115 protein-coding genes (2 of these 115 running past the window's edge) are annotated in these 115343 nt (G+C 32.8%); 35 read left to right on the top strand and 80 right to left on the bottom strand.

Annotation, left to right across the window (positions count from 1 at the left end; all coding sequences use genetic code 11):
* Together E9099_RS11305 and E9099_RS11300 are read right to left on the bottom strand one after the other, a co-directional pair.
* Window positions 1-922, bottom strand: the 5' end (the start) of a protein-coding gene (locus E9099_RS11305) for a T9SS type B sorting domain-containing protein (RefSeq protein WP_136583701.1). 6299 nt of this gene lie to the left of the window's left edge; only the first 922 of its 7221 coding nucleotides appear in the window; the start codon lies at window positions 920-922; its stop codon lies off the left edge, out of view.
* 46 nt (window positions 923-968) lie between these two features.
* Complete coding sequence (locus E9099_RS11300) at window positions 969-1445, bottom strand: hypothetical protein (RefSeq protein WP_136583700.1); 477 nt, start codon at window positions 1443-1445, stop codon at window positions 969-971.
* 198 nt (window positions 1446-1643) lie between these two features.
* Here E9099_RS11300 and folE point away from each other — a divergent pair, with 198 nt between their 5' ends.
* The 5 genes from folE (at window position 1644) to E9099_RS11275 (ending at window position 5700) form a co-directional block, all read left to right on the top strand.
* Window positions 1644-2321 (top strand): GTP cyclohydrolase I FolE, encoded by a 678-nt coding sequence (gene folE / locus E9099_RS11295; protein ID WP_136583699.1) that lies wholly within the window; start codon window positions 1644-1646, stop codon window positions 2319-2321.
* Between the two features lie 9 nt (window positions 2322-2330).
* Window positions 2331-3815, top strand: coding sequence for a cysteine--tRNA ligase (gene cysS / locus E9099_RS11290; protein ID WP_136583698.1), 1485 nt, complete (start codon window positions 2331-2333; stop codon window positions 3813-3815).
* Between the two features lie 43 nt (window positions 3816-3858).
* Window positions 3859-4080, top strand: coding sequence for a membrane protein insertion efficiency factor YidD (gene yidD / locus E9099_RS11285; RefSeq protein ID WP_136583697.1), 222 nt, complete (start codon window positions 3859-3861; stop codon window positions 4078-4080).
* A 187-nt stretch (window positions 4081-4267) separates the two neighbouring features.
* Window positions 4268-5194, top strand: coding sequence for a prolipoprotein diacylglyceryl transferase (lgt, locus tag E9099_RS11280; protein ID WP_136583696.1), 927 nt, complete (start codon window positions 4268-4270; stop codon window positions 5192-5194).
* A 2-nt stretch (window positions 5195-5196) separates the two neighbouring features.
* Window positions 5197-5700 (top strand): DUF192 domain-containing protein, encoded by a 504-nt coding sequence (locus E9099_RS11275; protein WP_136583695.1) that lies wholly within the window; start codon window positions 5197-5199, stop codon window positions 5698-5700.
* A gap of 459 nt (window positions 5701-6159) precedes the next feature.
* On the opposite strand, the gene secDF is transcribed toward E9099_RS11275, so the two are convergent.
* The 5 genes from secDF to gyrB form a co-directional block, all read right to left on the bottom strand.
* Window positions 6160-9168: a protein translocase subunit SecDF gene (gene secDF / locus E9099_RS11270; protein WP_136583694.1), complete on the bottom strand. Its 3009-nt coding sequence runs from the start codon at window positions 9166-9168 to the stop codon at window positions 6160-6162.
* Between the two features lie 155 nt (window positions 9169-9323).
* Window positions 9324-9914 (bottom strand): hypothetical protein, encoded by a 591-nt coding sequence (locus E9099_RS11265; RefSeq protein ID WP_136583693.1) that lies wholly within the window; start codon window positions 9912-9914, stop codon window positions 9324-9326.
* 120 nt (window positions 9915-10034) lie between these two features.
* The gene (locus E9099_RS11260; protein WP_136583692.1) at window positions 10035-10688 is read right to left on the bottom strand and encodes a DUF4412 domain-containing protein; all 654 of its coding nucleotides are present in this window, start codon (window positions 10686-10688) and stop codon (window positions 10035-10037) included.
* A gap of 275 nt (window positions 10689-10963) precedes the next feature.
* Window positions 10964-11890 (bottom strand): malate dehydrogenase, encoded by a 927-nt coding sequence (gene mdh, locus E9099_RS11255; protein WP_136583691.1) that lies wholly within the window; start codon window positions 11888-11890, stop codon window positions 10964-10966.
* Window positions 11891-12205: 315 nt separating this feature from the next.
* Window positions 12206-14155: a DNA topoisomerase (ATP-hydrolyzing) subunit B gene (gene gyrB / locus E9099_RS11250; protein ID WP_136583690.1), complete on the bottom strand. Its 1950-nt coding sequence runs from the start codon at window positions 14153-14155 to the stop codon at window positions 12206-12208.
* A gap of 434 nt (window positions 14156-14589) precedes the next feature.
* Between gyrB and E9099_RS11245 the strand changes: the two genes are divergently transcribed.
* Window positions 14590-16101: an ATP-binding protein gene (locus E9099_RS11245; protein ID WP_136583689.1), complete on the top strand. Its 1512-nt coding sequence runs from the start codon at window positions 14590-14592 to the stop codon at window positions 16099-16101.
* Between the two features lie 52 nt (window positions 16102-16153).
* Here E9099_RS11245 and asnB read toward each other — a convergent pair whose 3' ends face one another.
* Window positions 16154-17818, bottom strand: a complete 1665-nt coding sequence (gene asnB, locus E9099_RS11240; RefSeq protein WP_136583688.1) for an asparagine synthase B — start codon at window positions 17816-17818, stop codon at window positions 16154-16156.
* A gap of 191 nt (window positions 17819-18009) precedes the next feature.
* On the opposite strand from asnB, the gene E9099_RS11235 reads away from it, so the two are divergent.
* Entirely contained in the window at window positions 18010-19287 is a 1278-nt protein-coding gene (locus tag E9099_RS11235) for a YCF48-related protein (RefSeq protein ID WP_136583687.1), read from the top strand.
* A 257-nt stretch (window positions 19288-19544) separates the two neighbouring features.
* Here the strand turns inward: E9099_RS11235 and E9099_RS11230 are convergent, their stop codons facing one another.
* The gene (locus E9099_RS11230) at window positions 19545-20174 is read right to left on the bottom strand and encodes a 7-carboxy-7-deazaguanine synthase QueE (RefSeq protein ID WP_136583686.1); all 630 of its coding nucleotides are present in this window, start codon (window positions 20172-20174) and stop codon (window positions 19545-19547) included.
* A 106-nt stretch (window positions 20175-20280) separates the two neighbouring features.
* Between E9099_RS11230 and E9099_RS11225 the strand changes: the two genes are divergently transcribed.
* From E9099_RS11225 to E9099_RS11195, 7 genes are all read left to right on the top strand, one after another.
* Entirely contained in the window at window positions 20281-21810 is a 1530-nt protein-coding gene (locus E9099_RS11225) for a helicase HerA-like domain-containing protein (protein ID WP_136583685.1), read from the top strand.
* 66 nt (window positions 21811-21876) lie between these two features.
* Entirely contained in the window at window positions 21877-22428 is a 552-nt protein-coding gene (locus E9099_RS11220; protein WP_136583684.1) for a hypothetical protein, read from the top strand.
* 19 nt (window positions 22429-22447) lie between these two features.
* Window positions 22448-22777: a hypothetical protein gene (locus E9099_RS11215; protein ID WP_136583683.1), complete on the top strand. Its 330-nt coding sequence runs from the start codon at window positions 22448-22450 to the stop codon at window positions 22775-22777.
* Between the two features lie 8 nt (window positions 22778-22785).
* Entirely contained in the window at window positions 22786-23157 is a 372-nt protein-coding gene (locus E9099_RS11210; RefSeq protein ID WP_136583682.1) for a cupin domain-containing protein, read from the top strand.
* Between the two features lie 2 nt (window positions 23158-23159).
* On the top strand, window positions 23160-23999 hold the full coding sequence (locus E9099_RS11205) for an alpha/beta fold hydrolase (RefSeq protein ID WP_240788887.1): 840 nt from the start codon (window positions 23160-23162) through the stop codon (window positions 23997-23999).
* A 6-nt stretch (window positions 24000-24005) separates the two neighbouring features.
* Window positions 24006-24908, top strand: a complete 903-nt coding sequence (gene rluF, locus E9099_RS11200) for a 23S rRNA pseudouridine(2604) synthase RluF (RefSeq protein WP_136583681.1) — start codon at window positions 24006-24008, stop codon at window positions 24906-24908.
* 3 nt (window positions 24909-24911) lie between these two features.
* On the top strand, window positions 24912-25334 hold the full coding sequence (locus tag E9099_RS11195; protein WP_136583680.1) for a VOC family protein: 423 nt from the start codon (window positions 24912-24914) through the stop codon (window positions 25332-25334).
* Between the two features lie 87 nt (window positions 25335-25421).
* Here E9099_RS11195 and E9099_RS11190 read toward each other — a convergent pair whose 3' ends face one another.
* The 4 genes from E9099_RS11190 to E9099_RS11175 form a co-directional block, all read right to left on the bottom strand.
* Window positions 25422-26123 carry a TIGR02206 family membrane protein gene (locus E9099_RS11190; RefSeq protein ID WP_136583679.1) on the bottom strand — a complete coding sequence of 234 codons (702 nt, stop codon included), beginning with the start codon at window positions 26121-26123 and terminating at the stop codon, window positions 25422-25424.
* 57 nt (window positions 26124-26180) lie between these two features.
* On the bottom strand, window positions 26181-27065 hold the full coding sequence (locus E9099_RS11185; protein ID WP_101020164.1) for a bifunctional 5,10-methylenetetrahydrofolate dehydrogenase/5,10-methenyltetrahydrofolate cyclohydrolase: 885 nt from the start codon (window positions 27063-27065) through the stop codon (window positions 26181-26183).
* A 117-nt stretch (window positions 27066-27182) separates the two neighbouring features.
* Window positions 27183-28511 (bottom strand): signal recognition particle protein, encoded by a 1329-nt coding sequence (ffh, locus tag E9099_RS11180; protein WP_136583678.1) that lies wholly within the window; start codon window positions 28509-28511, stop codon window positions 27183-27185.
* Between the two features lie 145 nt (window positions 28512-28656).
* Window positions 28657-30312: a hypothetical protein gene (locus E9099_RS11175; RefSeq protein ID WP_136583677.1), complete on the bottom strand. Its 1656-nt coding sequence runs from the start codon at window positions 30310-30312 to the stop codon at window positions 28657-28659.
* Window positions 30313-30449: 137 nt separating this feature from the next.
* On the opposite strand from E9099_RS11175, the gene E9099_RS11170 reads away from it, so the two are divergent.
* From E9099_RS11170 to E9099_RS11160, 3 genes are all read left to right on the top strand, one after another.
* A complete protein-coding gene (locus E9099_RS11170) occupies window positions 30450-30965 on the top strand; it encodes an RNA polymerase sigma factor (RefSeq protein WP_136583676.1) in 516 nt (171 codons plus the stop codon).
* A gap of 62 nt (window positions 30966-31027) precedes the next feature.
* Window positions 31028-31927: a FecR family protein gene (locus E9099_RS11165; RefSeq protein ID WP_136583675.1), complete on the top strand. Its 900-nt coding sequence runs from the start codon at window positions 31028-31030 to the stop codon at window positions 31925-31927.
* Window positions 31920-34196: a TonB-dependent receptor plug domain-containing protein gene (locus E9099_RS11160; RefSeq protein ID WP_168800743.1), complete on the top strand. Its 2277-nt coding sequence runs from the start codon at window positions 31920-31922 to the stop codon at window positions 34194-34196. Before E9099_RS11165 ends, E9099_RS11160 begins: the two co-directional genes overlap by 8 nt.
* 612 nt (window positions 34197-34808) lie before the next feature.
* Here E9099_RS11160 and E9099_RS11155 read toward each other — a convergent pair.
* The 8 genes from E9099_RS11155 to E9099_RS11120 form a co-directional block, all read right to left on the bottom strand.
* Complete coding sequence (locus tag E9099_RS11155) at window positions 34809-36233, bottom strand: hypothetical protein (RefSeq protein ID WP_136583674.1); 1425 nt, start codon at window positions 36231-36233, stop codon at window positions 34809-34811.
* 145 nt (window positions 36234-36378) lie between these two features.
* Window positions 36379-37431: a hypothetical protein gene (locus E9099_RS11150; protein WP_136583673.1), complete on the bottom strand. Its 1053-nt coding sequence runs from the start codon at window positions 37429-37431 to the stop codon at window positions 36379-36381.
* Between the two features lie 70 nt (window positions 37432-37501).
* Window positions 37502-38338, bottom strand: coding sequence for an IS3 family transposase (locus tag E9099_RS11145; RefSeq protein WP_240788992.1), 837 nt, complete (start codon window positions 38336-38338; stop codon window positions 37502-37504).
* A complete protein-coding gene (locus tag E9099_RS11140; RefSeq protein ID WP_136583671.1) occupies window positions 38335-38856 on the bottom strand; it encodes a helix-turn-helix domain-containing protein in 522 nt (173 codons plus the stop codon). The genes E9099_RS11145 and E9099_RS11140 overlap by 4 nt, the downstream gene beginning before the upstream one ends.
* 128 nt (window positions 38857-38984) lie before the next feature.
* Window positions 38985-39779, bottom strand: a complete 795-nt coding sequence (locus tag E9099_RS11135) for a hypothetical protein (protein WP_136583670.1) — start codon at window positions 39777-39779, stop codon at window positions 38985-38987.
* Window positions 39780-40169: 390 nt separating this feature from the next.
* Window positions 40170-41228 carry a hypothetical protein gene (locus E9099_RS11130; protein WP_136583669.1) on the bottom strand — a complete coding sequence of 353 codons (1059 nt, stop codon included), beginning with the start codon at window positions 41226-41228 and terminating at the stop codon, window positions 40170-40172.
* 68 nt (window positions 41229-41296) lie between these two features.
* Window positions 41297-41584 carry an integrase core domain-containing protein gene (locus E9099_RS19615; protein ID WP_262710404.1) on the bottom strand — a complete coding sequence of 96 codons (288 nt, stop codon included), beginning with the start codon at window positions 41582-41584 and terminating at the stop codon, window positions 41297-41299.
* A gap of 327 nt (window positions 41585-41911) precedes the next feature.
* Window positions 41912-42871, bottom strand: a complete 960-nt coding sequence (locus tag E9099_RS11120; RefSeq protein WP_136583667.1) for a transglutaminase domain-containing protein — start codon at window positions 42869-42871, stop codon at window positions 41912-41914.
* 246 nt (window positions 42872-43117) lie between these two features.
* On the opposite strand from E9099_RS11120, the gene E9099_RS11115 reads away from it, so the two are divergent.
* The gene (locus tag E9099_RS11115) at window positions 43118-44110 is read left to right on the top strand and encodes an IS110 family transposase (RefSeq protein ID WP_136581761.1); all 993 of its coding nucleotides are present in this window, start codon (window positions 43118-43120) and stop codon (window positions 44108-44110) included.
* A gap of 207 nt (window positions 44111-44317) precedes the next feature.
* Window positions 44318-45877, top strand: coding sequence for an IS1182 family transposase (locus tag E9099_RS11110; RefSeq protein ID WP_136581873.1), 1560 nt, complete (start codon window positions 44318-44320; stop codon window positions 45875-45877).
* Window positions 45878-45986: 109 nt separating this feature from the next.
* On the opposite strand, the gene E9099_RS11105 is transcribed toward E9099_RS11110, so the two are convergent.
* Complete coding sequence (locus tag E9099_RS11105; protein WP_136583666.1) at window positions 45987-47444, bottom strand: serine hydrolase domain-containing protein; 1458 nt, start codon at window positions 47442-47444, stop codon at window positions 45987-45989.
* Between the two features lie 252 nt (window positions 47445-47696).
* Here E9099_RS11105 and E9099_RS11100 point away from each other — a divergent pair, with 252 nt between their 5' ends.
* Complete coding sequence (locus E9099_RS11100) at window positions 47697-49256, top strand: IS1182 family transposase (RefSeq protein ID WP_136583665.1); 1560 nt, start codon at window positions 47697-47699, stop codon at window positions 49254-49256.
* Window positions 49257-49364: 108 nt separating this feature from the next.
* Here E9099_RS11100 and E9099_RS11095 read toward each other — a convergent pair whose 3' ends face one another.
* From E9099_RS11095 to rpsL, 41 genes are all read right to left on the bottom strand, one after another.
* Complete coding sequence (locus E9099_RS11095; RefSeq protein WP_136583664.1) at window positions 49365-50360, bottom strand: hypothetical protein; 996 nt, start codon at window positions 50358-50360, stop codon at window positions 49365-49367.
* A gap of 57 nt (window positions 50361-50417) precedes the next feature.
* The gene (locus E9099_RS11090; RefSeq protein ID WP_240788886.1) at window positions 50418-51233 is read right to left on the bottom strand and encodes an IS3 family transposase; all 816 of its coding nucleotides are present in this window, start codon (window positions 51231-51233) and stop codon (window positions 50418-50420) included.
* A 35-nt stretch (window positions 51234-51268) separates the two neighbouring features.
* Window positions 51269-51640: a transposase gene (locus E9099_RS11085; RefSeq protein ID WP_100945294.1), complete on the bottom strand. Its 372-nt coding sequence runs from the start codon at window positions 51638-51640 to the stop codon at window positions 51269-51271.
* A 186-nt stretch (window positions 51641-51826) separates the two neighbouring features.
* Window positions 51827-52264, bottom strand: coding sequence for a hypothetical protein (locus tag E9099_RS11080; protein ID WP_136583663.1), 438 nt, complete (start codon window positions 52262-52264; stop codon window positions 51827-51829).
* 242 nt (window positions 52265-52506) lie between these two features.
* Window positions 52507-53217 carry a hypothetical protein gene (locus E9099_RS11075; protein WP_123766905.1) on the bottom strand — a complete coding sequence of 237 codons (711 nt, stop codon included), beginning with the start codon at window positions 53215-53217 and terminating at the stop codon, window positions 52507-52509.
* 566 nt (window positions 53218-53783) lie between these two features.
* Window positions 53784-54698: a dimethylarginine dimethylaminohydrolase family protein gene (locus E9099_RS11070; RefSeq protein ID WP_136583662.1), complete on the bottom strand. Its 915-nt coding sequence runs from the start codon at window positions 54696-54698 to the stop codon at window positions 53784-53786.
* Between the two features lie 66 nt (window positions 54699-54764).
* Entirely contained in the window at window positions 54765-56051 is a 1287-nt protein-coding gene (locus E9099_RS11065) for a citrate synthase (RefSeq protein ID WP_136583661.1), read from the bottom strand.
* 182 nt (window positions 56052-56233) lie between these two features.
* On the bottom strand, window positions 56234-57529 hold the full coding sequence (eno, locus tag E9099_RS11060; RefSeq protein ID WP_101020209.1) for a phosphopyruvate hydratase: 1296 nt from the start codon (window positions 57527-57529) through the stop codon (window positions 56234-56236).
* Between the two features lie 151 nt (window positions 57530-57680).
* On the bottom strand, window positions 57681-58784 hold the full coding sequence (carA, locus tag E9099_RS11055; protein WP_136583660.1) for a glutamine-hydrolyzing carbamoyl-phosphate synthase small subunit: 1104 nt from the start codon (window positions 58782-58784) through the stop codon (window positions 57681-57683).
* 90 nt (window positions 58785-58874) lie between these two features.
* Entirely contained in the window at window positions 58875-59339 is a 465-nt protein-coding gene (gene rplQ / locus E9099_RS11050; protein WP_136583659.1) for a 50S ribosomal protein L17, read from the bottom strand.
* 60 nt (window positions 59340-59399) lie between these two features.
* Window positions 59400-60392 carry a DNA-directed RNA polymerase subunit alpha gene (locus E9099_RS11045; protein WP_101020216.1) on the bottom strand — a complete coding sequence of 331 codons (993 nt, stop codon included), beginning with the start codon at window positions 60390-60392 and terminating at the stop codon, window positions 59400-59402.
* A gap of 94 nt (window positions 60393-60486) precedes the next feature.
* A complete protein-coding gene (gene rpsD / locus E9099_RS11040; RefSeq protein WP_101020219.1) occupies window positions 60487-61092 on the bottom strand; it encodes a 30S ribosomal protein S4 in 606 nt (201 codons plus the stop codon).
* Window positions 61093-61273: 181 nt separating this feature from the next.
* Window positions 61274-61666: a 30S ribosomal protein S11 gene (gene rpsK / locus E9099_RS11035; protein ID WP_090841244.1), complete on the bottom strand. Its 393-nt coding sequence runs from the start codon at window positions 61664-61666 to the stop codon at window positions 61274-61276.
* A gap of 8 nt (window positions 61667-61674) precedes the next feature.
* On the bottom strand, window positions 61675-62049 hold the full coding sequence (gene rpsM, locus E9099_RS11030) for a 30S ribosomal protein S13 (protein ID WP_136583658.1): 375 nt from the start codon (window positions 62047-62049) through the stop codon (window positions 61675-61677).
* A gap of 2 nt (window positions 62050-62051) precedes the next feature.
* Complete coding sequence (gene ykgO, locus E9099_RS11025; protein WP_013305171.1) at window positions 62052-62168, bottom strand: type B 50S ribosomal protein L36; 117 nt, start codon at window positions 62166-62168, stop codon at window positions 62052-62054.
* 4 nt (window positions 62169-62172) lie between these two features.
* A complete protein-coding gene (gene infA, locus E9099_RS11020; RefSeq protein WP_007094967.1) occupies window positions 62173-62388 on the bottom strand; it encodes a translation initiation factor IF-1 in 216 nt (71 codons plus the stop codon).
* Between the two features lie 11 nt (window positions 62389-62399).
* Window positions 62400-63749, bottom strand: coding sequence for a preprotein translocase subunit SecY (secY, locus tag E9099_RS11015; RefSeq protein WP_136583657.1), 1350 nt, complete (start codon window positions 63747-63749; stop codon window positions 62400-62402).
* Window positions 63750-63763: 14 nt separating this feature from the next.
* Window positions 63764-64216: a 50S ribosomal protein L15 gene (rplO, locus tag E9099_RS11010; RefSeq protein ID WP_090841251.1), complete on the bottom strand. Its 453-nt coding sequence runs from the start codon at window positions 64214-64216 to the stop codon at window positions 63764-63766.
* An 11-nt stretch (window positions 64217-64227) separates the two neighbouring features.
* A complete protein-coding gene (gene rpmD, locus E9099_RS11005; protein WP_028283887.1) occupies window positions 64228-64410 on the bottom strand; it encodes a 50S ribosomal protein L30 in 183 nt (60 codons plus the stop codon).
* Between the two features lie 11 nt (window positions 64411-64421).
* Window positions 64422-64946 carry a 30S ribosomal protein S5 gene (gene rpsE, locus E9099_RS11000; RefSeq protein WP_101020225.1) on the bottom strand — a complete coding sequence of 175 codons (525 nt, stop codon included), beginning with the start codon at window positions 64944-64946 and terminating at the stop codon, window positions 64422-64424.
* A gap of 6 nt (window positions 64947-64952) precedes the next feature.
* Window positions 64953-65306 carry a 50S ribosomal protein L18 gene (gene rplR / locus E9099_RS10995; protein WP_136583656.1) on the bottom strand — a complete coding sequence of 118 codons (354 nt, stop codon included), beginning with the start codon at window positions 65304-65306 and terminating at the stop codon, window positions 64953-64955.
* Between the two features lie 5 nt (window positions 65307-65311).
* Entirely contained in the window at window positions 65312-65854 is a 543-nt protein-coding gene (gene rplF / locus E9099_RS10990; RefSeq protein WP_101020230.1) for a 50S ribosomal protein L6, read from the bottom strand.
* 18 nt (window positions 65855-65872) lie between these two features.
* Entirely contained in the window at window positions 65873-66271 is a 399-nt protein-coding gene (gene rpsH / locus E9099_RS10985) for a 30S ribosomal protein S8 (RefSeq protein WP_101020232.1), read from the bottom strand.
* Between the two features lie 59 nt (window positions 66272-66330).
* On the bottom strand, window positions 66331-66600 hold the full coding sequence (gene rpsN / locus E9099_RS10980) for a 30S ribosomal protein S14 (protein ID WP_101020234.1): 270 nt from the start codon (window positions 66598-66600) through the stop codon (window positions 66331-66333).
* 3 nt (window positions 66601-66603) lie between these two features.
* Entirely contained in the window at window positions 66604-67155 is a 552-nt protein-coding gene (gene rplE, locus E9099_RS10975; RefSeq protein ID WP_101020237.1) for a 50S ribosomal protein L5, read from the bottom strand.
* A gap of 2 nt (window positions 67156-67157) precedes the next feature.
* Window positions 67158-67469, bottom strand: coding sequence for a 50S ribosomal protein L24 (gene rplX / locus E9099_RS10970; RefSeq protein ID WP_101020239.1), 312 nt, complete (start codon window positions 67467-67469; stop codon window positions 67158-67160).
* A gap of 11 nt (window positions 67470-67480) precedes the next feature.
* Complete coding sequence (gene rplN / locus E9099_RS10965) at window positions 67481-67849, bottom strand: 50S ribosomal protein L14 (RefSeq protein WP_101020241.1); 369 nt, start codon at window positions 67847-67849, stop codon at window positions 67481-67483.
* Window positions 67850-67851: 2 nt separating this feature from the next.
* Window positions 67852-68109, bottom strand: coding sequence for a 30S ribosomal protein S17 (gene rpsQ, locus E9099_RS10960; protein ID WP_028283878.1), 258 nt, complete (start codon window positions 68107-68109; stop codon window positions 67852-67854).
* 13 nt (window positions 68110-68122) lie between these two features.
* Entirely contained in the window at window positions 68123-68314 is a 192-nt protein-coding gene (gene rpmC / locus E9099_RS10955) for a 50S ribosomal protein L29 (RefSeq protein ID WP_090841268.1), read from the bottom strand.
* 13 nt (window positions 68315-68327) lie between these two features.
* Entirely contained in the window at window positions 68328-68747 is a 420-nt protein-coding gene (gene rplP / locus E9099_RS10950) for a 50S ribosomal protein L16 (RefSeq protein ID WP_101020244.1), read from the bottom strand.
* A 20-nt stretch (window positions 68748-68767) separates the two neighbouring features.
* On the bottom strand, window positions 68768-69484 hold the full coding sequence (rpsC, locus tag E9099_RS10945) for a 30S ribosomal protein S3 (protein ID WP_090841273.1): 717 nt from the start codon (window positions 69482-69484) through the stop codon (window positions 68768-68770).
* 7 nt (window positions 69485-69491) lie between these two features.
* Complete coding sequence (rplV, locus tag E9099_RS10940) at window positions 69492-69899, bottom strand: 50S ribosomal protein L22 (RefSeq protein WP_101020246.1); 408 nt, start codon at window positions 69897-69899, stop codon at window positions 69492-69494.
* Window positions 69900-69902: 3 nt separating this feature from the next.
* Window positions 69903-70181: a 30S ribosomal protein S19 gene (gene rpsS, locus E9099_RS10935; protein ID WP_027880209.1), complete on the bottom strand. Its 279-nt coding sequence runs from the start codon at window positions 70179-70181 to the stop codon at window positions 69903-69905.
* Between the two features lie 6 nt (window positions 70182-70187).
* The gene (rplB, locus tag E9099_RS10930; protein ID WP_101020251.1) at window positions 70188-71012 is read right to left on the bottom strand and encodes a 50S ribosomal protein L2; all 825 of its coding nucleotides are present in this window, start codon (window positions 71010-71012) and stop codon (window positions 70188-70190) included.
* A 10-nt stretch (window positions 71013-71022) separates the two neighbouring features.
* A complete protein-coding gene (gene rplW / locus E9099_RS10925; RefSeq protein ID WP_090841281.1) occupies window positions 71023-71313 on the bottom strand; it encodes a 50S ribosomal protein L23 in 291 nt (96 codons plus the stop codon).
* A 7-nt stretch (window positions 71314-71320) separates the two neighbouring features.
* The gene (rplD, locus tag E9099_RS10920) at window positions 71321-71950 is read right to left on the bottom strand and encodes a 50S ribosomal protein L4 (protein WP_136583655.1); all 630 of its coding nucleotides are present in this window, start codon (window positions 71948-71950) and stop codon (window positions 71321-71323) included.
* The gene (gene rplC / locus E9099_RS10915; protein WP_101020255.1) at window positions 71950-72567 is read right to left on the bottom strand and encodes a 50S ribosomal protein L3; all 618 of its coding nucleotides are present in this window, start codon (window positions 72565-72567) and stop codon (window positions 71950-71952) included. Before rplC ends, rplD begins: the two co-directional genes overlap by 1 nt.
* A gap of 143 nt (window positions 72568-72710) precedes the next feature.
* The gene (gene rpsJ, locus E9099_RS10910) at window positions 72711-73016 is read right to left on the bottom strand and encodes a 30S ribosomal protein S10 (protein WP_010181931.1); all 306 of its coding nucleotides are present in this window, start codon (window positions 73014-73016) and stop codon (window positions 72711-72713) included.
* 12 nt (window positions 73017-73028) lie between these two features.
* Window positions 73029-75155: an elongation factor G gene (fusA, locus tag E9099_RS10905; protein ID WP_136583654.1), complete on the bottom strand. Its 2127-nt coding sequence runs from the start codon at window positions 75153-75155 to the stop codon at window positions 73029-73031.
* A 3-nt stretch (window positions 75156-75158) separates the two neighbouring features.
* Entirely contained in the window at window positions 75159-75635 is a 477-nt protein-coding gene (gene rpsG / locus E9099_RS10900) for a 30S ribosomal protein S7 (RefSeq protein WP_101020259.1), read from the bottom strand.
* 21 nt (window positions 75636-75656) lie between these two features.
* On the bottom strand, window positions 75657-76031 hold the full coding sequence (rpsL, locus tag E9099_RS10895) for a 30S ribosomal protein S12 (protein ID WP_028283866.1): 375 nt from the start codon (window positions 76029-76031) through the stop codon (window positions 75657-75659).
* A gap of 180 nt (window positions 76032-76211) precedes the next feature.
* On the opposite strand from rpsL, the gene E9099_RS10890 reads away from it, so the two are divergent.
* From E9099_RS10890 to rlmB, 7 genes are all read left to right on the top strand, one after another.
* A complete protein-coding gene (locus E9099_RS10890; protein ID WP_136583653.1) occupies window positions 76212-77906 on the top strand; it encodes a hypothetical protein in 1695 nt (564 codons plus the stop codon).
* Between the two features lie 117 nt (window positions 77907-78023).
* A complete protein-coding gene (locus E9099_RS10885; protein ID WP_136583652.1) occupies window positions 78024-81242 on the top strand; it encodes a SusC/RagA family TonB-linked outer membrane protein in 3219 nt (1072 codons plus the stop codon).
* 10 nt (window positions 81243-81252) lie between these two features.
* Window positions 81253-82722, top strand: a complete 1470-nt coding sequence (locus E9099_RS10880) for a SusD/RagB family nutrient-binding outer membrane lipoprotein (protein ID WP_136583651.1) — start codon at window positions 81253-81255, stop codon at window positions 82720-82722.
* A gap of 427 nt (window positions 82723-83149) precedes the next feature.
* Entirely contained in the window at window positions 83150-86398 is a 3249-nt protein-coding gene (locus E9099_RS10875; protein ID WP_136583650.1) for a SusC/RagA family TonB-linked outer membrane protein, read from the top strand.
* Window positions 86399-86410: 12 nt separating this feature from the next.
* Window positions 86411-87892, top strand: coding sequence for a RagB/SusD family nutrient uptake outer membrane protein (locus E9099_RS10870; RefSeq protein WP_136583649.1), 1482 nt, complete (start codon window positions 86411-86413; stop codon window positions 87890-87892).
* A 26-nt stretch (window positions 87893-87918) separates the two neighbouring features.
* Complete coding sequence (locus tag E9099_RS10865) at window positions 87919-88656, top strand: hypothetical protein (RefSeq protein WP_136583648.1); 738 nt, start codon at window positions 87919-87921, stop codon at window positions 88654-88656.
* 67 nt (window positions 88657-88723) lie between these two features.
* The gene (gene rlmB / locus E9099_RS10860; RefSeq protein WP_136583647.1) at window positions 88724-89458 is read left to right on the top strand and encodes a 23S rRNA (guanosine(2251)-2'-O)-methyltransferase RlmB; all 735 of its coding nucleotides are present in this window, start codon (window positions 88724-88726) and stop codon (window positions 89456-89458) included.
* Here the strand turns inward: rlmB and E9099_RS10855 are convergent.
* Window positions 89453-90202 carry a rhomboid family intramembrane serine protease gene (locus tag E9099_RS10855; protein WP_136583646.1) on the bottom strand — a complete coding sequence of 250 codons (750 nt, stop codon included), beginning with the start codon at window positions 90200-90202 and terminating at the stop codon, window positions 89453-89455. The two genes, rlmB and E9099_RS10855, sit on opposite strands and share 6 nt — an antisense overlap.
* Before the next feature lie 197 nt (window positions 90203-90399).
* On the opposite strand from E9099_RS10855, the gene E9099_RS10850 reads away from it, so the two are divergent.
* Window positions 90400-91677: a replication-associated recombination protein A gene (locus E9099_RS10850; protein WP_136583645.1), complete on the top strand. Its 1278-nt coding sequence runs from the start codon at window positions 90400-90402 to the stop codon at window positions 91675-91677.
* Here the strand turns inward: E9099_RS10850 and E9099_RS10845 are convergent.
* The 4 genes from E9099_RS10845 to radC form a co-directional block, all read right to left on the bottom strand.
* Window positions 91674-92468, bottom strand: a complete 795-nt coding sequence (locus E9099_RS10845; RefSeq protein ID WP_136583644.1) for a hypothetical protein — start codon at window positions 92466-92468, stop codon at window positions 91674-91676. The two genes, E9099_RS10850 and E9099_RS10845, sit on opposite strands and share 4 nt — an antisense overlap.
* Window positions 92469-92472: 4 nt before the next feature.
* Window positions 92473-93165: a YjjG family noncanonical pyrimidine nucleotidase gene (locus E9099_RS10840; protein WP_136583643.1), complete on the bottom strand. Its 693-nt coding sequence runs from the start codon at window positions 93163-93165 to the stop codon at window positions 92473-92475.
* Entirely contained in the window at window positions 93149-94447 is a 1299-nt protein-coding gene (locus E9099_RS10835; RefSeq protein ID WP_136583642.1) for a polysaccharide deacetylase family protein, read from the bottom strand. The genes E9099_RS10840 and E9099_RS10835 overlap by 17 nt, the downstream gene beginning before the upstream one ends.
* 139 nt (window positions 94448-94586) lie before the next feature.
* Complete coding sequence (gene radC / locus E9099_RS10830; RefSeq protein WP_136583641.1) at window positions 94587-95285, bottom strand: RadC family protein; 699 nt, start codon at window positions 95283-95285, stop codon at window positions 94587-94589.
* A gap of 70 nt (window positions 95286-95355) precedes the next feature.
* Between radC and E9099_RS10825 the strand changes: the two genes are divergently transcribed.
* Together E9099_RS10825 and E9099_RS10820 are read left to right on the top strand one after the other, a co-directional pair.
* On the top strand, window positions 95356-95949 hold the full coding sequence (locus E9099_RS10825) for an FMN-binding negative transcriptional regulator (protein WP_262710403.1): 594 nt from the start codon (window positions 95356-95358) through the stop codon (window positions 95947-95949).
* A gap of 62 nt (window positions 95950-96011) precedes the next feature.
* Window positions 96012-96380: a DUF1304 domain-containing protein gene (locus E9099_RS10820; protein WP_136583639.1), complete on the top strand. Its 369-nt coding sequence runs from the start codon at window positions 96012-96014 to the stop codon at window positions 96378-96380.
* 129 nt (window positions 96381-96509) lie between these two features.
* Here E9099_RS10820 and E9099_RS10815 read toward each other — a convergent pair whose 3' ends face one another.
* The 3 genes from E9099_RS10815 to E9099_RS10805 form a co-directional block, all read right to left on the bottom strand.
* On the bottom strand, window positions 96510-96938 hold the full coding sequence (locus tag E9099_RS10815; protein ID WP_136583638.1) for a peptidylprolyl isomerase: 429 nt from the start codon (window positions 96936-96938) through the stop codon (window positions 96510-96512).
* A 446-nt stretch (window positions 96939-97384) separates the two neighbouring features.
* Window positions 97385-98365, bottom strand: a complete 981-nt coding sequence (locus tag E9099_RS10810; protein WP_136583637.1) for a PLP-dependent cysteine synthase family protein — start codon at window positions 98363-98365, stop codon at window positions 97385-97387.
* Between the two features lie 624 nt (window positions 98366-98989).
* Entirely contained in the window at window positions 98990-100225 is a 1236-nt protein-coding gene (locus tag E9099_RS10805) for an ABC transporter permease (protein ID WP_136583636.1), read from the bottom strand.
* A gap of 8 nt (window positions 100226-100233) precedes the next feature.
* Here E9099_RS10805 and E9099_RS10800 point away from each other — a divergent pair, with 8 nt between their 5' ends.
* Window positions 100234-101508, top strand: a complete 1275-nt coding sequence (locus E9099_RS10800) for an exo-beta-N-acetylmuramidase NamZ domain-containing protein (protein ID WP_136583635.1) — start codon at window positions 100234-100236, stop codon at window positions 101506-101508.
* A gap of 150 nt (window positions 101509-101658) precedes the next feature.
* Here the strand turns inward: E9099_RS10800 and E9099_RS10795 are convergent, their stop codons facing one another.
* The 3 genes from E9099_RS10795 to E9099_RS10785 form a co-directional block, all read right to left on the bottom strand.
* Window positions 101659-102381, bottom strand: coding sequence for a hypothetical protein (locus tag E9099_RS10795; RefSeq protein ID WP_136583634.1), 723 nt, complete (start codon window positions 102379-102381; stop codon window positions 101659-101661).
* Window positions 102382-102814: 433 nt separating this feature from the next.
* Window positions 102815-103705, bottom strand: coding sequence for a hypothetical protein (locus E9099_RS10790; RefSeq protein ID WP_136583633.1), 891 nt, complete (start codon window positions 103703-103705; stop codon window positions 102815-102817).
* Window positions 103706-103732: 27 nt separating this feature from the next.
* Window positions 103733-104227: a YkgJ family cysteine cluster protein gene (locus tag E9099_RS10785; RefSeq protein ID WP_136583632.1), complete on the bottom strand. Its 495-nt coding sequence runs from the start codon at window positions 104225-104227 to the stop codon at window positions 103733-103735.
* Between the two features lie 101 nt (window positions 104228-104328).
* Here E9099_RS10785 and E9099_RS10780 point away from each other — a divergent pair, with 101 nt between their 5' ends.
* Window positions 104329-105027 carry a class I SAM-dependent methyltransferase gene (locus E9099_RS10780; protein ID WP_136583631.1) on the top strand — a complete coding sequence of 233 codons (699 nt, stop codon included), beginning with the start codon at window positions 104329-104331 and terminating at the stop codon, window positions 105025-105027.
* Here the strand turns inward: E9099_RS10780 and E9099_RS10775 are convergent.
* The 4 genes from E9099_RS10775 to E9099_RS10760 form a co-directional block, all read right to left on the bottom strand.
* Window positions 105024-105551 carry a DUF2059 domain-containing protein gene (locus tag E9099_RS10775; RefSeq protein ID WP_136583630.1) on the bottom strand — a complete coding sequence of 176 codons (528 nt, stop codon included), beginning with the start codon at window positions 105549-105551 and terminating at the stop codon, window positions 105024-105026. The two genes, E9099_RS10780 and E9099_RS10775, sit on opposite strands and share 4 nt — an antisense overlap.
* A gap of 33 nt (window positions 105552-105584) precedes the next feature.
* Window positions 105585-107207 carry an amidohydrolase gene (locus E9099_RS10770; protein ID WP_136583629.1) on the bottom strand — a complete coding sequence of 541 codons (1623 nt, stop codon included), beginning with the start codon at window positions 107205-107207 and terminating at the stop codon, window positions 105585-105587.
* A gap of 106 nt (window positions 107208-107313) precedes the next feature.
* Window positions 107314-109041, bottom strand: coding sequence for a TonB-dependent receptor (locus E9099_RS10765; RefSeq protein WP_136583628.1), 1728 nt, complete (start codon window positions 109039-109041; stop codon window positions 107314-107316).
* Window positions 109042-109082: 41 nt separating this feature from the next.
* A complete protein-coding gene (locus tag E9099_RS10760; RefSeq protein ID WP_136583627.1) occupies window positions 109083-112103 on the bottom strand; it encodes a tetratricopeptide repeat protein in 3021 nt (1006 codons plus the stop codon).
* A 254-nt stretch (window positions 112104-112357) separates the two neighbouring features.
* Here E9099_RS10760 and E9099_RS10755 point away from each other — a divergent pair, with 254 nt between their 5' ends.
* The 3 genes from E9099_RS10755 to E9099_RS10745 are packed head-to-tail and all read left to right on the top strand — an operon-like array spanning window position 112358 to window position 114881.
* Window positions 112358-113044, top strand: coding sequence for a cell division ATP-binding protein FtsE (locus tag E9099_RS10755; protein ID WP_136583626.1), 687 nt, complete (start codon window positions 112358-112360; stop codon window positions 113042-113044).
* 11 nt (window positions 113045-113055) lie between these two features.
* Entirely contained in the window at window positions 113056-113946 is an 891-nt protein-coding gene (locus tag E9099_RS10750; RefSeq protein WP_136583625.1) for a glycosyltransferase family 2 protein, read from the top strand.
* Complete coding sequence (locus tag E9099_RS10745; RefSeq protein WP_136583624.1) at window positions 113943-114881, top strand: glycosyltransferase family 2 protein; 939 nt, start codon at window positions 113943-113945, stop codon at window positions 114879-114881. The genes E9099_RS10750 and E9099_RS10745 overlap by 4 nt, the downstream gene beginning before the upstream one ends.
* On the opposite strand, the gene E9099_RS10740 is transcribed toward E9099_RS10745, so the two are convergent.
* Complete coding sequence (locus tag E9099_RS10740) at window positions 114864-115271, bottom strand: sugar 3,4-ketoisomerase (protein ID WP_136583623.1); 408 nt, start codon at window positions 115269-115271, stop codon at window positions 114864-114866. The two genes, E9099_RS10745 and E9099_RS10740, sit on opposite strands and share 18 nt — an antisense overlap.
* A gap of 9 nt (window positions 115272-115280) precedes the next feature.
* Window positions 115281-115343: the end of a glycosyltransferase gene (locus tag E9099_RS10735; RefSeq protein ID WP_136583622.1), read on the bottom strand. 1035 nt of this gene lie beyond the right edge of the window; the window shows 63 of its 1098 coding nt (coding positions 1036-1098); its start codon lies beyond the right edge, outside the window; the stop codon is at window positions 115281-115283.

Below are 115343 nucleotides of genomic sequence, written 5' to 3'. Positions count from 1 at the left end.
AATCTACTGTAACACAACTTTCAAAAGAAGATCCAGGTTCATCAGGAAGAAATGTTGTTTCACTAACGGGCGGAGTACAATCATTAATAAACTCCACAGGAGTCACAAGTCCAGTAAGCGTAGTACTTTCTCCAAAACAAACTACACTATCTACTGCTTCTGTTCCAGTAAAATCTGGATCAGTACCTACTTGAATCACTTGATTAATTAAATTAGTGTTTGCACAACCCTCTGGATTTACCCCCGTATTCGTATCATTAACATTTAAGTTAACGATATAAACTCCAGGTACGGCGTAAGAAAATGTTGCCGATTGTCCAGAAATAAAATTGCCATCTCCCAAATCCCACTCGTAAGTAGCTCCTGATCCATCTACAGAAAATGTTGCACTTCCGTCTAGTGTAATAGGTTCATCAGGACATACTCTAATATAGCCATCACTATTCGGAACAGGAGATGCGTTATCTAACTGAGAGACTATAGTCTGGCAAGGCTCTAAACAAGAGATTGTTGCTGCCCATCCTGATGCATTAGGCGTACCATCCGAAATAAATTGAATCGTTAAACACCCTGATGGATTAGTAGGAGATGCTGATATAAACCCCGGATTAGCGGAGGCACCTCCACCCGAATACGACCCAAATGGCGGCGCTGTTGTTATATCATCACCATCATAAATAGTCATAATATCTGTATTCAATCCGGTACTGAAAGCTGTAAAATCTAATTGAACTAAATTACCTGGTGTATCCGGACAAATAACTAAAATAAAATCTTCATTATCAGAGTAATTAGCAGAAGGCCCACCAGAATCATAAAATACACCACCACATTGATTAACTGTTGTGTTTTGCATCAGTACATTTTGTGATAAGGCAATAAATGAATTTAAAAATATAAGGGCTAATAAAAAATTTTTCATTGGTCTGTTTTTATGATATCGCAGTTGATGGTAACTAATTTCCTGATTACTTTCTAATGGTTTGAGATTTAATAGTAATAAAATACTCTGTATTATCTATTCTATACATACTTGAACCAATTCCAAAAAATTGAAGGTTATATTTCAAGACATTAAATGTTGAAGCGTCATAACTCTTATCGAGAACTAGATTACTGTTATAATTATTAAAAAGCCCAACAGCACTAATAAGCTTATACTTGTCCTTATTACTAACCAAATTTGGTCTTTTTTTAATAGACACTCTATTTCTTAGTAAATGCTTAAAGTCTTTTACACGTTGTGGATTACTTAAAACATAAGTTTGTAATTTATCTTGATAAACCTCCTGCAGCATCCCCATTTCTTTTGCTGTTAATGGTGCCTCAACATTTTTCTTATATTTAACTAATTGTGTTTGTTGTTTCTTTTGGGTTTGTGCTACTCCTTGCTGAGCAAACAACAATACTCCAAATGCTAGTGTAAAGAAAACTTTAAATTTCATAGTTCTTCGGGATATAATTTAGTTTGAAAATTAAGAAAATTTTAATTAATATTATGTTAATATTAGGTTCTTAATTTAAGTTTTTCCTATTCTTATACATATAACAAGCACATTTAACAAATCCCTACCCTCAATCAAATTTATTTATTGTTTATCTTTGCAGACTATTTTAAACACCATTTTACAGACTTTATTTAAATGAAGATTGAAAACAATATAGACGAAAATGATGCTATTGGCGAAAACCATATTGGCACAAATCACGACACACCTTTAAGAGCCGATGCTTTTGACCTATCAGACGCAGATAAAATTGAGAGTATCAAAAAAGACGTCACTAAAATATTAGAGACTTTAGGTTTAGACTTAACGGACGACAGCCTAAAAGGCACACCTAACCGAGTTGCTAAAATGTTTGTTAACGAGATTTTTGGAGGCTTACACCCAGACAAAAAGCCAAAAGCCTCGACTTTTGATAACAAATATCAATACGGAGAAATGCTTGTAGAAAAAAACATAACTGTTTACTCGACTTGCGAACATCATTTATTACCAATAGTAGGACGTGCACACGTCGCTTACATCTCTAACGGAACTGTTGTTGGATTGTCTAAAATGAATCGTATTGTAGATTATTACGCAAAACGTCCACAAGTACAAGAGCGTTTGACCATACAAATAGTTAAAGAACTTCAAAAAGCTTTAGGCACGGATGATGTTGCTTGTATTATAGACGCTAAGCATTTATGTGTTAACTCTAGAGGGATTAGAGATATTGAAAGTAGCACAGTCACTTCAGAATTTGGAGGGCAATTTAAAAAAGAATCTACTAGACGCGAATTCTTAGAATATATTAAACTAGAGACCAAATTTTAGTAAACAGCAATGGAACTTTACAAGCATCAAAACATAAAAATATACAACTCTTTAACAGGAGAAAAAGAGAACTTTAAATCTATTAACGAAGGTTATATTGGCATGTATGTTTGTGGACCAACCGTTTACAGTAACGTCCATTTAGGAAACGTTAGGACATTTATGTCTTTTGATGTGATATTTAGATATCTTAAACATCTAGGTTATAAAGTCCGTTATGTCAGAAACATTACAGATGCAGGACATTTAGAGAACGATGCCGATGAAGGTGAAGACAAAATCACTAAAAAAGCAAGGTTAGAAGAGATTGAACCTATGGAAGTTGTACAACGTTACACTGTAGATTTCCATAATATATTAAATACATTCAATTTTTTACCACCAAGTATAGAGCCTACAGCAACGGGACATATTATCGAGCAGATAGAGTTAATTAAAACCATTATTGACAATGGATTTGGTTACGAGGTCAATGGCTCGGTATATTTTGACGTTCATAAATATAACAAAACTAACAATTACGGCATTTTAAGCAAACGTAAGTTAGAAGATTTAATACATAATACAAGAGCACTAGACGGCCAATCTGACAAGAAAAACCCACAAGATTTTGCCCTTTGGAAAAAAGCCGAACCAACACACATCATGCGCTGGCCCTCTCCTTGGAGTGATGGTTTCCCTGGATGGCATTTAGAATGTACTGCTATGAGTACTAAATATCTTGGCGATCATTTTGATATCCATGGTGGCGGAATGGATTTAAAATTCCCACATCACGAGTGCGAAATTGCTCAAAACCAAGCTGCATTAGGCAAATCTCCAGTAAACTATTGGATGCACGCTAACATGTTAGAGCTTAACGGCCAACGCATGTCTAAATCTACAGGTAACACTGTAAATCCAGACGAGTTATTATCCGGTAATAACACCTTTTTTAGTAAAGCCTATACACCAAGTGTTATCAGATTTTTTGTGGCACAATCCTCTTATCGCAGTATTTTGGACCTTACGGATGATGGGCTATTAGCCAGCGAAAAAGGGTATAATCGTTTAATGGAAGGCGTCAGCCAATTAGATCATTTAAAAATATCTAAAACATCTACAGTAAACATTGACGCTTGGAAGCAAAAATGTTACGATGCCATGAATGATGATTTTAACACACCAATTGCTATTGCAAACTTATTTGAAGGAGTTAAATATATCAATCAGATAAAAGAAGGAACCGAGACTATTTCCGAAAAAGATCTAGACACTTTTAAAACAACAGTCAATGCTTTTGTTTTTGATATTTTAGGACTAAAAAATGATAAAGCAGCAGTTGGAGCTGGAACAGACAAACTATCTGGAGCCGTACAACTATTAATCAAATTGCGCCAAGAAGCTAGAATAAATAAAGACTTTGCGTTATCTGATCAAATTAGAGATGAGCTAGCAGAAGCAGGCATACAACTTAACGATGGTAGAGAAGGCACAACATTTTCTACTAATTAAATAAATTAACGAAGTCCTTTCTTTACGAGAGGACTTTTTTATTATGAAAAAAATACTAATTGCTCCCTTTTTATTTTTAATTAAGGTTTATCAAAACCTGATTTCCCCATTTACACCAGCCACCTGTAGATACCAACCCACTTGTTCAAGTTACACCAAGGAAGCGTTACAAAAACACGGACTACTTAAAGGATTAAAACTAAGTATCAAACGTATTTTTAGTTGTCATCCCTGGGGAGGCAGCGGTTACGACCCCGTACCGTAATTATTTGGGCGTTTTAACAGGCTGTCCGTTATATCTTTTTTAAGAAAAATAAAAAAGGATGCCACTTCCATCCTTAACGCAAGCGCACAAGCTTTTAGTCTCTTCATTAATTTATTGCTAAACCTTTGCTAAGTAATTCTGATAAATAAAGCATAAATGCTATATTTACAACTCCAAAAAACAAACTATGTACATACTTAAATTCGATTGGAATCCGTTAACAGGAATCGATATTATAGGAAATTTTAAAATACATTTTTATAGCTTAATGTGGATTGCCGCATTTGTTATAGGACATGCTATAATGAAATATATTTTTAAACGTGAAAAAATAAAGTTAGAATTTTTAGATCCTTTATTTATATACACCGTCCTTGCTACCATGCTTGGTGCACGTTTAGGACATGTTATATTTTATCAACCTGAATTATTTTCGCAAGACTTTTTTAGTGTCTTTCTACCGTTTAAATTTAACGGTGGTTTCGAGTTTCAAGGCTTTCAAGGCCTAGCAAGTCATGGTGCAGCCATTGGTATTATTATCGGTATGTTTTTATACCGTAAAAAATACAATTACAAATCATTAATGTGGATTTTAGACCGTATTGTTATCCCTGTAGCTTCGGGTGCCATATTTATTAGATTGGGTAATTTTATTAATTCTGAAATCATTGGAAAGGTAACGGACTCTGACTTTGGTGTTAGGTTTGTACAAAACTTTTATAACAAATATGAGATTGTACAAAAAACAGGAATTAAAGACGTTAAAAAAGCCTATGCTTCTATAACTGACAATCCAAACATGGCGCCATTACTAGAAGCAGTACCTTTTAGACATCCTGCACAATTATACGAATCGTTTTGCTACATTTTTGTATTTTTAATACTATGGTTTATTTATACTAAAACAACTAAAAGAGATCAAACCGGATTTTTATTCGGGTTATTTTTAATATTACTTTGGAGTGTTCGATTTTTTGTCGAGTATGTTAAAGAACCACAAGGTGATGAATTTATCAATTGGTTTGGCCTTAACACGGGACAATGGTTAAGTGTTCCATTTATTTTAATTGGTCTTTATTTTATGTTTGTTTTTAAACCTAAAACTACTGTCTAATAATGAAACTATACTTTAAATCCTCTACCCTACTTTTAATTTGCGCTTTGACTCTTGGTTTTACCTCGTGTAAGGAAGACAAAGCAATTGAACCTGTAAAGATTGACTTTAAAAAAGAAGGTGAGCTAACACTTTTTAAAGGCGATACAGACACTATTGTAAAAGTGTTTAATATTGAGGTTGCCAAAACTGATTACGAGATACAAACCGGTTTGATGTATCGCGATAGTATGAAAGACGATCAAGGAATGCTATTTGTTTTCCCTGAAGTAAGACAACGCTCATTTTACATGAAAAATACGCGTATCCCTTTAGACCTTATCTTTTTTGACCATAACAAACGTGTCGTTAGTTTTCAGGAAAACGCAAAACCTATGGACGAAACTGGTTTACCTTCAAATACACCTGCGCAATTTGTTTTAGAACTTAATGCAGGAATGGCACAAAAGCTATTACTTGATGTTGGCGATAAAATGGATTATTTTGAGTACCTCTTAGAAAAATAAAATTCTTATTTATACCATACAAAAAGCCTAATTGTTACTATTACAATTAGGCTTTTTTTTGTGTGCTTAAATATACTCTCTCCTTATCCTTTACTAGGATTAATGATTACTAAACCTAATTTAAATAGGAGCATTGTTCTGTAAACAATACCGTTTTATACTATTTGAAGTTATAAATATGGGATTAAATATTAAGGCTATTCGTTTAGCAAGAGCTTTATATTAGCTCTGAATCCGCGTTAAGGATTGATGTGGAAATCCTTTTTGTGAGGCACGAGCAAAAAGATTGTAACGGAAAGCCTGACACACTTTTGCCATTAAAAGTAAAAGTGGGTGACTCCCTAAAAAATCATATTGATTGTTTTAAAAAGATTGCTTCGCTCTACTCGCAATCACACAAAACAAAAAAGCCTTTCTAAATTAATAGAAAGGCCTTTTTTTATACTGTTTGTCTTACAACTACTTCACTACTGTTTCGTCAACGACTACTTCTTTCTTTTTTAATGCGTCTGCTGCATTTCCTTTTTTAACAAAGTCATACATGACAGGTGTTGCAATAAATAATGATGAGTATGTACCTACAACTACACCAATGATTAAGGCAAACATAAACCCTCTAATGGAGTCTCCTCCAAAAATAAAGATTGCTAATAACACCACTAATGTTGTTAAAGACGTATTTAACGTACGACTTAAGGTACTACTTAATGAACTATCAATAACTTTAGCAAATGGCCACTCTGTGTGCTCATTGAAAAATTCACGAATTCTATCAAATACTACCACCGTATCATTTAATGAGTACCCAATTACCGTAAGTATTGCTGCTATAAATGCTTGATCAATTTCCATTGAGAATGGCATAAACTTGTATGTTAAAGAGAATACTCCTAATACGATAATAACATCGTGGAATACTGCTGCTACTGCACCAAGTGAGAACTGCCATCTTTTAAAACGGAATAAGATATATAAGAAAACAACTATTAATGATCCTAATACAGCCCAAAAAGAAGCTTGCTTAATATCATCTGCAATAGAAGGACTTACTTTATACTGATCCATAATACCAACTTGCTTATCTGCATTTGACAGGTCTTTAAACGCTTCAAAAGACACGCCTTTTAAATAAGGTTGTAAGGTGTTATAAATTTTAAGTCTTACTTCCTCGTCTACTTCGTTAGCCGTTTCGTTAATTTTATATTTAGTCGAAATTTTTAAGTTATTATCATCTCCAACAGTTTTTACAGTAGCACTTCCAAACACATCTTGTGCTGATAAAAGTCCTTCTATCTCAACTGCACTTACTGGCTCAGCAAAACGAACTTGAGTAGTACGTCCTCCTACAAAATCAATACCTTGATCTAAACCATTAGTAAATAAAGACCCTAAACTTACTACTATTGCTACTGCAGAAATAATATAAGCAACTTTACGTTTTTTAAGGAATTCGATATTAATGTTTCTAAATAAGTTTTTAGTTAATCCTGTTGAGAATTCTAATTTACCTCCTCTATTTGCATACCAATCTACTAATAATCTAGTAATAAAAATCGCAGTAAATAATGATGTACCAATACCTATTAATAACGTAGTTGCAAATCCTTTAATTGGACCTGTACCAAAAATAAATAAGATTAAAGCTGTTAAACCTGTTGTAATGTTGGCATCTAAAATTGAAGACAATGCATTACTAAACCCGTCTTGAATGGCTGCTTTTTGGTCTTTACCTTTGGACAACTCTTCCCTAATACGTTCAAAAATAAGTACGTTTGCATCTACAGACATACCAATAGTTAATACGATACCTGCAATTCCAGGAAGTGTTAATACTGCTCCAATACCTGATAACACCCCAAATATTAATAAGATGTTGAATAACATAGCGATGTCAGCAAATAAACCTCCTTTACCATAGTAAAACGCCATCCAGATTAAAACTAATGCTAATGCAATACCAAAAGACATTGTACCACTATCAATAGCTTCCTGACCTAAAGATGGTCCAACTACACTACTTTGAATAATCTCTGCACGAGCTGGTAATTTACCTGCACGTAATACGTTAGCTAAATCTGTTGCTTCACTTAAGCTAAAGCTTCCAGAAATTTCAGTACTTCCTCCTGCAATTGGTCCTGTAGATGATGATGGTGCAGAGTATACTATGTTATCTAAAACAACAGCAATTTGACCTTGCGTTTTAAAAGCCTCACCTGTCATTTGCTCCCAAATCTTAGCACCTTTACTATTCATTTGCATACTAACCACTACTCTGTTGGCTTGGTCATAAGACTGACGTGCATCTGTTACAACTGCTCCATTTAATGGTGGCTCATTGTCTCTGTTTCCTTTTAAAACAAAAAGATCTACTAACTCACTATTTTCTGTTGGTTTACCAAAAACAAATTTAGTATATTTTAATTCTGATGGTAATAATGCCTTTACTTCTGGCATTGCTAAGTAGCTTTCTACTTTTTCTTTATCTGCTATATTAAATTGTGCTAGTGTTGCTCCAAATCCTGGTCCAGCCATTAAATCAATTAATGGGTTAACCTCGTTTACAGTTTCGTTTTCTTCACCTGTAAGTGCTGCAATTGCTTTTTCTTCTTCAGTTAATTCTTTAGCTTCAGTAGTATCTTCTGAAGTTGTTTTAGCCTCTAATTTAGTTTTAAGTAAGTCATTTGCTTGAATTAAAAACTGATTAAATTGATCTGCTTTTAAACCTTCCCAAAACTCTAATTGTGCTGTTTGAATAATAAGATCTGTAGCACGCGCTACATCTTTAACACCTGGTAATTCTAATAATACACGTCCAGTGTTACCTAAACGTTGGATGTTTGGAGATGTTACACCAAACTCATCAATACGCTTACGTAATACTTCAAAAGCAGAAACGATTGACTCGTCAACCTTTGTTTCTAAAACTGCTTGTGCGTCACTATCTGACATGTTAAGATCAATCTCTCCGACTAATGCTCTGTTTGCGAAAATATCTGGAGATGCTAATTTTTTATCTCCTTTTATAGCGTCAAATGCTACAAAGAAATCTTCTAGATAAGTGTTTTGACTATCTTTCTGAATCTCGTCTGCATCATCTAATGCTTTTTTAAATGTAGGATCCTTACTGTCGTTTGATAATCCTGTTAATAAATCTCTAACAGAGATCTGAAGTATTGCTTCTAAACCTCCTTTAAGGTCAAGACCTAACTTCATTGAGTTTTGCTTAACATCTCCGTAAGTATTTCCAAGAAAAACACTTTCTTTTGATGTTGCTAATGTGTCTAAATACTTAGCAGCATAGTCATTTACTTTTGCAGAGCGGTCTGTTGCTCCTGCTTCAATTTTACTTTCAGCTAATTCTGTTGCATTGTTTTCAATCGCATTATTTTTAAATGTGAAAGACAGTTGGTAAATACTTACCAACCCAAACAATACAGCGAATAGTTTTACTAATCCTTTATTTTGCATGGTTTTGTTTATTTAATGTCAAATTTTTTGATCGCGCAAATATATAGCATGCGTGAAGATTTGACAATATTTTTAATGGTTTAAAATGAATTGTTTAAAGCTAAAATAGACGTTATTTTAAAGCTTTTAAGGTGACCGATTTTGGAATAAAATCGTTAAGCAACAGGTCCTGCTCTACCTTCCGGGATATTAAATGCGCCTTTATCAATACTAATTGAAATATTAGTATTTACCTTTTTAGCAACAATTATCGTTTGATTTAATTGTAATATGTTTTCAGCTATAGCTAAAAAAGATACCGTAACCTGAGAGGCTCTAGTATATTCTTGCTTTACTTCTACTATATACTTACCATCAAAACCAATTCCAGATTCGGTTGTTGTTTTGATTTCAAAAACATCAATTTGATAGTCATCGTTTAAAGGATTATCTGATTGAATATCTTGACCAACTAGTTTAACTAGTTTTTCTTTTAATAAAACCGCTTTTACGTTTTCAATAGAAGTATCACTATAATATGAAATAGTTAAGGTCCCGTTGTACTGAAGCACCTGTGTGTTTTTGACACCAATACTTTTAAGTTGACTTTTAATTACAGCAATAGTCGCTTCGGTTTGAGAAACAGCTGTTTGGTTATCTGAAAACTGAAATACAATTTCTTGGTTAGGTACAGTGATTTGTTGTTGACTAGCAACAAAAAATGTAAGCGCAATAAGTAATGCACCAAAGTACCATTTTGACCTCATGCGTCAAATATAAAAAATATGATGGTACTACTATAATCTTTAAGCAAATAAATAGGGTTTAAAACAAAAAAAAAGAGCAGCTATTACGCTACTCTTTTTTTTTCAAACATTGTAAAAAGACTATTGTCCTTCCATTTTGTCATATCCTTCCGGAACAGCAACCTCAAACTTATCTTCAGAAACCGTTTCTTTTTTAATTTCAGTTACTTCAGACACGATAACCATATCCATCCCCATTTGGTTTACTTTCATTGTCATATGTAATGGAAAACCTTTTAATTTATCTCCTAAACCAGACGTTTGTTGTGATGCCACAGGAATAGCCTCTGTAGTAAACATAACCATTTCTACATCAGATCCGTTTTGCGACATTTTAACGATATATTGTTTACACTCGTACCCCAAAACTGTTTTAACTTCTTCTCCTTCTGTAACAACAACGTCTTTAGCTAATTCTTTAGCTTCAGTCGTATCTGTTAACACATATTTTTTTCCCAACATTGGGTTATCCATTAACACTAACATTTTATTTTCTTTATCATTATTAATTGTAATAACCTTACCAGACATTGGATTATTTAACTCTCCTCTTGAGTTTTTATCTTTAAAGTAAGTTGTTGTTAGCACATCTCCCATCATATCAAAACTAGCTTGCGCTTGTTCGTTATCACTAGACATTGTTGTTTTGGTAATTATAACCCCTTCTGTTAATTGATCTTGCGCAACCATAGATAAACTATAAGCTGCTACTAATAAAAATACTAATTTTTTCATTTTGTAAAATTTGTTTCGATTAATTGTTTTTTTGTTTCGTTGTGCAAATTAATTATTGACAAATACAATGCCATAACAATTTTACAAACTAAATAGAAAGCTAAGATATTACTATCTATTTATTATATAAAAAAAACAGCTTTAATTTTTCTTCAAACATAAAAGTATCTTATTATTTCAAGTTAAAATGCAGAAAAAAAATAAGCACCAAAATGGATTGTATAAAAAAAGACTATCTTTTCAGACAGTCTTTAAACTATACTTTAATGTATTTATTATAATTCTAATAATCCATTAGTTTTCTTAACACCTTCAGCAGATTCAACTAATTTTGCTTTTTCAGCATCAGTTAAACTAATTTCTACTATTTTCTCGATTCCGTTTGCCCCTAATACACAAGGAACTCCAATAGATAAATCACTTAAACCAAATTCGCCTTCTAATAAAGCTGAACAAGGGAAAATCTTTTTGGTATCACATGCAATAGCTTGTACCATTCCTGATACAGCTGCACCTGGAGCATACCAAGCAGAAGTACCTAATAAACCTGTAAGTGTTGCACCACCTACTTTAGTATCTTGCACAACTTGTTCCATACGGTCTTCAGATAAAAACTCTGAAACTAAAACACTATTTCTTACCGCTTTATTTATTAATGGCACCATACCTTTATCAGAGTGACCTCCAATTACCATTCCGTCAACATCACTAATAGGAGCTCCTAAAGCCTCTGCTAATCTGTATTTGAAACGTGCAGAGTCTAAAGCTCCACCCATACCTATAATTCTCTCTTTTGGTAAACCTGTAGTTTTGTGTACTAAATAAGTCATAGTATCCATTGGATTACTAACTACTATGATAATGGTATCAGGCGAGTTTTTAATTAAGTTAGACGATACTGTTTTTACAATACCTGCATTAATACCAATTAACTCTTCACGAGTCATTCCTGGTTTACGTGGAATACCTGAAGTAATTACACAAACATCAGATCCTGCTGTTTTAGAATAATCGTTAGTTACACCTGTTATTTTAGTATCAAAACCATTTAAAGAGGCTGTTTGCATTAAATCCATTGCTTTACCTTCTGCAAAACCTTCTTTAATGTCTAATAAAACGACTTCTGATGCAAAGTTTTTAATTGCAATATACTCTGCACAACTTGCACCTACTGCTCCTGCTCCAACTACTGTTACTTTCATATCTTATTTAATATTTAAAATTAATTGTGTTTCTTACTGTTCTACAAAATTAACATTTTAAAATTACTTTTTATTAAGAAAATTATAAATCTAGAAGATGATCTTTAATCCTAAAAAAAAGACCATAAAATTGAACAGTAATCAAGACTCTTTTAAATCCTAAAAACTGCTATTTTAAATTCATTTTTCTCAAAGTCTTTAATGCATTACATAAAATTAAGTGTTTCCATTTTTACCGGTCAAAATAGATTGAGAGTAAAAAAAAAGGAAACATTAAAAAATGTTTCCTTTACAATATAAATTTAACTTAACTAATTAAGCATCAATATTTGCATAAATAGCGTTTTTCTCAATAAACTCTCTACGAGGTGGAACCTCATCTCCCATTAACATAGAAAATACGCGATCTGCTTCTACACCATTATCAATCTGTATTTGACGTAATGTTCTAAACTCAGGATTCATTGTTGTATCCCAAAGTTGTTCTGCATTCATCTCTCCAAGACCCTTATAACGTTGTATTTTTGAAGACTCACCAAACTCTTTCATAATAGCAACACGCTCTTCATCACTCCAAGCATATTGTTTTTTAGCTCCTTTTTTAACTAAGTATAAAGGCGGTGTCGCAATATAGATATGTCCGTTTTCAATTAACTCTTTCATATATCTAAAAAAGAAAGTCAAAATTAAAGTTTCAATATGCGAACCATCGATATCGGCATCACACATGATTACTATTTTGTGGTATCTTAATTTAGAAAGGTTTAAGGCTTTACTATCTTCTTCTGTTCCGATAGTGACACCTAAAGCTGTAAAGATATTTTTTATCTCTTCGTTTTCAAACACTTTATGTGTCATCGCTTTTTCAACATTTAAAATCTTACCACGTAAAGGCAAAATCGCTTGGAACGCTCTATCACGACCTTGCTTTGCAGTACCACCTGCCGAATCTCCCTCGACTAAGTACACTTCACATTTTGCAGGATCTTGCTCAGAGCAATCAGATAATTTCCCTGGCAAACCACCAATACTCATTACTGTTTTACGCTGTACCATTTCACGCGCTTTTTGTGCGGCGTGACGGGCTTGTGCTGCAAGGATTACCTTTTGCACTATGATTTTAGCATCGTCTGGATTTTCCTCTAAATAATCAGATAACATCTCTGAAACAGATTGACTTACTGCTGCAGAAACTTCTCTGTTTCCCAATTTAGTTTTTGTTTGTCCCTCAAATTGAGGCTCTTGAACTTTTACCGAAATAATAGCTGTTAAACCTTCACGGAAATCATCTCCTGCAATATCAAACTTTAATTTGTCTAACATCCCTGACTCATCCGCATACTTTTTAAGTGTATGTGTTAAACCTCGTCTAAAACCAGAAAGGTGCGTCCCTCCTTCGTGTGTGTTAATGTTGTTTACATAAGAATGTAAGTTCTCTGCATATGATGTATTATAAATCATTGCAACCTCAACAGGTACACCATTTTTTTCACCTTCAAAAGAAATAACATCTTTCATTAAAGGCTCTCTTGTCGCATCTAAAAACTTGATAAATTCTTTTAATCCTTCTTCAGAATGAAATGTTTCACCTTCAAAAGAACCATCTTCTTTTGTAAAACGCTTATCAACTAAATGAACTGTAATACCTTTATTTAAATACGCTAATTCGCGCATTCTACTTGCTAAAGTATCATAATTATACTCTAACGTTTGTGTAAAAATTGTTGGATCTGGTCTAAAAGTAACTGTTGTTCCTCTTTTATCTGTATCTCCTGTTGACTTTACAGGATATAACGGTTTTCCTTTAGCATATTCCTGCTCGTAAACCTTACCATCTCTGTAAACAATTGCATGAAGGTGATCTGATAATGCATTTACACAACTTACACCTACACCGTGAAGTCCACCAGAAACTTTATAAGAATCTTTATCAAACTTTCCACCAGCACCAATTTTAGTCATTACAACTTCTAATGCAGAAACCCCTTCCTTTTTGTGTAACCCTACAGGAATACCACGACCATCATCTTCTGTAGTAATCGAGTTATCCTCATTAATTGTAACTGTAATATTATCACAATGACCAGCTAAAGCTTCATCAATCGAGTTATCTACAACTTCATATACTAAATGGTGTAAACCACGTACTCCGACATCCCCAATATACATGGAAGGACGCATACGCACATGCTCCATACCTTCTAAAGCCTGGATACTATCTGCTGAATAGCCATCTTTATTGAACTCTTCCTTTTTTTCGCTCATATTTATATTGTTTATGATCTGTTTCTATTATTAATAGCATAAAAAAAGATGCCTTTTAAGCACCCTTTTGAATACAAACAAATATACAAAATAAATAAAGTTTTTCAAGCTAATTTAAGCGTTCAACTTAAAAATTATTAACATTTGTTCAAAAAAATAAAAAAGCTCTTAAATCGTCTAAAAAACAGCTTAAAACAAAAAAAATAACTATTTTTTATATTTCCTGAAACACTTAAAAACCAAAAAACGCTAAGAACCTACCTTTTAACAACCTTTAAATTTTGATTATACAACGTTTTTTTAACACTATTGATATGAAAAGAGCATATATTTAGGTCCACATCAAAGTAACTTTAAGAAAAACAGACCTAGCTATTAACACCTTATAAATAATTTTTATACTTTCGTGAACCTAAATTGACTTAACCCAATCTATGAAAAATTATTTTTCTTCGACTTACAAGAAAATGATAGTCATAATGGCAGCCTCGGGCTTCTTATTTCTAATCATCTGTTTTGTTTCATATTTTATTTTAAAAAATCAAGACAAAACGTATTTAGCTGTTTTAGCATTTAGCTTTTTAGCATTGTTAGTCATTTTTATTTTTTTCTTAAGAAAAATGATTGCCGAACCCTTAAGTTTAATCATTCAAATATTAGAAAAAAATGACGAATCTGCAATCGCGAAACTAAAAGAGGCTTCATTAGAATTTTCGCGTATTGGTGACTTGTTTCTAAATAGTAATCAACAAAAAGAAGAATTACAAAAAGCTAAAGAAAAAGCTGAAGAAAGTGAAGTTTTAAAAGCTTCTTTTTTAACCAATCTATCTCATGAAATAAGAACACCTATGAATGCAATTCTGGGGTTCTCTGACATTTTAAGTACGCAAGAATTATCTGAAGCTGAAAAAAAAGAATACATAACTGTTATTACACGTAGTGGAGAGAACCTAGTATTGATTATTGATGATTTAATTGAAATGTCTAAAATCGATACCAATCAAATAAAACCAAATTATAGTGCTTTTAATTTAGAAGAGGTTTTAAATGAGGTTAAACAAACTATTGAAATTAGCATTCCTAAAGACAAATCCTTAAAATTATTTTTAGATCAACCCAAACACCCTGTTGTTTATCAATTAATAAGTGACGAAACAAAATTTAAGCAAATAGTTGTAAACCTTGTTAATAATGCTGTAAAATACACAGAAAAAGGAGCCGTTAATTTTGGATACAATATCAATCCAGATAGTAATATGCTTGAATTTTATATTAAAGATACAGGTATTGGAATGACTAAAGAAGATTCTAAAAATATTTTCAATAGGTTTAACCGTATTCAAAATGACAAAACCATCAATTTAAGTGGTCTTGGCTTGGGACTTGCTATTTCAAAAGCCTACATTGATATGCTAGGTGGAGATATATGGTTAAAATCTGAAGAAAACACAGGTACCACCTTTTACTTTACAGTACCTTTAAAACTTAACGGCTTACCTATTACACCTAAAAAAGAAGTTGAATTAAATACTGTTGACAAAATTAAGCCTTTAAACATTTTAATTGCCGAAGACAACAATATTAACTTCATGCTAATTAACCGTGTTATGAGCATGAGAAACTATACGGTCATTAGAGCAAAAAACGGAGAAGAAGCGGTTACGATCTGTAGAGAGAATGACGCAATACAACTAGTTATAATGGATTTAAAAATGCCTAAAATGGGTGGTTTTGAAGCTAGAAAAATAATCAAAGGATTTAAACCATATTTACCTATAATCGCTCATACAGCCTATTCTTCTGCAGAAATTAACAGCGAAGTTTATGAAGCAGGCTTTATTGATTGCCTTTCCAAACCATTAGACAAAACAAAACTATTTAGGGTTATCGATAGGATTCAACATCTTACACCTGACCCAAAACCAACGCAACTTATTTTAGACTAAAAAAAATGCCCAATAAATATTGGGCATTTTTTTTACTATTTAATTTCTAATTCTAATAGGCTTTATCGTGCACGTTCGCGATTGCACGCCCAGAAGGCTCGTTCATATTTTTAAAAGCTTCATCCCACTCTAATGCTGTTGCAGTACTACAAGCAACACTTGCTTCTTGCGGTACGCTTAAAGCTGCCGCATCACTTGGGAAGTGTCCTTCAAAAATCGAGCGGTAATAAAACTCTTCTTTATTTTGTGGGGTTTGTATTGGAAATCTAAATTTAGCATTAGCCATCTGCTCATCAGTCACTGCCTCTTCAACAACCTCTTTTAGCGTATCAATCCAAGTATATCCAACACCATCACTAAATTGTTCTTTTTGTCTCCATGCTACGCTTTCTGGTAACATATCTTCAAACGCCTTACGAACAACCCATTTTTCCATACGCTCTCCATTAATCATTTTATCTTGTGGGTTGATACGCATTGCAACATCCATAAATTCTTTATCTAAGAAAGGTACACGTCCTTCAATCCCCCAAGCCGCTAAACTTTTGTTAGCTCTTAAACAATCGTACATATGAAGTTTATCTAATTTACGCACAGTTTCTTCATGAAACTCTTTTGCGTCGGGTGCTTTATGAAAATATAAATACCCTCCAAAAATCTCATCCGCTCCCTCTCCTGACAGCACCATTTTAATTCCCATAGACTTAATCACTCTCGCCATTAAATACATTGGTGTCGATGATCGTATTGTTGTTATATCATACGTTTCGATATTATAAATCACATCTTTGATAGCATCCAGACCTTCTTGAATAGTAAATTTTATCTCATGGTGTACTGTCCCAATATGATCTGCTACTTTTTGTGCGGCAGCTAAATCTGGAGACCCTTCCAGTCCTACTGCAAAAGAGTGAGTTTGCGGATACCAAGCTTCTGAAGTATCATCACTCTCGATACGTTTTTGAGCATATTTTTTTGCAATGGCTGATACCACTGAAGAATCCAAACCTCCTGACAATAAAACACCATAAGGTACATCACTCATTAATTGTCTATGCACTGCTGCTTCTAAAGCTTCTTTTATTTCAGCAATACTTGTTTCATTTTCTTTTACAGCATCATATTCACTCCAATCTCTGTTATACCATTTTACAAATTCACCATCCTTACTAGACATATAATGTCCTGGAGGAAATAATTCAATTTTAGTACAAACACCTTCTAAAGCTTTTAATTCGGAAGCCACATAAAAAGTACCGTTTTGATCCCAACCAATATATAATGGAATAATCCCCATGTGGTCACGAGCAATAAAGTACTCATCTTTTTCGACATCATAGATTGCAAATCCAAAAATACCATTCAATTCGTCTACAAAATCAACACCTTTTTCTTTATAAAGTGCTAAAATAACTTCGCAGTCACTTTCTGTCTGAAACTCGTATTTACCATCAAATTGCTTACGTAATGCTCTGTGGTTATATATTTCGCCATTAGCCGCTAAAACCAATTTCCCATCAGGGCTAAACAATGGTTGTTTACCAGATGCTGGATCTACAATAGCCAAACGCTCGTGTGCTAAAATAGCTTTATCATCACTATAAATACCTGACCAATCTGGTCCACGATGACGGATAGTTTTGGACATTTCTAAAACCAGAGGTCTTAAATCTTCAGTTTTCTGTTTAAGGTCAAAAGCACATACAATTCCACACATAATCTTATATATTTAAATTCTTTAATTCTAATTGATGTAGCAAATATGCTTATTATGTTTCAATATTAAAACACCAAACCTATTAATGCTTACAAACTATAACTAAATCACACTTAATTGCAAAATATAATTACTTTTCCGATTAAAAAAAGGAATCTTAGCTTTACAATTTGAAAGTAAAACCATTTCCAATGAAAATATTACACCTATGTATTGCTTTGTTTTGTATTAACCTAAGTGCACAATCTACTTGGAAAACCCTAGCAGATATACAACCCAACATTAATAATCAACGTTTTGACGATGTCTTTTTTCTAGATGCCAATACTGGTTGGGCTGCTAATGGATATTACGCCTCTGTATATAAAACAACAGATGGCGGCCTTACTTGGTCGGAACAATTAAACCAAACAGACTTAGGCAGTAACCACTATTTTAGGAATATTGAATTTCTAGATCTAAACATTGGTTTTTTAGGTACTTTAAATGGCCTTTTCTACAAAACTATCGATGGCGGAGTAACCTGGACCACTGTGACGAATATTGCACCAAACCCTGTTGCTCTTTGTGGCTTAAATACCGTTGGCCCTTCTACCGTTTTTGGTTGTGGCGCTTATTTTAATCCCGCTTTTATTATCAAATCTACGGATAGCGGTTTGTCTTGGCAATATATTGACATGTCTGCTTATGCAGAGGCTTTGGTAGAAATCTACTTTGTAACAGAAAACCTTGGTTACGCAGCAGGAAGAAGTAGTAATGGTGGTACTTTATTAAAAACAGAAGATGGAGGAACGACTTGGACCGAAATATACAACTCTACTATTGTTGGTGATTATGTTTGGAAAATACAGGTTTTAGATAGTAATCCTAATATTATTTTTGGAGCTGTAGAATCTACCGCAGAAACGTTAGGTCAATTTATAAAATCCACAGATGCCGGAAACACTTGGTTTACAACAGATGGCCCTGAAACAAATCTTCAAGCAGTTGGTTTTGTATCCGAAACTCATGGTTGGATTGGTGGACACACAACTGGACTCCACGAAACTACAGATGGCGGAGTAACCTGGACTAATTTAAACATTGGCTCTAACCTTAATCGAATTTTTGTTGTATCTCCAAATCTAGCTTATGCTTCTGGAAAAACTATATATAAGTATTCAGACCAAACGTTAGGCACTAACACTATTTCAGAAACAGAAAAATCACCCTTACAAGTTACGTTACTAAAAAATCCTGTTAATGCTGATTTAAAATTTTCGATAGCTTTTAAAAATGATGATAATCTGTTAATTGAATTATATGATGCATCAGGTCGTTTTATAAAACAACTCTCTAGAGAACAAATAAAAGCATCAGAAATCCAGAAACAATACGCTTTTGATGTTAAAGAGTTAGCGTCTGGGATTTACTTTTTAGATTTTCACAATAACAGTGGAAGACAATCTTTAAAATTCATTAAAAATTAATGCATTTCACTTAAACCCTCATAAATAACAACTGCTAATAGTATACATAAGGCTAAACTCATAAAAACACCAAGAACCAATTGCTTTCTATTTCTTTTAAAAAGAAATAGAATCAATATAATATCAAAAAAAACAGAAATAAAAAAAGGGACCACACTATTTAATGGCATTGCAAATAACAATCCAATACATAGACTACCTCAACCAATCAAAACACCTAACAGAACATCTAAAGGTTTTTTCAAGATTAAAAAGGACTAAGGTATATTTAAATACTTATGCGTCTGTAATGACACTTTCCATTTTGGATTAGCCATAACGTAATCTACAATCATAGGGATCATAGTGTCACGCTTGCTCCATTCTGGTTGTAAATATAAAATACAATCGCCGTTAACTTTAGCAGCTTGCTCTTCAGCAAACTTAAAATCGTCCTTATTGTAAATAATACATTTTAGCTCGTGTGCTTTATCATAAACTCCCTGAGTCGGAAGTTTCATTTTTTTAGGAGATAAACAAATCCAATCCCATTGCCCGGTTAACTGGTAAGCACCTGACGTTTCAATATGAATTTTACACCCTTCAGCTTTAAGCTTATCCGTTAATGCTGTCATATCCCAAGTTAATGGTTCTCCTCCTGTTACGACTACAGTATCACTATACTTTTTAGCATTAGCAACTATAACATCTGTACTCGTTGGCGGATGCAAATTAGCATTCCAACTTTCTTTAACATCACACCAATGACATCCCACATCGCAACCACCAATTCTTATAAAATAAGCAGCAGTTCCTTTATGAAATCCTTCACCTTGGATAGTATAAAACTCTTCCATTAAAGGCAGCATCAATCCTTTGTTAACTAAATCTTGTATCTCTTGTTTCATGGACTGCAAATATAATCTTATCTATTGGAAGATTTAAGCATTTAAAGTTGAAAGTTTTCAATGATTTACGCTAAGATTAGTATTTTTACATCAAATATTTTTAAGAATGAGTAGACAAGACGAATTTTTCAAACACATCACAGAGGGAAACACTTGTAAAGGCGACTATATTACTTTGGGATCTGCTATGTTAGATGGTAAAACCGTTAAGGATGCTTTTGTAAATGTTCCTTTAAAAACCATGAATAGACATGGTTTAATTGCAGGTGCTACGGGAACAGGAAAAACAAAAACACTTCAAGTTTTAGCAGAAAACCTAAGTGATAAAGGAATTCCGGTCTTACTTATGGATATTAAAGGGGATTTAAGCGGTATTGCACAACCAAGTCCTGGTCATGAAAAAATTGACGAACGTCATGCTAAAATAGGGTTACCTTTTGAAGCTAAAGGCTTTCCTGTCGAGATTTTGAGTCTATCCGAACAAGACGGGGTTAGACTGCGTGCTACAGTAAGTGAATTTGGACCTGTATTGTTATCTCGGATTTTAGACCTTACAGATACACAATCTGGAGTAGTCTCTGTTATTTTTAAATATTGTGACGACAATAAACTGCCATTATTAGATTTAAAAGATTTCAAAAAAATATTACAATACTGCACTAACGAAGGTAAAGAAGAGTTTCAAGACGAATACGGACGTATCTCCTCAGCCTCTACTGGAGCAATCCTTAGAAAGGTTATCGAAATAGAACAACAAGGTGGCGATTTATTTTTTGGCGAAAAAAGTTTTGAAGTCGAGGATTTATTAAGAACCACAAGAGATGGTCGTGGGTATATTAATATTATTAGATTAACAGACATCCAAGACAGACCAAAATTATTCTCTACATTTATGCTAAGCTTATTAGCAGAATTATATGAGACTTTACCAGAACAAGGAGACTCTGGTAAACCCGAATTAATTATGTTTATTGATGAAGCACATTTAATCTTTAACGAAGCCTCTAAAGCATTATTAAACCAAATAGAAAGCATTGTCAAACTAATCCGTAGTAAAGGTGTTGGGTTATACTTTGTCACACAAAACCCAACCGATGTTCCAGAAGGTGTATTAAGTCAGTTAGGTTTAAAAATCCAACATGCTTTACGTGCCTTTACAGCAAAAGACAGAAAAGCAATCAAGTTGACTGCCCAAAATTACCCTGACACAGCATATTATGATACTGCAGAAATCCTAACATCATTAGGTACAGGAGAAGCCTTAGTCTCTGCTTTAGACGAAAAAGGAAGACCGACACCACTTGCATCAACTATGATGCGTGCCCCAATGAGTAGAATGGATGTTTTAAATAATACTGAGCTACAAGCTTTACTTGACGACTCTAAACTCGTTTTAAAATACAACGACACCATTGATCGCGAAAGTGCGTATGAGCTACTAAACAAAAAAATAGAAAAGGCTGAAGCTTTGCAAATTGAAGAAGACGCTAAAGCCGAAAAAGAGAAAGCCGAAAAGAAAACTAAAACAACCACAACTAGAAGACAAAGTACTGCTCAAAACCCATTAATTAAAGTCTTAACCAGTGCTACTTTTATAAGAAGTGTTTTTGGGATTTTAAAACGTGTTCTGAAGTAATAAACTAGTACTCTAGTATCATAAAAGAATTTCGCTTAAGCGGAAATAAAAAAACAAAAAATAACAATGAAAAAAACAATAGTAGCACTTAGTATTATCGCATTAGTATTTACATCTTGTAACAAAGGAACAGATACCTTTTTGGTACAAAATCAAAACATCGGTTTATTAACAGACTCTACACAGGTCAAAGAGTTAAAAACTATTTATGCAAACGACTCAATAATAAGTCCAATTGCGGGAGATGCGTTTTCTGGCACTTTAAATACTATTGATATTTTCGAAAAAGGAGGCAAACACTTATTAAGCTTAACACCTAAACGAGCTTTAGACAGTACAACAACCATATCTAATATTATAATAAAGGATGTAAGATATAAAACTGATAAAGGAATTACTAGCGCTAGTACATTTGGTGATATTAAAGCAAAATATACCATTACTAAAATTCAAAACTCATTTAAAAGCGCCTCTATTTTTGTAAAAGAAAGCGATGCCTTTTTCTTAATTGATAAAAAAGAATTGCCGGCAGAATTTAGATTTGATATAAAAAAAACAATAGAGTCTGCAAATATCCCTGACACTGCAAAGATCAAGTCTTTTATGTTGGGTTGGTAAGTTTAGTATTACTGTTTAAATGAATAAAAAAGATATACCCAACGACATCATAAGATGGTGGGAAAGCAAACGATGGCTATTTAATTTAGGAAATGGATTATTTGGTGTTTTAGGCTTAATCCTTTTTGCTGGTTATTTTAAATTAGGAGAAGCTATAGGTCTTATTATTTATGCTATTGTGGGAAATATTTTTTTTTCAACAGGAATGCTTTTAGAAATCGTAGATTTTTATTATTTAAATAATAAACTAGGGTTTAATAAATTTAGACTATTATTTTTAATAATGGGACTATTATTTTCTTACAGTGTAACATTTATAGGTGTGATTATACATTATACTAATATTTAAAACAAAAAATGGAAAACAAAAAAAAATACACCATACAAAATAGCCCTTTTGTTGTTCCAACAACGGATGGTAAATTAATAGAAGAACATGTTGGTTTAGCTACAGATGGAAATAAAGAGCTTAGCATTGCACATATGGTTGCCCCTGCTGGTTGGAGCGAACCGTTTCAAACACCAGAATTTGACGAATACACGTATATAATCAAAGGAAAAAAACAATTTATTATTGAGGGTGAAGAAATAATATTGGAAGCAGGTCAATCTATTAAGATAGAAAAAAATACCCGCGTTCAATACTCTAATCCATTTACAATAGCTTGCGAATACATTGCTATTTGTACACCTGCTTTTTCAATAGATTTAGTAAACAGAGAAGATTAAAAATGAAAAAAACAATAGCTAAAGTACTTCCAAAAATAATTGGTAACGGTTTAAATGCCGTAAGCTATGTTGCGCCAAAATACGCAAGTGCAAAAGCATTAGATATCTTTGCAACACCAAGACAAGGTCGTTTTAAAGAAAAGCACCATCCTTTTTTAGATACAGCTAAGCAACTAACAATAACGCACGATAACCACGACATACAAACCTATAACTGGTCAGGATCCAAAACAACCATTATGCTAGCACATGGTTGGGAAAGTAACACTTTTAGATGGAAGCAACTCATAGAGATGTTACAACAATTAGATTACAATATTGTGACTTTAGACGGGCCGGCACATGGTAAATCAAGCGGAACACAGTTTAATGCTATATTATATTCAGAGTTTATAAATGTAGTGGCTAACCACTATAAACCCGATGTCATTATTGGGCATTCCGTTGGCGGTATGGCGTCTGTATTTTTTCAGCACAAATATCAAAACGAAGGTTTACAAAAAATGATATTGCTTGGTGCTCCTTCAGAGTTTACAAACGTGTTTAAAAACTATGTCAATATGCTAGGTTTTAATAAGCGTATTGAAAATGGATTAAATGATTTGGTTTTAGAACGTTTTAATTATAAACCATCTCATTTTTCAGCCGCTAAATTTTCGAAAGAAATACATTTACAAGGTCTTATTATTCATGATAAAGATGATAAGATTATTCAATATGATGAAGCAGAACTAATTTCATCAAGCTTTAAAAATTCAACATTAATTACCACAGAAGGTTTTGGTCACGGATTACGCGACGATAGTGTAAACAAAGCTATTATTAACTTTATAAAAGCGTAACACATTTTGGAAGAAAAATTAACAAGACTTAATAAATACCTCAGCGAAGCTGGTTTTTGCTCGCGTCGTGAAGGGGACAAATTAATTGATGCTGGACGTGTCACTATTAATGGTATTGTGCCAGAAATGGGTACAAAAGTAACGCCGAGTGATGTGGTTGCTGTAGATGGCGAGATTATTAAAACCAATACAGAAAAACCAATCTACTTAGCCTTTAACAAACCAGTAGGTATTGTTTGTACAACAGACACTAATGTAGAAAAAGATAATATCATAGATTACATTAACTACCCTAAACGTATTTTTCCAATAGGACGTTTAGATAAATTAAGTGATGGTTTGATCTTTATGACAGATGATGGAGATATTGTAAACAAAATTTTACGTGCTAGTAATAATCACGATAAAGAATATCTGGTAACCGTTGACAAGCCTATATCGCAAACCTTTATTAATAGAATGGCTAGTGGAATATATCTTGAAGATTTAGACCGTACCACTAAAAAATGTTCTGTTAAAAAAATAGATTCTCATACGTTCAGAATTATTTTAACACAAGGTTTAAATAGACAAATTAGACGTATGTGTGAGTACTTAACGTATGAAGTAACATCACTTAGACGTGTTAGAATTATGAATGTCAAATTAGATGTTCCTGTTGGAGAATACCGTGAGTTTACAGAAAAAGAATTAAAAACGTTACATCTGCTTTTAGAAGACTCGACTAAAATACATGAAGCTAAAACAGCTAAAGAAAACACGACTAGAATAAGTAAAGCGAGTAAAGAAAGACAAACTCGAGATACTACGGAGTATAAATCAGAACCGTCTAGAGAAGATTTAAAGCAAGAACAACCTACTAGAGAGAATAGAGAACGTCCAATTAGAAACCGTCGTAAAGAGGATTAAACCATGAGCAGTGTATCTCCTTTTCATTTAGCAATTCCAGTACATAATTTAGAAACCTGCCGCCTGTTTTATCGTGACATTTTAAATTGTGAAGAAGGACGTAGTAGTGACCAATGGGTTGACTTTAATTTTTTTGGACACCAATTAGTCATTCACTTTAAAGAAAAAACGACAACAGAAGCTGTAGGCAATGAAGTCGATGGAAAACACGTCCCTGTACCGCATTTTGGAGTGGTTTTAGATTGGGCTGTTTTTAACGCACTAGAAGATGATCTAAAATCTAAGAACATTACATTTATTATCGAACCCTATGTTAGATTTGAAGGTTTGGTTGGCGAACAAAAAACAATGTTTTTTAAAGATCCTTCTGGTAACGCTTTAGAGTTTAAAACGTTTAAGGATATGTCTCAAATATTTGCCAAATAACGTCTAACTAATTTAAAATAAAAAAACCGCATCACTAATTAGTGATGCGGTTTTTATTTTAGAATAGGTCTTCTACAACCCCTATATTCATAAATTTTTAATCCTTCTTTTAAAAAGAAAAAACGGAAAGTAAATTATTAAAAACGCAGGAATTAATATTAACTGACCAATAATAACATAAGTGGGCCAGTCTCCAAAATAATCTAAAACAGAACCTGCTTTGGGCTTATAATTTAAATACCCATAATTAGCATTCAGGATTGTATTAATTAACATAAGCGCTACAAAATAAACCTGCAACACTACAAAAGACTTTGCTACACTTTTTAATGTAGGTTTCATTTTAAAAATAGCAATAGCATATACGATTATAATTAGCATCCCTAAATGAACCACCCAATATCTAAAATAATCAAATGTGGGAAAGCCTATTTCTATATCTGGAGTAATCACACCTTGAGAAGTTCCTAAAATTATCCAAAAGAGTAAAATTTCAAATACTCTAAATGATTTACTAGAAGTGAAAATAAAAATAAACAACGCCATAAAGCTACATAGAAACAGAGGTAAATCCGTTTGCAGACTATAATTACCTTGACTAATTTTATATAAATGAAACACAGCGATAAAGGCAGATACAAAAAATCCTAGCATTTTAAATACTTGATTTTTTAGTAGCTCTGATTTATTCTTCATAACAAAAACAAGAGCAAAGCATAGTAATATTGCTAAACCAATAGGCAATAGATGTTCTAAGCTTCCAAATTGTACGTGAGATAATAATGGCATAAAAAAACCTGAAATGATTAATTTCAGGTTGTAAAATAAGTCTTTATTTTTATAAATCTATGATCTTTGTATGTGACGTTCTCTAGCCAACAATGTATTTTTTAATAACATAGCAATAGTCATTGGTCCTACTCCACCAGGAACAGGTGTTATATGACTCGCCTTTTTACTTACGTTTTCAAAATCTACATCACCAGTAATACGGTAACCACGCTCTTTAGTTTCATCTGGAACACGCGTAATACCAACATCAATAATAACAACATCATCTTTTACCATTTCTGCTTTTAAGAAATTAGGCACTCCTAATGCTGAGATAATAATATCTGCCTGACTTGTAATTTGTGTGATATTTTTAGTGTGACTGTGTGTAAGTGTTACTGTACTGTTTCCAGGAAACCCTTTACGCCCCATTAAAATACTCATTGGTCGTCCCACAATATGCGAACGCCCAATAACTACCGTATGTTTTCCTTTAGTGTCTACGTTGTATCTGTCTAACAATTCTAAAATCCCGAAAGGTGTTGCAGGAATAAAAGTAGACATATCTAATGCCATTTTCCCAAAATTCATTGGATGAAAACCATCCACATCCTTATCAGGGTTTACAGCCATTAAAACCTTTTGTGTATCGATTTGATCAGGTAAAGGCAATTGAATGATAAAACCATCAATAGCATCATTATTATTAAGCTCCTCAATTTTATCTAACAACTCAACTTCACTAGTAGTGTTAGATAACCTAACCATTGTCGATTCAAAACCAACACGCTCGCAAGCTCTTACTTTACTACCAACATATGTTAAGCTTGCACCATCATTACCAACAATAACTGCTGCTAAATGAGGCACTTTCTCACCATTAGCTTTCATCTTATCGACTTCCGCTTTTATTTCGTTTTTGATATCGTTACTAACCTTTTTTCCGTCTAGAATTGTCATTTTTTGTGATTGTATTAAGTTTGCTGTCCTCAGTTGGCAGTCTACAAATTAATAAGTATTATAAAAACAATGTACAAAGCAAAAAACAGCCTATTAAGGACTGTTTTTACTAATTATTTATTTCATATTTTTCATGGCTTGCATCATGGCTTTTCCTTTACCACCTTGCATCATTTTCATCATCTTGCTCATCTGATTAAACTGTTTTAGTAACTGGTTAACTTCTTGTACAGACGTTCCAGATCCTTTACCAATTCGTTTTTTACGACTGGCATCTATAATCGCAGGATTAGTGCGCTCTTTTACTGTCATAGAGTGGATAATAGCTTCGATACCTTTAAAAGCATCATCATCTATATCTACATCTTTCATCATTTTTCCAGCACCAGGAATCATTCCAATAAGGTCTTTCATGTTCCCCATTTTTTTGATTTGCTGAATTTGTTTTAAGAAATCATCGAAACCAAACTGGTTTTTAGCAATTTTCTTTTGAAGTTTTCTAGCCTCCTCTTCATCAAACTGCTCTTGTGCACGTTCTACTAAAGACACAACATCTCCCATCCCTAAGATACGATCTGCCATACGAGATGGATAGAATATATCAATAGCTTCCATTTTTTCTCCAGTACCAATAAATTTAATTGGTTTATTTACTACAGATTTAATAGATATTGCTGCTCCACCACGTGTATCTCCATCTAATTTAGTTAAGATTACACCATCAAAATTAAGAACATCATTAAAGGCTTTAGCTGTATTTACAGCATCTTGACCTGTCATTGAGTCTACTACAAATAATGTTTCTTGTGGTTTAATTGCTTCATGGATGTTAGAAATTTCTTTCATCATCGCTTCATCAACAGCTAAACGACCGGCTGTATCAATTATAACAACATTATGTCCATTTTGCTTTGCATGTGCAATACCCGCTTTTGCAATAGCCACTGGATCAGTATTTCCTTTATCACTATAAACATCAACTTTAATTTGATCCCCTACAACATGTAATTGATCTACTGCAGCAGGACGATAAACATCACAAGCGACTAATAAAGGTTTTTTCGTTTTTTTGTTTTTTAAGAAGTTGGCTAACTTACCTGAAAAGGTTGTTTTACCAGATCCTTGTAAACCAGACATTAAAATAACCGTTGGTGCACCAGACAAATTAAGTCCTTCTGCATCACCTCCCATTAATTGAGTTAATTCGTCTTTTACGATTTTAACCATCAATTGTCCTGGTTGTAACGTGGTTAATACGTTTTGACCAAGTGCTTTTTCTTTTACTCTATTAGTAAATTCTTTAGCAATTTTAAAGTTAACATCGGCATCTAAAAGTGCTCTACGTACTTCTTTTAGGGTTTCGGCAACGTTTACTTCTGTAATGCTACCATGCCCTTTTAGTACGTGTAACGCTTTATCTAACTTTTCGCTTAAATTATTAAACATAATTTTTTCTGGTTTTAAGAAGCACAAAAATAGCAATTTGAAGCGTATTTACGAAGTTTCATATATAAATAATTCCATAAAAAAAGGTTGCTAAAATTAGCAACCTTTTAATCAACTTAACTTCAACTTAACTTCAACTAAATTTTTAATTACAATCTTTATCCAAAACTAGTTCGTTATTACTGTTATTCACATCATGAAGTATCAGTTGTTCTCCTGTACATTCTACAACATTATAATCGCCATTTAATACCACAACATTTCCTCCAGATATATTTGAAAAAGAAACCACTACTTGCCCTCCACTTCCTGAGGTCGACCAATTACCAGTATAGGTTTCATTATCCGAAGCAATGGTCATTGTTTGATTATCCTGAAAATTAATATCAAAAACATCAAAACTGCTATCTCCTGCATAATTTGTAATGGTCCACACACACATCTGTAAGGTGCCATCAACATCTCCTTCGGTGCAAGTAGTGGAACAATTTTCGACCACTAGTGACACTGTAAATATTTGAAATGTGTTAGGATCATTTGCTACCCCAACTCTAGCATAAAGCACATCTGGATTTACCAAATTAGTGTAAGGCGATATAAGCGGATTGATACTTGCTTCTGCATCCGCATTGGTGCTATAATAGTTGACCAACAGATCATTTCGGGCACAGTCTTGGTAGATTGCATCAATATCAAAAGTTGTAAAAAAGTCTAAATCACCATCGTTATCACATACCGTAACCGTTATATCTTCAAAACAATCCAATGGATTAGTCGTATTACAATTATTCAATAATAGCAATGTATCATTCCCTTGTTCTAAAATTAATTCGCCGGAAGCGCATTCTACCACTTTCCATTGTCCATTATATTCTTCTAACCCATTAAAATTTATAAACACATAAACGTAACCATCAATTGTAGAAATATCCCAGCTACCATCAAAAAGCAAATCACCTTCATATAAAGTTGATATACTATTATTTTCTAAGAAATTAAATACTGTAAATGATGGTGTATATCCATTTATACTTGGTATTTGACCACAGTTTAGCAAATAAGTGCTAACCTCTAATTGTGTACAGTCACTATCATCTGTATACTCGTAATCATCATCTTCATCACAAGTACCTTCAGCATCATTTATTACAACCTCTAGCTCTTGAATGTTATTAACTTCGATAGTTTCACCATTAGCCAAAATCATCGTAACAGGAAAGTTTAAACTTGCCAATATTGGTCCGTGTAACGATTCTAAAAATTGATATAAAACTTCATCGTTACTTATTGTGGTTACCTCCGTAACCTGAAAGTCGGTATTGTAAATAGAAAATGCAATAGGATACTCGAAATCAACACACTCGATATCATCGTCTGCTTCATTTTCACCATTACAGTTCACTATTTGCGCTTCCAATTCTTCTTGATTACTAATTATAATTTGCGTATAATCATTTAAAATAACGGTAATAGGAAATGTAATTTCAACACTATCATCATCTGTAGTATAGGCTTCTAATATTGCTTCCAATGCATTATAATCGGCAATACTTTCAACAGTTATAGCGACACCATTTGCAGTAACTGTCAAGGGTAACAACACCTCTAAGCAATTAGCATTATCGATAATATTATCTATAGAGCCATCATTTAAAGCTATATTACTCATTACATTGGCAATAGTAGAATCACCAGATATTAGATCTTCTTGTTGATTAATAATTTCCGATTCTTCATTTTGACAAGATGCGAATAACAAAAAAACTAATACGGAAAAAAAAAGGGTCTTTTTAAAATTCATATGTATTCTAAGATTAGTTAATTTTTCTTTTTCAAAGCAAAACATTTTTACTTTCGTAAATAAAACATTTATTTTTAAGAAACTCCTACCCTGAAAATCAAAAAAAATAGTTCTATTTTGTAGCTCGATAAAATACTATGTCAAAAAATTTACATAAAGATATTTGCGATAAATCAAGATTTGAAGCGCTATTTAAACAGCATGCAAAAAACCTACATGACTTTTTGTATTACAAGTTTGGTGAACTTTTAAATCCTGAAGATAAAGCACAAGAAGCATTTATTAAATTATGGGAAAATTGTAAAAAAGTAACGCCCAATAAAGCAAAAAGCTTCTTATTTACAATCGCTAATAATCTAATGTTAAACGAGGTCGCACATCAAAAAGTAGTGTTAAAACATCAAAAAACAATACCCTCCCAACAGACTAATCTATCTCCTGAATTTTTAATGGAAGAGGATGAATACCGACAAAAACTTGAAAAAGCAATATCTAATCTTACCGAAGCACAACGCGTTGCTTTTTTAATGAATCGTGTAGAAGGTAAACGTTTTAAAGAAATAGCAACCCTTTTAGGTATTAGTACAAAAGCAGTAGAAAAACGTATATATGGTGCTTTAAAAAAATTAAGGCTAGATATAGAAGAATTATAAAATAAAAGATTTTTAGGGTAGGAATTTTACAGCTTACCTTGTTATATGTTTGAATTCCAGTTATGAATAAAGACGCATTAATATTAAAATGGTTAGATAATAACTTATCCCCTCAAGAGCTTGAAGCATTCCAAGCTTTAGAGGAGTATGACGCTATTACAAAACTATCTAATTATACAAAAGATTTTAAAGCACCCGAATTTAATACCGAAGTGGCGTTGCAAGCTACATTATCTAAAATTGAAAGTAAACCAGTGGCTAAAAACAACTGGCTAACACCTTTTCTAAAAATAGCTGCCATACTAGCAATATGTTTTAGTGCGTATTATTACACGACAACTTTAGACACAACCATTACGACGCAATACGCAGAAAAAGCACAAATTGTACTTCCGGACCAGTCTAAAGTAAATTTAAATGCTTTATCCAAAATCACTTATAATAGTAAGCAATGGCATGCTAATAACCGTAACATTACCCTTGAGGGCGAAGCCTTTTTTAATGTAAAAAAAGGAAGCACGTTTAATGTTACTACAGCAACAGGGATTATAAGTGTTGTTGGCACAGAATTTAATGTCAAACAACGTACAAATTATTTTGAAGTGACTTGCTTTGAAGGTGTAGTCAATGTGGATTTTAATACAAAAAAAACAACCTTAACAGCTGGTGATTCTTTTTTAATTATTAATGGTAATCTAATAGAGCGTTTACAAACTAAAAACCAACAACCTGATTGGATACATAGTGTCAGTAGTTTTATTAGTGTACCTTTAAGCGAAGTATTTGCTGAATTTGAAAGACAATATAATGTCAAAATAGAAGGTAATACTATTAAAAAAAGCACATTGTTTTCTGGTAAGTTTACGCATAATGATATTAATATAGCATTACAATCAATTACACAGCCACTACAATTACAATATAAAAAAGTTAACAACACTATTATTTTAACGCGTGAGTAAATCGTTAAAGACTACACTATTTCTTATTATATTATTAGTTTATAGCGTTTCTGTTTTTGCTCAAAACAAGACACTCCCCCTTTTAGATGTTTTGTCGACTATAGAATATAAATATAAAGTCAGTTTTTCTTATGCTGATAAGGTGATTAAAGGTGTTATGGTGGATTACAACCCAAAAGACAACCTTACCACTACTCTAACCAAACTAGACTCTCAAACTGACTTAATTTTTAATCGTTTAGACGATCATTTTATTACAGTCTCAAAAAATAAAAACAGCTTTTCTTTTCAAAAATTAGAAGCAGTTACTATTTCCAATTATCTAACGACCGGAATTAGTAAAAACAATTCTGGAGCTATTATAATTACACCAAAATCTTTCGAGATTTTACCAGGATTGATAGAACCCGATATTTTACAAACCATCCAAAACCTACCTGGTGTTTTAAGTGTAGACGAAACCGTATCCAATATTAATATACGGGGTGGCACACATGATCAAAATCTAATCTTATACGACGGTATAAAAATGTACCAATCAGGACATTTTTTTGGTTTAATCTCTGCTTTTAACCCCTACTTAACAAAACGTGTAGCGGTTACCAAAAATGGAACAAGTGCTAAGTTTGGAGACGGCGTCTCTAGTGTTGTTGATATGCAATTATCAGACAATACAGAAGACGGTTTTAGTGCTGGTATTGGAATAAACATGATAACCACAGATGGTTTTGCAATAATCCCTTTGGCCGAAAAAACGCAATTACAACTGACCACAAGACGGTCTATTACCGACGTTTTAGACACACCAACCTACAATCAATATTTTAAACGCGTCTTCCAAGATTCTGACGTCACTAATAACGACATTGCCACAACAACCAACCAAACGTTTAAGTTTAGTGATATTTCTTTAAAATTTTTACACGATTTCAGTCCCAAAGACAAACTTCGGTTTACTTTACTTAATGTTTTTAATCAGTTAGATTTTGAAGAGTCTTCCAACACTTCTGATATAGACAATATCGCTAATCAATTAAAACAACAAAATCGCGCATCCGCATTACAGTACGAACATGTTTGGAACAACAAATTAAATACCACTATAAAAGGGTATTATTCTAACTACGACTTACGCGCTTCAGACTATGACATTGTTAACAATCAACGATTAATACAAGAAAACAAAATCATTGATAATGGCATTAATATGGATGCCCATTACAATTTTAATAAAACGCTAACTGCTAATGCTGGGATACAGTTTAAAGAAATAGGCATCAGCCATCTAGAAGAAGTTAGTTCGCCTGTTTTTAAACGAAATATAAAAAATGTACTTCGGACGTATAGCGCTTACGCGGAAACAGTGTTTAATTCTAAAAATAAGAATACACAATTTAAATTAGGCTTGCGACACAATTATTTCAAAAAATTTAATATTTCAATAACCGAACCTCGCGTCTATATCAGTCAGCGTTTTTTAAAAGCATTTAGAATAGAATTATCTGGCGAGCATAAAAGCCAAAGCACCTCGCAGCTTATTGACTTACAAAATGATTTTTTAGGTATTGAAAAACGACGATGGGTATTAGCCAACAATAATACAATACCCATTCAAAAAAGTAAACAGGTCAGTTTTGGTGTCACCTATAATAAAAACAAGTTACTATTAAGTGCAGAAGGCTATTTAAAAACAGTAGATGGGATAACATCACGCAGTCAAGGCTTTCAAAATCAATACCAGTATATCGATGCTTTAGGACAGTATAACGTTAAAGGCGTAGATCTATTAATTAACAAACAGTTAGACGCCTTTAGCACATGGGTAAGCTATAGCTACAGTCACAATAACTACACGTTTAGTGACTTAAATAATAGTGCTGCTTTCCCAAGTAATTTTGATATTGCACATCAAATAAATTTTGGAAGCACCTATAACTGGCAACAATTAAAACTAGCTTTTGGTGTCAATTGGCATTCCGGAAAACCATTTACACAACCAGACAGTACTAATCCCAATACAGGAAACACTATTAATTATCAAGCCCCCAATAGTAGTCGCTTACAGGCCTATTTAAGAGCTGATTTATCGGCAACATATCAATTTAAACTTGGCAAAAACAAAGCTGTTGTTGGGGCTTCTATTTGGAACATTTTAGATCAAGAAAACATTTTAAACACCTACTATACTATAGATAACAATCAAATCTCTAAGGTTAAAAATGTGTCTTTAGGTATTACACCCAACATCAGTTTTAGAGTTAAATTTTAGGTTTGATTTTTAGATGTATTAACTTCAGCTTCTCATTGTTATTTTAATTTTTCATTCCTATCATTTTGCCATATTTATCAAAAATCCGTTCTAATGGTTCAACTGAATTTTTAAAATATGACCGATCACTATTAAAATCAAATTCCAGCTTTTAAGGATGTATACTTAACTGTCAACTCTAGATTGTTTTGATAAGAGTAAAATTCTGTAATGCCATCAGTTCGGTCTGACCGTTTTTTTATTTTCAATAAAATTTGGATAGTTCGCCAGTCGAAGTGCAAAAAATACTTCCCTTAACAACAACCAACTATAATTTCAATTCCGAGAACACATTCATATCCTTCTTTGGAACAAGTTTTATTCGAAAAATCAGAAGTATTTCAATACCAACAGTTATATTTCCGTTTTCTCCTTTTAGTTCAAATTCTTACGTTATTCATCTTGCATGCGCTTCTACTAATTGTTGCCAACGTGATTGCTACAAGAATATCCGTAAGTAATCTACAACCCTTTAATTTTAAAATTTTGACTTCTATTAATTAAATTTAAATTATTAGAGTCGGCTTTTTTACTTACAATCAAATACTGTCGCCTAAGCATAAGTTTGGATTATTAATTGATTTTTCCGTCTACCTCTTTAAGTATTTTGTAAACCGTTTCTTTATTACCCTCATTATATCTTCTTACCCAAAATGAATACAAATAAAATATTCGTTTACTATAACCAAAATCGATATCAGAGCCATATTCAAACGAAGATTTAAAATCACCACCATTGTATATAAATTCGCTTACTGTATCACTACAATTTTTTATAAACTCATCCCTCATATCATGATATTCATATTCTTTCATAATGTGATGTAGTCTTTCGCATTCATCATCATCCATTTCATCATAAGTTAAAAGTAAACCTTTTAAAACATCATATAGTTTTTGATCTTTGACTAAAAATTCGTTATTAAACAAAAACGCGATGTAATCTATCAAATTGGTATTAAAAATTTCATCTATATTCTCTGGAGTTCTATCAAAATCACTATATTCTTTGTTTAATTTTGTCATTACTTCTGTAGAATATTCTGAAAAACGTTGAAGCGACATGTCGTTTCTAGCAATAAAAATAGAATTTTCAGCAATGAACCGTTCAAAGTAGTTATTATTAATATCCAACTCAGCTATTATATAGTTTAAAATGTCTTCGTTAAAATCAAATGCTGAGAATTCGTCATCTAAAATTTTTGATTCTACTACGTTTTTTTTCGAGTTTAATTTGTCTGTTTCAATTTCGGCAGGGAATTGATCTTTAAATTTTTTAATAATAGAAAAGACTACCTCAGAATTTCCTTCATTGTATCTTCTTACCCAAAACGAGTAGATTTTAAATAATTTATAATCTAAATCATAATCACTCTCAAAATCCATTATTTCGGTCACATCTGTTGAATATTTGGATGTGATTAACTCATAATATGCATGGACATCTTTTTCTATTGAAGCTTGCATTAAAAATTCTGGATCATTTTTTAATTCTTCATACGCTTTTATAAAACCATCTAGCCACAAATTAGTCCTACTACCAATATAATTATTGTTATCGATAATCATTTTAGCCAATATTTCTATTTCGTTATCTCCAAAAAAAATTTTAATATTTTCCGGTGTTCTATCAAACACCTTCATAAAGTAATGTCCTATAAATCCATCATCATTTATCTCAAGGCTATCAATAAATTCCCCTTTGTATAATAAGATTGTAGATACTTCTAATTCGTTAAAAAAAAAGGTTTTTTGTAAATGTTCAAAGTTTTCAAAAATATTCTTTTTAATTAAATTCAAACTATCATTCAAAACCACTGTATCGTCTGTGTTAAGCAAGCTCGCGTCTAAAGTTATATTTTCTATTGTATCAAGACTTCTATTAAAAGGTACTAACTCCTCTGTAGTACTTTTTAATTCTTTAGTTTTTTTTTCGTTTTGACATGAGGCTGTCAATACTATTGATAAGGTAATTATAATTTTTTTTAAAATATTCATAATCAGTTTAAGTATTATTTAATCGTGTGTAAAAGCAATTAAATCAAAGATAAAAATTCTGCGAGAATTTTTGTTAATACGTTAAAAGCAACAATTAATGTTATAAGGTCATTCTCTTTCATTACTTTACGAACTATAAAACATTTTATTTTTTCTTAGCAGTATAACCTTCATCGGCTAAGCTATTGTCATTTCCATCAAATAATGTCATTTCCTTATCTGAGTCAATAATATAATATTCTCCTTTCTCCATTCCCTTTTTAAAAAACTTGCTATCCTTTTTAATAAGAGTGTCCGTTGCATAACTACCCCATGGAGCAACACCAATAAATTCAGTTCCTTTTTGATAAATTTCAAAAGGAAAGCTTCCGCCACTATTAGAATCATCTATTTCCCATTTCCCATAGAGTTCATAACTTGCTTTTAATTTATCGTATTTACTTTTTTCGGTTAGTTTTTTTAGTTCTTTATTTTTTTCGTGATAGATAATACTATCTAAAGTCCAATATTTAGCTTTTTTAAAACCTCCTTGATATTCATTAATCGCTACTATTCCTTTTTCTAGGTCATAAAGTATATCCCCACTATTCATATGTTTAGATTTTAATATATTTCTAAATAATATGCCGTTAATTGTAATACTATCAATTTTTTCTGTTGGTTCTTCATCGAGATGAAAATTCTTTAAATCTGACACAATGTTCATTTGACCAACATTTGCTCTGTAAATTTGCAGTCCGTCAATTTCTCTAATATTACTTAAATCTGAGGCGTCAATTTGAACCCTTTGTCTGATAAAAATATTAAAAGATAAGTCTATTAAAGTATCAGGTTTAAATAAAACGTTCTGCCACTCTCTTTTAGCACTTACTCTAATTTTTTTATTGAAAGAGTCATTTAAAGCACAGTTTTCATACCATTCCTCTTTTGTAAGATATATTGTATCCGAAGAAATAAGTTCAAATGTTAATTTATTGTTTAGAGAGTCTTTAAATACTAATTTTCCCTCTCCATTTTGATAAGGGAATTTGTCCTTCGACTTTTCTGATAAGTAATAATTTTCTAGTGTTATTTGTTCAGGACATTTTGTACAAGAAATAATAATTAAAAAAAATAAAATAGGTGAAATAGGTGAAATTTTGAAACTCTCATTCATAAATTGGATACACGTTATTATATGGTTTGTTACCTGTTTCAAGCAGTTAATTTAGTAAATAATTACCGACCAAGAAAATGAAGTGCACCCAAATGTTTAGACAAATTTATAATTAATTTTGATAATAATTAGCTCGATATTCAATCGGGCTCATTCCATTTAAATTTTGTTTAATTCTCTCATTGTTATAATATTTTATATACACTTTAATCTCTTTTTTTAACTGAGATATCGACTTATATTTATTTATATAAAACAATTCAGATTTTAGAATACCGAAGAAATTTTCTATCACAGCGTTATCTAAACAATTTCCTTTACGAGACATGCTCTGAGTAATTCCTTTTTCTGTTAATAATCTTCGATACTGTTTCATTTGATACTGCCATCCTTGATCTGAATGTAATATTAAATTTGTTTGATCTGGTATTTTCTTAAAAGACTTTTTCAGCATAATAGTTACTTGTTTAAAATCAGGTTTTTCAGATAATTGATAACTTATTATTTCTCTATTAAAGAGATCAATTATTGGAGATAGATATAGTTTTTTTCCTAAAACTTTAAATTCTGTAATATCGGTAGCCCATTTTTTATTTGGCCTAATAGCTTTAAAATTTCGTTGTAATATATTAGGAGCTGTTTCTCCTATTTGCCCTTTATAAGACTTGTATCTTTTAGCTCTGACTAAACTTTTCAAACCTAATTCACGCATTAACTTGAGTACTGTTTTATGATTTATTAGAGTGCCTATTTTGTTGATTTCTAAAGAGATTCTTCTATAGCCATATCTTCCTTTGTGACGATGATATATTTGATGAATCAATAGTTTTATCTCTTTATATTTATCAACTAAAAGCCTTCTTTTATGATGATAATAATAACTACTTCTTGCCATGTTCGTATGATATAATAAAATAACTAAATCATACTTATGCCTTAATTCTGTTATGGCTTTTGCTTTTTGTTTTGCTCTTGTTGAATTAAGGCCTGTAACTTTTTTAGCAAGTCCAGTTCTGCGCGTAATGATTCATTTTCTAATAAAAGTTCCTCTTCTCTTGTTAAAGGTTTATTAGACTTTTTTTTAGCCCTCTTAAATTGCATAGATTTTGGTTTACCTCTAGGTTTAATGTTTAAGCCTACAATACCCTCTTTTTTATAATTACGTTGCCACTTCATAATTACAGATTTAGTAGGAATATTAAATTCTAAACAAGCTTGACTGAAAGATAATGAATCTTTGTCAATAGCTTTTAAAACTTTAAGTTTAAAAGGAATGCTATACACTTTGGTTTTTCTTGGTAATAGTGCTTTTTTACCATATTTTTCATAAAATCGAATCCAATCATGAAGGGTTGTATGATGACAACCATATAACTTAGACACATCTTCAACTGTTTGGTGATTTTTTAAAACTTGCTTTACACATCGAAGTTTAAATGCGTAATCATACTTGACTTTTCTTCCCATAATAATACCCTCAAATAGTGTCTAACTTTTTGGGAGCAGTTCAAAATCCGCGAGGACTTTCGAAAGTAAGCAATAAATTATAAACGGTGGTGCCTATATTCTTATTTGTATTTGATGATTTTATCTGGTTAAAAATCGATATCATATACTTCTCCAGATTCAATTAGCACTCCCTTATTATTGTACACTTTTTCAAATACGCCACCTTTTATAGGTGTTTCTGTTTTGTAACTACCATTTTTATATGTGGTCTTTATTACTTTATCCGTATAAACTATTATTTTTTTGACGCTTTCTTCAGTGCCGAAATTTTCTACTATTTTTAGTATGTTAGAAGGTAAATTTTTTGTCTTAGTTCTGCTTATTACATTCCCCTTTAGAGTCTCCTCTACTATTCCTTTTATAAAATCAGTTTTAGTACACTTATCAATATAGTCTTCTTCATAATAGTTAACACAAGAGTATTTGTAAATTTCATTTCCTTTTATCCCTTTATTTTCATAGTAAAGCAGTTTATTTAATTTATAATTCCGTTCTATTACGGTATCTCCACTTATAAAAATTTCTGTATCCAAAAACTTTCTTTTTTGGTCAAATTGTTCTATTTTTTTTACGATACCTTTTTTCACTTTGTATAATTCTAATAGTTGACTATCTATCTTATCTCCAATATTTAATTTTACATCACCATTAATTTCTCCAGAGTCTTCAATAGAGAACCAAAAAGATAATTTAACTCTACCCTCGAAGAATTTGAATAGATATTCACCGTTGTTTAAAGTATTCCCTATTGAATCTGTAACAAAGATTCTTTCTCCTATTTTTGCATCTAAATTAATGATATGTTTTTCTTTCGAAAGTTCTGTTTGACCAAATACAAATTGAGACAAAATTAAACATAAAATGGTTGTATTTATTTTCATTTTTTTGCTTGTTTTAAGCCAAATTAAAAATTTGGCGGTATTCATAATTAAATACTAACCTTTCGGTTTGACACTTATTAGCTATGTTTTATACATCATGTACATTGTGCTTGTTGCACAACTCTGTTGATAAAGTTAAAGCAATCAATTGATAATGACAATATAATTTACAATACACTGGTATACAACGTAAAAGACATATCAAGAACAATTATTCACTTATTTCCTATTGAGTAAACGTATGCCCAAACACAATTGTTACAGGCAATTAAAAAGGATATTGAATCTGGTCTACCTCTACAAACTTACTACTCCGTATTATGGAATTAGTGGTCAAAAGCGTGTTGATACCGAGGTGTTTTTCAAATATTGTTAGCAAACGATTTTTGCTCAGAAGTAATATTCCTGAAAAGTTCTAATATCTATCCATCCCTGTTTTTCGTTTTTAGTAATTTCATAGAATGAAGTGGTTTTCTCCTTAAATTTGTCAAAATTTGTAATAATGTGATTGGGATAAATTCCGATTTGTTTATTTTTATAGAGATATATTAATCCATTAATTTCGCTTTGTTGAATGTAATCGTATTCAATCGCTAAAATTTGATTAAGTTTTATTTCTCCTTTTTTTGCAAATGAAATTGGTTCGATTTCGATGATTTCAGGCACAACCATAAAAATAGTATCGCCAGTTGTTACATCAATATCATATGCATATTTTTCTTTTACTTTCCTTTTTTCTTTTTTAGGAAATTTTGCATCATCAAGTTTATATGAGTAAATACCACTTTTGCCATCTTTTATAATTTTGATTAGGTTTGGGTGTGTATAATATTTGTTATTAACACTTTCTGAAGTATACTTTTTATCATTTAAGAAACTAAGACTTTTAACATTGTCTGGTAAATTATTAAAATTTAAGATAGTTTCAATATCCATTCCCCCAAAATAACCTTCGGATATTTCAATACTATGCTTTTGTGATTTTTCATTATGTTTTAATGTGTATTGTTCAGAATAAACAGTTCCACAAGTGAAAATGTTTAATTTTGGAAAATTATTAATTTTTGTAATTGAATTATCAAAATATTGAGCTCCTTGATTAGTTAATACTTCTAGACCATTTCTGATAAAATATACTTGTTTCAAATTAGGTATTTCTATCTTTTCAAGATTTTGAGTTCTATAAATATTTATAACGTTTTGCTTTACTGTTTTAATAAAATGAGCGTTTTTTACAATGGTATCAAATGCCTCTGGAAAAATATATTCCTTTTTTTTAGTTGTTAATCTATATCTATTTTCTTCTTTTTTTATATGATAATAATATTCTCCGTAAGAATTATTATAATTGCCTTGATTTGCTTCAAATGACAAATTATATAATATATCTTGAGAATAAACAGTATTATAATAAGTCAAACATATCAGGAAAATCATAAATTGTTTCATAGTTAATGTTTATTTAGAATTTTTATCTAATGCCTTGTCCTGAAATATGGCTCCAGGTTAAAATTGAATTAAGCTGATAATTTATATACCATATTAGGTGTTTTATAATCTAAAGATAAATGTAATCTAACGTCGTTGTATAAATTAATTGCATTTTTTGCAGCTTTCTTTTCGTGTGCTACACTATCAATGGTTTGGTCTAAGTATAACTCATCTTCTGATATGCCATTTACACGTTCTGCCATGGCATTTTCGTAACAAGGATTTTGTTCAGCAAAGGGAAACGACCAATTAGTGAAAAAGGAAGCTATATAAACGAAAACGACAAAGTACCGTAGAGCCCGTATTGGGTACACTAACCCAGTTTTTAGGCATGGGAAAAGTGAATACCCTTGATTAAACAAGCTAATAAGTGTATGAATCTTTCTGCAACAGCCTATAATCTTAAAACGTATTCAAAAATGTATAAAAAACCTGATAGAAAGTATAGCGGGATTACTTGCTTTTATTAAAAGCACCAAAAACTAGCTAATAAGCGTTCAAATACTATGTTTTAAGCCACTTGCATTTTAGAGAAAATACAGAGAGTAAAAATTAAAAACAGCTTAAAATCTTTGATTTTAAGCTGTTTTTATGCTTTTTTAAGGGGTTGTGCAACAGTTACCGGTGTTGGCACCAGTTATTTATATTCTAAAGTTAATAACATCTTTATGTTCAGTTTTCATATATTCATTTCCAACATATCCAAATTTTACTAAGTTCACTTTAAAAAAGGCTGTTTTAGGTATTTGAGTTTTACTAAATCGAAAATAAATAAGTCCGTCTTGTTCTATTACCTTAATGTCACTTATTCCATCAAAATTAATATTGTCAGAACTTAATTGTAAGCCAACTGACCATTTGTTATCTGGAATATCTTGAAATGAAAAATAATAAAATTCTTGGTCAGACATTAATTTTGGTGTGTCTGTAAATCCAATCATAAACCAATTTGGTTTAACAAATTGAGATTTGTTGAATTCCGCAAGAGTTAAAGGTTCTTTTAGTAATTGCCATTTACTGTCTTCAGGATAATGAGTAATGATAGATAATTCAGGTTTTATGTCAAAATAGAATTCAGAGGTTTCTTCGTCTTTTGAAGTTCCCCAAGTTGTATCTATCAGAATCCATTCGTCATTTAATTTGATAGCATTCCAAGCGTGTCTGAAATTATCGTCAGATTCCAATTCCACGTAATGATTTCTTAAACCTCGAATATGACCAGATATCACGACAGTTTCTATATCTGCCCAATCCAAAAACCATTTATATAAATTTGCATATCCAGCGCAGACACCTTTTCTACTTTCATAAACAACAGATTCGTCTTGTAATTTCCAAAATTCCTCATGACTTAATTCTCCGCTTATTGTTTTTGAGAATGTATCATCATCATATTGAATATTTGAACCTATCCAATAGTAAAAAAAATTAGCTAATTCTTCTTTGTCTTTGATGTTTTTTTCTGCATAAGTTGTCAAATCCCACATATCAAGATTCAATTCATTCGTTTTTTTAACCAATTCTTTTATTTTTTCTGTTTGAGAGAAAACTGAATTAGCGAAAAACACTGTGAAAAATGTAAAGCAGAAAGTTCGTTTCATAATTGGTGGCAACGTTGTTCTTTACTTTATACTCATTACAAAAGTAGTTATTACTTTTACTAGGAAACAAGAGGAGAACTAGAACGTTGTTTAGAATAATAGTTCCACTATACGTATAAGTCCTCTTGTCTTTCTTAGGTTGCTTTAGGACCATTTGGAATACCAGGAATCACTTCCTAATAAAGGTGATAGTCATAGCAACATTTATTAATCATTCCTCTTTGAGTAGGAACAATATTTAAAAATATGAAAAAATATGTAGATGTTATCGGTATTGATGTATCTAAATTAACAATTGATGCACATATTTATAATAGAGGCGTTCACCGTGTGTTTTCCAATACTTCAAAAGGTTACAAAGCCCTATTATCTTGGGTCGAAAAGCACCTTGGTAAAGACCTCTGTTTTTTCTGTTTTGAGAATACAGGTCATTACTCTACAAATCTTAGTGTTTATTTATCAGAAAACAACATAGATTATGTAGAAGAAAGTCCTTTGACCATTAAACGATCTTCTGGAATTGTTAGAGGAAAAACAGATCAGCTTGATTCCGCAATGATTGCGAGATATGCATGGCTTTACAAAGAAGAGTTGACTCTAAGTAGTCCAAAAGCGCAAGATATTCAAGAGTTAGGACGTTTGTTATCCTTTAGAGAACAGTTAGTACGAGACCGTACAGGTAAGATGAGTAGTCTTAAAGAAATGCAGACCTTGCTTAGTAGTCCATCGACTGATGATTGTTGTATAATTGTCAAAAAGATGATTCATTATCTAACAAAACAAATTACAACACTTGAGCAAAGTATTAAAAAACTAATACGAAGTGATGAGTTATTGGAAAAGAATTATCAACTTTTAAATACCTTAAAAGGGGTTGGTCTAATATTATCATGTCAATTGTTATACCACACGAACAATTTTAAGCGATTTGATAGTTGGCGTCAGTTTTCAAGTTATTGTGGTGTAGCTCCTTTTGAGCACAGTTCAGGAACCAGTATTTACCGGAAAAACAGAATTCATAAGATAGGAGACCGGAAAATGAAAACACTCTTAACACTTGCCAGTGTTAGCGCAATACAGTGCGATAAAGAATTAAAACAGTATTACGAGAAAAAAGTTGCAGAAGGTAAACCAAAACTGGTAGCTTTAAATAATGTTAGAAATAAGATTTTGTCAAGAGCTTTCGCAGTGGTAAAAAGAGGAACACCTTATGTCGAATTACAAAAATTTGCAGCATAGTAAAAAGGTCTTTAAATAATTAGGTTTTGACCTTGGAATACGTATATGGTTTGTTGCGTGGTTTAAGCAGTGAATTTAATAAATAAAACACGAACGGCGAAATTCCGGAGGAATTTCCCAAGTGAGCTATAACCAGCAATAAATTATACACGGTGTGCCTGTTGCACAACGTGTTGTTAAAGATATAGAAATTTCGTATATTTAATAATGCAAGGCACAAAAATATATCAAGAGAAATTATTCAACAATTTCCAGTTGAGTCGTCGGGTTCCCCAAGACAATTTTTATAGACGATTATCAGAAATTTTAGACTTAGAATTTCTACGGAATCAAACAAAAATCTATTACGGAAACTGTGGACAAAAAAGTTTAGATCCCGTGGTGTTTTTCAAATTCTGTTTAGTTGGTTATTTAGAGAATATCACCAGCGATAGAAAATTGGTGTTACATTGTAGTCTTCGACTGGATATTCTGTATTTTCTTGGCTATGATATCGATGAAGAATTACCATGGCATTCTACGTTAAGTAGAACACATCAACTGTACCCAGAGTCAGTTTTTGAAAATCTATTTACTCATGTTTTCAAAATGTGCGTAGACATGCATATGGTAAGTGGTCATACCCAAGTTATCGACGCCGCACCTGTAAAAGCAAACGCTTCGATGGATAGCTTAGAACTTAAAGTGCCAGAAGAAGATTTAGAAGCTCATTTACGCGCAGTACGACATATAAGCAATAGAGATAAAGCGGTACCATTTCGATCAGCCAAAGTTAATAAAGCCCCAAAATCGCAGCAAGAATTATCAGCAAGCCGTCAGGAATTACAAGCGATAAAGAGCCGAAACAAAAAATGGTCAAAAGATCAAAACCATCGTCCTGGAGCAGGAAATAAAGGTTCCCGTTATACGAGTAATAAAACGCATTACAGTCCAACCGACCCCGATGCTCGCATAAGTGTAAAACCAGGAAAAGCAAGAAAACTAAACTATTCAAGTCAGCTCACGGTAGATGCCGCACATCATGTAATAAGTGACATCAAGGCCTATCATGCCGATGGCAAAGACAGTCAGCATTTACCAGATATTGTATTGCGAGTAAAACGACGCTTATGGCAATCTGGTCTTACCATAGACACCTGTCTCGCGGATACCGGTTACAGTAGTGGCGAGAATTATGCTTTTTTAGAAAAGCAGGATATTACCAGTTACATTCCGCCACACGGCACCTTTAAAGGAGGACCAGATGAATTTATTTATAATGAAAAAGAAGATCACTACACCTGCCCTCAAGGGAAGATTATCCCCTTTAAAAAGGTGTTTTACGAAAAGAAGAGCAACACCAAAAAGAAGGCCTATAGAGGTTCAAAAAAACTTTGTATAGATTGCCCAATACGAAGCGCTTGTTTAAGCAAAACGGCACAAGAAAAGTCATTTTCCGTAACGTATTACCGCGCAGAATACCTCCGGAATATAGCACGAGTTGATAGTAAAAAAGGAAGCTATATGAAAGGAAAACGACAAAGTACGGTAGAGCCCGTATTTGGTACACTAACCCAGTTTTTAGGCATGGGAAAAGTGAATACCCTTGGGATTAAACAAGCTAATAAATGTATGCATCTATCCGCAACAGCCTATAATCTTAAAAAGTATTTAAAATATATGAAAAACTTACCAGAAAGTATAGCAGGACTACTTGCTTTTATTAAAAGCACCAAAAACCACCTAATAAGCCTTCGAATACTATGTTTTAAGCCACTTGCATTTTAGATAAAATATGACGTATTAAAATTAAAAACAGCTTAAAATCAAAGATTTTAAGCTGTTTTTATGCTTTTTTAAGGGGTTGTGCAACGGTTACCGGTGTTAGGCACAGTTTTTATTCGCTTAATTTTTTTATCATGTTTTTTGAACGATTAATTAATCGTTGTTCATTTGATGGATTCAACTCAACTACCTTTTTATAGTTTTTTATTGCCAACTCATTATTGTCTTCAGTTTTATATGCGTAATATTGACCTAACCCATAATAACCTCCAAAATAATTTGGGAATTCAGCTGTGATTAGTTCAAACACCTTTTTTGATTTTTCGGGTTCTTTGTTAAAAAAACCAAAGCCTAAATAAAGTAATTCCTCATTTACAATATCGTATTTACTACTGTCAGATTTTATTAGGTTAAATTTGGTTGCAAAATCATCTATTCCATTATCTTCAATATCCATTTTTAGTATCAGTTCAGCAGGCATGGGTGTTTTGCTATCAGAAAACAGGCTTGCTAAAAATAAAGCCTTTCTTTTTAGACCTCCTAAATTTCCGTAATTTGAAAAAATTGCTACTGTAATTTTTTCAGAGGGAATTCTTAACGTTGTAGTTAGAAAACCCCTTGTACTTCCATTGTGAAGCAAATATTTTTTACCGTTTTTTTCGTCAATAAACCAACCAAATCCATAGCCATTTCCATCGGTTTTTCCATTTTCGTCCCAATTAGAAAAAGCATCATCGAGTAAATCTTTATCAACAAGAGTTTCATTATACAAAGCTTTATCCCATTTAGCATAATCACTTACAGAAGAATAAATCCCTCCATCTCCTTGAACTGCAGTAAATTTAGTTTGGTCTTTCTTTTCAAATTTATTTTTTATCAAATTATAACCATATGCACGATTTTTGATTTTTAAATCATTTAAGTACACAGTACTATTTGTCATCCCTAACTTTTTAAAAATCTCATCATCCATGAATTTTTTATAGGTTTTGCCAGAAACCCTTTCTATAATCATGGACAAAATAGCATATCCTGAATTACTATATCTAAATTTAGAGTTTGCAGGAAACAACAGACTATCTTGTTTCATTAAAAGATTAAGGACGTCTTTATCAACAAGCTGTTTTTCCCAATCTTTTGGATATAATCTATTATAAGACTGTAAACCAGACCTGTGCGTCATTAGGTTTTTAATTGTGATTTCTTTTCCATAATATGGGAATTCTGGTATTATTTCTGTCAGTTTAGAATCGTAATTTAATTTCCCTTGATTTATTAAAATCAAAATTCCCATTGCAGTAAACTGTTTTGTTACAGAAGCGATTCTGTAATTTGTTTCGCAATTAGCAAGTATTTTATTTTCTAAATCTTCATATCCGAAACTTTGACATTTTTCTATTTTTCCATCCTTTATAACAATAAAACTTGCACTCGGTTTTTCTCCTATATAATCTTGAAATAAAAAATTTATTAAGTCTTGTTTGTCGTCTTTCTTTTCTACTAGTTTTTCGGAAGGTTTACATCCAAAAATAATAATTAAAAAGACTAGCGTTAAATATGTGTACTTCATTTTTTTAAATTGTGCCTAACGTTTAATATAAGAAACGTAGGGCAGTTGATAAGCACTATCGTCTCGGTTTAACACTTAGCTAAATATAAATATTTTGCTTTTATTTTTCGGTTAAATGCCAAATTTTATATTTAGTGGACTTTGTAAATAAACACAGACCTTTGAGGTTAACACAAAAGCCCTATGTTTTTTATACATTGTGCCTGTTGCACAACGTGTTGTTAAAGATATAGAAATTTCGTATATTTAATAATGCAAGGCACAAAAATATATCAAGAGAAATTATTCAACAATTTCCAGTTGAGTCGTCGGGTTCCCCAAGACAATTTTTATAGACGATTATCAGAAATTTTAGACTTAGAATTTCTACGGAATCAAACAAAAATCTATTACGGAAACTGTGGACAAAAAAGTTTAGATCCCGTGGTGTTTTTCAAATTCTGTTTAGTTGGTTATTTAGAGAATATCACCAGCGATAGAAAATTGGTGTTACATTGTAGTCTTCGACTGGATATTCTGTATTTTCTTGGCTATGATATCGATGAAGAATTACCATGGCATTCTACGTTAAGTAGAACACATCAACTGTACCCAGAGTCAGTTTTTGAAAATCTATTTACTCATGTTTTCAAAATGTGCGTAGACATGCATATGGTAAGTGGTCATACCCAAGTTATCGACGCCGCACCTGTAAAAGCAAACGCTTCGATGGATAGCTTAGAACTTAAAGTGCCAGAAGAAGATTTAGAAGCTCATTTACGCGCAGTACGACATATAAGCAATAGAGATAAAGCGGTACCATTTCGATCAGCCAAAGTTAATAAAGCCCCAAAATCGCAGCAAGAATTATCAGCAAGTCGTCAGGAATTACAAGCAGTAAAGAGCCGAAACAAAAAATGGTCAAAAGATCAAAACCATCGTCCTGGAGCAGGAAATAAAGGTTCCCGTTATACGAGTAATAAAACGCATTACAGTCCAACCGATCCCGATGCCCGCATAAGTGTAAAACCAGGAAAAGCAAGAAAACTAAACTATTCAAGTCAGCTCACGGTAGATGCCGCACATCATGTAATAAGTGATATCAAGGCCTATCATGCCGATGGCAAAGACAGTCAGCATTTACCAGATATTGTATTGCGTGTAAAACGACGCTTATGGCAATCTGGTCTTACCATAGACACCTGTCTCGCGGATACCGGTTACAGTAGTGGCGAGAATTATGCTTTTTTAGAAAAGCAGGATATTACCAGTTACATTCCGCCACACGGCACCTTTAAAGGAGGCCCAGATGAATTTATTTATAATGAAAAAGAAGATCACTACACCTGCCCCCAAGGGAAGATTATCCCCTTTAAAAAGGTGTTTTACGAAAAGAAGAACAACACCAAAAAGAAGGCCTATAGAGGTTCAAAAAAACTTTGTATAGATTGCCCAATACGAAGCGCTTGTTTAAGCAAAACGGCACAAGAAAAGTCATTTTCTGTAACGTATTACCGCGCAGAATACATGCGAAATATAGCACGAGTTGATAGTAAAAAAGGAAGCTATATGAAAGGAAAACGACAAAGCACGGTAGAGCCCGTATTTGGTACACTAACCCAGTTTTTAGGCATGGGAAAAGTGAATACCCTTGGGATTAAACAAGCTAATAAATGTATGCATCTATCCGCAACAGCCTATAATCTTAAAAAGTATTTAAAATATATGAAAAACTTACCAGAAAGTATAGCGGGACTACTTGCTTTTATTAAAAGCACCAAAAACCACCTAATAAGCCTTAGAATACTATGTTTTAAGCCACTTGCATTTTAGAGAAAAAATGACGTATTAAAATTAAAAACAGCTTAAAATCTTTGATTTTAAGCTGTTTTTATGCTTTTTTAAGGGGTTGTGCAACGGTTACCATTGTTAGCTGTAGTTTTATTTCACTTTAAATCGTATAATAACTTCATTATCCAAAACAACATTTGTAGACCAAATAAATTCTGCACCAGTTCCACTAAATTTTTCTATGAAATTTATATATGCTTTTTTGTTTTTAACCCCTATTACTTCTTCTGTATAAGTTGTTGCATTTGGCCATTTACTATCATCAAAATCAACACCAAAACTATTTTCTGGAATTTTCCAATGTATACCATAAAAATTCGTTCCATCATCAACACCATCCGTACTACAATTTGAAGAAAGTCTTTTCTCTCCAACTTCACTTAAACAACTTAAATCATTTATTGGAGCTGTATAGAATGTCTGTGCTTTCCATTTATTATTTGTGACCGTTCCATCACTAAAACTGGCTATAAAACCGCCATCTCCTGGATGAAATTTTTTACCTCTATTGTTTTCAGAACCTAAACCTAAATTTTCTTCCCAATCAATAACTTTTAAAGCTATGGTATAAGGCTTACTTACCTTAAATTTCACAATGTTTGAATTAAATCGGGTAAACGGAACTGGGTCTACTGCAATCAACTTTCCATTAATGTATAATTCAAAATAATTGTCAGCAAAAATGTAACCTGTAATAATTTCTCCATCAACATCAATTTCTGTGACTGGAACAGAATTTAAATCTACTTCGGATAGATTACTCGGTGTAGTTCCACTATTTTCATTATACAAGTCAAATGCTTTTGGTGAATTATCGAAATTATTGATTCCGGGAACTGTCCAAATATTTTTCTCAGAATCGTTAATTTCTCCAACACCAGCAATTCTACTACCTTTTGGATTCGAACTTAATAGGCTTTCTATTTTTGTCTTTGCCAAACCTTGGGTTATACTTCCTGTTCCTTTGTAACTTTTTTTATTGTCTATAATTTCGGTTTTTGATTTCTTTGTTGATGTGTTTGTGTTATTTTCCTTGCAACAAACTATTGTAAGTGAAAGGAATATAATTAATATGTTATTTTTCATAATGTGAGTTTTTTTTAAATGTCTTGTCCTGAAATATGGCTACAGGTTAAAATTGAATTAAGCTGATAATTTATATACCATATTAGGTGTTTTATAATCTAAAGATAAATGTAATCTAACTTCGTTGTATAAATTAATTGCATTTTTTGCAGCTCTCTTTGCGTGACTCACGTTATCAAAGGTTTGGTCGAGATAAAATTCATCTTTTAAAATTCCATTTACGCGTTCTGCCATTGCGTTTTCGTAACAATGATTTTCTTCTGTCATACTAATATCTATTTTTTTTCTTTTGAGTATTTGTGTATAAACATTGCTACAATACTGTATTCCTCTGTCTGAATGATGTATTAATTCTTTGATATTTTTAGCTTGATAAATGGCCTTATTAAGCGCTCTCACACATCCTTTGAGTTCCAAGCTATCACTAATATCATAACCAACTATTTTCCTTGAATGCATATCTGTTATTAAAGCCAGGTAGCAAAAGCCCTTTATGGTTCTAATGTATGTGATATCAGATACCCAAACTTGGTTAGCTCTAGTAACTTCTAAGTCTTTAATGATGTTATTATATTTGTAAAAACGATGATAAGAGTTTGTAGTTCTAGCACTGGTTTTCCTTCTAAGTGTCAGCATTTGATGTTTTCTAAGCACATTAAATAAAGTATCTCTACCAACTTTAATCTTGGCTTTATTAAAATCGGCCTTTAATGATTTTACAAGTTTTCTCACGCCTTCTCTAGGAAGGGATTTGCGTCTTTTTCTAACGATATTAATAATCTGTAGTTCTAGGTTTAAACGCTTATCAGCTCTGTTTTTATGCTTGTAATAAGCATTGCGTTTAAGTCCAAAACAATGGGTTATAGTTGTCAAAGAAGCAAATCCCTTAGATTTCTCTTTGGCTTTTATTAAGGCTTTATACTTAACTTTTTTTTTAGTTCAGCAATAGATTTATAACCTAAATCTTCAGCAGCTACTTCTAGATAGGATTCTTCTACCATAGCATCGAGATCCTTTTTAAGTAGTAACTTTTTAAGCTGTTCAATTTCTTTTTGAAGTGCTTTAATTCTAGATATTTCGTCTTTTGTTTCCACTTTTACTCTGGTGTTCATTAAGTCTTTACGATTGTACTTTTTAATCCACACGTTCACAGTTGTAGGTGCAATAGAGTAGAGTTTACAAAGTTCACTCTTTGTGTGTTTTCCGATTGTAAGTTCGGCTAAAATTTTTAACTTAAAAGGTTCGCTGTAACGTCTAATTACTTTGTCATTTCTATACATAATGTTTAAAATTATGTAGCCTTATTTCAGGACGGGTCAAAATTACAGACAACGTTTATGTATAAGAATAGTTGCGGGTTTGTATGCGAAGAATTTCCGAAGGAAATTCAGACGTTACAAACACGCAACGACCTTTGATTAAGCACTAAACCGCAATTATTTTTATACGGTGTTGTACACCGTTTTTTATTCACATTCTTTTATTTTATTCCAATTAACAGTAATAGTTTTAGTTGTCGGATTAAATTCAAATTCCGTGATTTTTTCTTTACAATTTAGAGTCAGATATTCTTTTTCAAGTTTGTTGGTTGAAAAGTATCCTAATAATTGTCCCCAACAATAAGTTGGCAGACAGTTTTCTTTTTCCGATTCTGAAAGTAGCTCAAATTCCGTGATTGAAATATCTTTAAAATACGGTATTTCAAATTCTCCAATATTCAATTTGCCATTACTGAATTCAATATTTTTAATTTCTATGGATAATCCAGCGTAAGAGATAATCAAACTGTTGTTTTTAATTTCAGATTCTAAAGGCAAAATAAAATTCCCGTCAAAGTCTGCCATTACTCCTTTGTCAGACTCTTTAAATTTAATTTCAGCTCCAGGCAATGATAATGAATCCATTAATATTGTTCCGCTAACTTGACTAAACACAATATTTGTCAAGGCAAAAAATATAATTATCAATATGTATTTCAGTTTTCTCAATGGTTTTCGTAAATGGTGTACAACGTTTATGTATAAGAATAGTTGCGGGTTTGTATGCGAGGATTTTCCGAAGGAAAATCAGACGTTACAAACACGCAACGACCTTTGATTAAGCACTAAGCCGCAATTATTTTTATACGGTGTTAGGCACAGTATTTTTAATATTTATCCTTTTCCGATATTTTCAAATTCGTTAAAGAAATCAGATAATCACAAGCATTGTAAAAATCGCCTTTTTCTGGGTAAAAAACACTTACAGCTCTATAATTTTCGGAATTCACTCCTTCTAAAATCCATTCAGAGCCATCAGTACCCATTGAATATCGACCTAATTCCATATTCCAAAAATCAGCTTTTTTAACTAATTCATTGAAATTTTCCCATTCCTTTTTAGTGATGTTTTTGCTTTCGTTAATTATTATTTCAATCGGTTTATGATTTTCATCTAATTTGAGTGTTTTCCAATTCAAATTATACTTTTGTTTCGTTTCTGAAATTCTGATTACAACAGGTTCGTGGAAAGACCTTAACCAAGTAAAGCGAAATATTTCATTATCAACTTTTCGATTAAATAATAATGGTTCTCTCATTCCGAATAAATATTCAGAAAACCATTCCATCACTGAATCATCGTATTTGTCTTTTGAGTAAATTCTTTTTGCTATATAGCTTGAATCTTTTTGTGGTATGTATTGAATAGAATCTATATAAGGAAACATTTCCTTTGGAAAGTAAAATTGGTTTTTATCTAATGGAACATTTAGGGAATCAACTTTAATTGTCTTATCGAAATATTTTTCAATCGGCTTTTTACATTGAAAAAGGAAAACAGATTGAACAAGAAAAATAAATAATATCGATTTCTTCATAGGTTGGTTCATATTGTGCCTAACTCGTTATATGGAAACTTTTGTTGCGGATATCCCCTAAATATTACGGGATATCCGCACTTTTTGTTCCTGATTTCGGTTTTAAAAAGCTAAGCTACAATTTATAAAGTTGTCTTACAATACGTAGAACTACGTATTTTTTTTAGAAGCGGATTACTGACTAAAACTTGGGCATTCAGTTTACCAACTGATACGAAAAACTTCATTATAGTAAATGGGCACTATATATCGTAACATTAAAAAAAATAGCAGTCTAGCATTATTGTTTTTATAAAACCCTCAATACAAAAGCACTACTACACTCAAAAAACCATTTAAAGACAATAAAACTCTAATACGACTCAATGGTCATAACAAAAAAACACACGTAATTATGTTATCTAAATAACACAAATACGGTAGACCCTCTGTCATTAGCCTAAAAGTAGCAGAAAATCCATCCAAATTAAAGCAGGGAAATTTAGTAAATCAATGCTCTGTTATTGTTACACAAAAAGGCCTCTTTAATACTTAAAGAGGCCTTTTACATATCTATTTTAAAGTAATTAATCCCGTAGTAAAGGCATCGTGCTACAACGTAATAATCCTTCTTGTTTAGAAATCTCTGCATATGGTACTTCTTCAACAGTAAACCCATTGTCTCTTAACCATGTGTTTAAACGCGTAAAGTTTTTTTCGGAAATAATAACATTTTCAGAAATACTAAAGATGTTACTATTCATATTAAACATTTCGTCCTTAGATATTATAAAACAATTCTCTTTTCCGAAGTACTCTAATAACCATTCAAATTCAGTGTCATCTCTAAAACCTTCTTTATGCAAAATAGCTTTATTGGTTCCTATAGGTTGAAAACAACAATCTAAATGCAAGGCATTATCATGTGCGTTAGTTTGCGATTTATTAAGATCAAAACTTTTAACCTTTTTATCCGGAAATTGTTTCGTAATAAAATCGACGCCCGCCTTATTTGTTCTAGCCACAATGTAATCCGAATAATCGTCACCTCTATAGGTTCCGATAAAAATATAATCGTTACAAAGCATAACATCTCCCCCTTCAATATGCACCTCTTCTGGTGGACGAATCACCTTTTTAGGATCTATTTGATCAATGATGTATTGAATAGCTTCTAGCTCGTTCTCTCGTTCTGGAAGGATATTTGCTTTTACAAAAACATCATCTATAACAAAGGCAATATCACGAGCAAAAATCTGATTACAGTCTTGTATTAATTCTGGTCTGTAGACTTTAACATCGTACTTTTTAAAAATAGCAGCGACTGCTTCCATTTCTTTAACCATATCCGACTCTACAGGATAAGTACCTGCTTTGATATGTAATGAAGATTTAGGATCGTAAGCTTCCTCTAATTTAGGCGTTGGTCCGTTACTTACTGCTGTTCCTAAAACAACTGCGCGTAATCTGGACGTTTCGTTTTTTACATTTAGTGTTAACATAAAATAAAGATATAAAAAAGCTCCATAATGATTTATGAAGCTTTTTATTATAATAGTATTTAATTTTTATCTTTCAGAAACCGTTTTAAAAGGTCTAAGATTTTCTCCGATATAGATTTGTCTTGGACGTCCTATTGGCTCTTTGCGGTTACGCATTTCTTTCCATTGTGCAATCCAACCTGGTAAACGTCCTAAAGCGAACATTACCGTAAACATTTCTGTTGGGATCCCCATACCTCTATAAATAATACCTGAATAGAAATCTACGTTAGGATATAATTTGCGATCTACAAAATAAGGATCACTTAATGCTTCTTCTGCTAAACCTTTTGCAATGTCTAATACTGGATCATCAATTCCTAAATCAGCTAATACCTCGTCAGCTGCTTTTTTAATGATTTTTGCTCTTGGATCAAAGTTTTTATACACTCTGTGTCCAAAGCCCATTAAACGGAAAGGATCTTGTTTGTCCTTAGCTTTAGCCATGTATTTTTTAGTGTCTCCACCATCTTCTTTAATACCCTCTAACATTTCTAAAACCGCTTGGTTTGCTCCACCATGTAATGGTCCCCAAAGTGCAGAAATACCTGAAGATAATGACGCGAATAAACCAGCATGAGATGATCCTACAATTCTTACTGTAGATGTAGAACAATTTTGCTCATGATCTGCATGTAAGATTAATAATTTATCTAAAGCATTAACTAAAATTGGATTTTGAACGTAGTCTTGGTTAGGCTTTTTAAACATCATTTGAAGGATGTTTTCTACATAACCTAAAGAATCATCTCCATAATCCAATGGTAATCCTTTTTGCTTACGCATAGTCCAAGCCACTAACACAGGAAATTTACCCATTATTTTACATACTGTATTGTAAACATCTTCTTCAGAATCTACATCTACAGATGACGGGTTAAATGCTGTTAAAGCACTTGTTAAAGACGATAACACTCCCATTGGGTGTGCAGCCTTAGGAAACGCATCAATTATTTTCTTTACATCATCATCGACTACAGATTGCTCTTTGATGTCTTCTTCAAATTTATGTAATTGCGCTTTAGTTGGTAACTCACCAAAAATCAATAAAAATGCCACTTCAAGGAAATCAGCTTTTTCGGCTAATTCTTCAATAGAATACCCTCTGTATCTTAAAATACCTTTTTCACCATCTAAAAAAGTGATAGCACTTTCGCAAGACCCGGTATTTTTAAACCCTGGATCTATAGTTGTTACTCCACCCGTTACAGCTCTAAGCGTTTTGATATCTATTCCTATTTCGTTTTCTGTACCAACAATTAAAGGAAACTCGTGCTTTTCTCCATTAATTTCAATCGTTGCTTTATCTGACATATATCTTGATTTATTGTAAGTTAATTTGGATTGTAAATTTACAAAAACTATAACGATTTAGAAAGTGTATTTATAATGGTTTTAACAATTTAACTATAGCTTAAACCTATTAATGTCTTTTTTACACAAAAAAACCTTTCAATTTACATTGAAAGGTTGATAATCTATAATTAATATAAATTTTATTTCTTTATTTTAAAGGCCTTTTCTCCTGGATAATAAGCCACTTGTCCTAATTCTTCTTCAATACGCAGTAATTGATTGTATTTAGCCATACGATCACTACGAGAAGCAGAACCTGTCTTAATTTGTCCACAATTTAAAGCGACTGCTAAATCTGCAATAGTATTATCTTCTGTTTCTCCCGATCTATGAGACATAACAGATGTATAACCCGCATTATGAGCCATATTAACAGCTGCAATAGTTTCTGTTAAAGTACCTATTTGATTAACTTTAATCAAAATTGAATTCGCAATATCTTCTGAAATACCTTTAGATAAACGCTCGACATTAGTTACAAATAAATCGTCACCAACTAATTGTACTTTATCTCCAACCTGTTCTGTCAAATATTTCCAACCTTCCCAATCGTTTTCATCCATACCGTCCTCGATAGAAATAATAGGATAGTTTCTTGATAACTCTGCTAAATAATCAGCTTGCTCTTTACTAGATCTTATTTTCCCCGTTGGTCCTTCAAATTTAGAATAATCGTATTTTCCATCTACAAAAAATTCTGCAGCAGCACAATCTAATGCAATCATCACATCATCCCCTAAAGTATAGCCCGCATTTTTAACTGCTAATGCAATCGTTTCTAAAGCATCTTCAGTACCACCTTCAAGGTTTGGTGCAAAACCACCTTCATCTCCTACAGCTGTACTTAAACCTCTGTCATGTAACACCTTTTTTAGGTTATGAAAAATTTCAGTTCCCATTTGTAACGCATGTGTAAAGTTTTTAGCTTTTACAGGCATGACCATAAATTCTTGAAACGCAATTGGTGCATCACTATGTGATCCTCCATTAATAATATTCATCATTGGTACAGGAAGTGTATTAGCACTTACCCCTCCAATATATCTGTATAAAGGCATCCCTAATTCTGCAGCAGCTGCCTTAGCAACCGCTAAAGACACACCTAATATAGCATTGGCTCCTAATTTAGACTTATTAGGTGTCCCATCTATTTCGCACATTAAAGTGTCGATATAATTTTGTTCGAAAACATTAACGCCTAAAAGCTCTTCCGCTAAAATAGAATTTACGTTATCTACAGCTTTAGTTACTCCTTTACCCATATACTTATCGCCACCGTCACGTAACTCAACAGCTTCATGTTCTCCTGTTGAAGCTCCTGATGGTACAGCTGCTCTACCAAAAAAACCATTTTCTGTTTCTACATCTACTTCAACCGTTGGATTACCTCTAGAATCAAAAATTTGTCTCGCGTGAACGTTGATTATAATACTCATATATATGTGATTTTAGTTTATTAGATTCAAATTTAACGTTTAATTCTCAGCTATATATAGGTTTTATTGAAGAAATACAAAAAAAACTAGCTATAACGTTTTAGTAAAATATAAAAGGCAACGAAAGTTTAAAATCGTTGCCTTTTTACTATTATTTATTTTTTATATTACTTATAAATTGGTCAAATAAGTAAGACGAGTCATGTGGTCCAGGACTTGCTTCCGGATGGTATTGTACTGAAAACACATTTTTAGATTTCATTTTCAAACCAGCAACGGTATCATCATTTAAATGTAGATGTGTGATTTCTAAATCTGGATGCGCTTCTGCTTCCTCTCTATTAACAGCAAAACCATGGTTCTGAGATGTTATTTCTCCTTTACCAGTTATTAAATTTTTAACGGGATGGTTTATCCCTCTGTGACCATTATGCATTTTATACGTAGAAATACCATTAGCCAACGCAATCACTTGATGTCCCAAACAAATTCCAAATAACGGTAAATCTCTACTAATAATCTCTTTTGCCAATGCCTGAGCTTCTACTAAAGGCTCTGGGTCTCCTGGTCCATTAGACAGAAAATAGCCATCAGGATTCCAAGCACTTAATTCTTCAAAAGAAGAATTATATGGAAACACTTTAACGTAAGCCTCACGCTTTACAAAATTTCTTAAAATATTCTTTTTAATACCAATATCTAATGCTGCTATTTTAATAGCTGCATTTTCATCACCAACAAAATAAGGTTCTTTAGTAGATACTTTAGAAGCTAATTCTAAACCATTCATCGTAGGCGTTTCAGCTAACTGTGCTTTAAGCTTATCTATATCTTCAATTTCAGTAGATATTACAGCATTCATAGCGCCATTATCTCTAATATAACTTACTAATGCACGTGTATCCACATCAGAGATAGCCAAAAGATTATTTTTATTTAAAAAATCTTCTAATGAGCCATTTGAATCTACTCTAGAAAAATCATAACTAAAGTTTTTACATATTAAACCAGCGATTTTAATAGCATCCGATTCCACTTCATTATCATTAACTCCATAATTACCAATATGTGCATTGGTAGTTACCATAAGTTGTCCGTAATAAGAAGGGTCCGTAAAAATCTCTTGATAACCAGTCATTCCAGTATTGAAACAAACTTCACCAAATGCAGATCCTTCTTTACCTACAGCTTTACCATGAAAAATGGTACCGTCCTCTAATAAGATTAAGGCTTTTTTTAATTTTTGATACTTCATAGTCTTTAAAAAAGTTTAGCAAAATTGCATAAAAAAAAGGATAATCTAAAATAGATTATCCTTTTTATATTAAATGCTTATTAACATTTCTTATTCTTCTTCGTTAGATGCTACTGGTGGTGTTACTGTTTTAGTACTACCTCCTCTTCTACTTCTACGAGTCGTTTTCTTAGCTTTATTATCTGCATTGTAGATTTCATTGTAATCTACTAATTCGATCATAGCCATATCAGCGTTATCCCCTAAACGGTTACCTAACTTGATAATTCTTGTATATCCACCTGGACGGTCTCCAATTTTAGCAGCAACATCTCTAAATAATTCAGTTACAGCTTCTTTTTGACGAAGTCTTGAAAATACAATACGTCTGTTATGTGTCGTATCGCTTTTAGACTTAGTAATCATTGGCTCAATAAATCCTTTTAAAGCTTTTGCTTTTGCTACAGTAGTGTTAATACGCTTGTGCTCTATTAAAGAACAAGCCATATTTGCTAACATTGATTTTCTGTGAGCTGTTTGTCTACCTAAGTGGTTTACTTTTTTTCCGTGTCTCATGACATTTTTTGTTTAATCACCATCTTGCTACAACTCTTAAGAGGAGCAAAATATGATGTATTAGTCTTTATCTAGTTTATATTTTGATAAGTCCATCCCGAAATTAAGACCTTTTACATTTACTAGTTCTTCTAGCTCAGTTAAAGATTTCTTACCGAAGTTACGGAACTTCATTAAATCGTTTTTATTAAATGATACTAAGTCTCCTAAAGTATCAACTTCTGCAGCCTTTAAACAATTAAGTGCACGAACAGATAAGTCCATATCCACTAATTTTGTTTTAAGTAACTGTCTCATGTGAAGTGATTCTTCATCATAAGTTTCAGTTTGAGCAATTTCATCCGCTTCCAATGTGATACGCTCATCAGAGAATAACATAAAGTGGTGGATTAAAGTTTTTGCGCCTTCCGTTAAAGCATCTTGAGGACTAATAGATCCATCTGTTTGAATTTCAAACACTAATTTCTCATAATCCGTTTTTTGCTCAACACGATAATTTTCAATGCTATATTTAACATTTTTTATTGGCGTGTAAATTGAATCAGTAAAGATTGTTCCAATTGGTGCAGAAGCTTTCTTATTTTCTTCAGCAGGAACATAACCTCTTCCTTTTTCAATCGTAATTTCCATATTGATGCTTACTTTAGAATCAAGATTACAGATCACTTGGTCTGTATTTAATACTTGAAAACCTGAAATAAACTTCTGAAAATCTCCAGCAACTATTTTATCCTGTCCAGAAATTGAGATAGAGATAGACTCATTGTCTACATCTTCTATCTGACGCTTAAAACGCACTTGTTTTAAGTTCAAAATAATTTCTGTTACATCTTCAACAACCCCTGCGATTGCTGAAAACTCATGATCTACACCCTCAATTCTAACAGATGTAATTGCAAATCCTTCTAAAGAAGATAATAAAACTCTTCTTAAAGCATTTCCTACTGTTAAACCGTAACCAGGTTCTAGAGGTCTGAATTCGAATTTACCTTCGAAATCAGTAGAATCAATCATGATTACCTTATCAGGCTTTTGAAAATTAAATACTGCCATATTGTTCTTCGTTTTAATTGTTATTTAGTTGCGCGATTTAAAAGCTTGAAGATCACTAATAAATCCTTTGGCTAAATACCAATATGATTATTTATTATTTAGAGTATAATTCTACGATGAATTGCTCATTGATGTTTTCTGGGATCTGGATTCTAGCAGGAACAGAAACATAAGTTCCTTCTTTTTTCTCGCTATTCCAAGTGATCCACTCATATACATTACTTGAATTTGCTAAAGAACTAGCAATTGCTTCAAGTGACTTTGATTTTTCTCTTACTGCAACAACATCTCCAGCTTTTAATTGGTAAGATGGTACGTTTACTAAACCACCATTAACCGTAATATGTCTGTGAGATACTAATTGTCTAGCACCACTTCTTGATGGAGACACTCCCATTCTAAATACAACGTTGTCTAATCTAGACTCACATAATTGTAATAAAACTTCACCTGTAATTCCAGGAGAGGCAGTTGCTTTTTTAAACATGTTTCTAAATTGACGCTCTAATATACCGTAAGTATATTTAGCTTTCTGCTTTTCCATTAATTGGATTGCATATTCAGATTTTTTTCCACGTCTTCTTGCGTTTCCGTGTTGCCCAGGAGGGTAATTTCTTTTTTCGAAAGATTTGTCATCTCCGAAGATAGCTTCACCAAACTTACGAGCTATTTTAGTTTTAGGACCAGTATATCTTGCCATTTCTTTAATTGATTTAAGAGTGATTGTGAATTAAGGTCTTAATCTTATCCTTCGACAATCGTTAATCTCTTTGTTGATACTTGTTAATAATTTCAGTTTGCAAATTTATACAAAAAATTAATACCATCTGTATAACAGACGATATTAATTTTTTTTGATTTGCTTTATTTGAAAAAAGTAATTAAACTCTTCTTCTTTTAGGTGGACGACACCCGTTATGTGGTAAAGGAGTAACATCAATAATTTCTGTTACTTCTATTCCTGCATTGTGAATTGAGCGAATAGCAGATTCTCTACCATTCCCAGGACCTTTCACATACACTTTAACCTTCTTTAAACCAGCTTCTTTAGCTACTCCAGAAGCATCTTCTGCTGCTAACTGAGCTGCATAAGGTGTGTTTTTCTTAGATCCTCTAAATCCCATTTTACCTGCAGAAGACCATGAAATAACGTCCCCTTTTTTATTGGTAAGTGAAATAATGATGTTGTTAAATGAAGCAGTAATGTGAGCTTCTCCAACAGCGTCAATAATAACTTTACGTTTTTTTGTGCTTTTAGCGTTTGTCTTTGCCATACTACTTATTATTTAGTTGCTTTTTTCTTGTTAGCAACTGTTTTTCTTCTACCTTTTCTAGTTCTAGAGTTGTTTTTAGTACGTTGACCTCTTAAAGGTAAACCAGCTCTATGACGTATTCCTCTGTAACACCCAATATCCATTAAACGTTTAATGTTTAATTGAGTTTCAGAACGTAATTCACCTTCAATAGTAAAAGTTCCAACAGCATCACGAATTGCTCCGATTTGATCATCTGTCCAATCCTGTACTTTGATGTTTTCGTCTACTTTAGCTGACGCTAAAATTTCTTGAGATCTACTTCTACCTACTCCGTAGATATAAGTTAAAGAGATTATTCCTCTTTTCTGCTTTGGTATGTCTACACCTGCGATTCTTGCCATAATTACCCTTGTCTTTGTTTGAATCTAGGATTCTTTTTGTTAATGACGTAAAGTCTACCTTTTCTGCGTACGATTTTACAATCTGCACTTCTTTTTTTAACTGATGCTCTTACTTTCATCGTATTAGTATCTATAGGTTATTCGAGCCTTAGTTAAATCATAAGGACTCATTTCTAATTTCACTTTATCTCCTGGCAACAATTTAATGTAATGCATACGCATCTTGCCCGAAATATGTGCGGTCACAATATGACCATTTTCTAATTCGACACGAAACATAGCATTTGATAATGCTTCTATAATCGTACCGTCTTGTTCTATTGCTGCTTGTTTTGCCATAGTGAAAAATATTAAGCTACTGCTTTTCTGTTTTTACCTGTTTTCATCAAGCCATCATAATGCCTATTTAACAAGTAAGAATTTACTTGTTGCATAGTATCTATTGCAACTCCAACCATAATTAATAAAGATGTACCTCCAAAAAATAAGGCCCAACCTTGTTGTACGCTTAATAACTTAACAATAAAAGCTGGGAACACAGCTATTAAAGCAAGAAACATAGAACCAGGTAAAGTTATTTGAGACATAATTTTGTCCAAATACTCTGAAGTTTCCGATCCAGGACGAATACCAGGAATAAATCCTCCGCTTCGTTTTAAATCGTCTGCCATTTTATTTGTAGGAACTGTAATTGCGGTGTAAAAATAAGTAAATATTACAATTAATAATGCAAATACTAGATTATACCAAAATCCGAAGATATCTGAAAAGTTTGACTGCATCCATAAACCAGTCGCAGTATCCTTTAATAAAGATGATCCTCCAATAAGCCCAGGAACAAACATAATTGCTTGAGCAAATATAATTGGCATTACACCAGAAGCATTCAACTTTAAAGGAATATACTGTCTTGATCCAAACACATTTTTTTCATAACCTCCCGTTGCAGAACGTCTAGCGTACTGAACAGCAATTTTACGTACAGCCATCACTAATAAAATTGAAAGCAATATAATAACAAACCAAATTACGATTTCAAATAAAATCATCATAACGTTGTTACCTGTTTCCAATCTTGATGCAGCGTTTTGTAAAAAAGATTTTGGTAAAGTGGCGATAATACCAACCATAATTAATAATGAAATTCCATTACCAATTCCTTTATCCGTAATCTTTTCTCCTAACCACATTGCAAAAATAGTACCTGTTACTAGAATAACTATTGATGAGAAATAAAACACACCACCTTGTCCAAGTAAAAACGCAGAGTTTGGAATACCAAACATAGGTTGTAAACTTGCTAAATAACCAGGCGCCTGTACTAAACAAATAGCAATAGTTAACCAACGTGTTATCTGAGTGATCTTTTTCTGACCACTAGCTCCTTCTTTTTGTAGTTTTTGTAAATAAGGAATAGCAATTCCCATTAATTGAACTACAATAGAAGCAGAAATGTATGGCATAATTCCAAGTGCAAATACAGAAGCATTGGCAAATGCCCCTCCTGTAAACGCATTTAAAATCCCGAAGATACCCTCAGATGTACCAGTTTGTAAACTCTCTAATTGAGTAGCGTCTATTCCTGGTAATACTACTTGTGCTCCGAAACGATAAACTAATAACAGTCCTAGTGTAACTACGATTCTGTTTCTTAACTCTTCAATTTTCCAAACATTCTTTAATGTCTCTATAAATTTCATCCGTTCAATTATTCTTATAAAGTTACAGCTTCTCCTCCTGCAGCTTCAATAGCAGCTTTTGCAGTAGCAGTAAATTTATGAGCTGTGATACTTAATTTAGCTTTTAATTCTCCTCTTCCTAAAATCTTAACTAGCTCGTTTTTACCAGCTAAACCAAGACCTACTAAGGTATCAAAATCTAAAGTATCTTTAATTTTCTTATCGTCAACTAATTGTTGAATAACATCTAAGTTTACACCTTGATGCTCTATACGATTAATGTTAGTAAAACCAAACTTAGGGACTCTACGTTGAAGTGGCATTTGCCCTCCTTCGAAACCTACCTTCTTAGAATAACCAGATCTAGATTTAGCTCCTTTGTGACCACGTGTTGCAGTACCACCTTTACCAGAACCTTGACCTCTACCTATTCTTTTTCCTTGATTTTTAACTGAACCTTCTGCAGGTTTTAAATTACTTAAATCCATTTTCAGTATTATTATTTAGTTTCCTCTACAGAAACTAAGTGATTTACTTTTGCTACCATTCCTAAGATATTAGGAGTAGCCTCGTGTTCTATAGTTTGCCCAATCTTTTTAAGACCAAGAGCCAATAAAGTTCTCTTTTGTCTTTGTGTTCTATTGATTGCGCTTTTAACTTTTGTTACTTTTATCTTAGACATTGCTGTTATGATTATCCGTTAAAAACTTTTTCTAAAGAGATACCTCTTTCACGAGCAATCGTTCTTGGGTCTCTTAGTTGTAATAAAGCATCGAAAGTTGCTTTTACAACATTATGAGGGTTTGATGAACCTTGAGATTTAGATAATACATCATGTACACCTACTGCCTCTAAAACTGTTCTCACAGCTCCACCAGCAATAACTCCTGTTCCAGGAGCTGCAGGTATAACATTTACTCTTGCACCACCAAATTTACCTTTTTGTTCATGAGGTAAAGTTCCTTTCATGATAGGGATACGAACTAAGTTTTTCTTAGCATCCTCTATTGCTTTTGCAATTGCACTAGCAACATCCTTTGACTTTCCTAAACCATGTCCTACAACACCAGCTTCATCTCCAACCACTACAATTGCCGAGAAACCGAATGCTCTACCCCCTTTTGTTACCTTAGTAACTCTCTGTACACCAACTAAACGATCTTTAAGATCTAATCCACTTGGTTTTACTAGCTCTGCGCTTCTATATTTTTTAAACATAATTTCTTAGAATTTAAGTCCGCCTTCTCTAGCTCCTTCAGCTAATGATTTGATTCTACCATGATATAAATAACCACCTCTATCAAAAGCGATAGTTGCAACACCAGCCTTTAAGGCTTTTTCTGCGATAGACTTACCTACTAATGTAGCTACTTCTACCTTATTTCCTTTTGCAACAATATCTTTATCTCTAGAAGATGAAGCGACTAATGTTTTACCATTAACGTCATCTACAATTTGAGCATAAATTTCTTTATTACTTCTAAAAACAGCTAATCTTGGTCTTGCTTCTGTACCAGAAACAACCTTACGGATTCTGTTTTTAATTCTTAATCGTCTTTCGTTTTTTGTTAACGCCATAACTATTATGCTGATTTACCTGCTTTTCTTCTTAATATTTCTCCAACAAACTTGATACCTTTACCTTTATAAGGCTCTGGTGGTCTAAATCCTCTAATCTTAGCAGCAACTTGACCAACTAACTGTTTGTCAAATGATGTTAAAACTATTTTAGGATTTTTACCTTTATCAGAAACTGTTTCCACCTTCACTTCTGGAGCTACACTTAAAACTATATTGTGAGAAAAACCTAAAGCTAATTCAAGGATATTACCTTGATTTGAAGCTCTATAACCTACACCTACTAATTCTAATTCTTTAGTCCATCCTTTAGATACACCTTCAATCATGTTGTTAACTAATGAACGATATAAACCGTGCTTAGCTTTATGGTCTTTAGTTTCTGCTGAACGTGTAACCAATACGTTACCTTCTTCAACCTTAACTTCTACAGTATTAAAATTCTGAGTTAATTCTCCTAATTTACCTTTAACTGTTATTGTGTTATTGTCTACTGTTACCGTTACTCCTTCTGGAATGGCAACTGGATTATTTCCTATTCTTGACATTTTCTTCTGGATTTTAGATTAGTAAACATAACATAAAACTTCACCACCTACGTTTTCTCTTTGCGCTTGCTTACCTGTCATAACTCCATGAGAAGTTGAAACGATAGCAATACCTAATCCATTAAGAATACGTGGTAATTCAGTAGAACCAGAATATTTTCTCAAACCAGGCTTACTGATTCTTTGTAATTTTCTAATTACTGGTTCTTTTGTTTCCTTATTATACTTTAAGGCGATTTTGATAGTACCTTGAACGGTACTATCATCGAACTTATAACTTAAAATATATCCTTGATCGAATAATATTTTAGTCATGTCCTTTTTTAAATTTGATGCAGGAATTTCTACAACTCTATGATTAGCACGCACTGCGTTTCTAATTCTAGTCAAGTAATCTGCAATTGGATCTGTATACATATGTATTGATTTGCGGACTGGGTTTTCGGACTATTCCGAACCTTAGACCATTTATAATTTTACCAACTTGCTTTTCTAACACCCGGGATTAACCCTTGGTTAGCCATCTCTCTAAACATTACACGAGACACACCAAATGTACGCATATAACCTTTTGGTCTACCAGTTAATTTACATCTATTATGTTGACGTACTGGTGATGCATTCTTTGGTAATCTTTGTAAAGCTTCATAATCTCCAGCTTCTTTCAAAGCCTTACGTTTTTCAGCATATTTAGCTACAGTTTTTGATCTTTTGACCTCACGGGCCTTCATTGATTCTTTAGCCATATCTTAATTTTTTTGAAAAGGTAAACCTAATTCAGTTAATAATGATTTTGCTTCCTTATCAGTTGGAGCAGATGTTACAAATGTAATATCCATTCCGTCAATTTTATTAACTTTATCGATATTTATTTCTGGAAAGATAATTTGCTCAGTAACTCCTAAGTTATAGTTACCTCTACCATCAAATCCTGTAGCTTTAATTCCGTTAAAATCTCTAACACGTGGAAGTGCTGAAGTTATTAAACGGTCTAAAAACTCATACATTCTTTCTCCTCTTAACGTAACTTTCGCACCAATTGGCATTCCTTTACGTAATTTGAAAGATGCAACATCTTTTTTAGATATAGTAGCAACTGCTTTTTGACCAGTAATCGTAGTAAACTCATCTACTGCGTGATCTACAAGCTTTTTATCTGCAACTGCAGCTCCAACTCCTCTAGATAATACTATCTTTTCTAGTTTTGGAACTTGCATTACATTACTGTATCCAAATTCTTCTGTAAGAGCAGCAATTACTTTGCTTTTATACTCTTCTTTTAGTCTCGGTGAATATCCCATAACTATATTACTTCATTAGATTTTTTAGAAAATCTGACTTTTTTATCACCTTCAACTCTGTAACCTATTCTAGTTGCTTCTCCCTTCGAAGTTAACAATGATAAGTTAGAGATATTGATTGGCGCCTCTTTTTCTACGATACCTCCTTGAGGGCTTTGTGCACTTGGTTTAGTATGTTTCTTAACCATGTTCACACCTTCAACTATAGCTTTGTTTTTTTCAATAAAGACCTTTTGTACTTTACCTTCAGAACCTTTATGGTCACCAGCTATAATTTTGACTGTATCTCCTGTTTTAATTTTAAGCTTTGTCATTTTTTTATCAATTAAAGCACCTCTGGTGCCAATGATACAATTTTCATGAATGATTTATCACGAAGTTCTCTAGCTACAGGTCCAAATACACGTGTTCCTCTCATTTCACCCGTTGGGTTTAAAAGTACACAAGCATTATCGTCAAATCTAATATAAGATCCGTCTGGACGTCTAACTTCTTTCTTTGTACGTACAACAACTGCTGTAGATACAGCTCCTTTTTTAATGTTTCCATTAGGAGTTGCATCTTTAACAGTGACAACAATTTTGTCACCTACAGAAGCGTATCTTCTCTTAGTACCACCTAGAACTCGTATTGTTAATACTTCTTTAGCTCCAGTGTTATCTGCTACTCTTAGTCTTGATTCTTGCTGTACCATAATTACTTCGCTCTTTCAATTATTTCAACTAATCTCCAACATTTAGATTTACTTAAAGGTCTTGTTTCCATGATCTTTACTGTATCTCCGATATTGCAATCGTTTGTCTCATCGTGTGCAACATATTTCTTTGTTTTTAACACGAACTTTCCGTACATAGGGTGTTTTACTTTTTTAACTTCAGCAACCACTATTGATTTTTGCATCTTGTTACTAGTAACGATCCCGATACGCTCTTTTCTTAAGTTTCTTTTTTCCATCTTGTAAGCAGAATTATTGTAAATCTCTTTTAGTTAATTCTGTTGCAATTTTTGCAACCGAACGTCTTACTTGACGTAATTGAATTGGGTTCTCTAAAGGAGAAACTGCATGAGCCATTTTTAAATCTGAATAGCTCTTCTTTGTTTCACTAAGTTTCTCTTGTAACTCAGCTACAGATAATTCTTTAATTTCTGATTGTTTCATAATATCAAATAAATTATGCTTCGTAATCTCTAGCGATTACAAACTTAGTTTTTACTGGTAATTTTTGAGCTGCAAGTCTTAATGCTTCTTTAGCAACATCTAAAGGCACTCCTCCAACTTCAAAAAGGATTCTTCCTGGTTTAACAACTGCTGCCCAATATTCTACTGCACCTTTACCTTTACCCATACGTACTTCAAGAGGCTTTTTTGTAATAGGCTTGTCTGGAAATATCTTTATCCAAAGTTGACCTTCTCTTTTCATGTGACGTGTAGCGGCAATACGAGCTGCTTCTATTTGACGTGATGTTAAAAAATTAGAATCCAATGATTTTATTCCAAAAGTTCCGTTTGAAAGTAAGTGACCTCTACCCGAGTTCCCTTTCATACGTCCTTTTTGCATTTTTCTAAATTTTGTTCTTTTAGGCTGTAACATTTTTTCTGTTCTTTAAAAAATTACTTTCTACGACGTTGTTGTGGCTTTCCACCTTGGCGTCCACCTTTTCCTTGCTTCTTAGCTAAGCCAACAAGAGGAGAAAGTTCTCTTTTACCATATACTTCACCTTTCATGATCCATACTTTGACCCCTAATCTACCATAAGTAGTATGAGACTCAACTAAAGCATAGTCAATATCGGCTCTGAATGTAGATAAAGGAATACGTCCTTCTTTGTAGTGTTCTGAACGTGCCATCTCTGCCCCGTTTAAACGTCCACTAATTTGAATTTTAATTCCTTCAGCATTCATTCGCATTGTAGCAGCAATAGCCATTTTTATAGCACGTCTGTATGAAATTCTGTTTTCAATTTGACGAGCAATGCTAGATCCTACTAAAAATGCATCAAGTTCAGGTCTTTTAATTTCAAATATATTAATCTGAACTTCTTTCCCTGTAATTTTCTTAAGCTCTTCTTTTAACTTGTCTACCTCTTGTCCACCTTTTCCGATAATAATACCAGGTCTAGCAGTAGTGATAGTAACGGTTACAAGTTTTAAAGTTCTCTCAATAATTACACGAGATACACTAGCTTTAGATAAACGCGCGTGAACGTATTTTCTGATCTTATCGTCTTCGGCAAGTTTATCACCATAATCGTTTCCTCCATACCAGTTAGATTCCCATCCTCTGATAATTCCTAAGCGATTTCCGATTGGATTTGTCTTTTGTCCCATATCTATCTTAGCTTTGTGTGTTATTGTTAGCTCCTACCACGATTGTTACGTGGTTAGAGCGTTTTCTTATTCTGTGAGCACGTCCTTGTGGTGCTGGACGCAATCTTTTTAACATAGATCCACCATCTACTCTTATTTCTTTAACGATTAACTCAGCATCTTCGATACTAGCATCCTCGTTTTTTGCCTGCCAATTAGCTATCGCTGAAAGTAATAATTTCTCTAAACGATTTGAAGCTTCTTTTTGACTGAATTTCAAAATATTAAGTGCCTTTTCTACGCGTTCACCTCTTACTAAATCGGCTACTAAACGCATTTTTCTTGGTGACGTAGGACAGTTATTAAGTTTAGCAAAAGCGATTTGCTTTTTACCTTCCTTAATAGCGTCTGCCATTTGTTTTTTACGACTTCCCATAGCTTACTTTTTACCTTTATTTTTAGCACCCGCATGACCTCTAAAAGATCTTGTTGGTGAAAATTCTCCTAATTTATGCCCAACCATGTTTTCTGTAACATAAACTGGAACAAACTGACGACCGTTATGTACTGCGATTGTTTGTCCAACAAAATCTGGAGTTATCATACTTGCTCTTGACCAAGTTTTGATAACCGTTTTCTTGTTAGCTTCAACATTAGCAGCTACTTTTTTCTCTAATTTATAGTGAACGTAAGGTCCTTTTTTTAATGATCTTGCCATGATTTCTTATTTCTTTCTACGTTCTATAATATATTTATTACTCGCTTTAGTTTTAGAACGTGTTCTATATCCTTTAGCTGGTATACCGTTTCTAGAACGTGGATGTCCACCTGATGACTTACCTTCACCACCTCCCATTGGGTGATCTACTGGGTTCATTACAACTGGTCTTGTTCTTGGTCTTCTACCTAACCATCTACTACGTCCTGCTTTACCAGAAACTAATAATTGATGATCAGAGTTAGATACTGCTCCAATTGTTGCTGCACATGTTACTAGAATTAATCTAGTTTCACCTGAAGGCAATTTAATTGTAGCAAACTTACCATCCCTAGCCATTAATTGAGCAAAAGCTCCAGCACTTCTTGCCATTACAGCACCTTGTCCTGGTCTTAACTCTACACAAGAAATAATTGTACCAAGTGGAATATTTGCTAATGGCATTGCATTTCCTATTTCAGGAGCTACACTTTCACCAGAAACAACTGTTTGTCCAACTTGTAAACCATTTTGAGCAATGATATAAGTCTTTTCACCATCTTGATAATTTAACAAAGCGATGAATGCTGTTCTGTTTGGATCGTATTGGATTGAAGCTACTTCAGCAGGAATACCTGCTTTAGATCTCTTGAAATCGATAATACGATATCTACGTTTATGACCACCACCTTTGTAGCGCATTGTCATACGTCCTTGACTGTTTCTACCACCTGATCGTTTTTTCGGAGCCAATAGGCTTTTTTCCGGCTTATCAGTAGTAATGGCGTCAAATCCGTTTACTACTCTAAATCGCTGACCTGGTGTGATTGGTTTTAATTTTCTTACTGACATTTGTCTTTAATTACATGTTAGTGTATAAATCAATCATTTCACCTTCCGCCAGTTGTACAATTGCTTTTTTCTTAGCATTTGTTTTACCATGTTGAATACCAGTTTTAGTAAACTTGGTACTTCTATCTGGACGGACATTAATAGTACGAACTTTTTCAACAGAAACTCCATAAGCAGCTTCCACTGCTTTTTTGATTTCTACCTTGTTCGCCTTAGTGTTCACAAAAAAGCTAAAACAATTGTTCAACTCGCTATTAGCGGTTGCTTTTTCTGTGATTATAGGTTTAATTAAGATATTCATTTTGTTTCTATTTACTTAAATTCGACTCAATAGCTTCTAAAGAACTCTCTAGAAGAATAACTTGATTTGCATTTAATATTTTATAAGTACTTAATTCTGAGCTCATTACAACTTCAGAGCCTTTTAAATTACGTGATGACAAATATACATTATTATTTGACGCACCCAACACAAACAATGATTTTTTGTTTTGTAGCTCTAACGCATTTAAAATTGCTGTGAAATTTTTAGTCTTTGGAGCATCAAAATTAAAGTCTTCTAAAACAATAATTGACTTTTCATTTGCCTTAATACTAAAAGCTGATTTACGTGCTAAACGTTTTAAGCTTTTGTTTAATTTGAATGAATAATTTCTAGGTCTTGGTCCGAACATACGTCCACCTCCTCTAAAAACTCCTGACTTAATACTACCAGCTCTGGCTGTACCAGTACCTTTTTGTTTTTTAATCTTACGTGTACTTCCAGTAATCTCAGCACGCTCTTTAGCTTTGTGAGTTCCCTGTCTTTGGTTTGCTAAGTATTGCTTAACATCCAAATATACAGCATGATTATTAGGTTCAATAGCAAAAACACCATCAGAAAGGTCTGCCTTTCTACCTGTTTCTTTTCCGTTTATATCTAAAACTGCTACTTTCATTATTTTCTAATAATTACATAAGCGTTTTTATGTCCAGGTACACAACCTTTAACAACAAGTAAGTTCTTTTCTGGAACTACTTTTAAAACTCTTAAATTTTCAACTTTAACTGAGTCTGTTCCCATTCTACCTGCCATACGCATTCCTTTGAATACTCTTGCAGGATAAGAAGCCGCTCCAATAGATCCTGGTGCTCTTAAACGGTTATGTTGACCGTGAGTAGCTTGACCTACACCCGCGAAACCATGACGTTTAACAACCCCTTGAAATCCTTTTCCTTTTGATGTACCTGATACATCAACAAATTCACCTTCAGCAAAATGCTCAACAGTGATTGCATCACCTAACTTGTACTCCGCACCAAAACCTTTAAATTCGACCATTTTGCGTTTTACAGAAGTCCCTGCTTTCTTCACATGACCTAAGTCAGCTTTAGTAGCACTTTTTTCTGTCGCGTCATCGAAACCAAGTTGAACAGCACTATAGCCGTCAACTTCTTCAGTTCTGACTTGGGTAACGATACATGGTCCAGCTTCGATTACTGTACATGGCATATTTTTACCATTTTCATCGAAAATGCTGGTCATACCGATTTTTCTTCCAATTAACCCAGACATAATTTTTATTTATTTGTTATTACTATTTATTAAAACACAAGGCTGAAAATACGTTTCAGCCTTGAATTGTATTTTAACCGTTTTTCCTTCGCTCGAAGCTTAGGACATGTTTCGCTTAATCAACGTTAAACGAATGAGTTTACTTAAACCTTAATTTCAACTTCTACTCCACTTGGCAATTCAAGTTTCATCAAAGCGTCAATTGTTTTAGAAGATGAAGAGTAAATATCTAATAATCTCTTGTAAGAGCTTAATTGAAATTGTTCTCTTGACTTCTTATTAACGTGAGGTGAACGTAATACAGTGAAAATTTTCTTGTGTGTTGGTAATGGAATTGGTCCAGTTACAACAGCACCAGTACTTTTTACCGTTTTTACAATCTTTTCAGCAGACTTGTCTACTAAGTTATGATCGTAAGACTTTAATTTTATTCTAATTTTTTGACTCATTTTCTTAACTTTTTAAGATTGTTCTCCTTTAGCTGCTTTAATCACTTCTTCAGATACATTTGAAGGTGTTTGAGCATAGTGTGAAAATTCCATTGTTGATGTTGCACGACCAGAAGATAAAGTTCTCAAAGTTGTTACATAACCAAACATTTCTGATAATGGCACGGTAGCTTTTATTGTCTTTGCACCAGCACGGTCACCCATACCTTCCATCATACCTCTTCTTCTATTTAAATCACCTACAATATCACCCATGTTCTCTTCTGGTGTGATAACCTCTAGCTTCATAATAGGCTCCATGATTACAGCTTTAGCAGCTTTAGCACAGTTTTTAAATCCTAATTTAGCAGCTAATTCGAAAGATAATTGATCAGAATCCACATCATGGTAAGATCCATCTCTTAAGGTAACTTTCATTGAATCTACTTCAAAACCTGCTAATGGTCCATTAACCATCGCCATTTTAAATCCTTTTTCAATTGAAGGTATAAATTCCTTAGGAACGTTACCACCTTTAATTACAGATTCAAATTGAAGACCAACAACACCTTCATCAGCTGGCTCTACTGTAAATACAATATCAGCAAATTTACCACGACCACCAGATTGTTTCTTATAAACCTCTCTATGATCTGCTACTGCAGTAATAGCTTCTTTATACTCAACTTGAGGTTGCCCTTGATTTACTTCAACATTAAACTCACGTCTTAAACGATCTACAATAACATCAAGGTGAAGCTCACCCATTCCTGAAATAATAGTCTGTCCTGAAGCTTCATCTGAACGTACAGTAAACGTAGGATCTTCTTCAGCTAATTTAGCTAAGCCCATACCTAATTTATCAACATCTGCTTTAGTCTTAGGCTCAACCGCAATACCAATTACTGGATCAGGGAAGTCCATAGATTCTAAAACGATAGGATGCTCTTGATCTGAAAGTGTATCTCCTGTTTTGATTGACTTAAATCCAACAGCAGCTCCAATATCTCCAGCCTCTATATAATCAATTGCATTTTGCTTGTTTGCATGCATTTGGTAAATACGTGAGATACGTTCTTTTTTACCAGAACGGTTATTTAACACATAAGAACCAGCATCTAAACGACCAGAATAAGCTCTAAAAAACGCTAAACGACCTACAAAAGGATCTGTAGCAATTTTAAATGCTAAAGCTGCGAAAGGCTCCTTAACACTTGGCTTACGAATTTCTTCTTTGTCAGTATCTGGGTTAATTCCAACAATACCTTCCTTATCCATAGGAGAAGGCAAGTAACGACATACAGCATCCAATAAGAACTGAACACCTTTGTTTTTAAACGCAGAACCACAAATCATAGGAATAATAGCCATATCCATTACAGCTGCTCTAAGTGCTTTATGCACTTCGTCTTCTGTAATAGAATCTTCATCTTCCATAAATTTCTCTAAAAGATTCTCATCATAACTTGCTACTTCTTCAATTAAAAGTGCACGATATTTACGAGCTTCTTCTTTCATATCCTCAGGGATTTCGATAACATCGAAAGTCGCTCCTTGAGTCTCATCATGCCATACAATAGCACGATTCTTTACTAAATCTATAATACCTTTAAAATCCTCTTCGTCACCAATGTTTAAAACGATTGGCACCGCATTAGATTTCAACATATCTTTTACTTGTTGACAAACACCTAAAAAGTCAGATCCTTGACGGTCCATTTTATTAACGAAACCAATTCTAGGTACTTTATAGTTATCAGCTAATCTCCAGTTAGTTTCAGATTGAGGCTCAACACCATCAACTGCACTAAATAAAAACACCAAACCATCTAATACACGTAACGATCTATTTACCTCTACAGTAAAATCAACGTGACCAGGAGTATCAATAATGTTAAAGTGATAATCCTTTGTTTCAGCAATAGGCTCAGCATTTTCCAATGGAAACTTCCAAGTACAAGTAGTAGCTGCAGACGTAATAGTAATACCACGCTCCTGCTCTTGCTCCATCCAGTCCATTGTAGCTGCACCATCATGTACTTCTCCAATTTTGTGAGAAACTCCTGTATAATAAAGAACACGTTCTGTTGTTGTAGTTTTACCTGCATCAATATGAGCCGCAATCCCAATGTTTCTTGTATATTTTAAATCTCTTGCCATTTCTTAAAATCTAAAGTGAGAGAATGCTTTGTTAGCCTCAGCCATCTTGTGCGTATCCGTACGTTTTTTTACTGCTGCTCCTTCTTCTTTAGCTGCTGCTAAAATTTCTGAAGCTAAACGTAACGCCATAGATTTTTCATTTCTCTTACGAGAAAAACTAATTAACCATTTCATTGCAGTTGACACCTTACGGTCTGCACGTATTGGGTTAGGTATTTGAAAGGTCGCTCCACCTACTCTACGACTACGTACTTCTACGTGAGGCATAACGTTAGATAATGCTTCTTTCCAAATCTCTAAAGCTGTTTTCTCTTCGTCTGTTTTCTTAGTCTCTACAATGTCAATTGCATCATAAAATACTTTGAAAGCTACAGACTTCTTACCATCCCACATCATCATGTTAACAAATCTAGTTACTAACTGATCGTTAAATCGAGGATCTGGTAAAAGCGGTCTTTTTTTTGCTGCTCTTTTTCTCATGTCTTCTTCTTAAGTTTTTAATTAACTTTTAGGGCGTTTTGCACCATACTTAGATCTACGTTGTGTTCTACCGGCAACACCTGCTGTGTCTAAAGCACCACGAACGATGTGATATCTAACTCCTGGTAAATCTTTTACCCTTCCACCTCTAACCAATACTATCGAGTGCTCTTGTAAATTGTGACCTTCTCCACCGATGTATGCATTTACTTCGTTACCGTTTGTTAAACGAACCCTTGCTACCTTACGCATTGCTGAGTTAGGTTTTTTAGGTGTCGTTGTATAAACACGAGTACACACACCACGTCTTTGAGGACACGAATCTAAAGCAGCCGATTTACTCTTCTTGGTTATTTTGGCTCTTCCTTTTCGTACTAATTGTGAAATTGTTGGCATATAATTCTGATATAATTTTATGTTACCTCTCTCTAAGAGGGGTGCAAATGTAGTGATTAAATTCAAGTAATCAAATCATAATCCATTAATTTTCAATAGAATTTAAAATAATATTAATAGGACATATCAAATAGTAAGTTTTTTACGTTAGTTTTACTTTTAACACTTAAACAAACTAGCTTGCATTTTAAAAACTATATCACCCTTTTTGTTCTGATCCTATTTTCTTCATTAATTAGAAGTCAAGATTTACAATTACAAATAATAGGTTTTACACCACAAGAAACTTCAATTATATCCAGATACAGTTACCCCATTTCGCATACCTCCTTAGAATCCATTAAAAAAAACGTAGCTCTATTTCAAAACAAACTTTTAGAAAACGGCTACTTAAATCATAAATTGGTAGCGATAAGCAAGACAACTGACTCTTTTTATGTGGCACAAATTCATTTAAAAAATAAAATTGAAAACATACATATATATATAGACTCTCTTTTAAACACACAAAGTTACTTTTCAAAATTAAATTTACCAGAGATAAAAAACAATCATATCTATCTACCTTATTTAAATATAGAGAGCCAATTAAAAAATTTCAATACAACAATAAGTGCATCGGGTTATCCTTTTTCAACCCTAAAACTCGTAGACATAACACAAAAAAATCCTTCCACACTTTCTGCCAAATTAATTATAGACACACAAGACGACATAAGACGTTTGGATAAAATAATTATTAAAGGTTATGAAAAATTCCCAAAATCCTACTTAAAGCATTATTTAAAAATAAAACCAAATAAAATTTTTAATATTGAATCAGTAAATAAGAAAATTATCAATCTCAATAATCTAAGTTTTACAAGACAAACAAAAAGTCCTGAAATATTATTCACTAGAGACTCCACGCAACTTTATTTGTATTTAAAAAAAATGTCAAGTAACAATTTTGACGGCTTTATTGGATTCGCCACTAATGAAGTTTCTAATAAAATTGAATTTAACGGTTATCTAAATCTACAACTGGTTAATAATTTAAATTATGGCGAAAGTTTATATTTAGATTATAAAAGTGACGAAGGCGAACAGAAAAATTTTAATCTAATTGCAAACCTCCCTTACCTATTTAACTCTCCTTTAGGCTTAGAAACCTCACTTAATATCACTAAAAGAGATTCTACTTTTATCACTACAAAACAAAAAGCTAGTTTGTTTTTTCAACTCAACCCTAAAAACACAATATATGCTGGCCTTCAAAGTACAGCGTCTAGCAACCTATCTAATACAGATTTAATCACTGTTGTAGATTATAACTCTAATTTTTATACCGCAAAATATCAATTTCTACAACGACAAAATGAAGAAAAATTATTTCAAATTAAATCACAATTAACAGCAGAATTTGGAATCGGAAAACGAAAAACAAGTTTTGGCAACGAAAATCAAACTTTGATAGACATTAATGCCAGTCATATTTTTAATTTAAATAAAAACAACAGTATCTATATAAAAGGTATACTACAAATTATAAACTCGGAAAACTATCTAGAAAACGAGCTTTATAGATTTGGAGGAATAAACAGCATCAGAGGTTTTACAGAAAACAGTTTAACCGCAAATAACCTCTATGCACTAAATACAGAATACAGATATAAACTTAGCAATACTATATTCTTGAACTCCATTATTGATTTTGCTGATTTTAAGAATAAAATTCTAGAACAAAAAGAGACTTTATATAGCATAGGATTTGGATTTGGAATATTAACTAAAGGTGGCTTATTACGCTTTATTTATGCTAATGGCAGAAAAAATAACGACAGTTTTAATTTTTCACAATCTAAGATACATCTTAGTTTAAAATCAACATTTTGACTTAATATAAAACAATATCCAAGCATGTATTAATTAATTAACAAAAAAAACCGAATAATTATTGTTTTATTAACAAATTATTAGCAGTTTTGATGTAGACTAATTTAATATATTAATATGAAAACAAATTTAAATCGAATTTTAACACTGTTTCTTGTGATGATAGCCAGCCTGTCATACGCCCAGGAACGAACAATTTCAGGAGTAATAACTGATGAAAACGGTTTACCACTGCCCTCTGCAACTATTGTTGTTAAAGGCACATCAAATGGTAGCACATCCGATTTTGACGGAAAATACTCTATACAAGCCAGTAATGGCCAAGTATTAAACTTTAGCTATGTAGGTTATGATTCTCTAGAAAAAACAATTGGATCAAGTAGCACTATAAGTGTAAGCTTAACACCTGGTAATACTTTAGACGAAGTTGTTGTAACAGCTTTAGGTATTAAAAGAGAGAAGAAAAGTTTAGGTTATGCTACTCAAGAAGTAGATGGAGAAGCTGTTTCTAAAGTAAAGAGCTCAAACTTTGTAAATTCTTTATCTGGAAAAGTTGCCGGTTTAGATATTAAAAGTTCAGGAACATTAGGAGGATCAACCAATGTAGTAATTAGAGGTAGTAATTCTATTTCAGGTAACAACCAAGCGCTTTTTGTAATTGATGGCGTTCCAATTAGTAACAGCAATACAAACACCGCAACTCAACAATCCGGTGGAGGTGGATACGATTACGGTAATGCATCTTCAGATGTAAACCCTGATGACATTGAAACTATCAACGTTTTAAAAGGTGCAGCAGCAACAGCCTTATATGGCTCTAGAGGTATGCATGGTGCGATAATTATCACGACTAAAAAAGGTAAAACTAAAAAAGGTATCGGAGTAACAATCAGCTCTAGTGTAATGCTTGGACAAGCAGACAAAGAAACTCTACCAGAATATCAAAACAAATATGGTGCAGGTTATGGAGCATACTACGATGATCCAACTGAACAATTTTTCTATGAAGATATTGACGGTGATGGTAATCCTGATCTAATAACTCCGACAACAGAAGATGCTTCTTATGGTGCTGCGTTTGACCCAAATCTATTAGTTTTTCAATGGGATAACTTATACCCACAACTTGAAGGATACGGACAAGCATCTCCATGGGTTGCTGGAGAAAACAATCCTAATTCTGTTTGGGGTACTTCAGGTACGTACGTTAACTCAGTAGGTTTAGACGGATCTAGCGATACTAGCTCTTTCAGATTAGGTTATACTAATATGTTACAAGAAGGAAATTTACCGAATAGTGAAATAAAAAGAAACTCTATCACCTTTAGTGGTTCAAACGATTTTTCAGACAAACTAACTGCTACAACAAATTTTACTTACACAAAAACAAGCGGAAAAGGCCGTTATGGTACAGGTTATGACTCGAACAACGTAATGCAACAATTTAGACAATGGTTTCAAACTAACGTGGACCTTAGAGCTCAAAAAAACGCCTATTTTGCTACAGGAGAAAACATAACTTGGAATACTTCTAGTCCAACTGATCTATCTCCAATTTATTCAGACAACCCTTACTGGACGTTTTATGAAAATTACGAAACAGATTCAAGAAACAGATATTATGGTAATGTTTCTTTAAACTATGAAATAAATGATTGGTTAAGTTTTATGGGACGATTTGCCTATGACACTTATACAGAACTTCAAGAAGAAAGAACTAACGTTGGAAGTGCAAACGTATCAAAATACTCTAGATTCAATAACCAAGTAGCAGAATATAACTACGATTTATTTTTAAATTTCAATAGAGATCTTAGTGAAAAATTAAACCTAGATGGAAACATTGGTTTCAACTTAAGAAGACAAACATGGGAATCAATCAGAGCAGAAACTAACGGAGGACTAGGTATCCCCGGTTTATACACCCTTACCAATTCTGTAAGCCCTATTATAGCTCCTGTTGAGTACAACGCAAAAAAAATGGTAGATGGTATGTTTGCCAGAGCTAGTTTAGGATATGATGGATTTGCTTTTATTGAAGGTACATATAGAAGAGATCGTTCTTCTTCATTACCTGTGGAAAATAACACCTACGGATATTACTCTGCTTCAGGAAGTTTAGTTTTTTCTAAATTTGTAAAAACAGATTGGTTATCATTTGGTAAATTAAGAGCAAATTATGCTGAAGTTGGTGATGATACTAGCCCATATAGAGTATACAATACTTATGGTATTTCAGCGCCTTTTGATGGTTCTGGTATAGCATCAAACCCATCTGCACTAAATAACCTAGAGCTAAAACCACAAAGACAAAAATCTTATGAATTTGGATTAGAAATGGCTATTTTAAATAGAAGAGCTGGTTTAGATCTTGCTTATTACAATACTACAACAGAAGATCAAATTGTAAACGTACCAGGTTCAGCATCCACAGGTTATGCTTCTCGTTGGGAAAATGCAGGTACTATAGAGAACAAAGGTATTGAAGTACAACTTTATGGAACACCTATCAAAACAGAAAACTTTAATTGGAACATCTCTGTTAACTGGTCTAAAAATGAAAACAAAGTACTTGAGTTAAGAGATGGAATAGAAAATCTACAAATCGCAAGTTTACAAGGTGGGGTATCTATTAATGCCACACCAGGAGAGGCCTATGGAACGATTAGAGGTACAAATTACATATATCAAGACGGTGAAAAAGTAGTTGGAACAGATGGATACTACCTAGTATCTGATACGTCTAACGAAATAATAGGTAATGTTAACCCTGACTGGAAAGCTGGTATAAACAATACTATCAATTACAAAAATGTTAGTTTAAACTTTTTAGTGGATATCCAACAAGGAGGAGACATCTTTTCTTTAGACACTTGGTATGGTTATGCAACTGGTTTATATGATTTTACTGCAGGCTTAAATGACCTTGGTAATCCAGTTAGAAACCCAGTTACAACAGGAAACGATAGTGGCGGTGTCATACTTCCAGGAGTGCAGGCTGACGGAACAACAAACAGCGTCCGTGCAGCAGCAACATCTTATAACAATCCTTGGGGATATGCTAAAAACCCAAATGCAGCACACGTATATGATGCATCTTATGTTAAACTTAGAGAATTAAGCTTAACTTACAAGTTAGGTGAAAAAACATTACAAAAACTACCATTTACTAATGCCTCATTTTCTATCATTGGTAGAAACCTATGGATAATCCATAAAAACTTACCATACTCAGATCCTGAAGCAGGATTAAGTTCTGGAAACGTCCAAGGTTATCAATCTGGAGCATACCCTACAATTAGAGAAATAGGAGCAAGTTTAAAACTACAATTTTAATTACAGCATTATGAAAAAAATAATAATACCAATACTGAGTTTAATCCTACTTTCGTCATGCATGAGTGATGATAGATATGACGAACTAAATCAAGACCCAAAAAATCCAAAACTGGTTACAGAGGATGTCCTATTTACTGCAGCTACTAAAAGCTTAGTAGATCAAATGTCAAGCACCAACGTTAACAACAACGTATTCAAGCTTTTAGCGCAATATTTTACACAAACGACATACGTTGATGAATCCAATTATGACTTAAACACAAGGAGCATCACAGACAATCATTGGTCAGAAATGTATATAGATGTGCTATTCGATTTAAAAGACGCTAAAAGTAAAGTAATCTCCAATGTTGAACTTACCGATTCCGAAAAAATGGGTCGTTTAGCTCAAATTGAAGTATTATCTATTTACACATGGCAACAATTAGTGGATACATTTGGAGATATTCCTTACACACAAGCCTTAGATATAATACAATATCCATTACCAGAATATGATGATGCTGGATCAATAATTTATCCAGATTTAATTAACAGATTGGATGCTATAATTTCAGATTTTGATACCTCTACTGGTTTTGGTTACAACCCAATAATAGGAGATGTAGCCGACAGACTATACGACGGAGATATGGCCAGTTGGAAAAAATTCGCTAATTCTTTAAAGCTAAGAATAGGTATCCGTTTATCTGACGTTAACCCAACTTTATCACAATCGACAGTTGAATCTGCAGTAAATAGTGGGGTTTTCACCTCTAATGCAGATAACGCAATATTCAATTATTTAAGTGCAACACCTAATACTAATCCATTATGGGTTGATTTAGTGCAATCGGGTCGTAAAGATTTTGTTGCAGCCAACACAATAATAGATATTATGAATACACTAGATGACCCTAGAACAGATAATTACTTCAAAGAAAACTTAGGAGGAGGAATTTTTCAAGGTGGTATTTATGGCGACAACAATAGCTTTTCAGGAAACTCGCAACTAGGCGCACTTCTGCACGAAGCAACATTCGCTGGAGTCTTAATGGACTATAGTGAAGTTTCTTTTTACTTAGCAGAAGCAGCAGAACAAAGCTTCAATGTTGGAGGCCCTGCAGCTACTTTTTATGCTAACGGGATTACAGCATCAATAGAATACTGGGGAGGAACCACTGCAGACGCTGTTGATTACCTAGCCAATACTTCAGTAGCCTATGGTACAGCTGCAGGTACTTGGAGAGAAAAAATTGGAACTCAATTTTGGTTAGCTATGTATAACAGAGGTTTTGAAGGATGGACCGTTTGGAGAAAGTTTGATGCACCTGCCATGAACGTATTTATAACAGAAGACGACATCGCACTACCTGTACCCCTAAGATATACTTACCCAGTTGACGAACAAAATTTGAATCAAACAAACTGGTCTGCTGCATCTGCTGCTATTGGTGGAGACACGCAAACAACAAAATTATTTTGGGATATCAATTAATTGTTCCACAATAAAACCTTTAAAAAACCTCATAATTTGAATTATGAGGTTTTTTTTTAAAATAAAAACTCATTAAATAATCAATACAAAATCAAACCGAATTATTTAATAATATCTTAACATTTGACTTTTTTTTGCGAAATAATTGCTAAAAACAAGATATCAATATTTAATAAATAATTAACACTACCCCTTATTAATCAATTTATTATAGAAAAATAGAAGAACAAAAACACACCACTACTTACTTTTAAAAGAAACCAATTACCCATATAACAAGACAAGACACTATTATTTGAATATGTGTAAACACTAAGCTAAAACGTTGCATTATTCACTTGTCCAAATCAAATATTATGATAAAAAAGTTGTTTTATTAAGTTTTTATTATGATTTTTGACACAGACTAATTCAAATAAAAATAAAAATGAAAACAAAATTTAGTGGGATTTTAACGCTATTTCTAGCGTTTGTTGTGCAAATAACGTTTGCACAGGACAAAACAATTTCAGGAGTTGTTTCTGATGAAAATGGACTACCATTACCATCAGCTACTATTCTAGTAGTAGGAACTTCAAATGGAGCATCATCAGATTTTGATGGTAAGTATTCAATTACAACTAAAGTTGGTGACGAACTACAGTTTAGTTATGTTGGTTACAGTAACGCAACACTTACTGTTGGTAATACTAACACTATTAATGTTAGTCTTGCTCCAGACAATCAACTAGAAGAAGTTGTTATTGTTGGTTATGGTACAACTACCAAGCAGTCTTACACAGGTACAGCAAAAGTAGTTTCAGCTGACAAGCTTGAAGCAAAATCTTTTTCAAATGTATCTCAAGCATTAGCAGGGGAGGCAGCCGGAGTTACAGTAATTAACACTTCTGGACAACCAGGAACAACTTCTACTATACGTATTAGAGGGTTTGGTTCGGTTAACGGAAACAGAGATCCACTTTACGTAGTAGATGGGGTACCTTTTAGTGGAAGTATTAACTCTATTAGTCCTTCGGACATCGAGACTACAACCATCCTTAAAGATGCAACAGCTACAGCTATTTATGGTTCTAGAGGTGCAAATGGTGTAATTTTAATTACTACCAAAAAAGGAAGTGCAAACAACTCCTATGTCGAAGTTGACGTAAAATCTGGTATCAACATGCAATTTCTTCCAAGAAATGAAGTGATAAAATCGGCAGATAGATATACCGAATTAAGTTGGGAAGCCTTAAAAAACAAAGGTATTGCTACAGGTAATGCTGATCCAGTAGGATTTGCTAACTCTACGTTATTTAGTAGTGCAGGTATTAACCCAAGTTACAACTTATACAATGCGGCTAACGGTGCTGAAATAATTGATCCTACTACAGGTAAAGTTAGAGCAGGTGTTACAAAAAAGTATGAGCCAGAAAACTGGGAAGACTATGGTTTTCAACAAGCATATAGACAAGAAGCTAGTTTAAGAATGAGTGGAGGTAGTGATAAAAGTTCTTATTTCTCTTCATTTGGTTATTTAGATGACGAAGGATACGTTACCAACTCAAACTATAAGAGATATAACACAAGACTAAGTGTTACGCATCAAGCAAAAGATTGGTTAAAGGCTACAGCAAACATAGGTTATGCTAACTCTAAAAATAATAACAACGGTCAGTCTGAAGATTCTGGAAGTATTTTCTGGTTTGTTGATAACATTCCTTCAATATATCCTTTATTTTTAAGAGATGGTAATGGTAACACTGTTAATGATCCAATTTACGGAGGTAACCAATACGATTATGGTCAAACTGGTCGTGGTTTTGGAGCTTTAACAAACTCAATAGCTGATGCTAATTTTGATAAAAGTACATTTGACAGACATGAATTAAATGGTAACTTCTCATTTGATATTTTATTCAATGACAATTTAACATTTACTGCTAGATATGGTGCTCAATATTACAACAACAAGTATACGAGTCAAAACAACCCTTTCTATGGGTCTGCAGCTTCACAAGTACCACCAGGATCTGTATTTAAAAGTGATAGTGAATTATTTACACAAAACTTTTTACAGTTATTACGTTTTCAAAAGCAATTTGGAAGACATGGTATAGAAGCTTTAGTAGCACACGAATCGAATGACTACACATTTAAAAACTTTTCTGCTAGTAAATCAGGAGTTGTAGTACCAGGAATTGATGACTTAAGTAACTACATTATTGTTGCCTCTCCTCCTAGCTCTTACACAGATACTTCAACATTAGAAAGTTATTTTGGACAGCTTAACTATAACTTAGACAACAAATATTACTTAACAGGATCTGTTAGACGTGATGGTTCATCTAGATTTGTTAATAACAAATGGGGAACATTTGGATCTGTAGGTCTATCATGGATAGCTTCAAAAGAATCTTTCTTAGAGAATGTAGACTTCTTAGATTTCCTTAAAGTTAAAGCCAGTTATGGTGTACTAGGTGATCAAGGAGATGCTGACAACTTATACCCTGGATATAATACATTTGATGTAAGTAACTTAAATGATGAAATCTCTATTTCACCAAGACTTAACGGAAACCCTGATTTAACTTGGGAAACATCTAAAATGTTTCAAGTTGGTATCGAGTCTAACTTATTTGGTTTCTTAGAAGCTAATATTGATTACTATGTAAAAAACACAGATAACTTACTATTTGATAGACGTGTTGGACCTTCTGAAGGTATATCTTCTATAACAGTAAATGATGGTCAATTAAGAAACGCAGGTTTAGAATTTGATATCGATGCTACTATTATAGACAAAGCTGATTACAAGTTTAATATAGCTATTAATGGAGAATTTTTAAGCAATGAAATTACGACAATGCCATTAGACCCTGCAACTGGATTACCTAAAATTTTAGATACTTCTACAGGATTTGGATTTGGAGAAGGACGTTCAATATTTGATTTTTACATGAGAGAATATGCAGGTGTAGATTCTGCAGATGGTACACCAATGTGGTTTAGATATTATGATGATGTAAACAATAACGGAATTTTAGATGGTGGAGATATTACTGATTGGGTACCTGCAAATGGTGCTAACAATACATCTGCTTCATTAGTAGAATATGAAACGTTAGTTCCTGGATCTAATATCCAGAAAACAACTACAAAATCTTATGCTGAGGCAACTGAAGTTTATGTAGACAAATCTGCAATTCCTAAGGTAAGAGGAGCTATTAGATTAAGTGGTAAAATCAAGAATTTTGATATCAGTACACAAATACTTTATAGTTTAGGTGGATATGCTTACGACGGTGCTTATGCTAGTTTAATGCATAACTCTACAGTAGGATCTAATAACTGGAGTGTTGATATTGAAGACAGATGGCAAAATCCAGGAGATGTAACAGACGTACCAAGAATCTCTGATGGTCTTGATACTAATGGTAACTCTTTCTCAACAAGATTTTTAACTAGCTCAGATTACATCTCTTTAAATAACGTAAGAATAGGTTATACAATACCTAAAGCATTTTTCCAATCATCTGGTGTAGATGATATTAATGTATCAGTATCTGGAGACAACCTTTTTCTATTAAGTAGCAGAAAAGGATTCAACCCTTCAACTTCTGAAACAGGTGCATCTGACCGTTATACTTACTCTCCTTTATCTACGATAACTTTAGGATTAAGAGTTAAATTTTAAAAAAGAAAAATTATGAAAACAAAAAATAAAATATTAAGTACCATAGTGGCAGCTTCAATGCTGACATTATTTAACTGTAATGAAGACTTCTTAGACACAGAGCCTACAGAGTTTTTAACTGCAGAGCAAGTTGCGGAAGCAGCAGCAAATAACCCAGGGGTAATAGCAGGTAGTATGGCTGGTATTTACACACTACAGTTTCAAACAGAAACTGGTGGTAGTGATGACCATGATGATTTTGGACAAAAGGGTTATGACATATATTTAGACATGCTTTGTGGAGACATGGCGCTATCTACAAATGGTTATAACTGGTACAGATCATTAACTGAATACCAAGACACGCAAGATTTTACTCAAATTAGAAATCGTAAACCATGGAGATATTACTACAGACTTATACGTTCAGCTAATACCGTTATCGATGCTTTAGGAGGACAAGACGTAACACCTGATTTAGATGCCAACAAATGGATCATGGGTCAAGCAAAAGCAATAAGAGCTCACTCTTACTTTTACTTAACGCAATTATATTCAAATAAATATGAGCCAAATGCTGAAATCTTACCTTTATACACAACTGCAGCTGATCAAAATGGTCCAAAAGTAACGACACAAGTTATTTTTGATCTAATGATATCTGATTTAACAGAATCTATTACTTTATTAGACGGTTTTACAAGAACTGCTAAAAACCAAATTAATAAGTCAGTAGCTCAAGGTACCTTAGCATACGTTTATGCAGGTATGGGTAACTGGACAGAAGCAGCAGCATTAACAAATGATGTAATTACTAGTGGAGGTTACTCTTTAGCTACAAGTGCAGAAACTGTAGGTGGTTTTAACGACGTAAACACACCAGGATGGATGTGGGGAGTAGATATTACATTAGATAACGGTCTTGATCTTGTATCATGGTGGGGACAAGTTGATGTTTATACTTACAGTTATGCATGGGCTGGAGATTCTAAAGCAATTGATTTAGATTTATACAATTCAATACCTGCAAACGATATTAGAAAATCTCAATTCTTAAATGATCCTTCTAGTACATATTATTTATTACCTTTTAGCAAATTTTATGATCCAGGTAGAGTTGTTGGAGGTCAAAGAAACGTTACAACAGATTACGTTTATATGAGAGTTGCTGAAATGTATTTATTAAATGCTGAAGCTAACGCTAGATTAGGTGCTGATGGACTTGCAAGAACAAGCCTTAAATCCGTATTAGATTTAAGAGTACCAACATCTGCATATGTGGATGCTTTAAGTGGTCAGGCTTTATTAGACGAGGTTTATTACCAAACAAGACTTGAATTATGGGGTGAAGGAAAAAGTTATTTTGCAATGAAGAGAAATCAAGCGACAATAACTAGAGGAGCTAACCATTTATCAAATGTAGGTGTTCAAACTGCTTACGATGATGAAAAGTTATCTTTAGAAATTCCTGAAGATGAGATTCAAAACAATCCATTTATCGGAACTCAAAACTAATTCTAATAACTAAAACACAAATTAAGATGAAAATAAATAAATATTTATTATTGTCATTCACTCTAGCACTTACATTATTTGTAAGTTGTAGTGATGATGATGACACAACATCAGGATTAAATCATGTTAGCTTTGAGATAAGCAAAGATTTTCTAGTTGAACCAGGAGCGTCATCAAGTCGTGATATTAAACTATACTCTACAAACACAGAAGATTCTGACAGAACTTATAATGTACTTGTAGATATGGATGCGACTACAGCAGATGCTTCAGCGTATTCAGTACCTGCAACGGTAACTATTCCTGCTGGATCTAATGTTGCAAATCTAAATGTAACTGTTTCTGATATCAATATTGGTGGTGCTGGTAAAGTTCTAACACTTATGTTAGAACAAGATGGTAGCTTTTTCTACGGAAATGATATGGTACTAAACATTAAACTAATATGTTATTCTAACGAAGCTGCTTTAGCTATTGATTTTGATTCTTATTCTGAAGAGAGTAGTTGGGAAATCTTAGACGCTAGCAATGCAGTTGTAGCCTCTTCAGGAGGTGCTTATGCTGCTGGTACTGATACAGCAAACGAAGCCGTTTGTTTAGAAGATGGGACATATACATTTGTTTTTACTGACTCTTACGGAGATGGTTTAGATGGAACTGTAACGTTAAGTTATGATGGAACAACTTTAGTTGATATTCAAGGATTTACAGGACCTTCAACTGGTCCAATTTCATCTTCTCAAACATTTACTATAGGAAACTAAAAAGAATATTTTCTTTATACTTAAAAGAGCCTGCAATTTGCAGGCTCTTTTTTTATACCTTTGTGTCATGGAAAAAACCACTCAGATATTTGGTCTTAGAGCTATTATTGAAGCTTTAAATGCAGGAGAACATGTTGATAAAGTCTTTTTACAAAAAGGACTAAAAGGCGACTTGTTTCAAGAATTAGAAACGGTATTAAAACATAAAAGAGTAAATTCTTCTTATGTTCCTGCTGAGAAATTAAATAGATTGACTAAAAACAATCACCAAGGTGCTGTTGCACAAATCTCTCCTGTTCAATTTTATGACATTGAAGGGCTATTTGAAATGGTCACTGCAAAAACCAAAACACCTTTGTTTTTATTACTAGATCAATTAAGTGATGTTAGAAATTTTGGAGCTATTATCCGTACTGCAGAATGTACTGGCGTTGATGGTATAATTATACAAAGTAAAGGTGCTGCTCCTGTCAATGGTGATACTATTAAAACAAGTGCTGGCGCTGTATTTAAAGTGCCTATTTGTAGAGTTGACCATATAAAAGATGCGGTTTTCTTTTTACAGTCTTCAGATATTAAAGTCATTGCTGCTACTGAAAAAACAGACAAAACGTTATTTGATGTGTCCTTTAAAGAACCTTGCGCCATAATAATGGGATCTGAAGGACGTGGTATTAATCCTTCTATTTTAAAGATTGTTAACGAGAAAGCAAAATTACCTCTATTGGGAGAAATAGAATCTTTAAATGTTAGTGTGGCTTGTGGTGCTTTTTTATACGAAGCTGTAAGACAACGCCTATAAGTCTTTATTTTCTTTAAAAATATAATGGTATGTTATTGGATGATCCTCCTCAAGAAGATTGTCCTGCATACCCTCCTCTTCTACCCTTTCGATAAAATTACCCTGCTCATCAAAGTGTTGTAAAAACTCGTCATTTTCTTCGTTATAATCTGATTCTTCCCAAACATAACGTTTTGGTTTTGCGATTTGCTTTTTAAATAGTAAAGCAAAAAACAATCCGACAAGTAAGCCACTTAAATGCCCTTCCCAAGAGATACCATCTTCTAATGGTAAGGTATTCCAGATCATACTTCCGTATAAAAAAGCTACTAATAATGATAACGCAATAAGCCTGTAATGTTTTGCAAAAACACCTTTAAAAAAGATAAAACTTGCTAAAACATATATCAGTCCACTAGCTCCTATGTGATAGGATGGTCTTCCAATACACCACGTTAAAACACCCGATAATATAATACCATAAAACAGTACTTTAAATGCTATTGGTCTATAAAAATAAAAGAGCGCTGTACTTAAAACAAATAAAGGAATGGTATTATGCCATAAATGTGCAATTCCCGAATGGATAAAAGGACTAAAAAACACACCTATTAAACCTGACAATTTTTGAGGAAAAATACCCAAAAAATTTAATGAGAACCCAAATCTGATTTCTATAGCAAAAATTAGCCATAATAACATTACAAATGTTATTGGATAGGCTATAACGTCTAAGGTAAATTGAAAAGGTTCCTGTTGTTTCATTAGCAATAAATATAGCAAATAGTTATCCAATTTTACTGTAATGTAATAATGTCAGTCGGTTACTGCCTGAGGAATATATCGCTGTGTTAGACATCCTTTTGGTGTAAGCACAAAAATGGGGTAGACACAGCTAGACTTTTTTGTTAAGAATGAGTAAAAAAGTCACGCCAACCAAAAAAATAATTTAATTTTACATCATGAATACGCCTTTAGCCGAAAGATTACGTCCACAAACTTTAGACGACTATATTAGTCAGTCGCACTTAGTGGGTCCCAACGGGACATTAACCAAACACATCCAACAAGGCCTTATACCAAGTATGATTCTTTGGGGACCTCCGGGCATTGGAAAAACAACTTTAGCAAATATCATTGCAACTACATCCAAACGCCCTTTTTATACACTAAGTGCTATTAGTTCTGGTGTTAAAGATGTACGAGAAGTTATTGATAAAGCCAAAAATAGTGGTGGGTTATTTACTGCTAAAAACCCGATTTTGTTTATTGACGAGATCCATCGATTTAGCAAATCACAACAGGATAGTTTACTACAAGCTGTAGAAAAAGGGTGGGTGACTTTAATTGGTGCCACCACAGAAAACCCCAGCTTTGAGGTTATATCCGCATTATTGTCACGCTGTCAGGTTTATATTTTAAAAGCGTTTGAAAAAACTGATTTGGAAGACCTTTTAAAGCGCGCTATTGAAAAAGACGAATACTTATCTAAAAAAAACATATTACTTAAGGAAACCAATGCTTTATTACGTCATTCTGGAGGAGACGCTAGAAAACTCTTAAACATTTTTGAGTTAGTCGTTAATAGTGAAACTGAAGAACCTATTACCATCACGGATGCTATGGTTTTGGATAAAGTAGAAAACAATACGGTACGTTATGACAAAACTGGAGAACAGCATTATGATATTGTATCGGCTTTTATAAAATCTATAAGGGGTAGCGATCCAAATGCTGCGGTGTATTACTTGGCTAGAATGGTTGAAGGTGGCGAAGATGTTAAATTTATTGCCCGAAGGCTATTAATTTTAGCTAGTGAAGATATTGGAAATGCTAATCCCACCGCTTTGGTTATGGCTAATACAACCTTTCAAGCAGTGACCACTATTGGTTATCCTGAATCTAGAATTATTTTAAGCCAATGCGCCACGTATCTTGCCTGCTCCCCAAAAAGTAACGCTGCTTATATGGCTATTAACCATGCACAACAATTGGTAAAGCAAACTGGAGATTTAAGTGTGCCTTTGAATATCAGAAATGCACCTACTAAATTAATGAAAGAGATTGGCTATGGCGAAGACTATAAATACAGCCATAATTATGAAAATAATTTTGCTACTCAAGAGTTTTTACCCAAAGAAATTAGTAATACGAAGCTATACGATCCTGGTAATAATGGCAGAGAAAATGCCCAACGTGACTTTTTAAAATCACGTTGGAAAGAAAAATATGGCTACTAAAATTGAATATTAATTGCTTTAGTTTCTAAAACATCATTTTTATACTGCGCTAAAATCCATTGTGCATTCATTTTATAGATTACAGCATCCGTTCCTTTTACCAGATAAAAATCTTCTTTCCCAGAAAACAGAATAGTGTAGACTATGGTATTATTTTCCGTTTTTAATTGATAACAAAATACGGAACCTTGAATTAATTGTGCTGTATACAAATCCTGTTTAGAGACTGGTAAATTATTAATCTTAACCTCTGTATTGACCAAAGTATTTGATGTGTTATCTTGAGATTTAATTATTGTATCCGGGACATCATTTATAATTGAAACCAATGGTTGAGACTCTTTTTTTACTATATAATTGTGCTTAAAATTTTGAAAGGTTTTAATTGTATTACGTAAAGCAACGTTGTAAGCTACTTTATATTCCTTGTCTAAAGAAATACCCTCTTCTGAAGTAAATACAATTTGATTATTACAATTTCTAAAATTAATTTTCAGCTTAGTTTTAAACATATTACTATGTTCCGTAACGTCTGCATAAACTACCAAGCACCCATTTTTGACAGCATCCTCTGGTAAACTTTCTGAATCTAAAAAAACTGCAAAATTTTGCTTCTTTAATAAAAATTGAGTTAATCCATTTAATTGATAATCGTTAGCTTTCTTTTGACAAGAAAACTGATCTGGTACCACAATATATTTGTAATCATTTAATTGTTTTTGAGCAGTTGACGTGAGTGAAAAACTAAATAAAAAAAAGAATACTACTATTATTTTATAGTGAAAAGCCATGTTATTATAAATATTTTTTAATGTCTGATAAATGATTAATAAATTTTATTCCGGGCAACTCCTCTACTTTATGATAATTAAAACAAATAGCGTCTAAGCCTATATCTAAAGCACCTAAAATATCTGCTTCGTAATTATCCCCAATCATTATACTATTTTGTGTTTCGGCTTGAGCCGAATTTAAAGCAAAGTTAAAGATATGAGGATTAGGTTTTTTTACACCTGCTGCCTCCGCACTTGTCACTGTCTCAAAATAATGATCCAATTTTGAAGATTTTAATTTATTGTTTTGAGCATCTTTAAATCCATTAGTAATAATATGTAACTTATATTTAGATTTTAGATAGTCTAATATCTCAAACGTACCATCAAAAACATTATTAAAACTAGACAAATACGTAATATAATCTTCAGATAATTGATTAATCACTTGGTCTTTTACCGTAAATTGTAAAGCATCAAAAGTCTCCTTTAATCTACTGTATCGCAAATCTTCCTTGGTTACTTTTTCGTCTCTATATAACTTCCAATACTTAAGATTTATGGGTTCGTAAAAGCGTAAAAAATCATTTAGATTAGTCTTAACTTGATGTTTTTTGAAAATAAAATCAAAAGTTAAAGCTGAGTTTTTATCAAAATCCCATAGTGTATGGTCTAAATCAAAAAAGACGTGTTCTACTTTATTTGTTTTTGGCATCCAATATTATATTAAAAAGTGTTTTAAAATGTTTCCAACGGTCTTGTTTACTAAACGTGTAATTATGAAATACCGGTACAAAAGTTCCGTTTACCTTTTTAATTGTATTTATCAATCGTTTAAGTGCCTGCTCTTTATCTAACAGAGAATGGTATTTTAAAAAAGCAAAATCTATAGCTTGATAGGGCACGACTTTAAGTGGGGTTTGAACTTCAAAATCTAAATCGTAAAATAAAAATGGTGTGCATGTCCCGGCTCTAAAACCCAAATGATTGACATACCCCATAGTATAGTCTTCAGGAATTTCTAGTTCGACCAAATTACGGTAGGATTCTGGTAAGTTTACTTTAGAAAAGGACTGTCTAGACCCCACAATAGCATTATTAATAATGCCTTCCATCCTACTCTTTTCTTCTTTAAGCAATTCTATATTAGTTAATGCAAAAAAAGAGATTTTAATACCCACTTGACAATAGTCTGCCACGTGTTTTATTAAAGAAATAAATTTTTGTTTTTGTGCATTGATATTTTTATCATACGTTGAAAAGTCACCTAATAAAAAGAAAAATACAAATTTATACTTTGAAGATTTTTGTTTGTTAACAATATATTTATAGGTATCGTGTGGGTCGCGTTTAAATCCAGATAACACTGAATATCTTTGATAGACACGCTTAAACTTAAAAGTCAAAACATCTATAAATGTACCGCTAATGGTACGCATTATCCCTTTTAGCTTATACTGATAAGCAACAGGCACGTCAATAACTGGTATGACATTATATTTTTGTTCTGGAAAATTAAAATCCGGATAATTGTTCTCTAATAGTGTTTTAAACTTATAGGCCCATATATCCACCACTGGTTGGTCTAAAAAGTTATTTTTAAACGCGATACTTTCCTGCGCTGTAAAACGACCGTATTGATCTTTTACATGTGGCAGATACTCCTCATATCTACTAATTAAATAAAAAGCAGCTGCAAAAATATCAAAAGACAAAGCACTCTTGTCTCCTGCCGCAAAAAAACACTTAGTATCCTCCCAAGGCAAAATAGCAATCTCTACATCCGATAAACCTTGCTCGAATAGCAACTCATTACTACGTATAAAAATCTCGTTACTTAAAGGCTGCCTTGTATACGATATCTTTAAACTATCATGTGCAATAAACTCCTCAATAGTTGTTGTAAAACTAACAGGTATACCCAAAATCCTAGTGCAAATTTGTTTGAAAACATACTTGACTCTGGGGGTTATTTTATGTGTGTAAACTAAAAGCATTTTTTAAGTAAGCAGTGATCCATATTCTGTGCATTATCTAGCGACTCAAAAATAAGAATTTCAAAAAGTAAAAGCATCCAATTATAAATATAAAATTTAATAATCAAGTGCTTGATAATTGAAGTTAAAATATTAAATTTTAAAGTAAAGACTCGTCTGCAAAACTAAAATAAGCATTTTCCGTTACAATCAAATGATCCAATACTTTTATATCTAAACTTCGCGCCGCTGTCTTTAACTTTAAAGTCACCTCTTTATCCGCTTGACTTGGCTTTAAAGTCCCTGATGGATGATTGTGTGCTAAAATAAGTCCTACCGCTCCAACTTCTAGAGCTGTTTTTAGTACCAAACGGGTATCGACTAAAGTCCCAGTAATACCACCTTTACTAAGTTGATTTTTATAAATGACCTTATTGGAATTATTTAAATACACTATCCAAAACTCTTCATGCGGTAACTCTCCAATAATAGGTTGCATAAGCTCAAACACGGATTTGCTAGAGGTAATTTTATTTTTCCGCAAAGCTTCTTCCCCTCGGCGTCGGCGTCCTAATTCTAAAGCTGCAATTATACTAATAGCTTTGGCTTCACCAATACCTTTAAACGCCATCAATTGCTTGATACTAAGTTTACCTAATTCGCTTAAATTATTATCCACACTAGATAAGATACGTTTACATAAGGATACTGCGCTTTCGTCTCTGTTTCCTGAGCCTATTAAAATAGCAACCAATTCCGCATCGCTCAATATTGCTTTTCCTTTATATAATAGTTTTTCTCTAGGTTGATCGTCTTGAGACCAGTTTTTAATTGAAAATGAAGTACTTTTATCTGACATTTTATAAAACTACACATTATTTTGTGATTTTTAAATGAAATAAACACTTCTAACTTTATAATAAATCAATTTGTATCCCCCTAAAAAACATCAAGATAGCGATAAAAAACACTTAATACAAGTGATTAAAACCTATCCTTTAGCGACTGTTATTTCGGTTAAAAACAACAAACCGTTAGTGACACACTTACCTCTTATTTATCGTGAAAGTGATGGTAAATTAATTGGACATATTGATATTTATAATCCGCAAACCGAAGTCTTACAAAATCAAAACGATATAACAATCTTGTTTTCTGGTCCACAATGCTACATTTCTCCAAGTATTTACACGACAACACAGCTACCAACATGGAACTATATTAAAGTGCATTTAACTGGAACTGTTTCTAGAATTGATAATAAGGATCAGTTAAAGCAATCTTTAATTACTATGACCGAATTTTTAGAAGCTCCAGACCACAAATACGTTTTAGAATCCGACAATCCTAGATTAGACAAAAATTTAGACTATATTAAACTATTTGAAATATCAATTGACACTTGGGAAGGTAAATTTAAACTCTCTCAAGATAAAAAGCCTAAGGATACAGAACATGCTAGAAACGAGTTATTAAAAACAAATCAAGCCAGTATTAAAGCTTTTTTGGATCAAGTATTTTAAACGTAAATTATAATGTTTACTGCGCAACAAAAAATAAAAACTAACACTATTTAACTAAAAAAATGGACATCTTAATTAAAATTATCATAGCAATAGTCGTTGTATTACACCTCTATTTTTTATATTTTGAAATGTTTGCATGGGACACCATAGGACGTAAAGTATTTAAAACGATACCTAAAGAAATATTTGGACAAACTAAAGTTATGGCTGCTAATCAAGGCTTATATAATGGGTTTTTAGCTGCCGGACTAATTTGGTCGTTTTTTATCACCGATCCACAATGGTCTTTTAATATTGCTTTATTCTTTTTAGGCTGTGTCGCTGTCGCTGGTATTTATGGTGCTTTATCCCTATCTAAAAAAATATTTTTTGTGCAAGCAGTTCCTGCATTGTTAGGGATTGTATTGATTTTAATTACTAAATATTAGGCGTCATATTTTTATAATAAGCGACACCTAAACTTATCAAAAACAAAAACAGCCCTTGTTATAAAATTATATCAAGGGCTGTTTGATTTTTCTCAAAATAAATGACTTACTTTAGTTAGCAGTCGTTATTTATTTAATCTCTACTACTTCAAGATCAAAAATAAGATCTTTACCAGCTAAAGGATGATTTGCATCTAAAACAATAGTATCTTCTTTAACTTCTACTACTAGTAAATTAGTTTCACGTCCATCGGGAGCTTTAGATACTAATCCCATCCCTACTTCAGGTTTCATATCTTGTGGTAGATCTGCTTTACTAACTTCTTGTTTTAAAGCGTCATTAATATCTCCGTATGCTTCTTCTTTAGCAATTGTAATCGTTTTTTTCTCGTTTAATTTCATGTCAATTAACCCTTTCTCAAAACCAGGAATTAATTGTCCTTGTCCTAAAGTAAATTCGATTGGTTCTTTTCCTTCAGAACTATCAAAAACTTGTCCATCAGATAATTTACCTGTGTAATTTACTTTGACTGCGCTATTCTCTTTAACTTGACTCATACTGTAATTTTATAATTTTAAAAAATAGGTTTTGCATAATTCTTACACAGCTCCTATTTTAATTTAAACGTATTATGCCTGTAAACGCCAAAACCACGCCAAAAACTAAATCAAAAAGTTATAACCTTATAATATGGTCGCTTTAAGCTTAAAAATAACGTTGTAATCCTTTAACTGTACTAAATACCATCAATACATCCTCTTTTAAAACAAATTAATTTGAATACTTCAAAATCAGAAAATATGTCAGTAAAATCAAATATTTTAAATTTTTCATGCCATATTCGCAAAAAACAAGTCTTTGATTAGCTTCTAATTACTAAAACCACTAAAAACAATTCAGGTTATTTTGAATAGTTCACATAAAAAAACTCACCATTTAAATGGTGAGTTTTTTTATAGTCTTGAATTATAGCTTTAATAATTCTTGATTTTTTGCTATAGGGCTAATCTAAATAACCCATTTCGCGCATCCAGTCGTCATTAAACATTTTACCAACATAACGACTTCCATGGTCATGGAATAACACAACCACAACGTCATCTTTTGTAAAGTGTTCTTTTAACTGCAACACTCCTTTAATTGCTGCTCCTGCACTATTACCTAAAAACATACCTTCTTCTTTGGCCAGTCTTTGTGTATATACTGCAGCATCTTTATCAGTTACTTTAGTAAACCCATCGATGATACTAAAGTCCACGTTTTTTGGTAGAATATCTTCTCCAATACCTTCTGTAACGTAAGGATAAATTTCATTTTCATCAAATTCTCCCGTTTCGTGGTATTTTTTAAAGACACTTCCGTAAGTATCTATTCCCCATATTTTTACGTTAGGGTTTTGCTCTTTCAGGTATTTCCCAACACCAGAAATGGTTCCTCCTGTACCAACACCTACCACAAAATGTGTAATTTTACCATCTGTTTGTTCCCAGATTTCTGGACCTGTACTTTGGTAATGCGCTTTGGCGTTACTTGGATTATCATATTGGTTAACGTACCATGAGTTTGGCGTTTCTTCTCCTAAACGTTTTGAAACCGAATAATATGATCTTGGATCATCTGGCTCCACAGCTGTTGGGCAAACAACAACCTCAGCTCCTACTGCTTTTAAAATATCTACTTTCTCTTTACTTTGTTTGTCTGCCATTACAAAAATACATTTGTATCCTTTTATTATGGCAGCTAATGCTAATCCCATACCTGTATTACCTGAAGTTCCTTCTATGATAGTTCCTCCTGGCTTAAGACGTCCATCTGCTTCTGCATCTTCTATCATTTGTAATGCCATACGGTCTTTAACTGAGTTTCCTGGGTTAAAAGTTTCGTATTTAGATAATACTAAACATGGTAGCTCTTCTGTTAGTTTGTTTAGCTTTACTAATGGTGTATTACCGATAGTTTCTAATATGTTATTTGCGTAGTTCATTTCTATTTTTTATTATTTTTTTAAAGGTGAAATGTGTTCGTTTACATAAAGTTCTTTCTATTTAACTTCAATATGAAACTCGGTTCATTTCTGTTTTTTATTATTTTTTTAAAGGTGAAATGTGTTCGTTTACATAAAGTTCTTTCTATTTAACTTCGATATAAAACTCGGTTCATTTCTATTTTTTATTATTTTTTATTTTTTTAAAGGTGAAATGTGTTCGTTTACATAAAGTTCTTTCTATTTAACTTCAATATAAAACTCGGTTCATTTCTATATGTTATTATTTTTTAAAGGTGAAATGTGTTCGTTTACATGAAGTTCTCTCTATTTAACTTCGATATAAAACTCGGTTCATTTCTGTTTTTTATAGGTGAAAATTAATTCGTCTCTAAAAATTTAAAATTTGATTTAATATTTTCTTTTGAATTTGCAAAAGTAAGGTAATTGTCTAAAGTTGAAAGTTAAAACTAAATTAATTTATTTTGAAACTCAACTTGGTTAGTTGCGTTAGCGGTAGAAACGGCATCCTTTTTTGTGCGCGCTTATGCGCAAAAAAGATATAGTGGATGACGCGACCTTAATCCTGAACTAAATTCAGGATTAAGGTAACGCCCAAATTATTTAATCAAAACGGATGGCTTTGACTGGCGAAATCTTTGAAATGATGTAAGACGGTATTAGTAACATTGATAAACACAATATAAAGGTACCTATATTTAGTGCTATAATGTATCCTATATTAAGATATACCGGTACTGCTGACACATAGTATGTCTTTGGGTCTAATGGAAATAATCCAAAATACTTTTGAAGTAATAATAGGCTTATCCCTATCAAATTACCCCAAAACAGCCCTTTTAAAATCAAATACCCTGCGTTGTACAAGAAAATCTTACGAATACTAATATTATCACTTCCTAGTGCTTTTAAAATCCCAATCATTTGGGTACGTTCCAATATTAAAATTAGTAATGCGGTTATCATATTAATACCCGCTACAAGAATCATGATTCCTATAATTGCATATATGTTATTGTCAAATATTTTAATCCAATCAAATATAAATGGATACACTTTATCTACCGTTTGCGCTTGTAGCGTGGTGGGCACCTGCTTAAGAATTGCTTCTCCTGCTGTTTCTAGATTACTATAATTGTCTATAAAAACCTCGAAACGTCCGACTTGATCATCGTCCCATTTATTTAAACGTTGGATATGTCTAATATCTCCTATTACAAATAATTGATCCATTTCTTGTAACCCTGAATTATACACCCCTACTATATTATATGTAATTACATTTGGCGGTTTTGTTGTATCCTCTTTTAAAAAATAGGTATTTATACGATCATTTAATTTAAGCTGTAATCTATTTGCTAAATATTGAGAGATTAAAATATCTTGATTTCTTTTTTTTGTATAATCCGGAAGTCGCCCTTCTACTAGAAAATCTTTAAAATAGTGCCAATTGTAATCTGCTCCGACCCCTTTTACGATAATATATTCAAAATCGTTTTCTAACCTTATTATTCCTGATTTTGTAGCTGTACCTTGAATATGCGTAACATCAGGAACAGCAGTAAATTCAGGGTAAAAGTCCTGATTAGTGGAGATAGGTCTGATACTTTCTTCAGATTTATTATTATCATAAATACCTATAACACTATGGCCATTAAATGCAATTACTTTTTCTCTGATTTTTTGTTGCAGACCAACCCCTGTCGCAATAGCAATCATCATGACAATAATACCCAATGCAATTGCTACGATTCCAATTTTTATTATTGGTGCCGATATACTACTTTTATACGCTTTACTATCAATTATGCGTTTTGCTATAAAAAACTCGAAATTCAAACTAGATTATGCGATTTAATGTTTTCAAAAATACAGTTTTATTATTTGTTTTAGTATTAATTTCTTGTGCTTCTAAAACGAAAGATAATTTAGCCGAGACAAACCAAATTTTGGCTAAAACCAAAACTAAAACAAATCCCCCTCCTTTTAACCCAATTATTGTTGGCGCCAATCAAACTAAATCCTATTTATCTTTGCTAAAAGGGAAACGTGTTGGTATTGTTGCTAACCAAACTAGTGTTATTTTTAAAAATGTGATATCACCCTCTAATACTGTTAGTGGTCAATCATATTCACATTTAGTGGACTCTCTTATTTCTGAAAAAGTAAATGTTACAAAAGTATTTGCACCAGAACATGGTTTTAGAGGTCAAGCCGATGCGGGAGAAGTTGTAAAAGATGGTATTGATACTAAAACAGGTTTACCTATAGTTTCTCTTTACGGAAAAAATAAAAAACCTAGTGCTGAGCAACTACAAGATATTGATGTTATAATTTTTGACATACAAGATGTTGGTGCACGTTTTTACACTTATATCTCGTCTTTACACTATGTTATGGAAGCTTGTGCAGAACAAAACAAACTGTTGCTTGTTTTGGATAGACCAAACCCTAATGGTCATTATATAGATGGTCCTATTTTAGAAATGGAACACTCTAGTTTTGTTGGAATGCATCCAGTCCCTATTGTTCATGGATTGACTATTGGCGAATACGCAACGATGATTAATGGAGAAAAGTGGCTTAAAAATGGTATACAGTGCAATCTGAAGGTTATAACTATGACACATTATAATAGACAAATGACTTACGACTTACCTATCAAACCATCTCCAAACTTACCTAATGCACAGGCCATAAACCTGTATCCTAGTTTATGTCTTTTTGAAGGTACCAACATAAGCGCTGGTCGTGGTACGGATTTACAGTTTCAAATATATGGGTCTCCTTTTTTACCAAAATCTAGTTATGTCTTTACTCCTATTGCTAACGATGGTGCCAAATACCCTAAATATGAAAACAAAGTGTGTAATGGTTATAACTTAAGTCAAGCTAAACCTTTAAATGGTTTAAACTTAAACTATCTTATTGCGGCTTATAAAACAACTACAAATCAGTCTGAGTTTTTTATTAAAAATGGTTTTTTTACAAAACTAGCTGGAACAAATAAACTACAACAACAGATTGAAGCGGGTTGGGATGAAGACAAAATAAAAGCCACTTGGACAAGTGGCTTAAATAGTTTTAAGATTAAAAGACAACCCTATGTGTTGTATAACTAACATATAATTATTCGTCATATGTTTTACCGTTAGGCCTTAAGTTTTCTTTTCGATACTCATTTCTTGTTTGTCTATCCAACGAACTATCATTGTCTATATCGGAAAGATTATACTTAACTTCTTTGAACTCTGCTTCTTTAGATGGGGGATCTAATTTATCACTAGCGAATTTCTTGTTTTTTTTTTTTTAGCTTCTGCTCTGTCTTTTTCTGCTCTCAATCTATCAGCTTCAACTAAAGAACGTGCACTAAGCGCTTTTTCTTCTGCTCGTTTTTTTAAACGTGCTCTTAGTTCTTTTTCTCTAACTAACGCTAAAGCTTGCTCCTTTTTAGCTCTTGCCTCAACTTCTCTTCTAAAACGTCCAATTTGCTCTTTTTCAGCCTTACTTTTTTCTGCCTTAGCTGCCATAGTAGCTAAAAACGTTTCTCTATCTGGCATCCCTCTTTTTAATTGTTCTGTACTAGACAAACTTGCACGCAATACATCTTCCTCTAAATCAGCAATAGCATCTGTTGGCTTAGCGATTGCTTCCATACGATTTAAAGAAATTGGGTATACCGCATCTTCTCTATAAGCGACTACAGTATAACGTCCCACCTCAAAGTGATGTAAAGGAATTCTAGCCTCTTTACTTCCCAAATCCATTAAAACAGATTCTTTTTGGCTATGAAATAAAAAGCTAAATCTATAAATTTCAGTATTACTTTTTAAAATAATAGTATCTCCTGTCTTATTTAATACATGGATAAGACCAGCTTTGGAAGCATTAACATTTTCAACAATTGTTGTTTTGCTACTTGTAACTTGAGAAAAAGCAGAAGTAGTTACTATAAGTAACAAGAAAATTGTATTTATTATTTTTTGACTATTCATAATTTTGAATTATATCGTTATGTTAAAATCAGATATAAGGGTGCTACAAATTTATAATGAATAAGGGATAATCCATATCAATCTACCCTAAAATTATACAATTTTAGTCGAACGTCACAAAAAACTCGATGAATAGTTAATTTGTCTGATAATCAATTATTTACAACACATCGAATCGTTACACCACCATATACGCAACTAATGCGTCGAAAACATGAATTATTATCAGTTTTTAACAAAAACAACACAAGACAAGCCTGTAAAAGATACATGATATTGAGTAAAAACAAGTTTTACAACCTGTAAAATCGGTATACTATTACCCCATAAATTAGATCCAGATATAGACGTTAATTTCAAGCCTAGTAAATAAAAAAACCTACACGATTAAAGCCCGTACAAGTTGACTTATATTGATACTAACACCACTAAATTAGTTAATAATAAACTTGACTTTATTTAGGTCCGATTGTAACACTTGAGGTTTCCATTGCAAGGCTTCTTCAATATCATCTAAGCCTCTATATGTTGTGTAATTAAGAAAAGCAAATAAGGACGTATTAATTTGATCAATCTCTTCTAGATTGTATCTTTTTAAAAATCGACGTGCTTTATTAGGCTTATCCGAAATTAAAAATGCTTTTATTTCCAATAATTCATGTTTTTGCAGCAATGCTTCTTTTTTGTCCAATGCACTACTTTGTAATAATGCTTTTGCTTCTGACATATAAATATCGGATAACATAATTAACTCATCCTTTAAATAATCTTCAGCATATATTGCAAAATCAAGATATTTATTAGCTAACCTAAATGTGGACGCATAGCTTTTATTATCAAAATAGACACTTAATTCTGCTTCTAAAAAAGAAGTATCAAGCGCGTATTTTTTAATAATTGCTGTTAAATTCTGAGTAACAAATTGATCCTGAAAAGAAATATCTAAAATAGTACCATTAGGATCCATGACTTTTATTCTATCATCGTTAAAATGTTGAATATACTTAGCGTCCCTTTCATCTCCTAAGGCTTCATATAGTTTACTGTAATTAGACTCACTAAGAATGACAGGTACAAAATAATCCCAAACCAACGTTTTAATGCTTGCACTTCCAAATAACTCTGCAACGACTTGAGTTCCATCCTTATCTTCAAGTATAATGGGATAAGAGTAATTTGTTGCATCTTCCCAGATAACTAATAGCATCTTATTTTTAGACAGCGCTAATCTCTTTGCCAGAGTAAACGATGTAAGCCACTCTTGACTGTTAGCAGTTGTAATGGAAACAAAACAGACTAATATTATAAGTAGTAGTTTTTTCATAATATCTAAAAATACAAAATAATAGTATTAATATTTAATTCGTTTTTTCATCTCTTCAACAATATTGAAAGCCGCAGGACAGATAGCCACATTCTTTAGTGTTAAATTTGAAATTTGCTGAAATTTTTTACGATCCGTATGCGGGAATTCTGCACATGCCTTTGGTCGCACATCATAAATAGAACAATAATTATCCGCGCCTAAAAAAGTACATGGTACAGATTGTAATACATAATCATTCTCCTCATCCAAACGTAAATACGTATCAATAAATTGTTGTGGCTTTTGCCTAAAGTGTTTCGCCACACGTTGGATATCTTTATCCGTAAATAAGGGACCTGTAGTTTTACAACAGTTTGCACATGTCAAGCAATCGGTCTTTTTAAACTCTGCTTCATGCAATTCCTGCATTATATAGTCCAATTGCTTTGGTGCTTTCTTTTTTAACTTAGTAAAAAAGGTTTTATTTTCCTTATGCTTATCTTTGGCAAGCTTTGGCAGATTGTTTAAAATGTCTTCCATGCTACAAAAATAAGATTTTTAAAACACTTCAACTGTATCAAACTTACTATTGAAGTTAGGACGTTTTCGTTTACACGGAAATAAAAAAGCATACGATTTATATGAAAGACCTTTTTGGGAAAGCGTTACTAGATTATCAGAATAACAATTACACAGAAGACCTAATTACTTCAACTAACATTTCTGACGAAGATGAGCTGCCTCTACCCTATCTTTTTAGAGCTTTTAAAGACATGCCTAAATTAGAACAACACGCGTTAAAACTGTCTACAGGAAAAATTTTAGATGTTGGTTGCGGATCTGGTAATCACAGTTTGTATTTACAAAATGAAGGTTTTGATGTAAAAGCTATTGATATCTCTCAAGGTGCCATTACTGTAAGTATCGCTAGAGGCGTTATTAATACAGAGCAGAAGGCACTTATGGATGAAACCGAAACATTTGACACTATTTTATTATTGATGAATGGTACCGGCATATTCCAAACCCTTGATCAAATCTCCAAATATCTTACACATTTAAAAACCTTATTAAATGAAGGAGGTCAAGTCCTAATAGACTCTAGCGATATTAAATATATGTACTTAGATGAAGATGGTGGCTTTTGGCAAGATATGAATGCTAATTATTATGGAGAACTAGATTATTTTTTAAGTTATAAAGGCGAAAAAGAAACCCCGATGAAGTGGTTATATTTAGACTACAAGCTATTAAGAGACGCTTGTAGTGCTATTGACTTAAAATGCGAAATGCTCGCTGAAGGCGAGCATTATGACTATTTAGCAAAGCTATCGATTTAAAGATCAAATCCTTTTTCTGATAATTTTGCTATCATACTTTTATATAAATCTCCGCTCCACATCACAGAGATATCACCCATTGAAGCATTCATAGAATCCTGAGAACTCACAATCTTTTGACCAGTATCACTTTTATAAAATTCTGTTAAAATTATTTTATCCCCTTCCGTCAACTCTTCAGGTTTAAACATATTTTTACCTGCTTTAGTAGTATATAGTGCATTCATGTTTTTAACATCCTCATGCGTAAAATGAGCTCTGTAGGCAGACACTACCATTTGCGCTAATTCTCCCATCGCATCAGATTTCTCATTTTTTAATTCTGTCCAAACAGCTGCAGGAACTTCTTGAGATGTAAATTGCTCTTCAAGCATGGTAAACATTTGATCAACCACGCCTTCGTAGTAGGTCATGGTTCCATTGCTTTTAATACACGCTTTAACATCTTCACTGTATTGATCAACTTGCGCAAAACCTACAGTCCCTATAGTTAAAAGACATATTAGTGCTATAATTTTTTTCATTTTAAATATTTTTGTGTTATTACCAAAGAGCAACTACTGTGCCACGCCTCCAATATAGGTTTCATTTACTTTAATGTTTGGGATTTCTTTTTCATCCACAGTCATTATATTTTTGTCCAAGATAATAAAATCAGCAAACTTACCAATTTCAATACTCCCCTTTTCTTGGTCTTCAAAGTTTGAATAGGCCGCCCAAGTTGTCATTCCTTTTAAAGTTTCTTCTCTAGACAATCCGTCTTTTTTATTAAAACCTCCTTCTGGATATTGCTTAGTATCTTGTCTAGAAACAGCTGCATAAAACGTTAAAAACGGGCTTACTTTCTCTACAGGAAAATCAGTACCTAAAGCCACTCGTCCACTTTTTTCTAATAATGTCTTGTAAGCATACGCCCCTTTTATCCTGTCTTTACCAAGACGGTCTTCTGCCCAATACATATCACTTGTTGCATGTGTTGGCTGTATAGAGGGTATAATATTCTCATTTTTAAAATATTCGAAATCATCATCTGTAATAACTTGAGCATGCTCAACTCTCCAACGTCTATTCTTTTGACCTACTAATGTTTTTTCATACGTCTGTAATACAAATCTATTAGCAGAGTCTCCAATCGCATGCGTGTTCATTTGGTATCCTGCTTTAGCGATTCTTTCTGCTAAAGTCTTATAATCCTCAACACCAATAACTAAAGCACCAAAATGATCATGTTGATCCGTATACTCTTGTTTTAATGCCGCACCTCTAGACCCCAAAGCACCGTCCGCATAAACTTTTACAGATTGTACATTTAAACGCGCTGTCTTAATTTTTCCTTTAGTTAAATAATAGTCCAAGTTTGCTTTTCTATTACTAATCATAGCATAGATACGCATATCTAATGCACCAGCTTGTTGCAAGCTATCAACCAATTCTATGACCTGTTTATCTAAACCTGCATCCGACACTGTTGTTAACCCTAAATCTGTACATATTTTTTGAGCTTCCAATAGCGCATCTATTTGTTGTTGCTTTGTTGGCTCCGGAAAAATAGCTTCCACTAATTCCATTGGGTTATCAATTAAAACTCCAGTAAGCTTCCCATTCTCCTTTAAAATCTCTCCACCTTCCGCTAGTGTACTTTCTGTAATATTAGCTAGATCTAATGCCGCTTGGTTACATATCATGGCATGACCATCAATTCTAGTTAATGCTACCGGAGTCTTAGGAAATAAACTATCCAATTGCACTTTAGTTGGATATGTTTTGTCATCCCAATCGTTCTGATCCCATCCTCTACCAATAATAAATGTAGAAGCTTTGTCTTTCTGAAATGCTACAACCTTACTTATAACATCTGCATAACTTTTTGTATCTCTTAGATTAACTTGCAATTGGTTTAAACCAAGTCCATAAAAATGACAATGTGCATCAATAAAACCTGGTACAATAGTTTGACCAGCTGCATCAATAAGTGCTTTTGGTTTATATTTATTCTTTATATCTACAGCTGTACCAACCGCTACAAACTTACCATCTTTTACTGCAAAAGCTTCTGCCTTAGAAAAGTTAGCATCGACTGTATACACATTAGCATTAGTGATAATAGTATCAACATCTATTTTATCTGAAGCACAAGATGTAATGATTAAAAGTAAGAATAGGGTATTGGCGAATTTCATATTTTAATTTTTTTTAGTAAATATAAGCATAAAAAAAAGCCTCGAGATGAGGCTGTTTTTTTTTACATAATAATTTTAGACTGTGATTATACCGAAATTTGCGTATTTAAAAATCGAATTTATAAGTTCCTCCTGCCAAAAACTGAATACCCTGCACTGGTGTGTTTTGCCATTTAGTATACGCTTCCCCTACTATATTATTAGCTTTTGCAAACACAGAAAAACGATCGTTTATATGATAACCTACATGTGCATTGGCATCAAAATAAGCATCTAAAGTCACAACTCCTGTTACAGATGGTGTTACACTAGAAATACTAAATTGGTCTTTACGCTCTCCAATATAATATAAATTAGCCCCAGCAAACCATTGTTCATTAATTTGATAGTCTAAAAAGACTGATGCTTTTAAATCTGGCAGATTCCAAGCTTCCATTTCGTTTTTAACATCGTATGAGAAGTACTCTCCTTTAACTCCTAATGTAAAGTTTCTGTTTATATCTACATTTAATTCTGCTGCAACACTTAATGTTGTTACGTCATCATAAGTTAACCCAAATGAGTTTCCGTACGTATAAGCTTCTGACGTTTGCGTGATATCATTATTTACGAATAACGCTTTATTTTTTTCGGATTTATAATTACCACTTACTGTGTAACTCATTGCATTAGACAGCTTTCCTTTTAATCCTCCGAAAGCATTATATTGTTGATCTGTTGGTGCTACAAAAAGATTAGGTGACACAAATTGATTGTCCTCTACAAAATCGTAATATGAATTTTGAATCAATCCCCCTTTTACACCTCCAAAAACAATTAAAACATCATCTATAAGTCTGTAACTAGCTGCTATATTAGGATAGATAAAGAATTTACTCTCACTAGCCTCCGTATCATTTAAATAGACCGCTTTAACACCTAAGTCCACCGTCAAATCATCTTGTTTCAACTGAAATTTTGGAGCAACCCCAAATTGAAAATTACCATAATTAAGCTCCGTTGGTACTGCATAAGCTTTATCAAAACTACCTCCTAAATAATCGACAAACACTTCTACATCGACATCGTTATCTTGGATATTTACAGTTCCAATAGCATTAGCCTTAAATCGATTTTCTCCAGAACCATAATCATCACCAAAGCGTCTAAAAATAACACTTCCTGAAGACACAATCCCATCTTCAAACATAATATCTCCTCCAACATAGGCATTGATAAAACTATGTCCTACATCTAACGTATCCGCAGTTGCCTGAGTAAACAAAGGTTGCTGTAAACCATACCAATTATAAGTTTGATACTGAAAACCTCCTAACGCAGTCCATGTATAATCACGATCTGATTTAGTATAGGTTATATTAAGCTTTGAATCTGAAAATCCACTATCCGTTAACACTTCATCAATATCACCTTGAGAAGAATGGTGACCAATATAAGCACTAAATGCTTGGTCTCTGCCAATAGCATGATTTAAATAAGCTTCCCCTAAAATAGTAGTATATGATCCAACACCTAAAGTTGCGTAATTGTTATACAACTTTATTTTTTTTGCTTTATCCACGACTGCTGCTTTTCCTTTTGCAGGAGTAAATGTTGATGCCACAGGAAAAGAGAAAATATTATATTTAACCTCCTTCTTTGTTCCTGTATTGTTATCATCTAGAGATGGTGTTTCTTTTACTTTAAAAGCATCAGAAATTGATGGTGTATATGGTTTTATTACATCAATAACACCTGTTTGTATCGTGTCTCCTTCTCTTTCTTGCGCAAACGCAAAGACAGAAACTAATAACGATGGTATTAATAAAATGATTTGTTTTTTTATACTAAACATAATTTATATTTATGAATTACGATGGTCTTGATTACTGATTTTTAGTCCTCGGTGATTACTGACGAGTTTGTTTTAGCTTCTTCTGCTTTTATTCTAGTCAATTGGGTTTGTGCTTCTGTTTTCACATCCTCAAAATTGCTAAAGTTTTTAATGACACTTTCAAGAATATAAGTGGCTTGAAAGGCATCTCCTAAAGCATAAAAGTTTTTTGCCATTATTACTAGTCCTTTTGCTCCGTAGTATTTATATCCAGAATAATCTTTTGCTAAACGCTGTGTTACTTTATTAGAGTCGTTATACAGTCCGTCTTTATTTTTAAAGTATGCGTTGTAGTATAATGCTTCTGCTGCTGTTTCACCAGTTGCAAATGTTTCGACTTGCGTATAAGCGGTTCTTGCTTTAGGTTGATCGTTAGTTTTAAAAGCAGAACGTGCAATGATCACATACGCATCACTTCTTACTTTATTATCTAAATTAACATTACTAAGCACTTTTTCCGCGTAAGCGACTGCTTGACTATATTCATCTAATTGATAATTAGCCTGCATTAAATTAGATTGTGCAAATAAACTATTTTGAGGAAAATTAGCCTCTAGCTCTAAACGTTTTAATGTTGGAATTGCAGCATTCCAATCTTTTTTGTCTAGTTGAATTTGAGACAAACGCAATAATGCTTCTTCAGAAAACTCACTTTGTGATTGCTCTACAACATAAGCATAATGTGGTTCTGCACTAGGTTTTACATCTTTTTTGAAATACAATTGAGCCAAGTAAAAATGCGCTTGTGTAGCATGCAATCCATTTGCAAACTCGCTTAAATACCCCTCAAATTGTTTGATAGCAGCATTTACGTTTTCATCCAAATATTGTTTTTCTGCTGCTTGATAAGTTGCATTATCTAAATCTGCATCAGTAACTTCGACAAAATCCAATGTTCTAACCCAAGTGGCATACGCGTCAACTTTTCCTAAATCGATATAAATTAGTCTAGCTGTTGCTACCGCTTGGTTAGCTTCCGGAGTACCTGGGTACGCTTTAGCAACTGCTTTAAACGTTGTTAGCGCTTGTTCATTTTGACTAGCATTGTAGTACACTAATCCTTGACGTAACTGCCCTTTGCGTGTAAATGGACTTGTACTATATTCTTTTTTTAATTGATTATAAATAGCAATTGCTTTAGCATCTTCTCCTGCCTTTACATAACTATTCCCCAATGCATACATGGCATCATCTCTTAATTTAGATGTTGGGTATTTAGCAATAAATTGTTTTAATTGCTCAGTTTGATCACTTTCTTTACCAATGTAACCATAACTCATAGCTTTTTGAAAAAATGCATAGTCATTTTCAATCTTCCCAATTTCCATCGCCTTATCATAAGTCGAAATAGCTTCACTATAGCGACTTGATACAAAATAGCCATCTGCCAATCTTAGATAAGCATCGTTCAATCTAATTTTATCTGTTTGATTTTTCTCAATAAATTGACTAAAAAATGATGTTGCTTGGCTATAATTTTTCTGTTTAAAATACGTATAAGCGATATTGTAATCTAAGTTTTCAAACTCAATAGTTGCAGCCGATTCATTTTGTTGTGCAAATTGTTTGAACCCAATTAAAGCATCATCATAGTTTGTTAAGTTATAATCTGTTTCTGCTTTCCAAAAAGTGGCTCTTGCTGTATACTTTTGATTTTGTTGTTCTTTTAGCGATTTATCAAAAAGGTCTTCTGCTTCTTGATATTTACTTTCATTAAACAACTCTAAACCTCTATAAAAGGCTACTTTTTGATACGCAACCTTACTCTCAAAGCTATTTTTGTTTTTCAATAACACTAATGCTTCTTTGTAATTTTTAGAAGTAATGTACGAGTCTATTAATAACGACTCCACCTCTTCCTTATATTCTGTATCCGGATACTTTTCTAAATAACTATTTAAAACTTGTGGTACCGATTGATAGGCATTACCTATTTGATAACTTATTTTAGCATAGTTTAACCACGCATCTTCTTGTATTTTTAAATCATAATCCATTTGAGAAGCATTTCTAAAAGCATTTAATGCTTCTTGCTTCTTACCAACATTAACATAGCTTTCTCCTAAATGGTAATAGGCATTTTGAGCAACACTGTTATCTGCACTTACAATTTTATTGAATTCTGAAATCGCTTTATCATACTCCTTTTGCTTATAATAAGCATATCCTAACTGGTAGTAATCGGTATTATTCCATTTCCCTTTTTTACCCTTGTAATCCGTTAAGTATGGAATAGCTTCGTCATATTTTTCAAGATTAAAATAACTTTCTCCTATAATTTTATTTAATTCTGAAACTTCACTTCGCTCACTAGTTTCTAATTTAGATTTAGCCAACGCAATAGCTTTATCAAATTTTCCTAATTTAAAATTTAAATCCGCTTGGTAATAGCTTAGTTTTTCTTTATATTTTTCTTCGTTTCCAACTTGCTCAAAGTACTTATTGGCTTCATCGTAATCATCACCTTCATAAGACATAAACCCCAAATAGTATTTGGCTTGAGCCCCATATTTCTGAGACGTTTCGACACGTGTTAAATACTTCCTAGCTTCTTTATAGTTTTTAGTTGTAAACGATGCGTACCCATTATTAAAGTTATACGCTTCCCTATCGCCTTTTGCTAAAGACCCCTCGTCCACTTTAGCATACCATTTTTGGGCGTAAGCATATTTACCATTTATAAAATAATATTCTGCGACGTCTAAGAAGGCTGTATTTCGTTTTGTACTTGTTGGATAATCTTCGACAAAACGCTCCATTAAGACATCCGCGTTTTGCTGGTTTAATCTAATCGCCGCATTTGCAATATAGAACGCACAGTTACTTTGAACATTCTCGTCATCCGTCGTTTTTTTAATTTGAGTAAACAAATTTTGAGAAGCCAAATATTGTTGACTATTATATAGCTGTAATGCTTTTTGGTAATCCCCTAAACTACTTGTATAGACCGCTGATTGCTGCCCAAGTAATTGGAAACAAAATGCTATAGTTATGAAAAATGTAAGCTGCTTTTTTACTGACATTGACACTGTTTTTAAATTGAAAATCAAAGATAAATTAATCTATAGGTCTAACGCGTGATTTTACTAATAATTATATTTCAAGTATTTAAATGTATAAATAACTCTAAGTTTTTATTAAATTAAGGTGTCCGACCAACTGCTTAATAAATTATTATTTTTCTGCCTCTTTTTTTACTATTAATTGTTTACTTTGTCCTTTACAATTTTACGCATTCCAAATGCGTTATGTTAATAGCAAGAATTAAAATTATTTTATGTCAGATATTGTTTTAGAATTAAAAAACGCTTCAATTTTTCAAGGCGAAAGCTTAGTGCTTTCTGATATAAACTTAGAGGTAAAAAAAGGTGATTTTGTTTATCTAATTGGTAAAACAGGTTCTGGGAAAAGTAGTTTTATGAAAACCCTTTATGGTGATTTAAAATTAACCAAAGGCGAAGGTCATATTGTAGATTTTGACTTACTAAAATTAAAAGAGAAGGAGATTCCTTTTTTACGTCGAAAACTAGGTATTGTATTTCAAGACTTTAAACTTCTTACAGATCGTACGATAAATGACAATTTATTATTCGTTTTAAAAGCAACTGGCTGGAAAGACAAAGAAAAAATGAATGAACGTGTTGCTTCGGTATTAGACAAAGTAGCCATGAAAACTAAAGGTTTTAAGTTTCCGCATGAATTATCTGGAGGAGAACAACAGCGTATTGCTATTGCCCGCGCCTTATTAAATGACCCTGAACTTATATTAGCTGATGAGCCAACAGGAAATCTAGACCCACAAACAAGTATTGAGGTTATGGAAGTACTGTTAGAAATAAATAAAAATGGGAATACTATTTTAATGGCGACTCATGATTATGCTCTACTTTTAAAATACCCAAGTAAAACACTAAAATGTGATGACAATAAGGTCTTTGAGGTCGTGCAACGTAAAGCCAATTAAATTTCAGTTTTATGCTTTCTGTTTTAATTCCGACTTATAATTACGACGTTACTAATTTAGTTAATAGTTTACATCAACAACTTACTGCTTCCAAAATACAGTTTGAAATTTTAATCTTTGATGATGGCTCAAATTCAGGATTAAATTCAAAAAACGACAAGTTAAATACATTATCCTTCACCACCTTTAAAAGCCATGTGAAAAATGTTGGGCTAAGTAATAATCGTAACCTTTTAGCGGAAGCTTCCCAATATGATTATATCCTATTTATTGATGGTGACTCTTTAATTATTTCTGACCAATACATATCTAACTACCTTAAAAGTATAACTCCAAAATCCTCAATAATATACGGTGGACGTATCCATCCCGAAGAAGTGCCTAAAAACAGACGCCTACGATGGAAATACGGCAAACAAAGAGAGGATTTAACTGCAAAACAAAGAGCACAGCAGCCTTACAAATGCATGTTTTGTAATAATATATTGATGACTAAAGCTGTTTTTAATAGTATCGGTTTTGAAAAAACATTAAACCAATACGGTCATGAAGACACTTTATTTGCTTATCAAGCTAGCTTATTAAACGTAGACCTATTACATATAAATAATCCTATTCTACACGAAGATGTAGATTTTAATGCTGTCTTTTTAGATAAAACAAAAAAAAGCCTTCAAAACTTAAATTACATTTATAAATCAGGACTTATACCTCCAAGTTTTATTTCGTTTTTATCTTATTTCACCAAACTAAAAACATTTAAAATTAATTATATTTTAGCTTTTTTATATTATTTGATTAATCCAATAGCCAAGTACATTCTGAACACAAAACACTCTTCTTTATATTTATTCGATTTATTTAGAATTAGCTATTTTAGTCATATTAATCTCAAAAAATGAGTCCTTTTTTTTCTGTCATCATACCGCTATACAACAAAGAAAGTTATATTTCCACAACCTTAAATGCGGTTTTAAATCAGTCGTTTCAAGATTTTGAAATTGTTATTGTTAATGATGGCTCAACGGATCAAAGTCTATCTATTATAAAGACCTTTACAGATCAAAGGATAAAACTTATCCATCAAAAAAATCAAGGTGTTTCTGTTGCACGTAATACTGCAATAAAATCTTCAATAGGAACCTATATTGCTACTTTAGATGGAGATGATCTTTGGAAAGAGAACCATCTAGAAGAGTTAAAAAAATGCATTACACTTTTTAAAAATGCGGTCCTATATTGCAATAATTATGAAATTAAGCGACACGATGGATTTATTACAAAAGCAAAATTTAATTTCGATTATACTACAGAATGCCTAATCGTCCCTGATTTTTTTGAAGCTAATATCATAAATTATATTCCGCATTCCTCTTCTGTTGCTTTTAAAAAAGATACTTTTTTTAAAATCGGAGCCTACAATTCGCAACTGCGTACTGGTCAAGATATTGATTTATGGATTAGATTTGGTTTGCATGGTCCTATTACATTCAACCCAACAGTTACGATGCTTTATAATTTTTTTGATCCAACTAGTTTATCTAATAGCCAACTAAATGACAACCGATCAATGTTAATCAACCAATATACTAATGAAGAACTATCAAATCCGTCTTTAAAGCGTTACATGGATATTAAACGTTATGCTTTAGCTATTAGATATAAATTTAATGATGAAGACGAAAAGGCAGCTTTACTGATTAAAGATATTAGTCTAAAAAATATTAATTTTAAACAACGCTTAATACTACGCTGTCCAAAAATCATTTTAAGTAAAATGAAACAATTTCAAGGCTTTTTGATAAAGAAAAATATATACTTATCTGCTTTTAGATAAAATAAAGTCTTTGTAATCTCTGATATAGTCTGCTTCATCATAAACTTCCGAAGCTAAAACTAAACAAACAGCACCCGAAGAAAAATTTTCAAGTTCCCGCCAAATCCCTGGCACTATCAACAAGCCTTTATTAGGCTTATTAAGCGTTACTATTTTAGTATCGTTACCATCTTTTAAAATCACATCAAAACTACCACTTAGAGGCACCAAAAATTGACGTAGCTTTTTATGCGCATGACCTCCGCGATACGCGTCACTAGGTATATCGTATAAATAATAGACCCGTTTTATATCAAAAGGAATAACTTCTTTTTCTATAACCGCTAAAACACCACGCTCATCATGGACTTTAGGAATCTCTATGAAAGTAACGTTATCTATTGTATTCATTTTATGATTTTAATTTAAAATGGCTTTCCATTTTTGAACAATATTAGCTTCTGAAAAATTAACAACGCTACT

This window comes from Psychroserpens sp. NJDZ02 (assembly GCF_004843725.1).
Lineage (GTDB): Bacteria > Bacteroidota > Bacteroidia > Flavobacteriales > Flavobacteriaceae > Olleya.
Note: the sequence above shows the minus strand (reverse complement) of the source record. Positions and strands in the feature narration are given on the sequence as shown.

Bases quoted from the DNA above. Each gene is read 5' to 3' on its own strand.
- E9099_RS11300 (WP_136583700.1), bottom strand. From the start codon at position 1,445: ATGAAATTTAAAGTTTTCTTTACACTAGCATTTGGAGTATTGTTGTTT.
- folE (WP_136583699.1), top strand. From the start codon at position 1,644: ATGAAGATTGAAAACAATATAGACGAAAATGATGCTATTGGCGAAAAC.
- cysS (WP_136583698.1), top strand. From the start codon at position 2,331: ATGGAACTTTACAAGCATCAAAACATAAAAATATACAACTCTTTAACA.
- yidD (WP_136583697.1), top strand. From the start codon at position 3,859: ATGAAAAAAATACTAATTGCTCCCTTTTTATTTTTAATTAAGGTTTAT.
- lgt (WP_136583696.1), top strand. From the start codon at position 4,268: ATGTACATACTTAAATTCGATTGGAATCCGTTAACAGGAATCGATATT.
- E9099_RS11275 (WP_136583695.1), top strand. From the start codon at position 5,197: ATGAAACTATACTTTAAATCCTCTACCCTACTTTTAATTTGCGCTTTG.
- secDF (WP_136583694.1), bottom strand. From the start codon at position 9,168: ATGCAAAATAAAGGATTAGTAAAACTATTCGCTGTATTGTTTGGGTTG.
- E9099_RS11265 (WP_136583693.1), bottom strand. From the start codon at position 9,914: ATGAGGTCAAAATGGTACTTTGGTGCATTACTTATTGCGCTTACATTT.
- E9099_RS11260 (WP_136583692.1), bottom strand. From the start codon at position 10,688: ATGAAAAAATTAGTATTTTTATTAGTAGCAGCTTATAGTTTATCTATG.
- mdh (WP_136583691.1), bottom strand. From the start codon at position 11,890: ATGAAAGTAACAGTAGTTGGAGCAGGAGCAGTAGGTGCAAGTTGTGCA.
- gyrB (WP_136583690.1), bottom strand. From the start codon at position 14,155: ATGAGCGAAAAAAAGGAAGAGTTCAATAAAGATGGCTATTCAGCAGAT.
- E9099_RS11245 (WP_136583689.1), top strand. From the start codon at position 14,590: ATGAAAAATTATTTTTCTTCGACTTACAAGAAAATGATAGTCATAATG.
- asnB (WP_136583688.1), bottom strand. From the start codon at position 17,818: ATGTGTGGAATTGTATGTGCTTTTGACCTTAAACAGAAAACTGAAGAT.
- E9099_RS11235 (WP_136583687.1), top strand. From the start codon at position 18,010: ATGAAAATATTACACCTATGTATTGCTTTGTTTTGTATTAACCTAAGT.
- E9099_RS11230 (WP_136583686.1), bottom strand. From the start codon at position 20,174: ATGAAACAAGAGATACAAGATTTAGTTAACAAAGGATTGATGCTGCCT.
- E9099_RS11225 (WP_136583685.1), top strand. From the start codon at position 20,281: ATGAGTAGACAAGACGAATTTTTCAAACACATCACAGAGGGAAACACT.
- E9099_RS11220 (WP_136583684.1), top strand. From the start codon at position 21,877: ATGAAAAAAACAATAGTAGCACTTAGTATTATCGCATTAGTATTTACA.
- E9099_RS11215 (WP_136583683.1), top strand. From the start codon at position 22,448: ATGAATAAAAAAGATATACCCAACGACATCATAAGATGGTGGGAAAGC.
- E9099_RS11210 (WP_136583682.1), top strand. From the start codon at position 22,786: ATGGAAAACAAAAAAAAATACACCATACAAAATAGCCCTTTTGTTGTT.
- E9099_RS11205 (WP_240788887.1), top strand. From the start codon at position 23,160: ATGAAAAAAACAATAGCTAAAGTACTTCCAAAAATAATTGGTAACGGT.
- E9099_RS11195 (WP_136583680.1), top strand. From the start codon at position 24,912: ATGAGCAGTGTATCTCCTTTTCATTTAGCAATTCCAGTACATAATTTA.
- E9099_RS11190 (WP_136583679.1), bottom strand. From the start codon at position 26,123: ATGCCATTATTATCTCACGTACAATTTGGAAGCTTAGAACATCTATTG.
- E9099_RS11185 (WP_101020164.1), bottom strand. From the start codon at position 27,065: ATGACAATTCTAGACGGAAAAAAGGTTAGTAACGATATCAAAAACGAA.
- ffh (WP_136583678.1), bottom strand. From the start codon at position 28,511: ATGTTTAATAATTTAAGCGAAAAGTTAGATAAAGCGTTACACGTACTA.
- E9099_RS11175 (WP_136583677.1), bottom strand. From the start codon at position 30,312: ATGAATTTTAAAAAGACCCTTTTTTTTTCCGTATTAGTTTTTTTGTTA.
- E9099_RS11170 (WP_136583676.1), top strand. From the start codon at position 30,450: ATGTCAAAAAATTTACATAAAGATATTTGCGATAAATCAAGATTTGAA.
- E9099_RS11165 (WP_136583675.1), top strand. From the start codon at position 31,028: ATGAATAAAGACGCATTAATATTAAAATGGTTAGATAATAACTTATCC.
- E9099_RS11155 (WP_136583674.1), bottom strand. From the start codon at position 36,233: ATGAATATTTTAAAAAAAATTATAATTACCTTATCAATAGTATTGACA.
- E9099_RS11140 (WP_136583671.1), bottom strand. From the start codon at position 38,856: ATGGGAAGAAAAGTCAAGTATGATTACGCATTTAAACTTCGATGTGTA.
- E9099_RS11135 (WP_136583670.1), bottom strand. From the start codon at position 39,779: ATGAAAATAAATACAACCATTTTATGTTTAATTTTGTCTCAATTTGTA.
- E9099_RS11130 (WP_136583669.1), bottom strand. From the start codon at position 41,228: ATGAAACAATTTATGATTTTCCTGATATGTTTGACTTATTATAATACT.
- E9099_RS11120 (WP_136583667.1), bottom strand. From the start codon at position 42,871: ATGAAACGAACTTTCTGCTTTACATTTTTCACAGTGTTTTTCGCTAAT.
- E9099_RS11115 (WP_136581761.1), top strand. From the start codon at position 43,118: ATGAAAAAATATGTAGATGTTATCGGTATTGATGTATCTAAATTAACA.
- E9099_RS11110 (WP_136581873.1), top strand. From the start codon at position 44,318: ATGCAAGGCACAAAAATATATCAAGAGAAATTATTCAACAATTTCCAG.
- E9099_RS11105 (WP_136583666.1), bottom strand. From the start codon at position 47,444: ATGAAGTACACATATTTAACGCTAGTCTTTTTAATTATTATTTTTGGA.
- E9099_RS11100 (WP_136583665.1), top strand. From the start codon at position 47,697: ATGCAAGGCACAAAAATATATCAAGAGAAATTATTCAACAATTTCCAG.
- E9099_RS11095 (WP_136583664.1), bottom strand. From the start codon at position 50,360: ATGAAAAATAACATATTAATTATATTCCTTTCACTTACAATAGTTTGT.
- E9099_RS11085 (WP_100945294.1), bottom strand. From the start codon at position 51,640: ATGTATAGAAATGACAAAGTAATTAGACGTTACAGCGAACCTTTTAAG.
- E9099_RS11080 (WP_136583663.1), bottom strand. From the start codon at position 52,264: ATGGATTCATTATCATTGCCTGGAGCTGAAATTAAATTTAAAGAGTCT.
- E9099_RS11075 (WP_123766905.1), bottom strand. From the start codon at position 53,217: ATGAAGAAATCGATATTATTTATTTTTCTTGTTCAATCTGTTTTCCTT.
- E9099_RS11070 (WP_136583662.1), bottom strand. From the start codon at position 54,698: ATGTTAACACTAAATGTAAAAAACGAAACGTCCAGATTACGCGCAGTT.
- E9099_RS11065 (WP_136583661.1), bottom strand. From the start codon at position 56,051: ATGTCAGATAAAGCAACGATTGAAATTAATGGAGAAAAGCACGAGTTT.
- eno (WP_101020209.1), bottom strand. From the start codon at position 57,529: ATGAGTATTATAATCAACGTTCACGCGAGACAAATTTTTGATTCTAGA.
- carA (WP_136583660.1), bottom strand. From the start codon at position 58,784: ATGAAGTATCAAAAATTAAAAAAAGCCTTAATCTTATTAGAGGACGGT.
- rplQ (WP_136583659.1), bottom strand. From the start codon at position 59,339: ATGAGACACGGAAAAAAAGTAAACCACTTAGGTAGACAAACAGCTCAC.
- E9099_RS11045 (WP_101020216.1), bottom strand. From the start codon at position 60,392: ATGGCAGTATTTAATTTTCAAAAGCCTGATAAGGTAATCATGATTGAT.
- rpsD (WP_101020219.1), bottom strand. From the start codon at position 61,092: ATGGCAAGATATACTGGTCCTAAAACTAAAATAGCTCGTAAGTTTGGT.
- rpsK (WP_090841244.1), bottom strand. From the start codon at position 61,666: ATGGCAAAGACAAACGCTAAAAGCACAAAAAAACGTAAAGTTATTATT.
- rpsM (WP_136583658.1), bottom strand. From the start codon at position 62,049: ATGGCAAGAATCGCAGGTGTAGACATACCAAAGCAGAAAAGAGGAATA.
- ykgO (WP_013305171.1), bottom strand. From the start codon at position 62,168: ATGAAAGTAAGAGCATCAGTTAAAAAAAGAAGTGCAGATTGTAAAATC.
- infA (WP_007094967.1), bottom strand. From the start codon at position 62,388: ATGGCAAAACAAGCAGCAATAGAACAAGACGGTACGATTATAGAAGCA.
- secY (WP_136583657.1), bottom strand. From the start codon at position 63,749: ATGAAATTTATAGAGACATTAAAGAATGTTTGGAAAATTGAAGAGTTA.
- rplO (WP_090841251.1), bottom strand. From the start codon at position 64,216: ATGGATTTAAGTAATTTAAAACCTGCAGAAGGTTCAGTTAAAAATCAA.
- rpmD (WP_028283887.1), bottom strand. From the start codon at position 64,410: ATGTCTAAGATAAAAGTAACAAAAGTTAAAAGCGCAATCAATAGAACA.
- rpsE (WP_101020225.1), bottom strand. From the start codon at position 64,946: ATGTTTAAAAAATATAGAAGCGCAGAGCTAGTAAAACCAAGTGGATTA.
- rplR (WP_136583656.1), bottom strand. From the start codon at position 65,306: ATGGCGTTAACAAAAAACGAAAGACGATTAAGAATTAAAAACAGAATC.
- rplF (WP_101020230.1), bottom strand. From the start codon at position 65,854: ATGTCAAGAATAGGAAATAATCCAGTTGCCATTCCAGAAGGAGTAACG.
- rpsH (WP_101020232.1), bottom strand. From the start codon at position 66,271: ATGTATACAGATCCAATTGCAGATTACTTGACTAGAATTAGAAACGCA.
- rpsN (WP_101020234.1), bottom strand. From the start codon at position 66,600: ATGGCTAAAGAATCAATGAAGGCCCGTGAGGTCAAAAGATCAAAAACT.
- rplE (WP_101020237.1), bottom strand. From the start codon at position 67,155: ATGGGATATTCACCGAGACTAAAAGAAGAGTATAAAAGCAAAGTAATT.
- rplX (WP_101020239.1), bottom strand. From the start codon at position 67,469: ATGACAAAGCTTAAAATTAAAACAGGAGATACAGTCAAAATTATAGCT.
- rplN (WP_101020241.1), bottom strand. From the start codon at position 67,849: ATGGTACAGCAAGAATCAAGACTAAGAGTAGCAGATAACACTGGAGCT.
- rpsQ (WP_028283878.1), bottom strand. From the start codon at position 68,109: ATGGAAAAAAGAAACTTAAGAAAAGAGCGTATCGGGATCGTTACTAGT.
- rpmC (WP_090841268.1), bottom strand. From the start codon at position 68,314: ATGAAACAATCAGAAATTAAAGAATTATCTGTAGCTGAGTTACAAGAG.
- rplP (WP_101020244.1), bottom strand. From the start codon at position 68,747: ATGTTACAGCCTAAAAGAACAAAATTTAGAAAAATGCAAAAAGGACGT.
- rpsC (WP_090841273.1), bottom strand. From the start codon at position 69,484: ATGGGACAAAAGACAAATCCAATCGGAAATCGCTTAGGAATTATCAGA.
- rplV (WP_101020246.1), bottom strand. From the start codon at position 69,899: ATGGGAAGTCGTAAAAAACAAATGGCAGACGCTATTAAGGAAGGTAAA.
- rpsS (WP_027880209.1), bottom strand. From the start codon at position 70,181: ATGGCAAGATCATTAAAAAAAGGACCTTACGTTCACTATAAATTAGAG.
- rplB (WP_101020251.1), bottom strand. From the start codon at position 71,012: ATGTCAGTAAGAAAATTAAAACCAATCACACCAGGTCAGCGATTTAGA.
- rplW (WP_090841281.1), bottom strand. From the start codon at position 71,313: ATGAATATCTTAATTAAACCTATAATCACAGAAAAAGCAACCGCTAAT.
- rplD (WP_136583655.1), bottom strand. From the start codon at position 71,950: ATGAAAGTAGCAGTTTTAGATATAAACGGAAAAGAAACAGGTAGAAAG.
- rplC (WP_101020255.1), bottom strand. From the start codon at position 72,567: ATGTCTGGGTTAATTGGAAGAAAAATCGGTATGACCAGCATTTTCGAT.
- rpsJ (WP_010181931.1), bottom strand. From the start codon at position 73,016: ATGAGTCAAAAAATTAGAATAAAATTAAAGTCTTACGATCATAACTTA.
- fusA (WP_136583654.1), bottom strand. From the start codon at position 75,155: ATGGCAAGAGATTTAAAATATACAAGAAACATTGGGATTGCGGCTCAT.
- rpsG (WP_101020259.1), bottom strand. From the start codon at position 75,635: ATGAGAAAAAGAGCAGCAAAAAAAAGACCGCTTTTACCAGATCCTCGA.
- rpsL (WP_028283866.1), bottom strand. From the start codon at position 76,031: ATGCCAACAATTTCACAATTAGTACGAAAAGGAAGAGCCAAAATAACC.
- E9099_RS10885 (WP_136583652.1), top strand. From the start codon at position 78,024: ATGAAAACAAATTTAAATCGAATTTTAACACTGTTTCTTGTGATGATA.
- E9099_RS10880 (WP_136583651.1), top strand. From the start codon at position 81,253: ATGAAAAAAATAATAATACCAATACTGAGTTTAATCCTACTTTCGTCA.
- E9099_RS10875 (WP_136583650.1), top strand. From the start codon at position 83,150: ATGAAAACAAAATTTAGTGGGATTTTAACGCTATTTCTAGCGTTTGTT.
- E9099_RS10870 (WP_136583649.1), top strand. From the start codon at position 86,411: ATGAAAACAAAAAATAAAATATTAAGTACCATAGTGGCAGCTTCAATG.
- E9099_RS10865 (WP_136583648.1), top strand. From the start codon at position 87,919: ATGAAAATAAATAAATATTTATTATTGTCATTCACTCTAGCACTTACA.
- rlmB (WP_136583647.1), top strand. From the start codon at position 88,724: ATGGAAAAAACCACTCAGATATTTGGTCTTAGAGCTATTATTGAAGCT.
- E9099_RS10855 (WP_136583646.1), bottom strand. From the start codon at position 90,202: ATGAAACAACAGGAACCTTTTCAATTTACCTTAGACGTTATAGCCTAT.
- E9099_RS10850 (WP_136583645.1), top strand. From the start codon at position 90,400: ATGAATACGCCTTTAGCCGAAAGATTACGTCCACAAACTTTAGACGAC.
- E9099_RS10845 (WP_136583644.1), bottom strand. From the start codon at position 92,468: ATGGCTTTTCACTATAAAATAATAGTAGTATTCTTTTTTTTATTTAGT.
- E9099_RS10840 (WP_136583643.1), bottom strand. From the start codon at position 93,165: ATGCCAAAAACAAATAAAGTAGAACACGTCTTTTTTGATTTAGACCAT.
- E9099_RS10835 (WP_136583642.1), bottom strand. From the start codon at position 94,447: ATGCTTTTAGTTTACACACATAAAATAACCCCCAGAGTCAAGTATGTT.
- radC (WP_136583641.1), bottom strand. From the start codon at position 95,285: ATGTCAGATAAAAGTACTTCATTTTCAATTAAAAACTGGTCTCAAGAC.
- E9099_RS10820 (WP_136583639.1), top strand. From the start codon at position 96,012: ATGGACATCTTAATTAAAATTATCATAGCAATAGTCGTTGTATTACAC.
- E9099_RS10815 (WP_136583638.1), bottom strand. From the start codon at position 96,938: ATGAGTCAAGTTAAAGAGAATAGCGCAGTCAAAGTAAATTACACAGGT.
- E9099_RS10810 (WP_136583637.1), bottom strand. From the start codon at position 98,365: ATGAACTACGCAAATAACATATTAGAAACTATCGGTAATACACCATTA.
- E9099_RS10800 (WP_136583635.1), top strand. From the start codon at position 100,234: ATGCGATTTAATGTTTTCAAAAATACAGTTTTATTATTTGTTTTAGTA.
- E9099_RS10795 (WP_136583634.1), bottom strand. From the start codon at position 102,381: ATGAATAGTCAAAAAATAATAAATACAATTTTCTTGTTACTTATAGTA.
- E9099_RS10790 (WP_136583633.1), bottom strand. From the start codon at position 103,705: ATGAAAAAACTACTACTTATAATATTAGTCTGTTTTGTTTCCATTACA.
- E9099_RS10785 (WP_136583632.1), bottom strand. From the start codon at position 104,227: ATGGAAGACATTTTAAACAATCTGCCAAAGCTTGCCAAAGATAAGCAT.
- E9099_RS10780 (WP_136583631.1), top strand. From the start codon at position 104,329: ATGAAAGACCTTTTTGGGAAAGCGTTACTAGATTATCAGAATAACAAT.
- E9099_RS10775 (WP_136583630.1), bottom strand. From the start codon at position 105,551: ATGAAAAAAATTATAGCACTAATATGTCTTTTAACTATAGGGACTGTA.
- E9099_RS10770 (WP_136583629.1), bottom strand. From the start codon at position 107,207: ATGAAATTCGCCAATACCCTATTCTTACTTTTAATCATTACATCTTGT.
- E9099_RS10765 (WP_136583628.1), bottom strand. From the start codon at position 109,041: ATGTTTAGTATAAAAAAACAAATCATTTTATTAATACCATCGTTATTA.
- E9099_RS10760 (WP_136583627.1), bottom strand. From the start codon at position 112,103: ATGTCAGTAAAAAAGCAGCTTACATTTTTCATAACTATAGCATTTTGT.
- E9099_RS10755 (WP_136583626.1), top strand. From the start codon at position 112,358: ATGTCAGATATTGTTTTAGAATTAAAAAACGCTTCAATTTTTCAAGGC.
- E9099_RS10750 (WP_136583625.1), top strand. From the start codon at position 113,056: ATGCTTTCTGTTTTAATTCCGACTTATAATTACGACGTTACTAATTTA.
- E9099_RS10745 (WP_136583624.1), top strand. From the start codon at position 113,943: ATGAGTCCTTTTTTTTCTGTCATCATACCGCTATACAACAAAGAAAGT.
- E9099_RS10740 (WP_136583623.1), bottom strand. From the start codon at position 115,271: ATGAATACAATAGATAACGTTACTTTCATAGAGATTCCTAAAGTCCAT.